Genomic DNA, 115,343 nt, shown 5'->3' on the forward strand with positions numbered 1-115,343 from the left:
CGACCGACGGCTGACCGTGCGGATGACGGTCACCATGTTCCTGCTCGGACTGCTGTACGTGGCGTTCATCGCGGCACTGATCGTGCTGCTGAAGTCATGGATCATGGTCGTGGTGATCATGGGTGCGCTGTTCGTGGCGCAGTTCTGGTTCTCGGACCGGATCGCCACGTTCGCCATGCACGGGCGGGTGGTGGAGCGGGAGGAGTATCCCGAGCTGCACGCGGTCGTGGACCGGCTGTGCGCGATCGCGGACATGCCGAAACCGGTGGTGGCCGTGTCCAACATGGACATGCCGAACGCGTTCGCCACCGGACGGAACCCCGATCACGCGGTGATCTGCGTGACCACGGGCCTGCTGCGCCGCTTGGAGCCCGCCGAGCTGGAGGGCGTCCTCGCGCACGAGCTCTCGCACGTGGCGCACAAGGACGTCGCGGTGATCACGATCGCGTCGTTCCTGGGCGTGATCGCGGGCCTGATCGTACGGTTCGCGTTCTACTCCAGCCTCTTCGGCGGGGGCCGCCGCGACCAGAACACCGCCGCGGTCTTCGCCGCCGTGATCGGTGTCTCGGTCGCCGTGTACGCGATCAGCTTCCTGCTGATCCGCGCCCTGTCCCGGTACCGCGAGCTGGCCGCCGACCGCGCCGCCGCGCACCTGACGGGCCGCCCCTCGGCCCTCGCGTCGGCGCTCACCAAGGTCTCCGGCGAGATCGCCCGCATCCCGACCAAGGATCTGCGCACCGCCCAGGCGTTCAACGCCTTCTACTTCACGCCCGCGGCGGGCAAGGAACCCGGCATCGAGCGCTACTTCTCCACCCACCCGACCCTGCAACAGCGCCTGGACCAACTCGGCCGCATCTCGACGGAACTGGGCGAGGCGGAGGAGCCGGACGGGGTGAGCTGAGCAGCGGAGCCGAGCGGAGGAGCCCGGGCAAACGGGTCACGGGTTCCACGGGTTTGTACGCGTTCCACAGATTCGCATGAGTCCCACAGGTTCTACGGGTTCTACGGGTTCTACGGTGTGACTCCCCGCGTCCTTCGGCCGGGGACTCGGGAAGGTGGAGTGAGCGTTGGGGCTGCTGGACATCCTGCTGGGCCGTACGAAGCCGGTGGCGCCGGACCTGGACCGGCTGTTCGCGTTGCCGTCGGCGGCGATCACGCTGGAGGCGGCGGCCGGGTTCAGGCCGACCGGGCAGGGCGCGGTGTGCTTCGCGTCCGTGGAGGGTGCCGCGTTCGAGCAGACCCACCGCGAGGTGCAGGCCCTCCTGGACGCGGACGCCGACCGCACCGGCCCGCCGGTGGAGCTGCGCACCGACTCCTACGGCTACTCCTGGCTGGTCTCCAGCCGCGAACCCGACCAGCTCCCCCAGCTCGTCAACGATCTCCACGCGGTGAACAGCTCGATGGAGGTCAACGGCTTCGGCCCCCAACTCCTCTGCTCCCTCGTCGGCTTCACCGACGACCGAGGCCGCCGCCTCGCCCTCGTCTACCTCTACAAGCGCGGCACCTTCTACCCCTTCGCCCCACTGGCGAGCGGCGGCGAGCACCGGGACAGCCCGCTGGAACTCCAGGTGAAGGCGGCGCTCACCGGAGATCTGCGGATCGAGCAGGACCTCGGGCGCTGGTTCCCGGTGTGGGGAGCGCCGGGGCTGTAGGGGCGGGGCGCAAACCGGGCGCGGGTACGGCGGGGACGGGGCGGGCATCGACGGTGCCCCGGCGACCTGCGGGCGCGAGCGGACCCAAGGCCGTACCCCGTGGGCGACGGCGGACCCGAGGCCACACCCCGTACCCCGCGACGTCCCGTACCGCGCTCCCCCCACGACGCCCCGCGCCGGAGCCACCCGATTGTCAGTGCCGTGCGCGACCACCGACGCGAGGGGTACGGCGGGCGGTGGGTGAGGAGGCGCGGATGGGTGGCGGGGTGCGGCACATCGGTGGGGAGGAGCGGCGGGCGCGGCTGGGGGTGCGGCACCTGCTGGCCCCCGCAACGCCGGGAGACTCCCCGGAGGCGGTCGCGGAGGCGCTGGTGGCGCTGCACGGGAGCGATCCGGCGACGGTGTTCCTGTCGGTGGCGGCGCGGCTGGCCGATCCGGCGAAGGCGGTACCGGAGACGGAGCGGGCGCTGTACGAGGACCGGACGCTGGTGCGGATGCACGGTATGCGGCACACGGTGTTCGTGTTCCCGGCCGGGCTGACCAGCGTCGTGCACACCTCGACCAACCTCGTGGTGGGCGCCCGCGCACGGGCCGCGCTGGTGAAGGACATGGCGGTCGCGGGCGCCCCGGACGCGGCCTGGCTGGCGGAGGTGGAAGGCTCGCTGCTGGCCGCGCTGGCCCGCCGGGGGCAGGCCACGGCGAGCGAACTCACCGCCGACGAACCCCGCCTCGGCGAGCGGTTCGCGTACGCGGCCGGGAAGAGTTACGAGGGGGTCCACACCGTCTCCTCCCGCCTGCTGCGGCTGCTCGGCGTGGAGGGCAAGGTCGTACGGGGGCGCCCGCTCGGCTCGTGGACGTCCGGCCAGTTCACCTGGGCACCCGCGCCACCGCACCCGGAGCTGGAACCCGCCCCGGCCCAGGCGGAGTTGCTGGGGCGCTGGCTGCGCGCGTGCGGGCCCGCCACGGAGGCGGACCTCAAGTGGTGGACGGGGTGGCGGGTCACGGAGGTGCGGCGCGCGCTCGCGGCGGTCGGAGCGCGGGAGGTCACGGTGGACGACGGCACGGGCGGCCGGGTCCCGGCGTATGTCACCGCCGACGACACCGCCCCGGTCCCGGCGCCCTCCGAACCCTGGGCGGCCCTGCTGCCGGGGCTCGACCCCACGGCGATGGGCTGGCAGGCCCGCGACTGGTACCTCTCCCCCGGCCTCCGCCCCCACCTCTTCGACCGCAGCGGCAACATCGGCCCCACGGTGTGGTGGAACGGCCAGGTGATCGGCGCCTGGGCCCAGCGCCCGGACGGTGAGATCGCCTGGCGCGTCCCCGACCCCGGCCTCCGCCGCGAGGCCGAGCGGGCGGTCACGGAACAGGCCGCGCGGCTACAGGGGTGGCTGGGGGACGTACGGGTCACGCCCCGCTTCCGGACGCCCTGGGAGCGGGAGTTGGCGGGATGAGGACGACTCCGCCGGGACCCGCCGCCTGAGCAGCGTGCGCTTGGAGGCCCCCGGGGGGCGAGGGCCGGGACGCCGCGCCCCGGGGGGGGCGAGGGTCGGGACGCCGCGTCCCGGACCGTACCCGCCGGACACCGCCAGGCCGACAACTCCCGTCCCGGCCGAGCCGATCCACTCCGCCGTGCCGCGCAGAAGCGCCGCACAGAAGCAGCGCGCCCCACATCACACCGGCGCCCCCGACACACCGGCGCCGGGTGCCCCGAAGGCACCCGGCGCCGTTCACCCCCCGAACTGCGGGACCAGGGCCCTCACCGGTTGTAGCGCATGAACGCCCGCACCATGTGGCACGTCGTCGGGGACGGCGGGTGGATGCCGACGGTGGCGGCGGTGGTGCGGATGGTCTCGTCACGGGCCTGGTCGGGGAGATAGACGCCGGAGTCGAGGAGGGCTATGGCCAGCCGCATGGCCTTGAGACGGCGGTTGTGGCGGACGTACCACTCACGGGGCCGACCGGCGGGCAGCGGGCGCTTGGGCTCCGGAGCGTACGGCGAGTCCAGCGGGACGGGCCGACGGGCAGTGGACTGGGTGGGCAGCGGCTTGGGCTTCAGGGCGGCAGCGGGCACGGGCATCCTCCTGTCGCGGCGGGAAACCTCCGGACACCCCGGCGCTTCCCTCGAACATTACGTCAATTCTACCGCTCCCCACTGACAATCGGGGAGCCGTTGAGCCCCGTCGAAATACCCTTTGAGCAGCCACTTTCCCACCAGCCACCCATGTTTCACCCCCACTCGAAGAGGGCTCGACCAAATCGAACACCAGCCGCCTTCGACGCCCCGCGTCCCCTACCGTGGCCGCATGGAAATCTGGATCAACCCCGCCTGCTCCAAGTGCCGCAGCGCCCTCACGATCCTCGACGCCGAGGGTGCCGAATACACCGTCCGCCGCTATCTGGAGGACGTGCCCGGTGAGGGTGAGATCAGGGACGTCCTCACGCGCCTCGGTCTGGAGCCGTGGGACATCGTCCGCACCCAGGAGGTGGCGGCGAAGGAACTCGGGCTGAAGTCGTGGGCGCGGGACGCGGAGACGCGGGACCGGTGGATCACCGCCCTCGCCGAGCACCCCAAGCTGATCCAGCGCCCCATCATCACCGCCGCCGACGGCACCGCCCTGGTCGCCCGCAGCGAGGAGGCCGTACGGGAGGCGCTGTCCCGGTAGCGGCGCCACGGCGCAGGGCAACACGGCGCGGGCCACGACCAAGGGGGCTGTGCGCCAAGGGGGTTCGTGGACCAAGAGAGTTCGTGGACCAAGAGAGTTCGTGGACCTGGGTGGGCATGTCAGCGGGTGCGCCAACTCCCCTGTGACGTACGTTACTTGAGAGGAATCTCGGCACGGGCTGAGCATCCGCGCCGGGAGGCCCGTACATAGCGGCGTACGCACCCCCCAACATCTCAGGAGGCGCGCATGTCGCGCAGGCGGACCCTCGGCCCCAAGAAGAAGCTCGCGCTGCTGGTCGGCGCGGCGGCGGTGGCGGGCGGCGGTGCCTTCGCGGTGGCGACCACCTCGAACGCCGCGAGCCCCGAGGGCGCCAAGACGCTTTCAGCGGGCGACTCGACCGTCTGCCAGGGCCTCGCCAGCGCCCTCGGCAACAACCAGAGGTTCATCGAGGGCCAGAAGACCGCCCCGGACGCGCAGTCCTCGGCGCGCATCGCCAACCGCGAGGCCGTCATCGAGCAGATCAAGGTCCAGCAGAAGGCGTCCGGCTGCACTGTCGGCCAGTCCGACCAGGCAGGTCAGGCACAGGGGCAAGGTCAGGCACAGGGGCAGAACTCCCAGGCGGGGCAGGCAGGGCAGGCGGGCCAGGCCGGGCAGGGTGGCGCGCAGGCCGGGCAGCAGGCAGGTGGTGCCCAGCAGGGCGGCAACGGCAACGCGGGCGGCGGCGCCGCCTCCGGTCAGCAGGTCTGCAACGGCTCCACCATCACCCTCTCCGGCGAGGCGGGCGCCCCGGCCGCGTCCAGCAACCAGTTCCCGGCGGGTACGACGCTGAAGGTCACCAACCTGGACAACAACAAGTCCACGACGGTCAAGGTGACCTCGGTGTCCGGGAGTTGTGCGCTCCTCAACAACGCGGCCTTCGAACAGGTCCGTGAGCCGGGCAAGTTCCTGATCCGGCGCGCGCTGATCGAGAAGATCGGCTGACGGCGGAGCGGGGCCGGTGAGAACCGCCGGGGGCGGACGGTCGGGCAAGGGCCGCCCGCCCCCGGTACCCCACGAGGCGGATGCGTGAAGGGCGCCCACCGCACGGCGGGGGCGCCCTTCCGCATGCCCGACCGCACGACGGCGAGCGCCTCTCGGGCATGCCCGGCCGCACAAGGGCGAGCGCCCCTTTCCGCAGCCCGGATGCTCCCCCGGCACCCCCATGTCCGCATACCGAGACACCTTTTCGGCCATCTCCATCCCCGCCGAGCCCCTGATCAGCGGCTCTTTCCCCTCTCACCCAGCGCCGCATCCCGCACCGCCCCCGCCGCTTCCCGCCACTTCCCGTCCACGCAGTGAGAGACCTCTCCTCCCCCGCGCCGCTGTCTGCTTCAATTGACCGCATGGCCGGCTATCAGCAGCGCACCACGACGGGGCGCCACGACCTTGAGCCGTTCTGGCCGTCCCGTCAGCACCACGACTTCGACCGTGTGTGTCGCCCCGCGAGGAACGCGCGGGCCCTCTAAAGCCGTATACCCCCGGCCTTCGGCCAGCGCGAATCGACGTACGTCCTCCGGCGCGCCCGACCACGAATCGTGGCCGCCGCTCTGCCCGACGAACTCCTCGCGCGAAAGAGCTGACCTCTCATGGCGACCACACGTACTTTCCCGACCGCCGCACGCACCACGGGCGCGACCCGCGCCGCAGCCGCACCGCCGCTCGCCGCTCCCGCCGCCTCCGCCACCGTCGGCGCACGGCACCGGCTGCGGGCCGTGGACCGGGACGAGGTGGTGGACCTCGCGGAGTTCCTCCCGCCGGGTGCCACCTGGCTGCCCGCGCCCCAGCACATCCTGCCCGCGCTGCCCGGCCGCCCCGCGATGGTCGGCTATCTGGTGCTCGTCCCGGCCGACCAGCAGCCGCCGTTCCTGCCGGTTGCCGTCCCGGACGCCCCGGCAGACGACGTGACCCCCGCCGACCGCGCCACCGCCACCGGCGGCGACACCCTCGTCCGCATCGACAGCGACCGCCGCATCGCCCATGTGGACGGCCGCGAACTCGACCTCACCTACCTGGAGTTCGAGCTGCTCGCCCATCTGGTCGCGCATCCGCACCGGGTGCACACCCGCGACCAGCTGGTCACCACGGTGTGGGGCTACGGCCACGTCGGTGACGGCCGCACCGTGGACGTCCACGTGGCCCGGCTGCGCCGCAAGCTGGGCGCCGAACACCGCCGTACGATCCAGACGGTACGGCGTGTGGGGTACAAGTACGCCCCGCAGAAAGGCCGTTGAACACGCCCCACTCCAACACCTCTGCTCGTAAGCCCCGTCCGCCCTCGGCTGACACCACCGCGCCACCCGACCCGCACCCGGCACGCTCGTCCGCATGAGACTTCTCGTACTGGGCGGAACGGAGTTCGTGGGCCGGGCCGTGGTGGAGGCCGCGCTCGGGCAGGGCTGGGAGGTGACCGTCCTGCACCGGGGCAGGCACCCGGCGCCGGAGGGCGTGACCGTGCTGCACGGCGACCGGACCGCCCCGGACGGCCTGGCCGACCTCGCCGCCCACCCCGCCAACTGGGATGCGGTGCTGGACACTTGGTCGGCCGGACCGCGCCCGGTACGGGACGCGGCCCGGCTGCTGCGGGAGCGCGCGGCACGGTACGTGTACGTCTCCAGCCGCTCGGTCTACGCCTGGCCCTGGCCCTCTCTCGGCCCCACCTCCGGGGACGGGGCGACGGTCACGGGCGCCTCACCCGACGCCGGTCCCACCGACTACGCCCGCGACAAACGCGGCGCCGAACTCGCCGTCGAGTCGGAGTTCGGCGCGGACCGCACGGTGCTGGCCCGCGCCGGGCTGATCCTCGGGCCCTACGAGAACGTGGGCCGCCTGCCCTGGTGGCTGGCCCGGATCGCCCGGGGCGGTCACGTCCTCGCACCCGGCCCGCGCGACCTGCCCTTGCAGTACGTCGATGTCCGCGACCTCGCCGGATGGCTCACCGGCGCGGTCGAACGCGCGCTGTCCGGACCGTACGACCTCGTGGGCCCGCCCGGCATCACCTCGACCGGGGAACTGCTGACGGAATGCGTCCGGGTCACCGGTTCCGACGCCGAACTGTGCTGGACCGAGCCGGAGTTGATCGAGCAGGCCGGGATCGAGCCGTGGACCGGCCTCCCGGTGTGGGCGCCGCCGGGCGGCGAGCTGTACGACAGCACGCACCGCGCCGACGCCTCGCGGGCCCTGGCGACCGGGCTGGAGTGCCGACCCGTGGCGGAGACGGTCGCGGACACGTGGGCCTGGCTGACGCGGATCGGCGGGACGGCACCACTGCGGCCGGACCGGTCGGTCAAGGGCATCGGCCCGGAGGTTGAGGCACGGGTACTGGCGGCCCGTGCCGGGGAACGGCCTGTGTGACGCGCCGCGCCTGCGGCGGGGCAGGCCGCCTGAGAGCACCTGGGTGCCGTGGAAGCGGGCTGCCTGGGCAAGCCCTGGTGCCGTGGGAGCGGGCCGCCTGCACCTCGCGCCGGAGGGCGGGGGCGCCGCCCCTCGGCGCCGGGCGCCGACCCCGCGCCCGCGCCCGCAACCCCGCACCACCTCGCAGCGCGCCGCACTGCACTGCACCGCACTGCGCCACCCCACCCCGCACCCCGCACCCCGCACCCCGCACCCCGCACCCCGCACCCGACCGGCGTACCCGGCGCCCCCACCCCAGGGGTGTAGCTGGCCCCACCCCCGTTCCGGGGTCTTGCCCCCGTGACCGGCGGGGCCCTGCTCGGCCAGACTTTTCACATGGACACCCAGACCCGTCAGGACCATGCCCCCGGTGGGGCGAGAGACCGCGCCCGAGAAGTGCTGCTCGCCGCTGTGCGCGGGCTGGTGCTGGCCGCCGTGCTGCTGCCGTTCTCGTTGCTGATGCTGATCCTGACGGTGGTCTCGGTCGCCCTGGTCCCGCTCGGTGTCGGTCTGTTCACCACGCCCGCGCTGCTGGGCGGGGTGCGGGCGCTGGCGGATCTGCGGCGCGGGCTGGCCGACGAGTGGTGCGGAATCCGGGTGCCGCCCGCGTACCGGCACATCCCGGCGAGCGCGAAGCCGTGGACGCGGACGTTCGCACAGCTCAGAGACCCGCAGGTGCGTCGGGATCTGGTGTGGCTGCCCGTGGACGCGACCGCCGGGTTCGTCACCGCGCTGCTCCCGGCGGTGCTGGTGTTCTACCCGGTGGAGGGGTTCGCGCTGGCGGCGGGGCTGTGGCGGCCGGTCGCCCGCACCGAGCCGTACTGGTACGGCTTCGTGCCGGTCACCGGGCAGGCGAGCGCGCTCGGCGCCGGTGCGCTGGCCCTCGTCCTGCTGCTGGCCGGGGCTCGGTACGCACCGCGCCTGCTCACCGCGCACTTCCGGCTGACCCGCGCTGTCCTGGCCCCCGGCGCCGCCGAACTGACCGAGAGGGTGCGGGTGTTGACGGAGACGAGACGGGACGCCGTGGACAGCTCGGCCGCCGAGCTGCGCCGGATCGAGCGGGATCTGCACGACGGGGCGCAGGCGCGGCTGGTGGCGATGGGCATGGATCTGGGCACGGTCGAGATGCTGCTGGACCGGGACCCTGAGCAGGCCAGGGAGTTGCTGCGCAGGGCCCGGCAGAGTTCGGCGGACGCGCTGGAGGAGTTGCGGGATCTGGTGCAGGGCATCCATCCGCCGGTGCTGGCCGAGCGGGGGCTCGGGGACGCGGTGCGGGCGCTGGCGCTGCGGCTGCCGCTGCCGGTGGAGGTGAGCGTGGAGCTGCCGGGCCGGGCGGAGGCGCCGGTGGAGTCGGCGGCGTACTTCGCGGTGAGCGAGGTGCTGACCAACGCGGTGAAGCACTCCGGTGCCGAGCGGCTGACGGTGGACCTGCACCATGCCGGGGGCGCGCTGCGGATCACGGTGACGGACGACGGGCGGGGCGGTGCGTCGGTGGCCGGGGGTTCGGGGCTGGCCGGGGTGGAGCGGCGGCTCGGTACATTCGACGGCGTGCTGGCCGTCAGCAGCCCGGCGGGCGGTCCCACCCTGGTCACGATGGAGATCCCGTGCGCGTTGTCCTAGCCGAAGACCTCTTCCTGCTCCGTGACGGCCTGGTGCGGATGCTGGAGGCGTACGGCTTCGAGATCGTGGCGGCGGTGGAGTCGGGGCCCGAACTGGACCGGGCGCTGGCCGAGTCGGCGCCGGACGTGGCGGTGGTGGATGTCCGGCTGCCGCCCACGCACACCGACGAGGGGTTGCAGTGCGCGCTGCGGGCGCGCCGGGCCCGGCCGGGGCTGCCGGTGCTGGTGCTGTCGCAGCACGTGGAGCGGCTGTACGCGCGGGAGCTGCTGGCGGACGGGAACGGCGGGGTGGGCTATCTGCTGAAGGACCGGGTGTTCGACGCCGACCAGTTCGTGGACGCCGTACGGCGGGTCGCGGCGGGCGGTACGGCGATGGACCCGCAGGTGATCCAACAGCTGCTGGCGCACCGTGCGACGCGGGAGCGGCCGGTGGACCGGTTGACGCCGCGCGAGCTGGAGGTGCTGGGGCTGATGGCGCAGGGCCGGTCCAACGCGGCGATCGCGGCGCAGCTGGTGGTGACGGAACGGGCGATCGCCAAGCACACCTCCAACATCTTCGCCAAACTGGGACTTGAGGTGTCGGACGACGACAATCGCCGCGTTCTCGCGGTGCTGGCCCACCTCGACCGGGATCGTTGATTTTTCTCAACTCTCGCTGCTCATAGGGCATTTGAAACTCCTGTGGCACAAGTTCCGCCGAACAATCACCGCGTCGGCTGAACACCCGCGCGGCGGTGTGCGTATGGATGGGCGCCGCTTCACTCCTGTCGGGCGCCTCGACGCAGCCCTGCAAGGAAGTCATGAGGAGTTCCCATGGGACGCAGTACACGCAAACGCCGTACGCCGCTGGCCACGAAGGCCATTGCCGCATCGGCGGCCCTAGCGCTCGGTGGGGGCGGGCTGATCTGGGCGAATTTCTACGCCTCTGCTCACGAGAAGAACCAGTCGTGGGGAGGGAACCAGACCAAGGCCGAGACGGCGCAGGTCGCCACGATCTCCTGCCCCGACGTCGGCCAGAAGCTGACCGAGGTGCCCGGTCAGGCCCGTGGGGAGGTGGACGGCGAGCTGGGCAACCTGGACCGGCAGATCACCGACGCCTACCAGCGCCTGGCGACCACGCGTGACGCGCAGGCCAGGGACGCGAGCTTTGTGCAGAACTCCATCCTCCAGCCGCTCCAGGAGCGCCGGAAGGTGATCCTGGACCGCATCAAGCTGGAGGTGACGCGGGCCGGTGGCACCGCGCCGTCCGACCTGGACGCGCTCGCCAACTGCACCGCCGCCGCGGCTCAGAACGCGGGCGGCCAGCAGCAGGGCGGCGGCCAGGCGGGCGAGGGCCAGCAGGGCGGCGGCCAGCAGCAGGGTGGCGGTCAGCAGCAGGGTGGCGGTCAGCAGCAGGGCAACGGCGGTCAGCAGGGCGGCGGGCAGGCGGGCGGCGCGATCGGCGGGCAGGCGGGCAACGGCCCCGTGGCGGCCGACTTCGTGGACATCACCAAGGTGGGGCGCAACGTCGCGGCCAAGCCGCGCAAGAGCTGGGGCGCCTCCAAGGGCACCTTCACCACGCGCTGCGGTGTGAACGCCAACAAGAACCACAACACCGACAACGTCATCGTGGCGCCCGGCGTCAACAACGGCGCGCACCACCTGCACGACTACGTCGGCAACCAGAAGATCAACGCGTTCGCCAGCAACGACACCTTCCTCCAGGGCGGCACCAGCTGCCAGAACGGCGACGACCTGTCGGCGTACTACTGGCCGGTGGTCCGGGTCCAGGACGGTTCGCAGGACTTCGACCAGAACGCGGACGGCGGTGGCAAGGAGGGCAACGTCGGCAAGATCCTGGTGCCGCGGCAGGCGGAGATCAAGTACGTCGGCAGCCCGCGCGGCAAGGTGACCGCGATGCCGCAGTTCCTCCGCATCATCACCGGTGACGCCAAGACCACCACCAACGGTCTGGCCAACGCCAACGCGCACTGGTCCTGCACCGGCTTCGAGAGCAAGGTGCAGCTGACCGAGCAGTACCCGATCTGCCCGCAGGGCAGCAAGGTGGTCCGCACCTTCGCCTTCCAGAGCTGCTGGGACGGGCAGAACACCGACAGCGCCAACCACCGCACCCACGTGGCGTTCGCCGACGCCAACGGCAACTGCGGCAACGGCTTCAAGGCCATCCCGCAGCTGACCATGCGGCTGGTCTACGACATCAAGCCGCCGACCCTGGAGAACGGCCAGGTGAAGAACGCGTACGCGGTGGACGGCTTCCCCGAGCAGCTGCACAAGGCGGCCACCGACCACGACGACTTCATCAACATCACCAAGGGCAACCTGGCGAACCGCATCGCCAACTGCCTGAACCGGGGGCAGAACTGCCGGTGAGGTGAGCGCCGGTGAACGTGCGGCGGGCGGTGGGATCTCCCACCGCCCGCCGCGCGCTTTTCCGTGTGCCGTCTCCGGCGGCCGTTGGTTTCCGGCCGCCGTTCAGCCCTGGTGGGCGTGGTGGTCCGTGCCGTCCTCCAGGTCGCCGCCGAGCGTGCCGCGCAGCGAGGTGACGACTCCGGTGTCCCCGACGGCGACCCACTTGCGGCCGACGAGGTAGTGGCCGCCGTAGTCCTTGGCGTCGTTGATCCACTCGCGCTGACCGCGGTCGGTGGCGAAGGTGGCCAGGACGAACCGTCCGGCCCGGTTCTTGCAGAGCGCCTGGCGGATCTCGTCGGCGTCGGTCTGCATGTCCGGCGCGCACTTCACCTCGGCGGCCAGGCTCTCCAGGCTGCCGGTGGCGGTGGGCGGCACGGTGGCCGTGCGGTCGGCGCCCGAGCCGCAGCCCGCGAGCGCCACCACGGCCGCGCAGGCGCCGGCCACCGCGAGCAGCGCCCGGCCGCCCTTTCGACGGGCCAGGGGTCCTGTCGGCAAACTCATCTGTCCTCCGGTCGCGTTCGGGCCAAGCATGCCCTGCGGGGCCCCGGCGCGGGACCCTCCCGTTCGATACGGGCGCGGGCGGCGCCGTGCTCAAGGCGCCGTACTCAAATCGGTTGCGGGCCGGACCCGCCCGCGTGCGAGAGTGGCCCGCGTGAACCGAGACTGGGAAGACCGGGTGGCCGCCGCCTGGGCGGAGTTCGACAGTTACCCGCAGGCACGGGCGGCCGAGTTCCGGGACGTGATCGGCAAGTTGGTGGCCGAACTCCCCGAGGGCAGCCCGCTCGGCCCCTTCGAGCAGGCGTGCGCGTGGGACTCCACCGGCCACTCGGACCGGGCGGTGCCGCTGTACCGGGAGGCGCTGGAGCGCGGCCTCGACGCCGAGAGTCGTTACAAGAGCCGCCGTACCCGTATCCAGCTCGCCAGTTCGCTGCGCAACACCGGCCGGGCCGAGGAGGGCGTCGCCCTGCTCACTCCCGAACTGGACGCCTCCTCCGACGAGTTGGACGACGCCGTCCGCGCCGCTCTCGCGCTGTGCCTGTCCTCCCTCGGCCGGGACCGCGAGGGCCTGTCCCTCGTCCTCGGCGCCCTCGCACCCCATCTCCCGCGCTACCAGCGGTCGATGGCGAACTACGCGCGCCTGCTGACAGCACCGGAGGACTGACGGACGGCGGACCGGGGCCCGCCCACCGGACGCCCCCACCGGACGCCCCCGCCGGATGCCCTCCGCACGCCAACCGGCCCCGCACGCCGACCCGCCCCGCCCGTCCAGCGACCGCACGACCGGCCGAAGCGGGCCGCACCCAGCTCCACCAAGCCGCGCCGCACCGGGTGACCTCAGCACGTCTCGCTCGTTCATCCGGGCGTGCAGTCACCGGATGTAGCTCAGCGCCCCGCAACTCCCGCCGCCGGAACGGACATCGACGTCGAGCAGGCCGAGGCCGCGCTCGTCGAGCACTATCCGCGGCTGGTCCGGCTCGCCTATCTCGTCCTGCCGCCCCGGCTCGGCCGTGGCCGACGGGTGCTGACGGCACACGCCCTGGCCCAGCGGGCGCTGCCGCGCGGCAAGCAGCCGGTGGGGGCGATCCCGGCGCAGGCCACCGGCCGGGAGGGCGACCCCGGTTACGCGCTGATGCGGCGGCGGGTGCTGCGTACCGCGCTGGAGGCGGCCCGCCCCCGCAGGCGGCTCCCCCGGCTCTCCCAGTTCCCGCCGCCGCTGCCGCAGGTGTGGGGGCTGCGGCTGTTCCCGCGCACCGGGGGCGCCGATGAACTCGACCTGGACCAGCGGCTGTCGGGACTCTCCGGACCGGCCCGCGCCGCGTACGTACTGCGCGGCCTGGAGCGGCTGGAGGACGCCGATGTGGTCCGCGTCCTGAGGTCCGCCGGGGTCACCGACCCGGAGGAGGCGCTGGCCGGGGCCGCCGAGGTGCCCGCGCGGGACGCGCTGCTGACCTCCGCCGAGTTCGACCCGTGCTGGCTCCAGGCCCGCCCCACCGATCTGCTGCGCCGCCGCCAGCACACCAAGGCCGCGCTCGCCGCGGCCGCCGCGCTCGCGGTCTGCGGGACGCTGGTGGCGCTGCCGGGCGGCGGCTGGGGGCCGGACGGTGCCGCCGCGCCCGCGTACGCGCAGAACCCGGCCGCCGAGGCCGCCCTCGACCCCGGCAGGCTGCTGCGCACCGCCCCGGCCGCGTGGGAGACGTCCGCGCGCGGCGACTTCTCGGTGTGGCCGGCCCGTGGTCCGCTCACCGGGGACCGGGCGCTGCTGCGCCGCGCGCTCGCCGTGTGGGCGCGGCCCGGCGCCACGGTCCGGGTCTCCGCGACCCCCGGCACCCAGACCGGCGGCCCCGCCGGACCGCCCCAACTCCTTTACGCGGGCCAGGTGGACGCGGCCCGCGTGGTGATCCTCTACGACGGTCTGCGCATCGCCCGCTACGCCGAGCCGACCGACGGCACGGCGGGTGCGGCCCTGGACTTCGCGCGGGTGGACGGCGCGACCGGCGCGGAGGCGGGCGCTCTGGTGCTGGGCCGCTCGGACAGCAACGTCCGCTATTTGACGGCCCCTTGGGTGAAGCAGGCGGCGCGGCGGGACCTGATGAAGCCGGACGCCCCCGCGACACCGCTCGCCCTGAAGGACGGGGTGACCGAGCCGCTGCCCAGCCCGGCGATGCAGACCGGCGGCTGCACCTCGTGGAACGTGCTCCAGCTCACCGACACGAGCGGCACCCGGCTCGCCACCGATCTCGGGGAGCTGGTCCCGGCGCATCTGACGGCGGGCGGTCCCGGCGCGCCGAAGGAGGTCAACGGCCCGGACGGGCTCAAGGCGTGGGCGCCGTTCGCCTGTTCGCTGTCCGCGCAGCGCGCGGCGGGCATCCGGTCGGTCAACGCCTGGCAGTTCGCGGAGCAGCCCCTGCCCGACGGCAGCGGTCCGGGCACCTGGGTCTGCACCCGCGCGGACACCTGGCGGGGCGAGGGGGCGCAGGCGCTGGCCCAGTTCCGTACGCCGGGCGGGCCGGTGGGGGCGGTGGTCGCCAAGGGGCAGGACACCCGGTCCTGCGGGCCGCGCGACCCGCACGCGCTGGCCGGGGTGCTGTGGAAGTCGGGCGGCGGCCACTGGTATCTGCTGGCGGCCGGTGATCCGGCGACCACGAGCATCGCCGCGACCGGCGGGGTGAACGCGAGCGAACCGGGCCGGCTTCTCGCCGTGCAGACCAGGCAGGGCACCCAGGCGCAGCTCAAGGCCGCGCTGGCGAACGGCAGGACGATGGAGGGGCTGCACTGAGCCCGGCATGACATGTATACCCGGCTTGTCCGAACTCCGCGCCCGGTAGCGCCCGTTCCGCTGCGGGCGCGGTCGGTATGGTGGTCGCATGAGTACCGGGGTGCGCCGCAGGATGGGTGTCGAGGAGCGGCGGCAGCAGCTGATCGGGGTCGCGCTCGACCTGTTCAGCCGACGGTCGCCCGACGAGGTGTCCATCGACGAGATAGCGGCGGCGGCCGGTATCTCCCGGCCGCTGGTGTACCACTACTTCCCCGGCAAACTCAGCCTGTACGAGGCCGCGTTGAAGCGGGCGGCGGATGATCTGGCGGGCCGGTTCCGGGAGCCGCACGAGGGCCCGCTGGGCGCCAGGCTGCTGCGGGTGATGGGCCGCTACTTCGACTTCGTGGACCAGCACGGCCCCGGTTTCTCGGCGCTGATGCGGGGCGGTCCGGCGGTCGGCTCGTCGGCGACGAACGCGCTGATCGACTCCGTACGGCAGGAGGCGTACGAGCAGATCGTGTCCCATCTCGGGGTGGCCGAGGCGCCCGCGCGGCTGGAGCTGGTGGTGCGGTCGTGGATCTCGCTGGCCGAGTCCACGGCGCTGATCTGGCTGGACGGCCGCCGGGTGCCGCGCGCGGAGCTGGAGGCGCAGTTGGTGCACGACTTCGCGGCGCTGGCGGCGGTGAGCGCGGCGTACGACGCGCAGATGGCGGAGCTGCTGCGGGCGATGGTCGCGGAGGAGCCGGACGACGGTCCGTTCGCGGATCTCGTCGGCCGGCTGCTGGCCCTGGCGGCGTCCTGAAGGACCGTGGGGCCGGTCCTTCAGGACGCCGGTAACCAGCCTCAGCGGTCGGACTTGCGGTACGACGGGTCGAGGTCGCGGACCTCGGCCGAGGCGTGCACCGCGACCCCGTCGCCGGGCGTGACGTACCGGTGGATCAGGCCGAGCGCGGTCTCGGCGAGCCGCTCCCTGGTCGCCGCGTCGCGTCCGGCGAGGAGCCCGATGGTGACGTGCACGACCGTGTGCCCGCCCGCCGCCGGGTCCTCGTAGCCGTAGACGGTGAACGCGCCCGGCCGGAACTGCGTCTTGCAGGCTTCCGGCCGGGCCGCCGCGATCTCCACGGTGGCCTCGTGCAGCGCACGGGCGAACCCGGCCCGGTCGAACGCGTTCTCCAGTTCGGCCGAGTGGTCGATGGTGATCTGCGGCATGGGTGGTGCTCCTGTTCTCCGGTTCCGGCCCGACCCTACTGGGCGGCCCTGGTGAACACCGCCACCGTCCGGGCCGGGACCGTGAAGGTGCCGGTGGCCGGGGTGTAGGCGGAGGTCTTCACGCGGGCGTCGGCGCCGGACGCCTGCACGGGGTGCAGGCGGTACGGGGTACCGGCGAGGCCGGTGACGCGCTGGTCCTGCCGCTCGGGGGTGGCGTTGAAGACGACGACGAGGTCACCGAGGCGCATGGTGATGACGCCCGGGGTCTCGTCGGTGCCGGAGAGCGGGAAGGACAGCGCGCCCTGCACCGCGGAGGCGGTGGCGAGGGAGAACGCCGGTTCGGTGGAGCGGATCTTCAGCAGATCGCGGTAGGCGGCCGAGGTGCCGGTGATCTCCGGGCAGCCGACCTTCACGGAGGTGAGCAGTGGGCGGGCGTACTCCCATTTGGACTGGTTGTCGGCGGCCGGGGGCAGTCCGCGCCCGAAGCCGTTGCCGTCGGCGCAGTTCCAGTGGACGGCGTTGAACCAGTCGCCGCTGTCGAAGGAGTTGCGGTCCAGCGACTTGGAGCGGAGCAGGTCGGTCCCGGCCTGGGAGAGCGCGGGGCCCTGGGAGAGCGCGGCCGTGGCCATCGCCAGCACCTGCATCCGGGCGCGGTCGGCGGCCGGGGTGCCCCGGGGGAGCTTGTAGGTGAGGGCGTCGAACAGGGACTCGTTGTCGTGGGCGTCCACGTAGGCGAGGGCGTCGCCGGGGGCCGCCGCGTATCCGGCGGGGGCGCCGTTGTAGTCGAGTCCGGCGCCGGTGGTCTCCTTCCCGGTGGTGTCGGTGAAGCGGTAGGCGGCGAGGTCGCCGCTGAGGCCGACCTTGATGAGGTCCTGGTAGTGCAGCAGGCGGGCCTTCTGTTCGGCCGGAGTGCCGTTGGCCGTCGAGGAGTTGGGGTCGGTGTAGAGGCCGGAGGCGAAGCCCTGGACGCCGGGGTCGTCGTCGAAGGGGCCGCCGCCGCGCACCGCGTCCCGCGCCCGGTCGGAGAAGGTGGCGATGCCGGTGCCCGCCATGTTCTTCTGCGTGGCCTGCACGAAGCGGGCGTCGTCGGCGACCTCGCCGAAGTTCCAGCCCTCGCCGTAGAGGATGATCTTCTTTCCGTCCACGCCGTCCTTCGCGGGGGTCAGCGCGTCGAGCGCCTTGCGGACCGCGAGGATGTTGGCCTTGGGGTGGTGGCCCATGAGGTCGAAGCGGAAGCCGTCCACCTTGTACTGCTTGGCCCAGGTGACGATGGAGTCCACGACGAGCTTGCCCATCATGGCGTTCTCGGTCGCGGTGTTGGCGCAGCAGGTGCTGGTGGCGACGGTGCCGTCCGGCATGAGCCGCTGGTAGTAGCCGGGCACGATCCGGTCCAGGACCGAGGTGTCGGCCTGGCCGCTGGCGGCGGTGTGGTTGTAGACGACGTCCATGACGACGCGCAGGCCGTCCTGGTTGAGCGACTGCACCATCTTCCGGAACTGCACGGTCCGCGCGGTGCCGTCCGGGTCGGTGGCGTAGGAGCCCTCGGGGACGGTGTAGTGGTACGGGTCGTAGCCCCAGTTGTAGGCGTCCTTCGCGGCGGTCTTCGCCAGGCAGGCCTGCTGCTGGTCGGAGTCGGCCGGGTAGGAGGCCAGGTCACAGCCGGGGACGGCCTGGTCGGCCTTCTTCTCGGGGATGGTGGCGATGTCGAACGCGGGCAGCAGGTGCACGTAGTCCGTGCCCGCCTCGGCGAGTGCGCGCAGGTGCTGGGAGCCGTCGCCGTTCTTGTCGGTGAAGGCGAGGTAGGTGCCCCGGTCGGCGGCCGGGACGGTGGGGTCCGCGACGGAGAAGTCCCGGATGTGGAGTTCCTGGATCTGCGCGTCCCGGAAGGGGACGGCCCTGGGTTTGGTGAGGCCGGACCAGCCGCTGGGCGCGAGGGACCTGTCGTTCAGATCGACGACGAGGCTGCGCTCGGAGTTCGCGGTCAGGGCGACCGAGTACGGGTCGGTGACCTCGTTGGTGACGAGCCTGCGGACGGTGGGCGCCCACACCTTCACGGCGTAGCGGTACGGCTTGCCCTTCCAGGAGGCGGGGCCGGTGACCGACCAGACGCCGGTGGTGTCGTCCCGCTTCATCGGCACGGAGGTGCCGTCCAGGTCGAGGCGTACGTCCTGCGCGGTGGGCGCCCACACGGACAGGGTGGGACGGCCGCCGGAGAAGACCGGGCCGAGCGCGGCCTTGGTGGCGGCCGGGTACAGGTCGTCCAGTACGCCCGCGATCTGCACGCCGGTCGCGGCCAGCACGGCGCCGTTCGCGGCGCGCTGGGAGGCCACGAGCTGCCCGGTGAGCGCGGTGCGCACCCGGTTCCGGTCGCGCGGGTCCACGGTCCAGGCGGTGTAGTCCTTCAGGTACGGGAACTTCGCCTTCTGCGCGTCGGTCAGCGTGCCCCTGGTCAGCCGCAGCCACTGCTCGTCGTCGCCGGTCAGCGCGCCGTCCTTGACGGTGAGGGAGCCGTCGCGGGAGGCGAGGAGCTGGGTGGAGGCGGCGCCCTCGGCGCCGTTCCAGGCGACGGTGTCCCGGTCGATCCAGACGGCCTTGGAGGTGGTCAGGTCGAGCGCGGCGGCACTGCCCGCGGGCTGCGGGAGGAGGTACTTCTCCTGCCCGTTCACCAGCCACACCTCGTGCCCGTCGGCGGTGAGGTCCAGGGACTGGTCGGTGGGGAGATCCTTGTCGTCACCCTTGTGCAGGATGTAACTGAGGCTGGTGGCACCTTCGGTGAGCGGCACCTCGAAGACGGCTCCGTAGGCGTCCGTCCTGACCGGCTGGAGCGGCTTGGACCAGTCGGTGGGGCTGGCGGCACCGGTCCAGGTGTGCAGGCCCCAGCCGTCGTAGTTCCCGTCGGCGCGGTGGTAGTGCAGGACGGCCTTGGTTTTGTCCGGGGCGGGGTAGGAGGGGCGCTCGGTGAGCACGTCCGCCGTGCCCTGCTCGATCCAGACCTCGCCGGTCCTGGTGACGTCGATGGAGCGGTCGGCGGCGACGTCCTTGTTGCCGTCCTTGTCGATGACGAGGAAGCCGACGTTGGAGGCACCGGGCTTGAGCTTGACGTAGGCGAAGGCGCCGTACGCGTCGCGGCCGATGAACGGGTGGCTCTTCGGCCAGTCGGTGGCCTCGCCGTCCGCGAGGTCGCCCCAGGCGTACAGCCCCCAGTTCGCGTAGTCGCCGTCGGCACGCCTGTAGTGCACGACCGCGTAGTCGCGGGAGGCGGCGGTGGGCGGTTCGGGGGCGGCCGGGGTGCCGGTGGTGCTCTGCGCGGTGGCGCTCGCGGTGCGCCCGGCCGAGTCGGTCACGACGGCCTTGTAGCGCAGGGGCGTGCCGGGCGCGGTGTCCTCGGCGAGGGTCTGGCTCACCTTGTACGGCGCGTGGTCGGCCGAACCGAGCGTGCGCCAGGGGCCGTTGCCGACCTGGGCGGCGAACACCACCCGGTTGAGCCGACCGCCGGACACGGCGGCGGTGACCTCGGTGGTGCCGGTGACGCCCGCGTCGGGGGCCTTCAGGGTGAGCGTGGGCTTCGTCGCGGGCGGGGCGAGGCGGCCGTCCGCCTTGTAGACGACGGCGGCACCGGCGGGCACGGAGACGGTCAGCCTGCGGTCCGTGCCGGTGACGGCGCTGCCCTTCGCGCCGTAGACGGCCCGGTAGGTGCGGCGGGCGGAACCGGCCGCGAAGGTGGCCGTCCTGGGCTCGGCCGCGTTGTTGAACGCGACGACGTAGTCCTGGCCGGTGCGGGCGTCGGTGCGGGTGAAGGCGTAGACGCCGGGGCCGTCGGCGGCGTAGCGCTCGGTCTGGACGCCGTCGGTGAGCGCCGGGTTGGCCTTGCGGAGCTTGGCGAGGGCCGCGATGTCCCGGTAGAGCGGGGCGCTGGTGTCGTAGGCGTCGCTCGCGTGGGTGCGGGCGGTGCCGATCTCGTCGTCGTCCAGGTAGTCGGCGACCTTGGAGGCGAACATGGTCTGGCGGGCGTCCTTGTCGCCGCCGGAGCCGGTGAAGCCCTGTTCGTCGCCGTAGTAGACGACCGGGTTGCCCCGGCTGAGGAACATCAGCTGGTTGGCGAGCCTGTCCTTGGCGAGGAGCTGCGCGTCGGTGGCGTTCGGGTTGTCCTGCTTGAGGAAGTACCCGATGCGGCCCATGTCGTGGTTGCCGAGGAAGGTGACCTGTTCGTAGGCGTTGGCCTTGTCGGTGGTGTACTTCCAGTCGTCACCGAAGACGGAGGCGAGCCGCTGGGCACTGGCGCCCTGGGAGGCGTAGGCGCGGGCCGCGTCCTGGAACGGGAAGTCCAGGGTGGCGTCCAGGCGGCCCTGGGTGACGTACGGCGAGGTGACGGAGGTGTCGGCGGAGTAGACCTCGCCGAACATGAAGAAGTTCTTCCTGCCGTGCGCGGCGGCGTAGGTGTCGAGCGCGGTGGCCCACTGGGTCCAGAACTCCATGTTGACGTGCTTGACCGTGTCGATGCGGAAGCCGTCCACACCGAAGTCGCGCACCCAGCGCTGGTAGATCTTCTCCATCCCGGAGACGACCTCGGGGCGTTCGGTCCACAGGTCGTCCAGCCCGGAGAAGTCGCCGTAGGTGGCGGACTCGCCCGCGTACGTGGAGTCGCCCCGGTTGTGGTACATCGTCGGGTCGTTCAGCCAGGCCGGGACCTTGCGGTCGGCGCCGGTGACGGGGGTGCGCGGGAAGGAGCCCGCGTCCACGGCGGGGAACGTCCGCCTCCCGTCGGCGTAGTCGGCGTCGTCGAAGGGGCGGCCGTCCTTCGTCAGGTAGGGGAAGGCGCCCTTGGCGAGGTAGTCGTGGGACTGCTCGCGGTAATCGACCACGTCGGCGGTGTGGTTGGTGATGACGTCGAAGAAGACCTTCATGCCCTTGGCGTGCGCGGCGGCGATGAGGTCGGTGAGGTCCTGGTTGGTGCCGAAGTGCGGATCGACCTGGGTGAAGTCGGTGATCCAGTAGCCGTGATAACCGGCGGAGGCGTCCTTGCCGGTGCCCTGGACCGGCTTGTTCCTGAAGATGGGCGCCATCCAGATGGCGGTGGTGCCCAGGCCCTTGATGTAGTCGAGCCGCCGGGTCAGGCCCTTGAGGTCGCCGCCCTGGTAGAAGCCCTTGTCGGTGGGGTCGTAGCCGGTGCTCAGCCGTGAACCGGTCAGCCCTCCGCGGTCGTTGGCGCGGTCGCCGTTGGCGAACCGGTCGGGCATGACGAAGTAGAACTGCTCACGGGTGTCGTCGTGCCGGGCGGGCTGCGCGGCGAGGGCCGCGTCCGACGGGGGCGCGGGCGGGGCCGCCGCGTGCGCGGCGACGGGCTGCACGAGCGCGGCGGTCAGCGCGGCGACGACGACGGCCGCCGCCCGCCTCCGGCTGGGGGTACGACGCAGGGGGACGCCCCGTGGGGGCGCCGGCCATCTGGGTATCACGAGGGTGAACTCCTAGGGATTACGGCTCTGTTGGGTCCGACCCCACTGCCGCTCGGCCTGGCTTCGCTGCCGGGCGCCCGCTCGGGGACCGTACCCGTGGCGCAAGGGTTGCAGCAAGAGGCGTGAAAGCATCGGCAAGGGATTACAGCCGAGTTGGCCCGGACCACCTCCGCACGGGCGGTGGTCCGGGCCTCCAAGCGCCTCGGAAGAGCCCCGAGAGGACCTCAAGGGACCACGGGACGCCTCAAGGGGGTTGTCAGCAGCTCGACTTGCCCGCGTAGATCGCCAGCGCGGTGTTGCTGCCCAGGGTGGCGGTGAACTGGCCGCTTCCGTTCACGCTCACCGTGGTGTTGTTCTGCACGTTGCAGTACGTCCCGGCGGGCAGTGAGGTCTGGTAGGTGCGGCTGACGCCGCCGCTCTCGTGGTTGATGGCGACGTAGCCCTTGCTGCCGCGCCCGAAGCCGATCGCGTTGTTGCCGTTGTCCCACCAGTTGGTGACGGCCTGGCCCCGGACGGCGTTGCGGAAGGCGACCATCGACTTGATCTCCGGCCAGGCGTGCTGGCACTTCCAGCCGTCCTGCCAGCAGGCGTTCACCTTGCCGCCGTTGGGCGGTCCGGCGTCCGCGTCCGACCACTCGTAGCCGGAGTTGATGTCCGGGGAGCCGTACGGCCAGGCCAGCATGAAGACGTTGGCGAGGGTGTAGTTGGCGCCGGACTTGTAGTTGAGGGTGGAGCCATTGCGCTCGGTGTCGTGGTTGTCCACGAAGACACCCGCGCCGGAACCGGGCAGATAGCCCCACGCCTCACCGAAGTTGCTCAGGTAGGCCAGCTTCTCCGAGGTGAGGACCCGCTTGAGGTCGTAGGCGTACCGGAACTCCTGCACGTCGCCATTGCCGGTGTACTCGCCGGGCTGGACGGCCTCGCCCGCGCCGTAGATGACCTCCTGCTTCCAGTAGGCGGACGGCTTGGTCAGGCGGCTCTTGATGTTGGCCAGGTCCTCGGCGGGGATGTGCTTGGCGGCGTCGATGCGGAAGCCGTCCACGCCGAGGGAGAGCAGGTCGTTCATGTACCCGGCGATGGTCTTGCGGACGTACTCCTCGCCGGTGTCCAGGTCCGCGAGCCCGACGAGTTCGCAGTGCTGCACGTTCCAGCGGTCGGAGTAGTTGCTGACCGGCGCGGTGCAGTCGTCGAAGTCGAACGACGAGTACAGACCGGGGTAGTTGTACTTCGTGTACGACGAGCCGCCGGTGCCGGTGCCGGACCCGGCGGACATGTGGTTGACCACGGTGTCCGCGACGACCTTCACACCGGCGTTGTGGCAGGTGTTCACCATGTTCTGGAAGGCGGTCCGGTCACCGAGCCGCCCGGCGATCTTGTACGACACCGGCTGGTACGACGTCCACCACTGCGAGCCCTGTATGTGCTCGGCGGGCGGGGAGACCTGGACGTATCCGTACCCGGCGGGGCCCAGGGTGCTGGTGCACTCCTTGGCCACGGAGGCGAAGTTCCACTCGAACATCACGGCCGTGACGTCCTTGGTGCCGGGGGGTGCCGCCTGCGCGGCTGTCGGGTACAGGCCCATCGTGGCGGCGGCCGTGAGGGCGGCCAGCGCGGCGGGCAGGGTTCTGCGTGCCATGTGGGGTTCCTTCGTCGTTGAAGGCGGGGAGTGCGGGTTCCGCGTCAAGCACCTTGCCGTTGAAGGTTCTTGCTGAAACCTTGCGGAAACCTTGCGATGGCGCAGATGTTAAAGGCCCGCCGCCCAAAAGGGCAGCGGGCCGGGTGAAGTCGCCGAGGAAATCAGGACGAGATCCCCCAACTCCGCTGCTGTGTCAGGCAGTCGTCCACCAGACGGTGGTGTCGGCGGGCAGCTTGGCCTCGCCGTCCGCCTCGGTCACCTCACCGCTGGCCAGCAGCAGCCGCCCGTACGCCGGGACGGCCACCGAGTCGCCGGTGGTGTTGGCGACGCAGACGAACTCCCCGCGCCGGAAGGCGAGTACGCCCTCGGGGGCGCGCAGCCACTCCACCGCGTCGCCCGCGCCGAGCGCGGGGTGACCGCGGCGCGCGGCGAGCGCGGCCCGGTACAGCTCCAGGGTGGAACCGGCCACCCCGGTCTGCGCCTCGACGCTCAGCGCGGCCCACTCGGCGGGCTGCGGCAGCCAGCTCCCGCCACCGCCGAACCCGTACGACGTGCCGGTGCGGGTCCACGGGATCGGTACCCGGCAGCCGTCGCGGAAGCCGTCCTGACCGGCGCCCCGGAAGAACGCGGGGTCCTGACGGACCTCGTCGGGCAGGTCCACCACGTCCGGCAGCCCGAGTTCCTCGCCCTGGTAGACGTACGCGGAGCCGGGCAGTGCCAGCATCAGCAGGGTGGCGGCGCGGGCGCGGCGCAGGCCGAGCGCGCGGTCACCCGGGGTGCGCAACTGGGTCCCCAGGCCGGGCGGGTTGCCGAAGCGGGTGGCGTGCCGGGTGACGTCGTGGTTGGAGAGCACCCAGGTGGCCGGGGCGCCGACCGGGCGCATCGCGTCCAGGGTGCGGTCGATGACCGCGCGCAGCTCCTCGGCGTCCCATTCGGTGCCCAGGTACTGGAAGTTGAACGCCTGGTGCAGCTCGTCGGGGCGGACGTAGTTCGCGGTCCGCTCGACGGTCGGCGTCCACGCCTCGGCGACGAAGATGCGTTCCCCGGCGTACTCGTCGAGCACGGTGCGCCACTGGCGGTAGATCTCGTGCACGCCGTCCTGGTCGAAGAACGGCATGACATCGTTGCCGAGCAGCTTCAGCTGGTCGTGGCCACCGAGGTCGGGCAGGCCGTCGGCCTTCACCAGGCCGTGCGCCACGTCGATACGGAAGCCGTCCACGCCCATGTCCAGCCAGAACCGCAGGATCGAGCGGAACTCGTCGCCCACGGCCGGGTGTTCCCAGTTGAAGTCCGGCTGCTCGGGCGCGAACAGGTGCAGGTACCAGTCGCCGGGCGTGCCGTCGGGCTCGGTGACCCGCGTCCAGGCGGGCCCGCCGAAGATGGACTCCCAGTCGTTGGGCGGGAGTTCGCCGTCCGTGCCCTTGCCGGGGCGGAAGTGGTAGCGCTCGCGCAGCGGCGAGCCGGGGCCCTCCGCGAGCGCCCGCTTGAACCACTCGTGCTGGTCGGAGGAGTGGTTGGGGACGAGGTCCACGATGACGCGCAGGGCGAGGCCGTGGGCGTCGCGGATCAGCGCGTCGGCGTCCAGCAGGTTGCCGAACATCGGGTCCACGGCACGGTAGTCGGCCACGTCGTAACCGGCGTCGGCCTGCGGGGAGGCGTAGAAGGGGCTGAGCCAGACGGCGTCCACGCCGAGGTCGCGCAGGTACGGCAGGCGGGAGCGCACGCCCTCCAGGTCGCCCATGCCGTCGCCGTCGCTGTCGGCGAAGCTGCGCGGGTAGACCTGGTAGATGACCGCGTCCCGCCACCAGTCGTGGTGCGGGGCGACGACGGCGACGGCGGGTCCGGTGGCCGGGGCTGCAGGGTTCTGCGGGCTCATGGCGTCCTTGCTGCGGTGGGGGTCGGGAGAGAGAACGGGGTGGCTGGGCCTGCGCCCGGACATGCGAGGCGGCCGTGGTGTCAGCGGGGTTGGACGGGACACCACGGCCGCCTACCCGCGCGGGTCAGGTCGCGCGGGAGCCTTGCGTCAGCCCTTGGTGCCGCCTGCGGTGAGGCCGGTGACGAGGTTCTTCTGCACGAGGTAGAAGAAGACCGACACGGGTATCGCGATCAGCACGGCGGTGGCGGCCATCAGGTTGCGCTGCGCGTCGTGTTCGCTGACGAAGCTCTGCAGGCCCACCGCGAAGGTGTACTTGCTGTCGTCCAGCATGAACGTGGACGCGAACGCCACCTCGCCGAAGGCGGTGATGAAGTTGTAGAAGGCGGCGACCGCGAGGCCCGGCTTGGCGAGCGGCAGGATCAGCCGGAAGAAGGTGCCGAACGGCGAGAGACCGTCCACCCGGCCCGCCTCGTCGATCTCGAACGGGATGGTGTCGAAGTACCCCTTGAGCAGCCAGGCGCTGTAGGGCACGGCGGTCGAGCAGTAGACCAGGACCAGTCCGAGGTAGCTGTCGATGAGCTGGAGGTCGGACAGGATCTGGTACATCGGCACGATGAGCACCGCGATGGGGAACATCTGGGTGACCAGCAGGACCCACATCAGCTTGCGGTAGCCGGGGAAGCGCATCCGGGAGACGGCGTACCCGGTGGTGGCCGCGACGAGGACACCGACGACGGTGGTGCCCAGCGACACGATCAGGGAACTCTTCATCCAGTCGAAGAAGCCCGTGTGCTGGAGCACGAACGCGTAGTTGGTGAACGACATCTTCTTCCAGATGCCGCCGGGGTGCAGATAGTCGTCCTTGTCCGGACCGAGGGAGAGGAAGATCAGCCAGACGATCGGGAACAGCGCGATCAGGCTGGCGAGGATCAGCAGGGCGTGCGAGCCGAGCAGGGCGAGCGGGCCGCGGCGGCCCCGGCCGCGTACGGCGCCGGACGGCCGGGGGGCGTCGGTCACCGGAGCGGAGGTCTCGACGGTGGTCGTGGTCATGGGAACTCCTGCCTCAGATCGCGAGCTGCTGGTCGTTGCGGTTCAGCCAGCGACGGTAGAACGAGGTGAAGACGACGAGGACGGCCAGCAGCAGGATGCCGTAGGCGGCCGATCCCGCGAAGTCACGCGGCTGCTGTCCGAAGCCCAGGTAGTACGCCCAGGTCACCAGGATCTGCGCGTCGGGCGCGGTGTTGCCGAACAGCAGGAAGATCACCGCGAACTGGTTGAACGTCCAGATGATGCCGAGCAGCACCACGGTGGAGCTGACCGAGCGCAGGCCGGGCAGGGTCACGTGCCGGAACTGCTGCCAGGCCGTGGCGCCGTCCATCTCGGCCGCCTCGTAGAGCGTGCTGTCGATGGACTGGAGGCCGCCGAGCAGGGAGACCATCATGAACGGGACACCGCACCAGGTGTTGACCATGATGGCGGCGAACCGCTGCCAGAACGTGTCCTCCAGCCACAGCGGCTGGGGCAGATGCAGCGTGTGCAGCGCGGAGTTGATGATGCCGCCGTCCGCGAGCATGAAGCGCCAGCCGAAGACGGTCACGAAGGTGGGCACGGCCCACGGAAGAATGAGGATCAGCCGGTACAGGGTCCGCCCGCGCATCTTCTGGTTGAGCAGCAGGGCGAGGCCGAGGCCGATGCAGTAGTGCAGGGTGACGCAGAGCGCGGTCCAGACGACGGTCCAGACGAAGTGCGACCAGAAGCGGTCGTACGAGGTCGGGCCGAACAGGATGTCCTTGTAGTTGTCCAGGCCGATGAACTTGTACGTGGCGTCGATGTGGTTGACGCCGATCGTGCGCGCGGTGTTGAGGCTGTTGGCGTCGGTGAGCGTCAGGTACAGGCCGTACACCAGGGGGTACAGCACCAGCACCCCGAGCACGATCACCACCGGCGCGATCATCGCGTACGCGTACCAGTACCGCTGGTACCCGTTCTTCACGCGCTGCCCCAGACCTGGCCGCTGCGGCGCGCGGTCACCGCGGGGTTTGCCGGTCGCGCGGTCGATGGCGACTGTCATGGTTCGACACCTTCGGAAGAGTTCAGGGAGCGGGGCGGGCGCGGACCCGGTGGCCGCCGGACCCTTCCCCCCCTTGCGGGAGGGTCCGGCGGCCACCGGCGGGCATCACTTGCTGAAGTCGGGCACCAGCTTGGCGATGGCCAGTTCGGCGTTGTTCAGGCCCTTGTCCAGCGGCTCCTTGCCACCGGCGATCTTCGGCAGCTCGGTGTCGAGCGGCCCCCACAGGGAGCTGTACTCGGGCAGCGCCGGGCGCGGCTGAGCGGCGGAGAGCACGCCCTGGTAACCGGCGATGCCGGGGTCGGCCTTGACGGCGGAGGTGTAGGCGTCGCCGCGGGTCGGCAGCGTGGAGTTCTTCAGGGCGATGGTCTCCTGGGACTTCGCCGAGGTCATGAAGTTGACGAACTTCAGCGCGGCGGCCTGGTGGGCCTTGTCCGAACCGGCGTAGACCGAGAGGTTGTGGCCGCCGGTCGGGGCGCCCGCCTTGCCGGTGGAACCGGCCGGGACGGGGGCGATGCCGAGGTTCTTCTTGTCGGCGAACGCGGTGCCCTTGTAGAAGTTGGTGATCTCCCACGGGCCCTGGACGATCGCGGCGACCTTGCCGTTGACGAACGCGTCCTGGATGTGGGCGTAGGCGTCCGCGGTGGTGTCGGCCTTGTGCAGGCCCTTGCCGGAGAACGTGCTCAGCCAGGTGCCGTACGCCTTCTTGGCGGCGGGCGAGTCCACGGTGATCTTCTTGGCGGCGGCATCGACGGTGTCGGTGCCCTCGCCGTAGAGGAAGGACTGCGCGTAGTACGCCTGGGTGGAGCCCCAGTAGCCGGCCACCCCGGTCTTGGCCTGGACCTTGGCGGCGTCGGCCTTCAGCTCGTCCCAGCTCTTCGGCGCGTCGGTGATCCCGGCCTTCTGGAACAGGGCCTTGTTGTAGACGAGCGCGAGGGTGTCGGTGACCAGCGGCACGCCGTAGGTCTTGCCCTCGTACTGGGCCTGCTTGATCAGGTTCGGCTCGAACTTGGCCTGGTCCCCGAGGGCCTCGGTGCCGTCCAGCGGCAGGAAGTAGCCCTTCTTGGCGAACGCGGGGGTCCAGCCGACCTCGGAACGCAGCACGTCCGGGGCGCCCTTGGAGCCTGCGGCGGTGTCGAACTTGTTCTGCGCCTGGTCGAAGGGCACGTTGACGTACTTGACCTTGATGTCCTTGTGGGCAGCCTCGAACTGCTGGACCAGGGCCTTGTAGGTCGGCGCCTCATTGGTGGCGTTGGACGTGTCCCACCAGGTGATGGTGGTCGGGCCGGCCGCCTTGCCGCCGTCGTCGTCGCTCCCGCCGCACGCCGTCGCCGCGAGGGCGAGGGACGCCACCAGGGCGGAGGCCGCTATGCCACGCCGCATGAGTTCTCCTTGAGGGTTGAGCCCGTGGGACGCGGGGGCGGTCCCGACCGCCGTCCCGCTGTCGTGCCGACTGCGCCGTTGCGGCGGCCGGGCGACACGGAACGTAACAGCGATGCAAGGCTTGCGAAAGACCTTGCAGAAAAAAAGTGCAAGAGAGCCCAGAGGTTACCGTGTCGTGACCCGTCCTAGACCGCGCCGAAACCGGATTCCTCCGCCGGTCGGCGGGGCGGCGGCCACTTGTGCAAGACTCTGCAAGGACTTGCCGCACGCGCCTCCGCGGGGACGATCTCCCTTGCGGGCGGGGCCGCGGGGTCCGGGGCGCCCGTATTCGGGGAGCCCGGTGGGCCCGTCACACCGAGGGCCCGGACCACCATCACCAGGGACTCAACCAGGGGCGAGGAGCGCGATGTCGCAGCAACCCACGGGCCGTCCGGCCGTCCGCGCACGGCGTCCCGCCGGTGGGCAGGGCGGTCCGCGGCCGGTACAGTCCGGTCCCGTGACCACACGGCTCGCGGACATCGCCGCGCAGGCGGGGGTGAGCGAAGCGACCGTCAGCCGGGTCCTCAACGGGAAGCCGGGCGTCGCCGCCACCACCCGCCAGTCCGTCCTGGCCGCGCTGGACGTGCTCGGCTACGAGCGTCCGGTCCGGCTGCGGCAGCGCAGCGAGGGCCTGGTCGGGCTGATCACGCCCGAGCTGGAGAACCCCATATTCCCCGCGCTCGCCCAGGTCATCGGCCAGGCGCTGACCCGGCAGGGCTACACCCCGGTGCTCGCCACCCAGACCCCCGGCGGCTCCACCGAGGACGAGCTGACGGAGATGCTGGTGGACCGGGGCGTCGCCGGGATCATCTACGTCTCCGGACTGCACGCCGACACCACCGCCGACATGCAGCGCTACGAGCGGCTGCGCGCGCAGGGCGTCCCCTTCGTGCTGGTGGACGGCTTCTCGCCGAAGGTGCAGGCGCCGTTCATCTCCCCCGACGACCGCGCCGCGATGTCCCTCGCGGTGACGCATCTGGTGTCGCTCGGGCACACCCGGATCGGGCTGGCGCTCGGCCCGAAGCGGTTCGTGCCGGTGCAGCGCAAGATCGAGGGCTTCGTACGGGCCGTGCAGGAGCAGCTCGGCATGCCCGCCACGCAGGTCGAGACCGACCTCGTACAGCACTCGCTGTACACCCTGGAGGGCGGTCAGGCCGCCGCCGCCGCGCTGATCGGGCGGGACTGCACGGCGGTGGTGTGCGCGAGCGACATGATGGCGCTCGGCGCGATACGCGCCGCCCGGCAGCTCGGTCTCGACGTGCCGCGCGACATCTCCGTGGTCGGCTTCGACGACTCGCCGCTGATCGCGTTCACCGACCCGCCGCTCACCACGGTCCGCAAGCCGGTCCCGGCGATGGGGCAGGCGGCCGTGCGCACCCTGCTGGAGGAGGTCGGCGGCACGCCCGCCCCGCACAGCGAGTTCGTCTTCATGCCGGAGCTGGTCGTGCGCGGCTCGACCGCCTCGGCGCCCGGCGGACGCCACTGACCCTCCCGCACCGGGCGCGCCCCGGCCTCCCGGCGGCGCGGACGTGCGGGCCCGGTCCGGCCTTGGGATGATCGGGCGGGGAACCCTTTTCTGGCAGACTCTGTGGCTATGAGTGACTCCGCCGTGACAGATCCGGAACGCCGCTCGGCAGTGGCCGTTCCGCGGACCGTCACGGGCGGGGGCCCGGGAGGCGCGCCGCACCGGCGCGGCCGCCCGCGCCGGCCCCGGCTGTGGTTCGAGATCCTGCTGATCGCGGTGAGTTACTGGACGTACTCCCTGATCCGCAACGCCGTCCCCGAGCAGAAGGCGGCGGCCCTGCGCAACGCCGACCGGCTGTGGGCGCTGGAGCACCGGCTCGGCATCGCCGTCGAGAGCTCCGTCAACCACGCGGTGGATTCCGTGACATGGCTGATCGTCGGCATGAACTACTACTACGCCACCCTGCACTTCGTCATCACCGTCGGCGTGCTGGTGTGGCTGTACCACTGGCACCCCGGCCGGTACGCGGCCACCCGGCTGGTGTTGTTCGCCACCACCGGCGTCGCCCTGCTCGGCTACTACCTCTTCCCGCTCGCCCCGCCCCGGCTGATGAACGGCGGCCACTTCGTGGACACCGTGATGGTCCACCACACCTGGGGCTCGATGGCCTCCGGCGACCTCAAGCACCTGTCCAACCAGTACGCGGCGATGCCGTCCATGCACATCGGCTGGTCCCTGTGGTGCGGGCTGACGGTCTTCGCGCTCGCCTCGGTGCCGTGGGTACGGGTGCTGGGGCTGCTCTACCCCGCGCTGACCCTGGTGGTGATCGTCGCCACCGCCAACCACTTCTGGCTGGACGCGGTCGGCGGGGCGCTCTGCCTCACCTTCGGCTTCGCCGTCGCCCGGCTCTGGTACGGGAGGCCGCCGTACGCGTTGCCGCGGGTGCCGGTACGGGAACGGGATCACGCATCCGCGTAGAACAGGTCCTCCACCACCGTGCGGGCCCTGCGGGCCGTACGACGGTACGCGTCCAGCATGTCGCCCGCGTGACCGGGACCGAAGCCCAGGTAGCGGCCGACGGCGGCCAGGTCGCGGGGCTCGGTGGGGAAGGTGTCCCCGGCCCGGCCGCGTACCAGCATGACCGCGCCGCGCACCCGGGTCGCCAGCACCCACGCCTCGTCCAGTACGGCCGCGTCCTCGGCGGCGATCAGCCCGGCCGCGTGCGCCGCCGCCAGTGCCTCGCGGGTGCGGGTGGTGCGCAGGCCGGGGAGTTCGCGGCCGTGCCGCATCTGCATCAGCTGGACCGTCCACTCCACGTCCGACAGGCCGCCGGGGCCGAGCTTGGTGTGCAGCTTGGGGTCCGCGCCGCGCGGCAGCCGCTCCGACTCCATGCGCGCCTTCAGCCTGCGGATCTCTCGCACCGCGTCGTCGCTGAGCCCCGCCTCGGGGTAGCGCAGCGGGTCGATCAGCTCGACGAAGCGGGCGGCGAGGTCCGCGTCACCGGCCACCGGCTCGGCCCGCAGCAGCGCCTGCGACTCCCAGACCAGGGACCAGCGGCGGTAGTACGCCTCGTACGAGGTCAGGGTGCGCACCAGCGGGCCCGTCCTGCCCTCGGGGCGCAGGTCGGCGTCGATCAGCAGCGGCGGGTCGGCGCTGGGGAGCTGGAGCAGCCGGCGCATCTCCGCGACCACCTTGTTGGCGGCGGCCGACGCCTCCTGCTCGGAGACGCCCTCGCGCGGCTCGTGCACGAACAGCACGTCGGCGTCGGAGCCGTAGCCGAGTTCGTTGCCGCCGAAGCGGCCCATGCCGATCACCGCGAACCGGGTCGGCAGCGTGTCGCCCCAGTTCGCCCGGACCACCGCGCGCAGCGTGCCCGCGATGGTCGCCGCCGTCAGGTCGGACACCGCCCCTCCGACCCGGTCCGCGAGCGCGCCCGCGTCCGCCTCGGCGGGCGTCGTCTCCGTGCCGTACGAGGAGACGATGTCGCCCGCCGCCGTACGGAACAGCTCCCGGCGCCGCACCCCGCGCGCCGCCGTCACACCCTGCTCCGCGTTCTCCGCCCGGCCGACCGCCGCCAGCACCTCCTGCTCCAACTGGGCGCGCGGGCGCGGCCGTAGCCCTCCCCCGACGCCGTCGCCGAGCAGCGCGACCGCCTCCGGGGCGCGCATCAGCAGGTCCGGCGCGAGGCGGCCCGCCGACAGCACGCGGGCCAGGTTCTCGGCCGCCGCGCCCTCGTCGCGCAGCAGCCGCAGGTACCAGGGGGTCTTGCCGAGCGCGTCGGAGACCTTCCGGAAGTTCAGCAGGCCCGCGTCGGGGTCGGCGGAGTCCGCGAACCAGCCGAGCATCACCGGGAGCAGCGTCCGCTGGATCGCCGCCTTGCGGCTCACCCCGGAGGCCAGCGCCTCCAGGTGGCGCAGGGCCGCGGCCGGGTCCGCGTACCCGAGCGCGACCATCCGTTCGCGGGCCGCGTCCGGACGCAGCCGGGCCTCACCGGTGGCGAGCTGCGCGAAGGCGTCCAGCAGCGGCCGGTAGAACAGCTTCTCGTGCAGCCGCCGTACGACACCGGTGTGCCGTTTCAGCTCGCGCTGGAGGCCGGTCTCCGGGTCGGTGCGCAGGCCGAGGGAGCGGCCGAGGCGGCGGAGGTCGGCGTCCGCCTCCGGGACGAGGTGGGTGCGGCGCAGGCGGTACAACTGGATGCGGTGCTCCAGCGTGCGCAGGAAGCGGTACGCCTCGTCCAGCCGGGCGGCGTCCTCGCGGCCCACGTAGCCGCCCGCCGCCAGTGCCTGGAGGGCGTCCAGGGTGGTGCCGCTGCGGAGGGTGGGGTCGGTGCGGCCGTGCACCAGCTGGAGCAGCTGTACGGCGAACTCGACGTCCCTGAGGCCGCCGGGGCCGAGTTTCAGTTCCCGGTCGATCTCCGCCGCCGGGATGTTCTCGACGACGCGTCGGCGCATCTTCTGTACGTCCGCGACGAAGTTCTCGCGTTCCGCCGCCGCCCAGACCAGGGGGTCGAGCGCCTCCGTGTACGCCCGGCCGAGTTCCGCGTCGCCCGCCACCGGGCGGGCCTTCAACAGCGCCTGGAACTCCCAGGTCTTCGCCCAGCGCTGGTAATACGCCAGGTGGCTGCTCAGGGTGCGGACGAGGGGGCCGTTGCGGCCCTCCGGGCGGAGGTTGGCGTCCACCGGCCAGATGGAACCCTCGACGGTGGTCTCCGAGCAGATCCGCATCATGCGGGACGCCAGGCGGGTCGCCGCCTTCAGCGCCTTCGTCTCGTCGGCGCCCTCCCGGGGCTCCCCCACGAAGATCACGTCCACGTCGGAGACGTAGTTCAGCTCGTGGCCGCCGCACTTGCCCATCGCGATCACGGCGAGGCGGCCGAGGGCCGCGTCCTGCGGGGCTTCTTCCTCGGCGAGGCCGAGTGCCGCTCGGAGGGTGGCCGTGGCGAGGTCCGCGAGTTCCGCCGCCGTCTGGGCCAGGTCCGTGGTGCCGCATACGTCTCTCGCGGCGATGGAGAGGAGGCAGCGGCGGTACGCGACGCGGAGGTTCACCGGGTCGGTGGCCTCCGCGAGTCCTCTCTCGAACTCCTCCAGGCCGGGGTGGAGGTCCCTCGGTTCGTAGGTGACCAGCGCCTGCCAGTCGGCGGGGTGGCGGGCGAGGTGGTCGGCGAGGGCCTCGGAGGCGCCGAGGACGCCGAGGAGGCGGTCGCGGAGCGGTTTCGACGCGATCAGGGTGTCGAGGAGCTCGCGGCGGGCGGGGTGTTCGGGCTGCGCCTCCAGGAGGCGGACCAGTCCGTGCAGGGCCAGGTCCGGGTCCGCCGTCGCGCCGAGCGCCTCCAGGAGTACCGGGTCGTCCCGGACCTCGCTGAGTTCGGGGCCGTCGAGCAGGCGCTCCGCCGCGGAGGGGTCCGTGAAGCCGTGGCGGAGCAGGCGCGTGAAGGTGCTGCTTCTGCGGCCCGGCGTCATGGGGTGCCTCCGCGGTGTGTCCGGTGAGTGTCCTGGCCAGAGCCTAGTGGGTGGGTATGCCCGCGGCGCATCCGTCGGGCCCGTCGCGGCTTGGGGTGCGTGTCCGGGGTGCGGTGCGCGTGCTGGGTGCCTGCGGCGCATCTCTCCCTGTCGTCTCGGTTGCGGTAGCGCCTACCGGCTGTCGTGGGTCGGGGCCGCCCCGGGTCATCTCCGTCCTCGGTCCGGCGACCACGTCGGGTCCACGCGGGCCCCTGTTGTACGCCGGACTCTGCGGGCGGAGACAACCCGGCCCGTCCCCTTTCCGCCGTACGCGGCCGGAGGCGCCCCTCACCGAGTCCGATGAGTTCCGCTCCGGGCCTCTCCTTTACGACCCCGGAGCTCGGCAACTTGGCTTCTCAGCCGCACAGTTCACCCTCTCTTCATCTGCCGGGTGGCGTGGAGAGCTGGAAGGGATTTTTGGCGTGGGCATGATCTGACGGCAACGTCGCTTTCTCTTCCGGAGGTTGATGTGTTCCGTCGTGCCCGTACTGTCGTGGCGTCGGCCGCCGCTCTTGCCGTTGGTGCGGTGGGGTTGTGGGTCGGGGTCGGGGGTGAGGCCGCGCAGGCGGCGGGGGCCGTGCCGACGCCGGACCATGTGGTGGTCGTGGTGATGGAGAACCACGCGTACAGCCAGGTGATCGGGTCGTCCAGCGCGCCGTATCTGAACTCGCTGAAGAGCGGGGGCGCCAACCTCAGTCAGTCGTTCGGGATCACGCACCCCAGTCAGCCCAACTACTTCGCGCTGTTCTCGGGTTCGACGCAGGGGATCACCGATGACGGGTGCTACACGGCCGGGTTCTCTTCGGCCCCGAATCTCGCCTCCGAGCTGATCGCCGCGGGGAAGACCTGGGGGAGTTACAACGAGACGCTGCCCAGTCAGGGGTCCACGACCTGTAGCAGCGGGAACTACGCGCGCAAGCACAACCCGTGGTTCGGGTTCGCCAATGTGCCGACTTCGAGCGCGAAGACGTTCGCTCAATTCCCCTCGGACTTCAGCACGTTGCCGCGGGTCTCGTTCGTGACGCCGAACCTGTGCAGCGACATGCACGACTGCTCGGTGGGCACCGGTGACACCTGGCTGAAGAACAACCTGAGCGCGTACGCCAGTTGGGCCAGGACGCACAACAGTCTGCTGGTCGTCACGTTCGACGAGGACAACCGGCTGAGCGGGAACCGGATTCCGACGGTGCTGTACGGACAGCCGGTGGCGGCGGGGTCGTCTTCGGGGACGACGTACAACCACTACGACCTGCTGCGCACCCTGGAGGACCTGGCCGGGCTGGGCACGCACGCCGGGAACGCGGGCTCCGCCAAGGACATCACTGGCGTCTGGGCGTCCTGACGTGTACGTAGCGGACAGCCGCGCGTCCGTGGACGGTGCCGTCCGGCCCGCTGTGGCCGGGCGGCGCCGTGCCGCGCTCGCGCCCACCGTGCTGGCCCTCGGCTCGGTCAGCCTGATCACCGACGTCTCCTCGGAGATGGTCACCGCCGTACTGCCGTTGTACCTGGTCGGCGGGCTCGGCCTGTCGCCGCTCGGGTTCGGGCTGCTCGACGGGATCTACAACGGGTTCTCCGCCGTCGTCCGGCTCGCCGGAGGGCATCTCGCCGACCGGGGCGGCGGGCGGCACAAGTGGGTCGCGGGGGCGGGGTACGGGCTGTCCGCGCTGTGCAAGCCGCTGCTGCTCGTCGTGCACACCCTCACCCCGATCGGCCTCGTCCTCGCCCTGGACCGGACCGGCAAGGGGCTGCGGACCGCGCCCCGCGACGCGCTGATCTCGCTGTCCTCGGCACCCGAGGCGCGCGGGCGGGCCTTCGGGGTGCACCGGGCGATGGACACCGCCGGTGCGCTGATGGGGCCGCTGGCCGCGTTCCTGATCCTGCGGGCCACCGTGGACGGGTACGACGCGGTGTTCACCGTCAGCTTCTGTGTGGCCGTACTCGGTGTACTGGTCCTCGTGCTGTTCGTGCCGGGCGGGAAGGGTGATCGTCAACTTCCGTCCGAGCGGCCCACGTTGGCCGCCGCCCTGGGGCTGCTGCGCGGGCGGGAGGTGCGGCGGGTCGCGGTGTGCGCGCTGCTGCTGGGGCTGGCCACCGTCAGCGACTCGTTCGTCTTCCTGCTGCTCCAGCGGCGACTCGGCGTCCCCGACCGCTGGTTCGCGCTGCTGCCGCTCGGTACGGCCGCCGCGTTCCTGCTGCTCGCCGTGGCGCTGGGGCGGCTCGCTGACCGGGTCGGCCGGTGGAACGTGTTCCTCGGCGGGCACGCGGCCCTGCTCGCCGCGTACCTGCTGCTGCTCGGCCCGTGGCGGGGCACCGCGCTGCCGTACGTGGTGCTCGCGCTGCACGGCTGTTTCTACGCCGCCACGGACGGGGTGCTGATGGCCGCCGCGTCGGCGGGGGTGCCGGAGGCGCTGCGGTCGTCGGGGCTGGCCGTCGTGCAGACCGGGCAGGCGCTCGCCCGGTTCGCCTGCTCGCTGCTGTTCGGCGCGGCCTGGACCGTGTGGGGCGACCGGGCGGCCCTCGCCGGGGCGGTGGGCGCGCTGGTGGTGGGCGCCGCGTTCGCCCTGGTCCTGCGCCCGCGCGACGGACGGGAGGTCGTTTCGTGACCGTACGCCGTCGTGTGCTGGTGCTCGCCGCCGCGTTCGTGGTGCTGGCCGCCGCCGGGGTCTTCTCCGTGCTGCACGCCTCCGCGCGTGCCGAGCGGCGGGACCACGTCCAGGGCGTCGGGCCCCGCGTGTCGGCGGGCGCGGTGTCGCTCGCGGGCGGCGGGCCCGCGCGGATGGTGTTCCGGAACATGGCGTGGGGGCCGCACCGCGACGAGCTGAGCAGCGTACCCGCGTCCGATCCCGGTGGCCCGCGTACCGCGTCGGGCGTCAAGTGCCTTCGTTTTTACGCCGCTTCGGGCACCGGTGTCTGTCTCCAGGCGGTGCGCGGGGCGGTCTCCGACACCTACCGCGCGCTGGTCCTCGACTCCCGGCTGCGTACCGTACGCCGCTACGACGTGCCCGGCATCCCCTCGCGGGCGCGGGTCTCCCCCAGCGGGCACCTCGTCGCCTGGACGGCGTTCGTGGGCGGCGACTCGTACGCGGGGACGGACTTCTCGACGCGCGCGGAGATCGCGGACGTGCGCACGGGTGAGCTGATCGCCTCGCTGGAGTCGTTCCGGGTGGTGCTGGGCGGCAAGCCGTACCACGCGGCCGACGTGAACTTCTGGGGCGTGACCTTCGCCGGGGACGACCGCACGTTCTACGCGACGCTCGCCACGAAGGGGCGTACGCATCTGGTGCGGGGCGATCTGCGGACGCGGACGGTCACGGCGGTGCACGACAACGTGGAGTGCCCGTCGCTGTCCCCCGACGGCTTGCGCGTCGCGTACAAGAAGCGGGTTGCCGGGCTGCCCGCCGACGCACCCTGGCGGCTGTACGTCCTCGACCTGCGGACGATGCGCGAGACTCCGCTGGCCGAGACCCGCAGCGTGGACGACCAGGCCGTCTGGGCGGCCGCGGACACCCTCGTCTACGCCCTCCCCGGCGACTTCGGCGCCGACCTGCACCGGGTCCCGGCGGACGGGTCCGGCAGACCGGAGCGGATCGCGGCCTCGGCGGTGTCGCCCGCGTTCCTGGGCTGAGGGATCGCCGCGCCGGTGCCACAGTGGACGTATGGACGGACTGCTGGCGCGAGGACGGGTCGCCACCCGGCTGCCCGCGCGGGATCTGGAGCGGGCCCGGCGCTTCTACGCCGAGGTGCTGGGGCTGGAGCCGGTGGACGAGCGGCCCGGTGGGCTGCTGTACCGCTGCGGGGGTGTGGACTTCGTGGTCTTCCGGTCCACCGGCGCCTCCCCCGGCACCTTCACGCAGATGGCGTTCGAGGTGGCCGACATCGAGGCGGTGGTCGCGGAGTTGCGGGCGCGGGGTGTCGCCTTCGAGGAGGTCGATTCCCCCGGCTTCCGCACCCAGGACGGCATCGCGGAGATCGAGGGCAACTACCCGAGCAAGGGAGCGCGGGGCGAGCGGGGCGCCTGGTTCCACGACAGCGAGGGGAATCTGCTGGGGGTGGGGGAACTCCTGTACTGAGCGAGGGCGTTGGGGCTGAGCGGGGGCGTTGGGGGCGTCGGGCGGGGAACCGGTCGGCCCGTTCCGCCGTCTCCGGGGGCGGGAGCCACGGGGGCTCCGCTCCGAGGGGGAACACCATGTCGTCGCTACGAGGTCCTTTCGCGCTCGCCGGGTGCGTGCTGGTGTCGGCCGTGCTGGTCGCGGGGTGCGGCACGGGCGGTTCGTCGTCCGCGCGGCACACGGCGGCGGGTCCTGCGGCACGCCCCGCGTCGCACACCTCGGCGGCCGTGACCACCCCGGCGGTCACCCCGGCCGATGTCCGTACGGCGCCCTCGCTCGACGGGGTCGCGGCGGCGAAGGGGGCCGGGCTCACCCAGGGCCACCGCTACTCGATCGCCCGGGGCTACCGTCCCGGCCGCACCCTCGTGGTCGAGGTCAACTGCCTCGGCCCCGGCACCCTCACCGTCCGCACCGGCCACGACACCAGCTTCCGCGCGCCTTGCCGACCCGGGGAATCCAGCCCCCTCCGCAACGAATACCCCGTCCACGGCTCCCCCGCCACCGCCGCCGTCCTCCACTTCACGGCCGACCCGGACGTGACGTACTCCTTCGCGGCGGGCTGGACGAACGGCCCTGCGGAGGGCTAGCGAGGGGCATCCGCAGGGTGGGGGGACTGTTCCGTCGGCCCGGCTCCACGCCGAGGCGCTCCTTCTCGTGCGGCAACCCGTTTGTCGTCGAGCAGGTCGAGATCGAAGGCACCCTCGGCCGCGGCGGCCCGGAGGCGGACGAGCGCCAGGGCCCGCCTGCGATACTCCAGCACTTCGCGCAGAGCGGTGTTCACGGTGTCCTTCTTGGTGCTGGTCCCGAGGGCCTGCGCGACGTCCGCGAGCAGTTCGTCATCGAGATCGATCACTGTGCGACTCATCCACCACACCTCCCGATATATCAAGCGCACCATCGAGTATGTACGCGGTTGCGCCGCGTGTGGACACAGAAGGGGCCACCGGAAATCCCGGTGACCCCCGGCCCTGCGGAACAGGCCCGCTACAGCACCGGCAGGTTCTTGCGGAGCTCGAACGCCGTGACCTCGCTGCGGTACTCCTCCCACTCCGACTTCTTGTTGCGGAGGAAGAAGTCGAAGACGTGCTCGCCGAGGGTCTCGGCGACGAGGTCGCTGCGCTGCATGAGGGCGAGGGCCTCGCCGAGGTTCTGCGGGAGGGGTTCGATGCCCATCGCGCGGCGCTCGGCGTCGGAGAGGGCCCAGACGTCGTCCTCGGCGCCCGGCGGAAGCTCGTAGCCCTCCTCGATGCCCTTGAGACCGGCGCCGAGGAGGAGGGCGTAGGCGAGGTAGGGGTTGGCGCCGGAGTCGAGGGAGCGGACCTCGACGCGGGCGGAGCCGGTCTTGCCGGGCTTGTACATGGGGACGCGGACCAGCGCGGAGCGGTTGTTGTGGCCCCAGCAGATGTACGAGGGTGCCTCGCCGCCCGCGCCCGCGGTGCGCTCGGAGCCGCCCCAGATCCGCTTGTAGGAGTTGACCCACTGGTTGGTGACGGCGGAGATCTCCGCCGCGTGCCGCAGCAGACCGGCGATGAAGGAACGCCCGACCTTGGAGAGCTGGAACTCGGCGCCGGATTCGTAGAAGGCGTTCCGGTCGCCCTCGAACAGCGAGAGGTGGGTGTGCATACCGCTGCCGGGGTGCTCGGAGAACGGCTTCGGCATGAACGTGGCCTGCACCCCCTGCTCCAGCGCGACCTGCTTCATGACCAGCCGGAACGTCATGATGTTGTCGGCGGTGGACAGCGCGTCGGCGTACCGCAGGTCGATCTCCTGCTGGCCGGGGGCGCCCTCGTGGTGCGAGAACTCCACCGAGATGCCCATCGACTCCAGCATGGTGATCGCCTGGCGGCGGAAGTCCATGCCGACGTTGGTCGGGGTGTGGTCGAAGTACCCGGAGTTGTCGGCCGGGGTCGGCCGGGAGCCGTCCAGCGGGCGGTCCTTGAGCAGGAAGAACTCGATCTCCGGGTGGGTGTAGAAGGTGAAACCCAGGTCGGAGGTGCGGGCCAGGGCGCGCTTGAGGACGTAGCGCGGGTCCGCGAAGGACGGGGAGCCGTCCGGCATCAGGATGTCGCAGAACATCCGGGCCGTGCCGGGGGTCTCCGCGCGCCAGGGCAGGACCTGGAACGTGGCGGGGTCCGGCTTGGCGATCATGTCGGACTCGTAGACGCGGGCGAAGCCCTCGATGGCGGAGCCGTCGAAGCCGATGCCCTCGTCGAACGCCTGCTCCAGCTCGGCCGGGGCCACGGCGACGGACTTGAGGAAGCCCAGCACGTCCGTGAACCACAGCCGTACGAACCGGATGTCGCGCTCCTCCAAGGTCCGGAGCACGAACTCCTGCTGCTTGTCCATCTTCCGCTTCCCCATCCTTGCTGGTCAGGCCGCCTCCGCCGCCAGGTGCCGGGTGGCGGTCGGGCACCCGAGCATCCCACCACAACACGGTTTCACCCGCGTTGCGTGCCTGGTTCGGGCCGGCGTCCACGGCCCGAAGGCCCGTCGTACGGCAGGTGTACCGCTGCTACTGCTCTGCGCCCCATCTTGCCCGCTCGGCGCCGTCTGTGTAATGGCCGAGGCCGTGGGCGGTGCCCGGCGCTCCGGGCTCACGGGGCCGACCCACGGCACCGGGGCGCACGGCCCCTACAGTCCCGCGCCCCCACCGTTTACGATCAGCGGGCCCCACCGCCCCGTCCACCCCACCGCGAAGGACATGCCTCATGGGTTCCGGCAAGAGCACCAGCACCACCGGGCGCCAGGCGCGCATAGAGGAGATGCGGCGCGCGGACCGGGCCCGCGAGCGGCGCAACCGGGTTCTGGTGATCGCCGCGTCCGTGGTGGTCGTGGCCGGTCTGGTCGTGGGCGGGACCGTGCTGGTGCGCCAGAACACGGACGGCGGCTCCGGTACGAAGGACTCGGCGGCCGGTGACGCCAAGGGCGGCGGCACCTCCGGGGACTCCGGGCACTTCACCACCGGCACGGACGGCGTGCGGGAGTGGTCCGGCAAGCTGTCCCGGAACCACGTGACGACCAAGGTGGCGTACCCGATGCACCCGCCCGTCGGCGGCAACCACAACCCGGTCTGGCTGAACTGCAACGGCGACGTCTACCGGGCCGCCGTGCCCGAGGTGAACGCGGTGCACTCGCTGGAGCACGGCGCGGTGTGGGTGACGTACACCGACAAGGCGGCGCGGGCGGACGTGGCCGCGCTCGCGGACAAGGTGAAGGCGACGCCGTACTCCCTGATGAGCCCGTACGCGGACCAGGACGCGCCGCTGACGCTGTCGGCGTGGGGGCACCAGGTGGCCGTGAAGAGCGCGAAGGACCCCGAGGTGGACAAGTTCTTCGCCGCGTACGTCCAGGGCGACCAGACCCCGGAGCCGGGGGCGTCCTGCACGGGCGGGGTCATGAAGTGAGCCTCGGGGACACGACGGACGCGGGCCGGTGCGCCGGACGGGTGAGGGCGGGGCGGCGATGAGGCGCGGGTTCGCCGGATGGGCGGCCGGGGTGGCCGCCGCCGTGCTGGTCGCGGGCGGCGCGGTGACGTACGCGGTCGCGGAGGACGGCGGCTCGGGTGCGCCGGTCCCGGCCGCGGAGTCGGCGGACGCCGGGTTCGCGCGGGACATGGCGGTGCACCACCAGCAGGCGGTGGAGATGTCGTACATCGTGCGGGACCGCACGCGGGACGCGGAGGTGCGGCGGCTCGCGTACGACATCGCGCAGACCCAGGCCAACCAGCGCGGGATGCTGCTGGGCTGGCTGGACCTGTGGGGGCGGCCGAAGGTGTCGGCGAAGCCGCCGATGACGTGGATGGGCATGGGCGACATGCCGCCGGGACAGGACGGCGCGCTGATGCCGGGCATGGCGACGAACACCGAGTTGAAGAAGCTGGGCACGCTCAACGGGCGTGCGGCGGAGGTCTTTTACCTCCAGTTGATGACCGAACACCACAGGGGCGGGGTGCACATGGCGTCCGCGTGCGCGGCGCGCTGCACGGTTCCGGCGGAGAAGCGGCTGGCGAGCGGGATGGTCCAATCCCAGTCGTCCGAGATCGAGTTGATGGCCGGAATGCTCAAGGCACGAGGTGCGCAAGCCCGTCCGTAACACCGCTCTGCGGAACAACGGGCCAAATCGCCCTACTCATCGGTTACTTGAACGTCTCTTGACCCTTCCGTTCCCCTGACATGAACGGATCATCGCAAGAGTTGCCCCCATCGTGTGATCCGTCCTCGGGCCGACGCCGCCGCGGGTCCGTGCCGACCGCACGACGTACGCACCACTACATGCATGCGCAACGCATCGCAGGGGGTTACATGAGAACCAATCGCGCCACTGTGCGCGCCGGTGTGAGCATGGCGGCGACGCTGCCCATGATCGCGGGCGCGCTGGCGCTCGGCATACCCGCGGCGCACGCCGCGGGTACGTCGGCCCGTCACGCCATCGCCGGTACCAAGCCGACGTGGGCGACCGCCAAGGCCGACAAGGGTGCCACCGCGAACAGCGCGCAGGTCTCCGCGCGGGTCTACCTCGCCGGTAAGGACGCGGCCGGGCTGGCCGCCTACGCCAAGGCCGTCTCCGACCCGTCGTCGGCGTCGTACGGCAAGTACCTGAGCGCCAAGGAGTCCAAGGCGCGCTTCGGGGCCACCACCGCGCAGGTCAAGGCGGTCACGTCCTGGCTGAAGTCGGCCGGTCTGAAGGTCACCGGGGTCACCGCGCACTACGTCGCCGTCTCCGGTGATGTCGCCGCCGCCGAGAAGGCGTTCGGCACCCAGATGCACAACTACGCCAAGGGGTCGAAGACCTACCGCGCCCCCCAGGCGACCGCCACGGTTCCGGCCGCCCTCCAGGGCACCGTGCTCACCGTGACCGGTCTGGACAGCGCGCCGCACAAGTCCGCCCACGACAGCACGACGCTGCCGGGTCCGGGCGCGGTGTTCAAGAACTCCGGCCCGTTCTCGTCGTACTACGGCTCCAAGGTCGCCTCGGACCTCCCGTCCGCCTACGGCCAGAAGATCCCGTACGCGATCAAGGGCTACACCGGCAAGCAGCTCCGCGCCGCCTACGGTGCGGGCAAGTACACCGGCAAGCACGTGCGCATCGCCATCACCGACGCGTTCGCCTCGCCGACCATCGCCTTCGACGCGGCCACGTACGCGAAGAAGAACGGTGACGCGGCCTGGAAGACCAGCCAGCTGCACCAGTCGCTGCCGGACTCGTACACCCACACGGGCACCGAGGAGGGCGGCTGCGACGCCTCGGGCTGGTACGGCGAGGAGACCCTCGACGTCGAGGCCGTGCACGCGGTCGCCCCGGCCGCGGACGTCACCTACGTGGGCGCCGCGTCCTGCTACGACGACGATCTGCTCGACTCGCTCAGCAAGGTCGTGGACAACCACCTGGCCGACATCGTCTCCAACTCGTGGGGCGACGTCGAGGCCAACGAGACGCCGGACCTGGCCGCCGCGTACGACCAGGTGTTCCAGTTCGGCGCGGTCCAGGGCATCGGTTTCTACTTCTCGTCCGGTGACGACGGCGACCAGGCCGCCGCCTCCGGTACGAAGCAGGTGGACACCCCGGCCAACTCGGCGTGGGTCACCGCGGTCGGCGGCACCTCGCTCGCCGTCGGCAAGGGCGACTCGTACCAGTGGGAAGCCGGTTGGGGCACCGAGAAGGCGTCGCTGGCGAAGAACGGCAAGAGCTGGGACGGGTTCCCCGGCCCGTTCACCTCGGGCGCGGGCGGCGGCACCAGCCGCAACGTGGCGCAGCCCGCGTACCAGAAGGGCATCGTCCCCAAGGGACTGGCCACTCTGTACAACAAGACCGGCAACCGTGTCGTCCCGGACATCTCGGCCGTCGCGGACCCGACCACCGGTTTCCTGGTCGGCCAGACCCAGGCGTTCCCCGACGGTTCGGAGAAGTACAGCCAGTACCGCATCGGCGGCACCTCGCTGGCCGCTCCGGTGATCGCCGCGGTGCAGGCGCTGGCCCAGGAGGCGCGCGGCGGCAAGGCGATCGGTTTCGCCAACCCGTCGATCTACAAGCGCTACGGGCAGAAGGGCGTCTTCCACGACGTCACGGACAACCCGGTCGGCCACGGCCTGGCCAACGTCCGCGTGGACTTCGCCAACGGCCTGGACGCGTCGCAGGGCCTGCTGACCTCCGTGCGCAGCATGGGCAAGGACAGCTCCCTGCACGCGGTCAAGGGCTACGACGACGTGACCGGCGTGGGTTCGCCCGCGGCGGGATACGTCAGCTCGTTCGCCAAGAAGTGACCCCGCGGGGGTTCGGCGGCAGCTGAGCCACGCGGAGGGGGCGTGGGGTCCAGGTGGACCCCACGCCCCCTTCTTCGCGTACGGGGGGGCGCGTTCGCCCGGCTCTGTAACAGCCGCGTGCCGATTGTCACGGATCCGTCCGCGGGTCCGGTTTTCTGAACTCCTTTCAGATGGGTTCCGTTTTTTGAGATGAGAGACCGGAAATTCCGGCTCCCACCGAAAGAATGCGGAGCTCATTCCATGAAGAAGAACCGTATTGTTCTCGCCGCCGCGTTGTCGGCGGGTGCGGCCCTGGTCATGACGGCCTGCGGCACGGGGGGCGCGGAGACCGACGGGGCGTCGGCCCGCACCTCCCCCTCGGTCGCGGCGACGGCCGGACACTCGGCCCACGAGGGCGGGAAGTCGGCCCACGAGGGCGGGAAGTCGTCGGACGGTGCGAAGGAGGAGATCACCACGAAGGACGGCGCCTCGGTGTTCGACGCCGCGCAGAGCGTCATCGACCGGGCCCGTGAGGACAGCGAGAGCGCCCCGCACCCGAGCATGGACGGCTGGTGGTTCTACCAGGACACCGGCTGGGGTGGCCACTTCGGCATGCAGGACGCGGGTGTGGCCGTCAACGCGCTGCCGCCGGAGGGCGTTTCGGGACCGGCCGCGAACGACTGGACCAGCTCCCTGGTGAACCAGAGCAGCGTCCCCCTGTGCGTGTACTCCGACAACGACTTCCAGGGCACGTCGCACTACTTCGCACCGGGCGCCGTGGTCCGCGACCTGAGCGTGTTCGGCCTCAACGACACGATCTCCTCGTTCCGCGCGTCCCCGGACCCGGCCAACGAGACCTGCTGACCCACGCGGAGCGTCATTCCCCGGAATACCGTTCGCCGGAATACCGGTGGCGGAATACCGGGCACGGAATACTGGTCCCGGAATAACGTTCGCCTCCCGCCGGAAAAGGGCTCGTCCGGCGGGAGGCGCACGCGCGACCGGTGACCGGCGGGGAATGCGGTGAATTCTCCGTGCGGGCTCGCCCACCGCGGAGCACTCGGGTGGACCGAGGCGCACGCCGGGGGCCGGGCGAGGCCCGACCCCCCATTGTGTCGGTGTGACGATTACACTGGGGGTGTGCCTCAACTTCGTATCGCACTGAATCAGATCGACGCGCGGGTGGGTGACCTCGGCGGGAACGCCGAGGCGGTCGTCCGGTGGGCGCGGCATTCCGCCGAGCGGGGGGCGCATCTCGCGGTGTTCCCCGAGATGGTGCTGACCGGGTATCCCGTGGAGGACCTAGCGCTCCGGTCGTCGTTCGTGGAGGCGTCGCGGGCGGCGCTGCACGGGCTGGCGGCGCGGCTGGCCGACGAGGGGATGGGTGAACTCCCCGTTTTGGTCGGCTACTTGGACCGCTCCGAGGTGGCGCGTCCGGTGTACGGGCGCCCGGCGGGGGCGCCGCGCAACGCGGGGGCGGTGCTGTACCGGGGCGAGGTCGTGCTGACCTTCGCCAAGCACCATCTGCCGAACTACGGCGTGTTCGACGAGTTCCGTTACTTCGTGCCCGGCGACACCATGCCGGTGGTGCGGGTGCACGGGGTGGACGTGGCCCTCGCCATCTGCGAGGACCTCTGGCAGGACGGCGGACGGGTCCCGGCGGCGCGGTCGGCGCGGGCCGGGCTGCTGGTCTCGATCAACGCCTCGCCGTACGAGCGGAACAAGGACGACACCCGGCTGGAGCTGGTCCGCAGGCGGGCCCGGGAGGCGGGGTGCACGACCGCGTATCTCGCCATGACCGGCGGCCAGGACGAGCTGGTCTTCGACGGGGACTCCCTGGTGGTCGGTGCGGACGGTCAAGTGCTGGCGCGTACACCGCAGTTCACCGAGTGGTGCGAGGTGCTGGACCTGGAGCTGCCCGCTGCCCTCGCGGACGCGCCGGAGGGCGTCGTGGACGACGGGCTGCGCATCGAGCGCGTCGTGCTGACCCCCGAGCCGCTGCCACCGTACGAGCCGGTGTACGCGGGTGCCCTCGCGGAGCCGCTGGACGACGACGCGGAGGTGTACGGCGCGCTGGTGGCCGGGCTGCGCGCGTACGTCGTGAAGAACGGGTTCCGCTCCGTGCTGATCGGGCTGTCCGGGGGCATCGACTCGGCGCTGGTCGCGGCGCTGGCGTGCGACGCGGTCGGCCCGGAGAACGTGTACGGCGTCGCCATGCCCTCCAAGTACTCCTCCGAGCACTCCCTCGGCGACGCGGCGGAACTCGCCCGGCGAACGGGGCTCAACCTCCGTACGGTGCCGATCGCGCCGATGTTCGACGCGTACATGGGGGCCACCGAGCTGTCCGGGCTCGCGGAGGAGAACCTCCAGTCCCGGCTGCGCGGCACCCTGTTGATGGCCCTCTCCAACCAGGAGGGCCACATCGTCCTGGCACCGGGCAACAAGTCCGAGCTGGCGGTGGGGTATTCGACGCTGTACGGGGATTCCGTGGGCGCCTACGGTCCCATCAAGGACGTGTACAAGACCTCGGTGTTCCAACTGGCCCGCTGGCGCAACCGCTTCGCGTCGGAACGGGGCGAGGTGCCGCCCATCCCGGAGAACTCCATCAGCAAGCCGCCCAGCGCCGAACTCCGCCCGGGCCAGGTGGACACGGATTCCCTGCCCGACTATCCGGTCCTGGACGCGATTCTGGAGTTGTACGTGGACCGGGACCGGGGGGCGGACGCGATCGTGTCCGCCGGGTTCGAGAAGGACCTGGTCACCAGGACCCTCCGCATGGTGGACACCGCGGAGTACAAGCGGCGCCAGTATCCGCCGGGCACGAAGATCTCCGCGAAGGGGTTCGGCAAGGACCGCAGGCTGCCGATCACGAACGGCTGGCGCGAGTCGCTCTGACCGTCCCGGTGCGGGGCGCGTGCGGAGCGGTGCGCGTACGCACCGGGCCGTGTGAGCACCGGGGCGCGTGCGGGCACCGTCACCGGTGTCCACCCGGCTCCGTCCCGTCCGGTGCGCGCCCTCATGTCGCCGTCGTGGTGCTCCGCCGTGCGCCGAGGTGTGCCGAGGCGTGGTGCCGGACGGCCTCCCTGACCTCCGGCGTGTTCCAGAGACCGGCGATCAGCGGGCCGGTGGCGGCGTCCGCCTCGATCCGCTCGACGGCGGGGCGGCGCAGTTGGCGCTTGGTCGTCGTGTAGACCGGTCCGGGGACGGCGCCGAGACGCGCGGCGACGGCGAGGGACTCGGTCAGGAGCGCGTCGGGGGTGACGACCTGGTCCACCAGCCCCAGCCGTTCGGCCTCGCGCGGGTCGAGGTACCGGCCGCCGAGGACGACGGACGTCGTCCGGCTGCCGAGGACGTGGCGCATCACCTCCAGCGCGGCCACCGGGAAGGGGACGCCCACGGCCAGTTCGACCAGTCCGGCGCTGCCGCCGGACATGAGCCGGACGTCGGCCGCCGCCGCCAGCACGAGTCCACCGGCGATGGCGTGGCCGTTCACCGCGGCGACCACGGGGTGGGGGAACTCGAAGACCGCCCGGACGGCGGCGCTCAGTCCGTCCAGCAGTTCCCCGGTGTAGGCCGGGCCGCCGGAGAGGACGCGGGCCAGGTCGATCCCGGCCGAGAAGGCGCGGTCGTTCCCGGTGAGGACGACCGGCTTCGGCTCGCGCGCGGCGAGGCGGGTGAACTCGGCGGCGACGGCGCGGCAGAGTTCGGCGTCGAGGGCGTTGACCTTCCCGTGGTCCAGGCGGACGACGGTGGCGGCCTCGGTCTCGGTGGTGGTGAGCATGGCTGGTGCCCCTCGTGGGTCGGATGGGGTGGCGCGGCCTTCCGCTCCGGTGCGCCGGAGCGTCGCGGGGTGGGCGGACCGGCTGCCGTCGAGTGCCCGGTACGCGGGGCCGACCTGGGCGGTTAGCCTGGTGCCGTGCCGAAGTCCGAGAACCGGAAGAGCCAGGGAGCCTCCACCCGCAGGCGTCTGCTGGAAGTCGCCGAGAAGCTGTTCGCCGAGCAGGGTGTGGGCTCTGTGTCGGTGCGGGCCATCAACTCCGCCGCGGGTTTCGGCCCGGCGGCGATCCACTACCACTTCGACTCCAAGCAGCGACTGCTGGAGGCGGTGCTGATGGATTTGGGGCAGGGAGTGAACGACCAGCTCGTCGCCGGTGCCGAACGGCTGGCGGCGCGGCCGGAGCCGCCGTCCGCCGAGGCGCTGGTCGCCCTGCTGACCGATCCGTACTTCGAGCTGACCGTCCGGGAGCCGGAGCGCGGGCCGCGGTGGATGAACATCGTGTGCCAACTGGCCAACGCCGACGACGAGTTGCTGTGGCGACTCGCCCAGGACAGCGTGGACGCGGTGCTGCCCCAGGTGATCCGTGCCTTTCCGGACGCGTCGCCCGAGCGGGTGGCGCTGCGCTGGAACTTCATGAGTGTCGCGGTCCTGTCCCTGCTCGGCAGCGCGACCGGCCAACGGCAGCGGGCGGCCGCGGCGGGGCTGGACTTCCGGAACGAGGTGGTGGTGTTCGCCGTCTCCTCCCTGCGGAGTCTGGGGAAGGAGTAGGAGTCCGCGGAACCGTCCGGCGGCCCTCAGGGGGCGTCACCGGTGCGTGGTTCCGTGCGGTGAGGCACCGCACGCAGGGCCTCGACGACGTCGTCCAGGGCCCGCGCTCCCTGGTCCAGCGCCGCGTACATCGACAGGAACCCGTGGAAGGTTCCGGGAAAGCGCCGGTGCGTGGTGCGCACTCCCGCGGCGGCGAGCCGGTGGGCGTAGCGTTCGAGCCCGTCCCGCATGGGGTCCACGGTCGCCGTGAGCACCAGTGCGGGCGGCAGGCCGGTGAGGTCGTCGGCGGACATCGGGCAGCAGTAGCCGGACTTCCGGTCGTCGGCCGTGGCGTACATGTCCCAGAACCAGTCCACGTCCTCGGCGGTGAGCAGCGGGAAGGAGCCCTCCGGGTTGGTCACCTCCGCCTGCGCACCGCCGTACGCGATGATCTGGAGAGCGAGGGCGGAGTCGCCGCGGTCGCGGTCCCTGAGGGCGACGGCGGCGGCGAGTGTGCCACCGGCGCTGTCGCCGCCGACCGCCAGCCGGGTGCCGTCGAAGCCCAGGGCGGTGCTGTTCGCCGCGGCCCAGTCCACGGCGGCGCAGGCGTCGTCGAACCCGGCCGGGTAGGGGTTCTCCGGTGCGAGCCGGTATCCGACGCTCATCACCACGGCGCCCGAGCGCACCGCGAGCGCCCGGCAGAGCGGGTCGCACTGCTCGATACCGCCCAGGGCGAATCCGCCGCCGTGGAACCAGACGAGGGCCGGTCGTTGCCCGCCCTCGCCGCCGGGGTGGTACACCCGCACCGGGACGACGCCCGCCGGGCCGGGGACGGAGACGTCGTGCACGGTGTACGGGTCGGGGCCCGGAGGCACCGGCCAGGCGTCCAGCGTCGCGCGGATCTCCCGGAGCGTAAGCGGGGAGCCCGACATGGGCAGGAAGCCGTCCGGAAGGACCTCGGTCAGGTGCCCGAGGAGTGCGGTGGCCTGGGTGTCGAGGCCGTGGTCGGTGGTCACCGCGCGCCTCCGGTCGTGGTCGCCGGACGGAGCGCCGTGCGGGCGCGGGCAGGGGGTGGCGTCAGGGTGTATGCGTCCGGGTCGAAGCGGCGTGCCCGCCACTGGTACTCGAAGGTGAAGCCGGGGAAGAGGACGACGTTGCGGCCGGCGTCGTCCTGGTAGTAGCTGTCGCAGCCGCCGCGCTCCCACACGGTCGAGGCGGAGCGTCGCCTGACCCAGCGTGTGTAGCGGGCCTCGTGCTCGGCGCGTACCTCCACCACGGCGATGTTCCGCCGGTCCATGACCCGGATCGCGTCGGCGATGTACCGGGCCTGGAGGTCGGCGAAGATCAGCACCGAACTCGCGCCGGTGGTGGCGTTGGGGCCCTGCATCAGGAAGAAGTTCGGGAACTCCGGGTGGGCCATGCCCAGGTAACCGCGGGGGCTGCCGTTCCAGGACTCGGCGAGGGTGCGCCCGCCCCGGCCGGTGATCCGGCGTGCGATGGGCGAGGTCCGCCCGATCTCGAAGCCGGTGTTGAGGACGATCGCATCGACGTCGGCCTCGGAGCCGTCCCCCGCGATCAGCGTGTGCCCCCGGACCTCGGTCAGGCCGCCGGTGTGCAGGGTGACGTTGGGCTGGGACATCGCCGGATAGAAGTCCGAGCTGAGCAGCGCGCGTTTGCAGCCGATCTCGAAGTCGGGGGTGAGCTTCTCGCGCAGTACCGGATCGGGTACCTGCCGGGCCAGGTGCCGCTTGGCCAGGCCGACGGCGGCGGAGCGTACGGGGCGGACGCGGCGGGCCGTGGCGAGGGCTTCGTAGGCCCAGTACAGAGCCGTCCGCTCGGCGCGCATCAGGCTCGGATGGCGGCGCAGGCGGCGCCGGGCGGCGTCCGTGATGGGCGCGTCGGGGCGGGGGGAGATCCAGGTGGGCGTGCGCTGGAAGACGTGCAGTCGGCCGGCGACGGGCTGGACGCGCGGGACGAACTGGATGGCGGACGCCCCCGTGCCGACGACCGCGACCCGCTCGCCCCGGAAGTCGTGCGTGTGGTCCCAGCGGGCCGAGTGGAAGACGGGGCCGGGGAAGGAGTCGAGACCGGGGATGCCGGGGATTCTGGGGTCGGCGACCAGTCCGGCGGCGGAGACGAGCAGGTCGCAGGTCAGGGTTCCGGCGCTGGTGCGGACCGTCCAGCGGTGCCGGGTGCCGTCCCAGTGGGCGCTCAGCACGTCGTGCCCGAACCTGATCCGGCCGCCCAGGTCGTGACGGTCGATCAGATCACGGGCGTAGCCGAGGAGTTCGGCGCCCGGAGCGAAGCGCCGCGACCAGTCCGGGTTGGGTGCCCGGCCGAGGTTGTAGAGCTTGGAGGGGACGTCCACGGCGACCCCCGGATAGTGGTTGTCGCGCCAGACCCCGCCGACGTCGTCGGCGCGCTCCAGCAGGACGAAGTCGTCGCGTCCGGCCAGGCGCAGTTCGATGGCGAGGGCGAGTCCGCTGAGTCCGGCGCCGATCAGCGCGATGCGGTGGTGGTGGGGCTCTCGGTTCGCGGTGTGGGTCGCGTCGGCGGTATCCCCGTCGGCGGACAGCTCGTGTCGATTCACAGAGACATCCAGGTGAGAGAGACGTGGAGGCGCTTTCACCGTAGATTTGGGTCCATCTCGTGTCAATCACTTGTTTCAAATACCTGATTGGTCAACCATGACGGTACTGCCCGTGGTGACGAGGAGGCCTCCATGACGCGACCGCTGCCCGACGTTCCCGCGCACCCGAGCACCATCGGCGGACTCCTCACCCGCTCGGCCCGCCGCCATCCGTCCCGCACGGCGCTGACCTTCGCCGGGCGCTCGTGGTCGTACGCGGAGCTGGACACCGCCGTGGGCCGCGTGGCGGCGGGGCTGCTCGGAGCCGGGCTGCGACCGGGCGACCGGGTGGCCGTCTTCGGCCGGAACTCGGACGCCTACCTGCTGCTCTTCCTGGGCTGCGCGCGGGCCGGACTGGTCCACGTGCCGGTCAACCACGGGGCGCGCGGCGCGGAACTCCGCCATCTGCTGACCCAGTCGTCCCCGGCGGCGATCTTCACGGACCCGGAGCTGTCACCGGAGGTGGACGCCCTGCCGGACCCGCCGGGCGCCGTGCTGCGCGGCTCGATCCTGGGCGGCGACGGCGCTCCCGACGTCCTGGCGTGGGCGGCCGACGGGAGCGCGGCGGTGCACGAGGAGACCGGAGTCGATGGCGGCCGTCTCGCGCAGATCCTCTACACGTCCGGCACCACGTCGCTGCCGAAGGGGGCGATGCTGACCCACCGCGCGCTGCTGCACGAGTACGTCTCCAGCACCCTCGCCCTGGATCTGACCGGCGACGACGTCGCCCTGCACGCGCTGCCGCTCTACCACTCGGCCCAGATGCACGTCTTCCTCGTGCCCTCCCTGGCGGCCGGTGCGACCAATCACCTGCTGTCCGCACCGGACCTGGACGAGATAGCGGCACGGGTCCGGCAGGAGCGCGTGACCTCGCTGTTCCTGCCGCCCACGCTGTGGGTGGCGGTCCTTCAGCGGCTCCGGTCCGGTGCGGGCGGCCTCGACACCCTGGGCAAGGCGTACTACGGCGCCTCGATCATGCCGACGCCGGTGCTGGAGGAACTCCGCGTGCTGCTTCCCTCGACCGGGTTCTACAACTGCTTCGGACAGTCCGAGATCGGCCCGCTCGCCACGGTGCTGCGCCCCGAGGAGCACGCGGAGCGGCCCGCCTCGGTCGGGCGGAGCGTGATGTTCGTGGAGGCTCGCGTGGTGGACCGGAACATGGTGGACGTCCCGCCCGGCACGGCCGGGGAGGTCGTCTACCGCTCGCCCCAACTGTGCTCGGGCTACTGGGACATGCCGGAGGAGACACAGGAGGCGTTCCGGGGCGGCTGGTTCCACTCGGGTGACCTGGCGGTCATGGACGAGCACGGATACCTGACGGTCGTGGACCGCATCAAGGACGTGGTCAACACCGGGGGTGTCCTGGTCGCGTCGCGGGAGGTCGAGGAGGTCCTCTACCAACATGCCGATGTCGGGGAGGTGGCGGTGGTGGGGGTGCCGCATCGGTACTGGATCGAGGCGGTCGTCGCCGCCGTGGTGCCCGCACGGGCGGCTGCCGGACGGTTCGACGCGCGGGCGCTGACCGATTTCGCGGCCGGGCACCTGCCGGGCCACAAGCGTCCCAAGCGGGTCGTGGTGCTCGACGCACTCCCGAAGAACGCCGCCGGGAAGATCCTCAAGCGCGAACTGCGCGACCTGCTCACCGACCGACTCGCCGACGGGACGGACGGATTCGGCGGGGAGACACGCCTCGGGTGAGGGCACGCGGGCCGGGGAGGCACCTGTCCCGGAGGGCCCGGTCCGGGAAGCGTCCCGGAGGGCCCGGTCCGGGCCCGGCCGCGTATCCGGGCGGGCCCGGACCGTCGGGCGCCCCGGGTGGGTACGGCCCCGTCCCGCGTCCCGCACACTCCGCCCGCCCGGTGGTCCCGGGCGGGCGGGGTGTGCGGCGCCGCCGGAGGGCGGGGACGGAGAGGGGGCGCGTACCCGGGGGCCGGGAGCGAGTTCAGGACACGGGGCCGACAGGGGCGAGCGCGTCCAGAAGCGCGGTCATGCGGGCCTCCACCATCGGCTTGATCATGTCGTCGGTGAAGATCCAGGGCGCGCGGTCGGTCTCGATCCCCGCCATGACGATCTCCCCCACCTCGTCCGGCGAGATGCCGCTGGAGACCAACGCGCGCATGGCGTCACGCCATTCGGCCATCTCCGGCGCCTCCTCGCCGCTCTCCCGGGCGACGAGCGAGGCGGAGTTGTTGACGATCCCCGTGGCGACGGCGGACGGGCACAGCACCGTGACCCCGATGCCGCGCGGAGCCAACTCCTCACGCAGCGACTCGGACATGCCGACCAGGGCGAACTTGGAGCCGTGGTAGAGGTAGCCGCCACCCTCCGGAACGAGTCCGGCGGCCGAGGAGGTGTTGACTATGTGCCCGGTGGCGCCCCGCTCCAGCATCCTCGGCAGGAACGTCTGGAGACCGTTGATGACGCCGCCCAGGTTGACGCCCATCACGAAGTCCCAGGACTCGTAGGACATCGCGTCCGCGGCGACACGCGTGCCGAGACCGGCGTTGTTGAACAGCAGCGAGACCGGGCCGAGTTCCTTCTCGGTCTCGTCCGCCACCCGTCGGAAGGCGTCGCGGTCGCGTACGTCGAGGACGTGGGCGCGCACGTCGCCGGGCTCGGCCGCCAGCGACGTGACCGCCTCGGCCAAGGCCCCCTCGTCCACGTCGGTGAGCGCGACGTTCACCCCGCGCCGGGCCAGAGCGCGGGCGATGCCGAGCCCGATCCCCTGTGCCGCACCGGTGACGAAAGCCGTTCTCCCTGCGAAGTCCTGCATGGTGGTACTCCGTTCGCGGGTTGGTTCGCGCACAGCCTGTACCGATCAACTGTTTCAATCGACTGTACTCCAGGGCAGGTGCGCGACCAAGGGGCACCGGGCCCCGGGGCACGTGGAGACACGGACCGGTCGCGGGAGGAGCTGCCGGACCGGAGTACGCCACGGCTCAGCGCGGGAGTGTGGCCACAGCGTCCTCGGGCACATGTGCCGACACCACACGTCCCACCGAGGCACGCTGTCCGTCCACCACACGGGCGACCGCCGCGACGCCGAGCCCCAGGACGGCGAGGCAGGCCCCCGTCACCGCCGGGGAGGTCACGCCGAAGCCCGCCGCCAGGGCCAGGCCGCCGATCCAGGCGCCGCCCGCGTTCGCCAGGTTGAAGGCGGCCTGGTTGGCGGAGGAGGCGAGGGAGGGGGCGGCGACCGCCTTCTCCATGACCATGAGCTGGAGGGGGCAGCCCGCCACGAACGCCGCCATGCCGAGCAGGGTGACCGCCACGGCCGCCGACCATTCTGCCCGCATCAGGAGCGGGAACAGCAGCAGGACCGCCACCAGGGCGGCGAGGCCGCCGAACAGGGTGCCGCGCATGGAGTGGTCGGCCAGGCGCCCGCCGAGGAGGTTGCCCGCGGTGGCGCCGACACCGAAGAGGGCCAGGATCAGGGTCACGCTGGACTCCGAGAACCCGGCGGCGTCCGTCAGCATCGGGGTGACGTAGCTGTACGCCGCGAAGAGGGCGCCGAAGCCCGCGACCGTCGTACCGAGGGCGAGCCAGACCGGCAGGGTGCGCAGGGCGGCGAGTTCGCCGCGCAGGCCGACGGCGGGGGCGTGGCCCCGGTCGCGCGGGACCAGCAGCACCAGGGAGGCGACGGCCGCGAGGCCGATCACACTGACGCCGAGGAAGGTGGCCCGCCAGCCGAGGTGCTGGCCGACGAGGGTGGCGACGGGGACACCCGCGATGTTGGCGACGGTGAGGCCCATGAACATCAGGGAGACCGAGCGGGCCTTGCGCTCGGGCGGGACCATGCCGGTGGCGACCACCGCTCCGACGCCGAAGAACGCCCCGTGCGGCAGCCCGCTGAGGAAGCGGGCGGCGAGCAGCGTCTCGTAGCCGGGGGCGAGCGCGGAGAGCGCGTTGCCGACGACGAACAGCACCATCAGGCCGACCAGGACCGTACGGCGCGGCAGCCGGGCGGTGAGGGCGGCCAGCAGCGGGGCGCCGATGACGACACCGAGCGCGTAGGCGGAGACGAGGTGTCCGGCGACGGGGATCGAGACGTGCAGGTCGCCCGCGACGTTGGGCAGGATTCCCATCATCGCGAACTCGGTCGTGCCGATGCCGAACGCGCCGACGGCCAGCGCGAGCAGGGCCAGGGGCATGGAGGAGCCTGTGCCTTTCCGGGGAGAGAGGTGTGCGGACGTCCGCCGGTGTGCGGGCGTCCGCCGGTGCACGGATGTGCGCCGGTGCGCGAATGTGCACCGATGTCCGGCCGACACGGTCCGTGGGTGTCCGGTGAACTGTATGTTCAGTCGCTGAACAAATTCTCTCAGGCCCGGTATTCCCGCGGGTTACGAGGGCGTGTCCAGTTGCACACGGGCCGCCACCGGAAGGTGGTCGCTGCCCGTGCGCGGTAGCGTCCAGGAGCTTTCCGGCTCCACGCCCCGCACCATGATCTGGTCGATCCGCGCCATCGGGAACGCCGCCGGCCAGCTGAAGCCGAACCCGCTGCCCGCCGCGCCCTGCGTGGAGCGGAGCTGGGAGGTGACCGCGTTCAGCGAACGGTCGTTCATCGTACCGTTGAGGTCACCGAGCAGGATGACCCGCTTCAGCGGCTCGTCCGCGATGGCCTCGCCCAGCGCGTCCGCGCTGATGTCCCGCTGCCGGGCGGTGAACCCGGCCTCCACCTTCACCCGTACCGAGGGCATGTGGGCGACGTACACCGCGACCGGCCCCTCGGGTGTGGTCACGGTCGCGCGCATGGCCCGCTTCCAGCCGAGCTTGATGTCCACCGAACGCACGTCCTGCATCGGGTACTTGCTCCACAGGCCGACCGTGCCCACCACCGCGTGGTACTTGTACTCCGGCGCCAACGCGTCGTCGTACACCGACACCTCACCGGCGGGCACCTCCTCCAGGGCGAGCAACTGGGCGCCGGAGGCGGCGACTTCGCGGGCGGTACCGGCCGGGTCGGCGTTCCCCGCGTTCACGTTGTGGGTGGCCACCATCAGGTCCCCGCCGGTGCCCGACTTGTCGGTGACCAGCCCGCCGAACAGGTTCACCCAGACGACGGCCGGGACCAGCACCGCGATCAGCGCGGTCGCGGACCGCCGGACCAGCGCGAGCACCAGCAGCACCGGGACGGCCAGACCCAGCCACGGCAGGAACGTCTCGGTGAGGCTGCCGAGGTTGCCGACCCGGTTCGGGATGCGCGAGTGCGCCACCATCACCAGCGCGCACAGCAGGGCGAGTACGGCGAGGACGATGCCCCGCCGCCACACCCGCCGGTCGCCGCGCCAGCCGTCGGACAGCCGGTGGAGCAGGCGTCGGAGCCGGGAGCCGCGCCGCTCGGGACCCGAGCCGTCGTTGTCCGTCTCCGTCATGTACGCCTGCTGCGCCATACCGCCGCCTCACTGCCCGCCGTGCACACCGTCGCCCCCCGTGTTCCTTCAGAAGGACCCTAGGGGATGACCGGCTCCGATCCCGCCGTCCCATGACGGCCGTACGGAACTCGATGACGATCAGGGCGGGGGCTCGGGTTCCGGTGAACGGCCCGGCGGCGACTTCTGTGACGAAACCCGCACATCAGCGGCGCCGCGAACCTGTGCGGGGGCTGTGGGTCTCCCGCCGGTGGACGACGACTTGGCGGTGCGCGGCTCGCCTGTGTGCGGCCCACCCATGTGCGAACGGCCTGTGTGCGGCCCACCTATGTGCGAAGCGCACATGTACGAAGCCCACATGTGCGGCTCACCCATGTGCGGAGGCCCCGTGTGCGGCCCACCCATGTGGTGCCCGCACATGTCGCACCTGTCCTACGACTCCCCCGCACGCCCCGTCGGCGCCAGCCCCGTCAGCACGTTGTCCACGATCCGCTCCGACAGCCCCTCGGGGAGATCCGCGTCGCGTTCCAGGACCGAGCGGACCAGCATGGGGCCGACGAACATGTCGAGCGCGAGGGAGGGGTCGATGTCGGCGCGGATCTCGCCGCTCGCCTGGCCCCGGCGCAGGACGGCGAGGCCGAGGGCGCGGCGCGGGGCGACAACGTTCTCGTGGTACGCCGACCAGACCTTGGGGCTGCACTTCATCTGGACGTACACGTTGTGCAGCAGCGCGGAGGAGCGGCTGGCGAGCCCGCGCCTGCGGAGGTTCTCCAGCAGGGCGACGAGGTCGTCCCGTACGGAGGTGCCGGGGAGGCGGAGGTCGTCGGGTTCGGCGGCCCGCATGACCTCGACGAACAGTTCCTCCTTGCCGCTCCAGCGGCGGTAGATCGTGGCCTTGCCGACACCGGCCGTGCGGGCGACGCGCTCGATGGAGACATCGGCGAGGGGTACGCCGTCCTCCAGGAGCTTCATCACGCCCTCCACGATGGCGTGCTCCACCGCCTCGCTGCGGGGGCGGCCCCGAGCGGGACCCTCGGGCCGCGCGGAACCCTCGGCCCGCCCGGCCCCGTCGGCCCGAGCGGGCCCCGGCCGGGTACGGGGGGTGGCGTCGGCGTCTGCGTCGGCAAGACTCACGTGTTCCGTCCTTTCGCTGCGCTGCGGGAATTGTCCCGCAGCACCCCTCCTCCCCCCTCCCGGACTCCCCTGGCCGGACCCTCCTTCGGGTGAACCCGCCGTCACTCGGCGGCGGACACCAGCTCGGCCTCCCGCTTCTCCGGTCCGCCGCCCGCCGTCTGCCTGCCCGGTAGGAACAGCGCGGTGACGACGGCGCCGACCAGCGCCACGCCCGTACCGCACAGGGCGGTGACGTGCATGGCGTGCAGGAACGCGTCGTTGGCCGGGGTGATCAGGGCCTGGCCGCGCGGACCGAGCTTCTCCGCGACGCCGAGGGTGGCCTCGATGGACTCACCGGCGACACCGCGCAGCCCGGCCGGGAGGGCGCCGAGCTTGTCCTCGATGCCGTTGCGGTAGGCGGTGGAGAGCACCGAGCCGAGTACGGCGATGCCGAGGGCGCCGCCGACCTGGCGGAAGGTGTTGCTCAGCGCGGAGGCGGAACCGGCCTTCTCGCGGGGCAGCGCCTGCATGATGACGACCGAGGTGGGCGTCATGATGTGCGCCATGCCGGTGCCCATCAGGAAGAAAATGATCTCCAGCAGCCAGATCGGGGTGTCCGTCTCGAAGGTGGCGAACAGCCCGAGCATGGCCGCCATCAGCACCAAGCCGAACGTGGTGACGGCCCGGTTGCCGAACCGCTCGACGACCAGCCGGGCACGCGGCGCGAAGATCATCTGCGCGGCGGCCAGCGGGAGCATCAGCAGGCCGGACTCCAGCGGGGAGTAGCCGCGCACGCTCTGCGTGTAGAAGACGGAGAAGAAGGTGACGCCCATCAGCGCGAAGAAGACCAGCGCGATGGCGGCCATCGCGGCCGAGAACACCCTGTTCCTGAAGTACCTGACGTCCAGCGACGGGTGGTCGCTGCGCTTCTCGAACAGAACGAACGCGATGAGGACGACGACCCCGGCGCCGACGGTGGCCAGCACCTTCGGGTCGGTGAAGTCGGCCAGCTCGCCGCCCTTGATGATGCCGTAGACCAGCAGGACCAGTCCGACGACGGAGAGCACCACGCCGACCGGGTCGAGACGGCCGGGCCTGGAGTCGCGGGAGTCCGGGACGAGCCAGACCATCAGCACCAGCGCGAGGACCACGATCGGCACGTTGATGAGGAAGACCGAGCCCCACCAGAAGTGGTCCAGCAGCAGGCCGCCGGTGATCGGGCCGATGGCGATGCCGAGGCCGACGCCGCCCGCCCAGATGCCGATCGCCTTGGGCTGCTCCTCGCGCTCGAAGACGTTCATCAGCACGGCGAGCGTGGCGGGCATGACGAACGCGGCACCGAGGGCCATCAGCGCGCGGTAGGCGATGAGCTGGTTCGGGGAACCGGACTCGGCGGCGAGCGCGGAGCCGATGCCGAACACCGCGAGACCGCCGAGCAGGACCTTCTTGCGGCCCAGCCGGTCACCGATGAGCCCGGAGGTGAACAGCAGGCCCGCGAAGACCAGGGTGTACGAGTTGATCGCCCACTCGATCTCGCTCTGCGTGGCGCCCAGGCCGGTGGGCGCCGGGGTCGAGATCGTCTTGATGGCGACGTTCAGGATCGAGTTGTCGAGCACCACGATGAGCAGGCTCAGCATCAGGACGCCGAGGATCGCCCAGCGGCGCCTGTGGACTGCCTCGGGTATTCGGGAGGCAGGGACGGGACTAGTCATGGGGCAGAGCGTAGATCCTTTCCGATACGGAACCGTCTCGTATCGGATTTTCTTTACCAAGCCCTTACGCCGACCCCCCTCCCCGGCCCCTCCCTCGCTCCCCTCCGGCCCCCTCCGCGTCTCCCCTGGCCTCTCCCTGGCCCCTCCCTGGCCCCTCCCCCGGCCCCCTCCGCGCCCCCTCTGGCCCTCCGTGGCACGAAGTGCCACCATGTACTCGGTCCGGGGACGCCGTGAGGGCGCCTCGAGATGACGTGAGGAGCCGTGTCATGACGCAGCTTTCCGCTGCCCAGAACGCGCAGAGCACCACCACCGCCTCCGACGCCAACAGGGCGCTGTACGGGGGCAAGACCAACCGCCGCGTCACCGTCCGCGACATCGGCCTCGCCAAGGAGCGCGGCGAGAAGTGGCCGATGCTCACCGCCTACGACGCGATGACCGCGTCCGTCTTCGACGAGGCCGGCATCCCGGTGATCCTGGTCGGCGACTCGGCGGGCAACTGCCACCTCGGGTACGACACGACGGTGCCCGTCACCCTGGACGAGATGACGATGCTGGCGTCCGCCGTGGTGCGTGGCACCAAGCGCTCGCTGATCGTCGCCGACCTGCCCTTCGGGTCGTACCAGGAGGGTCCCGTGCAGGCGCTGCGCTCCGCGACCCGGCTGGTCAAGGAGGCCGGGGCGGGCGCGGTGAAGCTGGAGGGCGGCGAGCGCTCGCACGAGCAGATCCGGCTGCTGGTGGAGTCCGGCATCCCGGTGATGGCGCACATCGGCCTGACCCCGCAGTCCGTCAACGCGATGGGCTACCGCGTACAGGGCCGGGGCGAGGAGGCCGCGCAGCAGATGCTGCGGGACGCCAAGGCCGTCCAGGACGCGGGCGCGTTCGCGGTCGTCCTGGAGCTGGTCCCGGCCGAGCTGGCCGCCGAGGTGACGCGGACGCTGCACATCCCGACCGTCGGCATCGGCGCGGGCGCGGAGACCGACGCGCAGGTCCTGGTGTGGACGGACGCGCTGGGTCTGACGCCGGGCCGGGTGCCGAAGTTCGTCAAGAAGTACGCGGATCTGCGCACGGTCATGACCGACGCGGTGCGGGACTTCGCCCAGGACGTCGTCGGCGGGACGTTCCCGTCGGAGGAGCACTCCGTCCACTAGGACCCGTACGTGAGGGGGACGGCCGCAGGCCCGGTCCGTCCCCCGCCCGAGCCACTGTGGCACCACCCACCGGCCCGCCGATCTTCCCCCTGTCGGCGGGCCGGTCCACGTCCCGGCGTCCCTCGCGCCACGGGCGGACCGACAGCCGCCCGACAGCCGGACAGCGGTCGTACGAGCCGCTGTCGGCGGCCTGTCGGTGGTCTGTCGGTGGGGCCTGGCACTGTGTGCTGCATGACGCGAATCGACGACGACCCCGTGGGCGGCGCCTCCGCCGCCGTGACCGTGCGGGGGCTGGTCAAGCACTACGGCGAGACCAAGGCACTGGACGGCGTGGACCTGGACGTGCGCGAGGGCACCGTGATGGGGGTGCTCGGCCCGAACGGCGCGGGCAAGACCACCCTGGTGCGCATCCTGTCCACGCTGATCACCCCGGACTCCGGGCGGGCCCACGTGGCCGGGTACGACGTGCTCAGCCAGCCCCGTCAGCTCCGCCGGGTGATCGGCCTGACCGGGCAGTACGCCTCGGTGGACGAGAAGCTGCCGGGCTGGGAGAACCTGTACATGATCGGGCGGCTGCTGGACCTGTCCCGCAAGGACGCCCGCACCCGTGCGGACGAGCTGCTGGAGCGGTTCTCGCTGACCGAGGCGGCCCGGCGCCCGGCGAGCACCTACTCGGGCGGTATGCGGCGGCGGCTGGACCTGGCCGCTTCCATGATCGGCCGCCCGCAGGTGCTGTTCCTGGACGAGCCGACCACCGGCCTGGACCCGCGCACCCGCAACGAGGTGTGGGACGAGGTCAAGGCGATGGTCGGTGAGGGGGTCACCGTGCTGCTGACCACCCAGTACATGGAGGAGGCCGAGCAGTTGGCGTCCGAGCTGACCGTGGTGGACCGGGGGAAGGTCGTCGCGGGCGGCCGGATCGAGGAGCTGAAGGCGAAGGTCGGCGGGCGCACGCTCCGGGTCCGCCCCGTCGATCCGCTCCAACTGCGCCCGCTGGCGGACATGTTGGACGAGCTGGGCATCACCGGGCTGGCCACCACCACGGTGGACGACCGGACCGGGACCCTGCTGGTGCCGGTGCTCAGCGACGAGCAACTGACCGCCGTGGTGGGCGCGGTGACCGCGCGCGGCATCACGATCTCCGCCATCACCACCGAACTGCCCAGCCTGGACGAGGTGTTCCTGTCGCTCACCGGCCACCGTGCCAGTGCGCCGCAGGAGGCCGTGCCCGCCGACGTTCCCGAGGAGGTCGCCGTATGAGCGCCGCCCCCACCGCCACCGCCCCCGCCCCGGCCGCCGCGACCGCCGTGGCCCGTCCGGGCTCGGCGCCGGACGCCCGTATCCCGCTGCGCTCGCACGTGCGGCACACCGGCGCGCTGGTCCGCCGCAATCTGCTGTGGATCCGCCAGGACCCGGAGTCGATGTTCGACGCCCTTCTGATGCCGATCGTGTTCACCCTGCTGTTCGTGTACGTCTTCGGCGGCTCGATCGGCCAGGCGCTGGGCGGCGGCCAGGAGCGGTACGTGCAGTACGTCATCCCCGGCATGCTGGCGATGATGAGCATGACGCTGTCGCAGGCGGTCGGCACCGGGTTCAGCCAGGACTTCAACAGCGGGGTGATGGACCGGTTCCGCTCGCTGCCGATCGGGCGCGGCTCGGTGCTGTTCGCCAAGATCACCGTCGAGCTGGCGCGCATGCTGTTCGCCACCGTGGTGCTGATGATCGTCGCGGTGCTGGTCGGTTTCCACATCGACAACTGGACCGGGCTCATCGCCACCGTGGGGCTGTCGGCGCTGTTCGCGTCGTCGATCATGTGGGTGTTCCTGGTGCTGGGCGTGATCATGAAGAACGCGCAGTCGGTGCAGGCGATGGGCTTCCTGGTGCTGTTCCCGCTCCAGTTCGGCTCGTCCATCTTCGCGCCGACCCAGTCGATGCCGGGCTGGCTCCAGGCGTTCACCGACTACAACCCGCTCTCCACGCTGGCCGACGCGGCACGCGGTCTGATGATCGGCGGCCCGGTGGCGCACGACCTGTGGGTGACGGTGATCTGGTCGGTGGCGATCACGGCGGTGATGGGCCCGGTCGCCATCCACAAGTTCCGTACGAAGACGTGACGTTGCTCCGCCGCTCCGGTCACTGATCCGGCCCCGTCGCGCACGGCCTCTTTCCCCGGCGGCCCGCACACCCTCGTGTGCGGGCCGCCGGGGTGTGTCACACCAGGGCGGAGGCCGCCTCGAAGGTGAGGGCGGCGCCCTCGGTGTACGCCGCGTCGTAGCCGGTGCCGTCGAGCAGTTCGCGGACGCGGGTCTCGGTGCGGTCGCGCAACCGGCGTTCGGTGCTGGAGGCGAAGTGGCCCTGGGGCAGCAGCGCGTCGGCGGCGCCGATGCAGCGGGCCGCGTCGGCGGCCCGGTCGGGGCCGATGCCGGTCAGGGCCATCGCGCCGATGGTGAGTGCCAGCGAGGGGAGTTGGGGGATGACCGTCCCGGTGAGCGGTGTGGACGCCATGCCGAACGCCCGCCGCAGTTTCTCCAGCGACTCCCCGGTGCGGCCCTCCACCGCGTCCAGCCAGGCTTCCTGGGTGAGGATCACCGCGTCGAACACGATGAAGTGGGAGATCTTGAAGTCCCGCCGCAGCAGCCGGAGTTGCTCGCGGGCCTCGGCGGTGCGGTCGAACAGGCCGTACCAGGCGGCGAGGAAGAGCCGGGCGGCGGGCATCGCCTCGTTGTGGGCGCCGTCCTGGTCCGCGAGGACGTCCAGCAGCATCCGTTCGCCCCGGTCGAGTTCGCCCGCGTCCATCAGGACGCTGCCGAGCCGGGCGGTGAGCACGGCCACCTGGGCGCGGGCGCCGAGGTGTTCGGCGCGGGCGATGGCGGCCCGGTAGTCGTCGGCGGCGCCCCGGTAGGCGCCGGTGCGTTCGAGGGCCTCGCCGCGCGCGGCCAGTGCCTCGGCGGTGCCCCACTCGTCGCCGAGCCGGGTGAAGATCTCCAGGGCCTCCTCCGCGTCCCGGCCCGCGTCGCCGCTCCACGCGGTCTGGTTGGCGAGCAGATTGGCCCGCATCTGGAGGACACCGGCCAACTCCCATTCGAAACCGGGGGTTTCGCGGCTGGTGCGGACGGTGGCGTCGAGGATGGCGCGAACGCGGTCGGGGCCGTCGGTGAGGATGACCGCGAAGAACCAGAGCAGGCCGGGTGCCCGGCAGGTCTGCGGCTGCCCGGGCTCGTAGACCTGGGCGATGACCCGGAGCTTGGCCTGCGCCTCGACGGTGTCCCAGGCGTCGATCGCGGTGTCCATGCAGGCCAGATGGGCGAGGTGGAGGCCGCGCCGGGCCTCGTTGAGGAGTTCGCCGTCCAGCGGGGGCGGGGTGTCGGTGCAGCGCTGCCAGACCGGCAGGGCGGGGCGGACCGGTTCGCCGAAGGGGTCCGGGCCGAGTGCCATGACCTCCTCGCACCAGACGCGGGCCTCGATGCGCAGGTCGCGCATCTGCCAGTACCAGACCAGCGAGAGCACCAGGCTGAGCGCCTCCTGCTCGTCGCGGACGGCGACCGCGTGGCGGAGCGCGGTGCGCAGGTTCTCGTACTCCGACTGAAACCGTCCGATGGCCTCGCGCTGCCGGGATCCACGCAGCAACGGGTCGGTGGTGCGGGCGAGTTCGCGGTAGTACGTCAAGTGGTCGCGGGCGGCGCCGGTACGGTCGCCGCGTTCGTCGAGGCGTTCGGCGGCGTACTCGGTGACGGTCTCCAGCAGCCGGTAGCGCATGGTGCCGTCGGCCGAAGGGGCGGCCACCACGAGGGACTTGTCCACCAGGGAGCCGAGCGCGTCCAGGGCGAGCGGGCCGCAGACGGCCTCGGCGGCGGCGAGGTCGCAGCCGCCCGCGAACACCGACAGCCGGGACAGCACGTCCCGTTCGCCCGCGTCGAGCAGGTCCCAGGACCAGTCCACGACGGCGCGCAGGGTCTGCTGGCGGGGCAGCACGGTGCGGCTGCCGGAGGTGAGGAGGCGGAAACGGTCGTCGAGGCGGTCCGCGATCTGGCGCGGGGTGAGCATCCGCAGCCGGGCGGCGGCGAGTTCGATGGCGAGCGGGAGTCCGTCGAGGCGGCGGCAGATCTCCGCGCAGGATTCCGGGTCGTCCCCGGTGCGGAAGCCGGGCCGGGCGGCGGCGCCGCGCTCGGCGAGCAGCCGGAGCGCGACCGGCTCGGGCAGCGGCTCCACCGGTCGGACCAACTCCCCCGGCACGCCCAGGGGTTCGCGGCTGGTGGCGAGGACGGTGACCTCGGGGCAGCGGGCCAGCAGGTGTTCGGCGAGGCGGGCGGCGGCGCCGACGACGTGCTCGCAGTTGTCGAGGACGATCAGCATGCGGCGGCGGGCGCAGTGGTCCACCAGCCGGTCCAGCGGGTCGTGCGGCTCCGCGACCGAGCGCATCGCCTCGGCACCCGCGCCGTGCAGCACGGTCTCGCGGGCGCCGATCGCGGTGAGCACGGCCTGCGGTACCGCGTCCGGGTCGTCCACGGGCGCGAGTTCGGCCAGCCAGACACCGTCGCGGACGGTGTCCCGCACGGCTTCGGCGGCTTCCTGGGAGAGGCGGGTCTTGCCCGCGCCGCCGGGGCCGAGCAGGGTGACCAGGCGGGCGGTGGCCAGGTCGGCGCCGATCGCGGCGATGTCGCTCTCCCGGCCGACGAACGAGGTGAGCCGGGCGGGCAGGTTGCCGCGCGGCGCCCCGCGCCCGGCGGGCGTCCGCTCCTGCTGCTGCCCGTCCAGCAACTCCGCGTGCAGGGAGCGCAGTTCGGGCCCCGGGTCGGAACCGAGCCGGTCCGCGAGCAGCCGTCGTACCTCGTCGTAGGCGGCGAGCGCGCGGGCCGGACGTCCGGCGTCCCGCAGCGCGCGCAGCCGGAGCGCCTGGAGGGTCTCGTCCAGCGGGTGCAGATCGCACAGCGCGGCCAGTTCGGGCAGCGTCTCCTCGGCCCGGCCGAGCGCCAGCGCGGCGGTGTGTCTGCCGCGCAGCGCGTCCAGCCGCCGGGTCTCCCAGCGGACCTCCTCGGCGGCCCGGTCCGGCAGGTCCGCGAGCGCGGGTCCGCGCCACAGCCCGAGCGCGTCGTCCAGCACGGCGGCGGCCTTCGCGGGGTCGCCGTCGGCGAGCGCGGCCAGGCCCTCGCCGGTGAGCCGGTCGAACCGGGTGAGATCGACGTCGTCGGGTCCGGCGGCGAGCCGGTACCCCCCGCCGTCGGAGGCGACGGCGTCCGCGCCGAGCGCCCGCCGCAGCCGCCCGATCAGCGCCTGGAGCGCGCCCGCCGCGTCGGCGGGCGGCTCGTCCCCCCACACCTCGTCCACCAGCACCCCGGCGGGCACCGTCCGTCCCGCCCGGAGCGCGAGCACGCACAGCAGGGCGCGCAGCCGCGCCCCGCCGAGCGGGACGGCACTGCCGTCGGGGCGGAGAACCTGCGTGGACCCGAGTATCCGATAACGCACCCGCCCATTCTCCCCGCCCGCCGGGCCGGGACGCTTCCGGGTTTACGAGGTCGTCGCTTCCGGGTTTACGAGGTCGTCGCCTCCGGGTTCCACGAAGTCGTCGCCTCCGGGTTCACGGGGCCGGTGCCTCCGGCTTCACGAAGTCGTGGCGACCGGGTCGCGGGACACGCCGGGTGGCGGGAACCCCGTGCCGCCCGCCGGACGTTCCCAGCGGTGACGCCCGGTAGCGTTCGGGTGTGCGGCGGGTCCCCCGTCCGCAGGGGTCCACAGCGCAGGGAGTACGCATGGCCACCGCCACCGCCCGGAGCGGCGAACGCCGGATCAGTCCCGTGTTCCTCGGGATCGTGGCCGTCACGGCGGTGACGGGCTGGGCGGCGTGGACGGGCTGGGCGGCGCGGCCGGGGATCGCGGTGTTCCTGTTCGTGACGGCGGCGTGGGTGGTGTCGCTCTGCCTGCACGAGTACGCGCACGCCCGGACCGCGCTGCACGGCGGGGATCTGTCGGTGGGCGACAAGGGCTATCTGACGCTGAACCCGCTGAAGTACACCCACGCCCTGCTCAGCATCGTGCTGCCGCTGCTGTTCGTGATCGCGGGCGGGATCGGGCTGCCCGGCGGGGCGGTGTTCATCGAGCGGGACCGCATCAGGGGCCGCTGGCGGCACAGCCTGATCTCGGCGGCCGGACCGCTGACGAACGTGCTCTTCGCGGCGGTGTGCACGGCGCCGTTCTGGCTGGGCGCGCTGGACGGGGTGCCCCGCGACTTCCGGTTCGCGCTGGCGTTCCTGGCACTGCTCCAGGTGACGGCGGCGATCCTGAACTTCCTGCCGGTGCCGGGCCTGGACGGCTACGGCGTGGTCGAGCCCTGGCTGTCGTACGGCGTGAAGCGGCAGGTCGCGCCGTTCGCGCCGTACGGCCTGATGCTGGTGTTCGCGCTGCTGTGGGTGCCGTCGGTCAACGCGGTGTTCTTCGACGTGGTGGACGCGGTGCTGCGGCACCTCGGGGTGGGCGACGCCGACTCCTACTGCGGGCAGCAGCTGTACCGGTTCTGGACGCAGGGCGATCCGGGCTGCGCGTTCGTCCGCTGACGTACGGCGCCGAGTCGCCTTCAGCCGGTGACGGAGGTGCCGCCGCCCCGGGTGGCCCGGTCGCGCTTCACGTAGTACCAGGTCATGTTGGACGACAGCCCCGCGAGCAGGACCCAGACGATGCCCAGCAGGCTGCCCTGCACGAACGAGACGACCGCCGCCGCGGTGGCGAGGACGCACACGGCCAGGGTGTAGAGGGCGATGCGGGGCATGGGACGGGGCTCCTAGCTGGGGTGGTGCGACGGCGTACGGCGACCGTACCGGGGGACACCGCGGCGACGGACGTGCGCCGACCAGTGTCCCCCATCGGCCGGGGGCAGGGGGCAGGGGATCAGACGTCGGTGACCCGGAGCCCGGCGTGCGCCTTGTACCGGCGGTTGACGGAGATCAGGTTGGCGACCAGGGACTCCACCTGGTGGGCGTTGCGCAGCCGTCCGGCGAACACACCGCGCATACCGGGGACGCGTCCGGCGAGCGCCTGCACGATCTCGACGTCGGCGCGGTCCTCGCCGAGCACCATCACATCGGTGTCGATCCGCTCGATCTCCGGGTCCTGGAGGAGTACGGCGGACAGGTGGTGGAAGGCGGCGGTGACCCGCGACTCCGGCAGCAGCGCGGCGGCCTGCTGGGCGGCGGAGCCCTCCTCGGGCTTCAGCGCGTAGGCACCCTGCTTGTCGAAACCGAGCGGGTTGACGCAGTCCACGACCAGTTTCCCGGCCAGTTCCTCCCGCAGCGACTCCAGGGTCCTGCCGTGTCCGTCCCAGGGGACGGCGACGATCACGAGGTCGCTGCGGCGCGCGGTCTCGGCGTTGTCGGCGCCCTCGATGCCGTGGCCCAGTTCCCCGGCCGCCGCCCGCGCCCGCTCGGCGGCCCGCGATCCGATGATCACCTTCTGCCCGGCGAGGGCGAGCCGGTAGGCGAGTCCCTTGCCCTGCGGTCCGGTCCCGCCGAGCACGCCGACGACCAGCCCGGACACGTCGGGCAGGTCCCAGGGGTCCTTGGCGGGCGCCTTCGCGGGCGGCGTCGCGGGGGTCTGTGCACTGTCGGAAGAGGTCATGGGCCCGACTCTACGTCCGTGCGGGCGGGGTCACCGGGGCGGTACCCGCGGTGGCGGCCGACCGCGGCGACGCTGTCCCCGGACCGGGCGAACCCTGCCCGAACACCCCACACGGGCGGCCGTGTTGGGGCAGCATGCGGCACATGGACGCCGTACGGGTCGCGCTGCTGCGGGATGTGCTCGCCGGAACCGAGTGGCTCGGTGCCACCCGGCGGTTCGGGGGGACGCTGCGCGGTGCGGTGACCGCGCGCGGCGGCGGGCTGCTGCTGGTCGGCACGCCCGCCTACGAGCCCTGGCATCTGGCCGCCCACCTGGTGGACGAGGCAGCCTGGTCCGGCACCCCCGAGCTGGCCCCCACCCTGATCCGGCACGCCGCCCGCCCCCAGGACCCGGCCCACCTCTCCGTCGGCCCCGCCCGCATCACCACCGCCCGGCGCGGCGAGACTCTCCTCGTCGTCGCCCCCGACGAACCCCCCGCCCTCCTGGAACGCCTCCACACCGCCCGCCGCTCCGGCGTCACCGTCCTCTCCCTCGGCGCGCCCGACGGCGAACTGGCCGCCCTCTCCCACGAGTCCCTGGCCGTCCCCGAGTGCGCGGAACTCGACCTGGACACCGTCCAGCACCTGGTCAGCGCGGCAGCGGGCGAGAACGGCCCCCCTCCCGGAGCCCGCCGAACATTCCGCGACCGCCTGAGCCACCTGACCGAAACCCTCCTGGCCCCTCCGGCGTCGCCTTGGTGAGGGTGGAGCGCGGCCGCACCCACGACGTCCCGCGCGACCCCACCTCCGCCCTAGCCCCCGGATAACAGGTTGCCCCGCCCCCGCACCTCCCCGCACGATTCCCCGCGTGTCCCGTGCTCTCCTCCCCGACCTGGCCCCCTGGCGGTCGTCCCGTGATTTCCGCCGACTCTGGTTCTCCGGCCTGATCAGCGGTTTCGGCAGTTTCCTGACACTCGTGGCGGTCCCGGTCCAGCTCAAGGAGCTGACGGGTTCGGCCGCCGCCGTGGGCGCGGTCGGGGCGGTGGAGCTGGTCCCGCTGATCGTGTTCGGGCTGTACGGCGGTGCCTTGGCCGACGCGCTCGACAAGCGGGACCTGATCGTGTGGACGGAGGCGGGGCAGGGCCTGCTCAGCGTGGTGCTGCTGGTGAACGCGCTGCTTCCGCACTCCGCGGTGTGGCCGTTGTACGTGGTCGCCGCGCTGTCCTCCGCGCTGGTGTCGGTGCAGCGGCCCGCGCTGGACTCGCTGTGGCCCCGGATCGTCGCCCATGAACACCTTCCGGCGGCGGCCTCGCTGAACTCCCTGCGCTGGACGGTCGGCGGGGTCGCGGGCCCGGCCGTGGCGGGTGTGGTGGTGGCGTACGCGGGTCTGGGCTGGGCGTACGCGGCCGACCTGCTCACCTTCGTGGTCTCGCTGGCGTACGTCGTCCGCGTCGCACCCGCCCCCGCGTCCCACGAGGCGTCCCGCCCCTCGCTGCGGGCGATCGCGGAGGGCGCCCGGTACGCCTGGAACCGCAAGGAACTCCTGGGCACCTACGCGGTCGATCTGGCCGCGATGTTCCTGGCCATGCCGATGGCCGTGCTCCCGTTCCTCGCGGACGAACTGCACGCGCGGTGGGCCCTGGGGCTGATGTACGCGGCCGTACCGGCGGGCGCCCTGCTGGTGAGCCTGACCAGCGGCTGGACCTCTCGCGTCCGGCGGCACGGGCTGCTGGTGCTGCTGTCCGCCGCGGGCTGGGGCCTGTCGGTCGCGGCGGCCGGGGTGTGCGGCGACGTGTGGCTGGTGCTGGTGTTCCTGACCGTGGGCGGCGGCTTCGACATGGTGAGCGGCGTCTTCCGGTCGGCCATGTGGAACCAGACCATCCCCGACGAGTTGCGCGGCCGGCTCGCCGGGATCGAGCTGCTGTCCTATTCGGTCGGCCCCCAGCTCGGCCAGGTCCGCGCGGGCGGTGTCGCCGCCTGGGCGGGTGTCCGCGCGTCCGTCTGGTCCGGCGGCCTGGTCTGCGCGGGCGCGATGGCCGTGCTCGCCGTGTGCCTGCCCGCGCTCATGACGTACGACGAGCGGACGAACCCGCACGCCGTTCGGATGCGGGAACGGCGGGCGGGGGCGGCCGGGGCACCGGACCGTACGGCCGGGCCGGTCGGGGGACGCGACGCCGGGACGGAAGCGGTCACCACCTGACGCTCACCACCTGCCCCTCACCGCCGGGACCCGGCCGGGCCGCCCGGCGGGCTGGGTCACCCGGTGGGCGTGCTCACTGGTCGCTCTCCCCGCCCCGTGCCGACGCGTCGTGCCAGCGGGGGTCCGTCTCCCAGTCGAGGTTCCGCTCCCGCGCGGTCTCCATCGCGTGCTGGGCGTCCTCCCTGCTGCCGTACGGCCCGAACCGGTCCTTGGCGGGGCACTCGGGGCCCTCCTCGACCTTCTTGTGCTCCAGGCAGTAGAACCATTCGCCCGGCTTACCGGTGGTGCGCTTCTTGAACAGGGTCATCGAACGTCTCCTCTCGCCAAGGTCATGTTCCCCCGGCACCGCTGGTTAGACTCGCGGACATGTCTGGCCAGTCGCTGCTCGTGCCGGGGGAACTGTCCCCCACCCGCCCGGTTCCCGGAAACATCCGCCGCCCGGAGTACGTCGGCAAACCGGCGCCGACGCCGTACACCGGGCCGGAGGTGCAGACCCCGGAGACGGTGGAGGCGATGCGGCGGGCGGGCCGGATCGCCGCGCGGGCGATGGAGGAGGCGGCGAAGCTCATCGCGCCGGGCGTGACCACCGACGAGCTGGACCGGGTGGCGCACGCGTACATGTGCGACCACGGCGCGTACCCGTCCACCCTCGGCTACCGCGGCTTCCCCAAGTCGCTGTGCACGTCCGTCAACGAGGTCATCTGCCACGGCATCCCGGACTCGACGGTGCTGCGGGACGGCGACATCGTCAACCTGGACGTGACGGCGTACATCGGCGGGGTGCACGGCGACAACAACGCCACCTATCTCGTGGGCGACGTGGACGAGGAGTCGCGGCTGCTGGTGGAGCGGACGCGGGAGTCGCTGAACCGGGCGATCAAGGCGGTCCGGCCGGGCCGCCAGATCAACGTCATCGGCCGGGTCATCGAGTCGTACGCCAAGCGCTTCGGCTACGGCGTGGTCCGGGACTTCACCGGCCACGGCATCAGCACCGCGTTCCACTCCGGCCTGATCGTCCCGCACTACGACAGCCCGCACGCGACGACCGTGATGCAGCCGGGGATGACGTTCACCATCGAGCCGATGCTGACGCTGGGCACGCACGAGTACGACATGTGGGACGACGGCTGGACGGTCGTCACCAAGGACCGCAGGCGGACCGCCCAGTTCGAGCACACGCTGGTGGTCACCGAGACGGGCGCGGACGTTCTCACCCTGCCCTGACCAGGCCCTTCGGACCGCTTCACGAGAGTTGTCCACAGGTTGACCCGCTCCCCCGCCGGGGGCGGGTTTTTCCTTGTACGCTTTTACCGACAACCTGTCGGCAACTCACCGTGTTCCCAGCCGCCCGACCATTGACTTAGGTAAGCCTTACTCACGAGGATGCGCACATGGACTCCTCCCGCTCGTCCGTCTCCCCCTCCGCCCCCTCAGCCCCTTTCTCGACGGTCATCCGCACCGCCTCCCACGAGCAGCACACCGAGGCGGAGACCTCGACGTTCATGAGCGACCTCCTCGGCGGCCGACTCGGCATGTCCGCCTACGCGCGCTACACCGAGCAGCTCTGGTTCGTGTACGAGGCACTGGAGAGCACGGCGGAGGCGCTGGCGGCGGACCCGGTGGCCGGACCCTTCCTCCGGGCCGAGCTGCTGCGCCTGCCCGCGCTGGAGCGGGACCTCGCCCATCTCCGCGGCCCGGACTGGCGGTCGGGACTCACCGCGCTGCCCGCGACCGAGGCGTACGCGGACCGGGTGCGCGCGTGCGCCGCCGACTGGCCCGGCGGATACGTCGCCCACCACTACACCCGCTACCTGGGCGACCTCTCCGGCGGCCAGATCATCCGGGACCGCGCCGAACGCACCTGGGGCTTCGCCCGCAAGGGCGACGGCGTCCGCTTCTACGTCTTCGAGGACATCGCCAACCCGGCCGCGTTCAAGCGGACCTACCGCGAACTGCTGGACGGGATAGCCGCCGACGAGCTGGAGCGGCAGCGGATCGTGGCGGAGTGCAAGCGGGCGTTCGCGCTGAACACCGGCGTGTTCCGGGAGCTGGGCGAGGAGTTCCCGCTCAGCGCGTGACCGGCGCCCGGCCGTGACCGGGCCCGGTACGGGACCGGGCTTCAGCGCGCGACCGGGCTTCAGCGCGTGATCGGCGTCGGAGTGCCCAACTCCCGTACCGGCAGCCCCTGTCGCTCCAGGGACACCCGTCCCCCGATCTCCACCCAGCCGTACGGCTGTGGTGCGGTGAGGAGTTGGGAACCGGCGCCCTGGCGGATGTTCAGGGCGCGGCCGAGCCGTTCGGTGAGCAGCAGGGCAGCCGCGCCGGTCGCCTCGTCCTCGTCGATGCCGTCACCCCGGCCGGGGAAGGCACGGGCGCGGACCCGACCGGCCGCCTCGTCCTCCCAGGCCCAGGCGTAGATCCACTCGCCGGGCGGGGGCACCTCCAGGGCGTCCACCTCGGCGGCGGTGCCGTACTGGACGAGGGCGCGCGGCGGGGCCCACTCCGCACGGGCCTCGATCCAGCAGAACTCGCCGTCCTGCCGGGCCCCCATCTCCCCGGCGGGCGTGACCAGTTCGGGCACGTCCAGCAGCCAGGCGGCGCCGACGCAGGGGTGTCCGGCGAAGGGCAGCCGGGCGCCGGGGGTGTAGATGTCGAGGACGCCGCGCTCGGGGTCGTCCACGAACACCGTCTCGCTGAAGCCGAGTTCGCGGGCGAGGGCCTGCCGGTCCCGCCGGGCGGGGATCGTGGCACCGTCCCGTACGACACCGAGCCGGTTGCCGTGGCCGCCGCCCGGCGCGCAGAACACGCGGAGCACGTCGTAGTCAGTCACCCGGAAATTGAAGCACCGAACCCGGCTTGACCTTGCCTTTGCCTGTGCTTGGCATGGGGTTTGAGGTGCCGAGATCAAGCCGTGTCCGTGATGTTTCCGTGAGAGCCGAATCACTTCCCCGCCCGGTGGAGGTGAGGTATGCCTCAGGTAAGTTAGGCCAGCCTCACCACACTAGAACTCCGCCCCGGGAGAGCCCATGCGAGCCGTCCGCCTCATTGTCACCGCTGCCGCAGCGGTGGCCGCCCTGACCGCCGTCACGGCCTGCACGGCGAAAAGCGACGCCAAGGGCGGCGACGACGCGATCCGGGTGACGGCCGCCGACACCTCCTGCGACACCTCCGCGAAGACGGTCCCGGCCGGTCAGGTCACGCTGAAGATCGAGAACAAGGGCTCGCGGGCCACCGAGGTGGAGATCGTCTTCCCCGACGGCCGGATCGTCTCCGAGAAGGAGAACATCGGCTCCGGCACCAAGTACACGCTGACCGCCGAGGTCAAGGCCGGTGCGTACGAGATCGCCTGCCGCCCCGGCATGAAGGGCCACGGCGTCCGGCAGAAGCTGACCGTGACCGGCGGCAAGGCCGCCAAGCGCGATCCTCAGCTCGACCGGGCCGTCGCGGAGTACCGCCAGTACGCGCAGGACCAGGCGGACGACACGATCCCGCTGGTGGAGAAGTTCGCCGACGCGATCAAGGCGGGCGACCTGGACGCGGCGAAGAAGGCGTACGCGCCCTCGCGGCTCGGCTGGGAGCGCACCGAGCCGATCGCGGAGTCCTTCGGCGACATCGACCCGAAGACGGACACCCGCGCCGACGGCCTGGAGCAGGGCCAGAAGTGGACGGGCTGGCACCGTCTGGAGAAGTCGCTGTGGGCGGACAAGAAGATCACCGCCACCGACAAGCAGCTCGCGGACGAGCTGGTCACGGACCTCAAGGACTGGCAGCTGCGCGTCGGCAAGGCCGAGATCACCCCGACCTCGATGGCCAACGGCGCCAAGGAACTCCTGGACGAGGTCGCCACCGGCAAGGTCACCGGCGAGGAGGACCGCTACTCGCACACCGACCTCTCCGACTTCAAGGGCAACGTCGAGGGCGCGCAGAAGGCGTACGAGCTGCTGAAGCCCGTCGCCGCGAAGAACGACCCGGCGCTCACCGGTGAGCTGGACAAGCAGTTCGCCGCGCTGGACACGCTGCTCGACAAGTACCGCACGGACAAGAACTCGTACGACTTCGTGTCGTACGACAAGGTCACCAAGGACCAGCGCAAGGAGCTGTCGGACGCGGTGAACGCGCTGGCGGAGCCGCTGTCCAAGCTGGCCGCCGCGGTCGTCAAGTAGCCGCGGTCGTCAAGTAACAGCGGACGCACGGCCGTCACGGCAGCCGGAAGGGCGAGGGAAGGGATCGGTATGACGGAGAACCAGAGCACCGCGCCGCAGGGCGATTCCGCCCCCTCGCGCCGCGCGCTGATCGGATGGGGCGGTGCCGGGCTCGCGTTCGGCGCCGTCGCCGCCGGGGGCGCGATGGCCGCCGCGCGCTCCGGCGGCGACGACCCCGTCCCGGCCGCCGAGTCGGGCGGCGCCGTGCCGTTCCACGGCACCCACCAGGCGGGGGTCGCCACGCCCGTCCAGGACCGGCTGCACTTCGCCGCGTTCGACGTGAAGACCGACGACCGCGCCGAGTTCGTCCGGATGCTGAAGGACTGGACGGACGCGGCCCGCCGGATGACCGCCGGGGACACCGTTGGGGACGGGGCGTACGGCGGGGTCGCGGAGGCGCCGCCGGACGACACCGGCGAGGCGCTGGGGCTCAAGCCGTCCCGGCTGACCCTGACCATCGGGTTCGGGCCGTCGTTCTTCGAGCACTTCGGGCTGGCGGACCGCCGCCCGGAGGCCCTGGTGGACCTGCCCCGGTTCCCCGGCGACAACCTCGACCGGGGGCGTACCGGCGGCGACCTGTGCGTACAGGCGTGCGCGGACGATCCGCAGGTGGCGGTGCACGCGATCCGCAACCTGGCCCGTATCGGGTTCGGCAAGGTCGCCATCCGCTGGTCCCAGCTCGGCTTCGGCAAGACCTCCTCCACCACCCCGGACGCCCAGACACCCCGCAATCTGATGGGCTTCAAGGACGGCACCCGCAACATCGCGGGCACCGAGACCGGCAGGCTGGACAGATTCGTGTGGGCCGCCGACAGCGACCACGGGCCCAAGTCGGCCTGGATGACGGCGGGTTCGTATCTCGTCGCCCGGCGTATCCGCATGAACATCGAGACCTGGGACCGCACTTCCCTGCAGGAGCAGGAGGACGTGTTCGGCCGCTCCAAGGGCGAGGGCGCCCCGGCGGGCAGGGCCAAGGAGCACGACGCCCCGTTCCTGAAGGCGATGAAGCCGGACGCTCATGTGCGTCTGGCGCACCCCGACTCCAACGACGGCGTCACCATCCTGCGCCGGGGCTACTCCTTCACGGACGGCACCGACGGCCTGGGCCGTCTGGAGGCGGGCCTGTTCTTCCTGGCCTACCAGCGCGACCCCCGCAAGGGGTTCATCCCGCTCCAGCGCCGGTTGTCCGCGACCGACGCGCTCAACGAGTACATCCAGCACGTGGGTTCGGCGGTCTTCGCGGTTCCCCCCGGCGTCCGCGACAAGGGCGACTGGTGGGGCCGGACGCTGTTCTCCGAGGAGGCGTGACCCTGTGTTCTCCAACTATCTGATCGGTCTGCGCGAGGGGCTGGAGGCCAGCCTCGTCGTGTGCATCCTGATCGCCTATCTGGTCAAGACCGGCCGCCGGGACGCCCTGAGGCCGATCTGGACCGGCATCGCGCTGGCCATCGCGCTGGCGCTCGGCTTCGGCTGCGCGCTGGAGTTCGGCTCGCAGGAGATGACGTTCGAGGCGCAGGAGGCGCTCGGCGGCTCGCTGTCGATCATCGCCGTCGGGCTGGTCACCTGGATGGTGTTCTGGATGCGGCGCACCGCCCGGCACCTGAAGTCGGAGCTGCACGGCAAGCTGGACGCGGCGCTCGCGATGGGCACCGGCGCGCTGGTCGCCACCGCGTTCCTCGCGGTCGGCCGGGAGGGCCTGGAGACCTCGCTGTTCGTGTGGGCGTCGGTGCACGCGGCCGGGGACGGCACCCCGCGCCCGCTGATCGGCGTGGCCCTGGGCCTCGCCACGGCGGTGCTGCTGGGCTGGCTGTTCTACCGGGGCGCGCTCCGCATCAACCTGGCCAAGTTCTTCACCTGGACCGGCGCCATGCTGGTCGTGGTCGCGGCGGGCGTCCTCGCCTACGGCTTCCACGACCTCCAGGAGGCCAACTGGATACCGGGCATCTCGCACCTGGCGTTCGACATCAGCGACACCATCGAGCCGGACAGCTGGTACGGCACGCTGCTGAAGGGCGTGTTCAACTTCCAGCCGGACCCGACCGTCGTCCAGGTCACGGTGTGGCTGCTGTACCTGATCCCGACGCTCGTCGTCTTCTTCGCCCCGGTAGGGTCTGCCTCCGGGAAGGGGAAGGTGACGACACCGCATGACCAGGGAACGCGGCCCTCTGAGGCTCCGCAGGCGTGACCGCCGCGCACTGCTGACGACGGCGCTGGTCGCGCTGTCGCTGACGGCGAGCGGCTGTGTGGTGGTGCACGGGGAGCGCGAGGTGCTGCCCACCGCCACCCGGAGCGAGGCCGCGCGGGCGCTGGCCGATTTCACCGCCGCCTACAACGCCGCCGACAAGGGCTTCGACCGGTCGAAGGACGCGGGCCGGGTCACCGGCGCGCTCGCCGCGATCGACGGTGCCCGGCTCACCGCCGGACACGCCAACCACCCCTCGGGCAACCCGAACCACACCCCGCTGATCCTCACGGACGCGAAGTTCACCATCCCGAAGAAGGCGGGCCGGCCCCGTTTCTTCCTCGCGGACGCACGGGGCAACAAGGGCGGGGACGTGCGCTGGCTGCTCGTCTTCACCCGCGACGGGTCCGGCGCGAACTGGCGGGTCGCCTATCTGACGCTGCTCGCGCCCAGTGCCGTACCCGAGTTCGCCCAGGACGCGCAGGGCTGGGCGGAACCGGTGGAGGGCCGCGCGGGCGGGGTCGCGGTCTCCCCCGCCGACCTCGGCGCCGACTACGCCGACTATCTCCAGGACGGCGGCGACAGGTTCGCGGACGGCCCGCACACCAGCGGCTGGCGCACCGACCGCGAACGGCTGTCGAAGCGTCCCGGCCTGGTCAGGCAGTACCAGGACGAACCGCTGACCAGGGGCGACTACGCGCCGCTGGCGCTGCGCACGGCCGACGGCGGCGCGCTGGTCTTCTTCGCCACCCACCACTTCGAGAAGCAGACCGCCGCCGCCGGCACGTCCGTCCCGGTCACCAACCAGGACGTGCGGGCGCTCACCAAGGGCGAGGTCAAGCAGTCCCTGACGATGGAGTTCGTCTCCAACGAGGCCGCTCTCGACCCGCCGGGCAGCGGCCCGGTGAAGGTCATCGGCCGGGTGCAGGGCCTGACGGGAGCCGTCGGCGAGTAACCCGCGCCGCCGGACGCCACAGGGCGGGACCGGCCACCGGGGCGCGCCGTCAGCGGACCGGGGGCCAACTGTCGCGGGCCGGGTCCCCGGCCGCCACGTACCGCGCGCACTCGTCGGTGAGGATCTCCAGCAGGCTCAGCGGGTCCGGAAGCGGGTGTTCCGGACCGCGCACCCAGCGCACCCCGTTGGCGTCGCCGTTGCCGTCACCGGGCAGCGCGGCGGGCGGTACGAGGACGTAGGAGCCCCGGCAGTGCCAGCGCAGCCCCGGATGCTCGTCCATCGTCTCGGGGTGGCAGTCCAGCTCGCAGGGCCACCACTCGTCCTCGTCCTCGGGGGTGCCACGGGTGAGGGTGAAGAACAGCAGCCGCCCGTCGTCGCTCTCGGCGACCGGGCCGACGTCGATACCGGCGGCGGTGAGCCGCTCCAGCGCCTCCCGCCCGGCCGCGAGCGGCACGTCCAGGACGTCGTGGACCATGCCGGTGGCGGTGATGAAGTTCGCCTCGGGCTGGCTGCGGGCCCACCGCTCGATCTGGGCCGCGTCGGTGGTGGACTGCGTCTGCCAGGCGAACGACACGGGGTGCCGGGCCGGGGTGGGGCAGCCGACCCGGTCGCAGGAACACCCGTAGCCGTCGGCCGGGTGCGCGGCGGGCGCGAGCGGCAGACCCGCCTGGGCGGCGGCGAGCAGCAGCGCCTCACGGCCGCCCGCGTCGCCGGTCTCCCGAGGGCGCTTCCGCAGCCACTGGGAGAGTCTGCCCTGCCGGGCGGCCCGGCCGCCGAACGTCGCGCTCATCTATCCCCTCGCCTCGCTGGTGTGCGGACAGCATGCCTCATGGTCCCACCTTCACACGCTCGGGGGGTGCGGACCGGGGATCGGAGCGGGCGGGGAGGGGGCGTGGGCGGCACGGTGCGTGAGCGGGGGTGCGGCCGCGGGGCCGCCGTACGCCCTCCCCGCGCCGGGTCACCGACTCCCCGCGCGCCCGCTCTACGACCTCCTCGCGCGTCCCGTCCTACGACTCCTCGCGCGTCCCGTCCTCGTGCTCCGGGGGCCAGGCGTCGCCCCACTCGGCGTCCCGGGCGGCCCGGTAGAGCGGGCCGTGGCGTCTGGTGACCGTGGTGCGGGCGATGCGCCCGCCCCCGGCCGCCTCCGTGCCGGGCTCGCAGAGGTCGAGCAGCACCTGGCCCTTGCGGATCTGCGGGCGGCGGACGACCCGCGCGGGCGCCGGGGCGGCCGGGAGCCGGGTGGCGGCGACATAGCTGAACTTCTCGTCCTCGTAGGCGAGGGAGCCGCCCTTGACCTGGCGGTGCAGGGAGGAACGGCTGACGCGGGCCGAGAAGTGGCACCAGTCGGTGCCGGGCACGATGGGGCAGGCGGCGCTGTGCGGGCAGGGCGCGGCGATCCGGAACCCGGCCGCGACCAGCCGGTCCCGCGCCTCGATGATCCGCGCGTACCCGGCCGGGGTGCCCGCCTCGACCACGACCACGGTCCGCGCTGCCCCGGCCGCCGCGTCCACCAGGGCGGCACGTCCGGCGGGGTCGAGTTCGTTGAGGACGTACGACACGGTGAGCAGATCGGTGTCGTCCAGTGCGAGCCCGGCGCCGATGCGGGCGCGCTGCCAGCGGGCGCCGCGCAGGTCGGGGTGGGCGGCGGCGAGCTCCCGGCCGAGGGCGAGCGCGGGCTCGGCCCAGTCGAGCACGGTGACCGGCCGGACACCGGGCCACACGGCGCTCACCGCCCAGGTCGCGGCACCGGTGCCGCCGCCGAGGTCCAGCTGGCTCGCCGGGCTCCAGCCGGGCAGCGCGTCCGCGAGGGCGCCGAGCGCGGCCCGTACCGCCTCGAAGGTGGCGGGCATGCGGTACGCGGCGTAGGCGGCGACATCGGCCCGGTCCCGCAGAATCGGGGCGTCGGTCGGGGTCTCCCCCCGGTAGTTGGCGATCAGCCGCTCGACGGCCCCGGTGGCCTGCCGCGCCGGAAGTCCGTCCAGCAGCCCGGCGAGGGCGGAGCGGAGGGTGTCGGCGGGGGCGGCGGGAGCGTCGTTCACGGGGGGATTCTCTCAGGTGCGGCGCGGGGGGTGGCACGGGTGTGCCACGGGGACGGCCCGGTGTGCAGCGAGGGGCGTTCACCCGTACGGGGCGCGCCCGGGCCCGTGCGGTAGCGCAGCCCGGGCGGCGGAACACGGCCTTCAGCCGGTCGGCCCCGGCTCCCGGCCCGTGAGGCCCCGCACCGCCCGCGCCAACGTTGTCGCCGCCGCAGCGCGCGGGGTGTTGTCCGGTGAACGGCGGCGCGGGTGGACGGTGTTGGCGAGGAGGACGAGGAAGGTGTCCGTGGCCGGGTCGAGCACGAGGGACGTGCCGGTGAACCCGGTGTGTCCGGCGGCGCCGCCGCCCGCGAGTTCGCCCATGAACCACGCCTGGTCCACGGTGAAGCCCAACCCCGGTGCGGTGAGCAGGAGTTCGACGAAGTCGGGGCCGAGGACGCGGGCGGGTCCGTAGGCACCGCCCGCGAGCAGGGCGCGGCAGAACACGGCGAGGTCGCGGGCGGTGGAGAAGAGTCCGGCGTGGCCCGCGACCCCGCCGAGCGCCCACGCGTTCTCGTCGTGCACGGCCCCGCGCACCATGCCCCGGTCCAGCTTGGCCCACGGCCGCCGCTGGTCCTCGGTGGCGGCGGCGTCGGGGCTCGGCCCGAAGCCGGTGGCGGTCATGCCGAGCGGCCGGGTGATGCCCTCCGCGACCAGTACGTCCAGGGTGCGGCCGGTGATCCGCTCCAGCACGCACTGGAGCAGCAGCATGTTGAGGTCGGAGTAGCGGTACGCACCCGGCGCCGCGTTTGGCACCTCGGCGCGCAGCAGGTCGAACCGCGCCCGCGTGTCCGGGCAGTCGTACAGCGGGAGTTCGGGCCGCAGCCCGGAGGTGTGGGTGAGCAACTGCCGTACGGTGACGCGGCGGGCGGCGGCACCGGTCAGCTCGGGGACGTAGGCGGCGATCTCCGCGTCCATGCCGAGGGTGCCGCGCTCGATCTGCTGGACGGCGGCGACCGAGGTGAACAGTTTGGTGAGGGAGGCCAGGTCGAACGGCGTGCCCAGGGTCATCGGCACCCGGCGCGCGGGCGGGAGTTCGACCCCGCTGTCGGTCTCGGGGTCGTAGGAGGCGTACCGCACGGCCCAGCCCGCCGCCCGCTCGACGGCGATGACGGGTCCGCGTCCGGCCACCACGACCGCACCGGCGGCCCAGGGGCGGTCTCCTGCGGTGAGTTCGCGCACGAGACCACCGAGGCGGGCCAGTACGACGGGGTCGAGGCCGGCCCGCTCGGGGGTGCCGGGGCGCAGTCTCGGCGTGCTCAGCGGTCGTCTCCCTCGGGTTTCGCACGAGTGTTCCAGGGACGGCACATTCCCACGAAACAGCCCGCCGCGACCAGCGCACCCACCAGTTGGACGACCGCCATCGGCACCGCCGTGCGCTCCCCGGCGATTCCGACGAGCGACGCGGCGACCGCGCCGATGAGGAAGGACGACGTACCGAGCAGCGCGGACGCGGACCCGGCGGCGTGCCGGACGCGGAGCAGCGCGAGGGTCTGGGCGTTGGGCAGGCTGAACCCCATCGAGGCCATCAGCACGAACAGCGCGGCGGCCACCGGGACCAGGCCGACGGCGCCGAACACCCCGGTGGACATGAGCAGCAGCGCGGTCGCGGCGAGCACGGTCACCGTGATCCCGGCCGCGAACACCGTCTCCAGCCGGACCCGGCCGACCAGGACCTTGCCGTTGACCTGCCCGGCGATCACCAGTCCGACCGAGTTCAGCCCGAACAGCAGGCTGAACGTCTGCGGGGAGGCGCCGTAGATCTCCTGGATCACGAACGGGGAGGCGGCGACGTACGCGAACAGCGAGGCGAAGGCGAAGCCGCCCGCGAGCGTGTAGCCGGTGAAGGGGGCGTCCGCGAGCAGGGTGCGCATGGCGCGCAGCGCGGCGCCGGTGCCTCCGCCGTGCCGTTCGGCGGGCGGCAGCGTCTCGGGCAGCCGCAGCCAGACGACGGCGGCGAGCAGCGTGCCGACCACGGTCAGGACGACGAACACGCCCCGCCAGTCGGTGACCCGCAGGATCTGACCGCCGATCAGCGGTGCCACGATCGGTGCGACGCCCGAGATGAGCATGAGCGTGGAGAAGAACCGGGCCATCGACTCCCCGTCGTACAGGTCGCGTACGACGGCTCGGGCGATGACGATCCCGGCCGCGCCCGCGAGGCCCTGGACCAGCCGGAACGCCACCAGCGTCTCGACGTTGGGCGCGAGCACGCAGAGCGCGGTGGCGAGGATGTAGACGGCGAGGCCGGTGAGCAGCGGGCGGCGGCGGCCCCAGCGGTCGCTCATCGGGCCGACGACGAGTTGCCCGAACGCCATGCCGCCCAGGCAGGCGGTGAGCGTGAGCTGCGCGGTCGAGGTGGAGGCGTGCAGGGTGCGGGTGACCTCCGGCAGCGAGGGGAGGTACATGTCCATCGCCAGCGGGGGTGTGGCGGTGAGGCCGCCGAGGAGGAGGGTGACGAGGGGGCCGGTACGGCGGGCGGAGGCGAGCCTGGCGGCCGGGGCGCCCGGGGTGGCCGGTCGGGTTCGCCGGGCGGGGACGGTGGGGGCGGGTGTGGCGGTGTCCGTGGGGGTGACGGCCGCGCCGGGCGCACCGGCGGCTGCCAGGGCGTCGGGGGCCGGGGTCGCGGGTTCCGGTCTCTCGGCGGCAGGTCTTCCGGGTGCGGGTATCGGCGCGTCCGTGTGCTCGGTCATGTGCTGCCCCTCCCTCATGTGCCCCTCTCCCATACGGCGCTCCCCCATGTGGTCCGCCCCTGTGTGCTCAGCCCCCACGGGCTCCGCATGTGCTCAGCCCCCATGTGCTCAGCCCACAGGTGATCCTCCACGGGGACGGGCCCGGCACCTATGCTCTCAGCTCGTACACACTGCCGGGTGACACACGGATGAGGGGCGGGCGGCCGGGATGGCTGAGCGGAGCGTGCGGTGGGGAATCCTGGCGACCGGCGGTATCGCGTCCGCGTTCGCCGCCGATCTGGTGGATCTGCCGGACGCGGAGATCGTGGCGGTGGCCTCCCGCCGCCAGGACTCGGCCGAGGCGTTCGCCGAACGGTTCGGTGTGCGCCGGGCCTATGGCGACTGGGAGTCGCTGGCGGCCGACGCGGACGTGGACGTCGTCTACGTCGCCACCCCGCACGCGGCGCACCGCGCGGCGGCCGGGCTGTGCCTGACGGCGGGCCGGAACGTGCTGTGCGAGAAGGCGTTCACCCTCAACTCCGCCGAGGCGCTGGAGCTGGTGGCGCTGGCGAAGGAGCACGACCGCTTCCTGATGGAGGCGATGTGGATGTACTGCAGCCCGCTGATCCGGCGCCTGACGGCCCTGGTGTCGGACGGTGCGATCGGTGAAGTCCGCACGATCCAGGCCGACTTCGGGCTGGAGGGCCCCTTCCCACCCGCGCACCGGCTGCGCGACCCGGCCCAGGGCGGCGGCGCCCTGCTGGACCTCGGGGTGTACCCGGTGTCGTTCGCGCATCTGCTGCTGGGCGAGCCGGACGGCGTCACCGCGCGCTCGGTGCTGTCCGAGGAGGGCGTCGATCTCCAGACGGCCGCCCTGCTGAGCTGGGACTCCGGGGCACTGGCCACGCTGCACTGCTCGATCGTCGGCGGTACGGGCGTGACGGCCTCGGTGACCGGGTCGCGCGGCCGGATCGACCTGCCGTCGGGCTTCTTCAACCCGGACCGGTTCGTCCTGCACCGGGACGGCCGCGACCCCGAGGAGTTCACCGCCGACCCCGCCGACGGACCCCGCACCAGCCTGCGGCACGAGGCCCGCGAGGTGATGCGGGCGCTGCGCGCGGGCGAGAAGGAGTCGCCGCTGGTGCCGCTCGCGGGGACGCTGGCGGTGATGCGGACGATGGATTCCGTCCGCGAGTCGGTGGGAGTGCGGTACCCGGGCGAGGGTGCCTGACCCCGCCAACGCGTACTCCGGTCTGCGGCGCGTTCACTTCCCGACGGGTGACCGGAATGCCCCGCATCAGGCCGAGTTGGGGGAGCTGCCGGGGCCCGGGGTGCCCCAACGCGCGCATTCACACAAGTGGAATTGAGACATCCGCAGTATTGCGGCCGGTGGGCCGCTTATGCTCAACTTATCTCCACAAGAGCTTCACACTTGGAGCACGCGAAGCGCGTGCGACGCGTGGAGCACAGGGTTCCCGAAGCCACACCGAGGGGGGCACGGCGGTCGTTCCACCGCACCGGAGGCAAGGGGGTGGACCTCGCGCGGGACGCGCGGGGTGCACACCGGCCGGTGGAGCGGCTGCCGCCAGAGGAGCTTCGGGGGACGCGCGCCCGGTACGGGGGGTACGGGGCGCGTGAAGCAGGGGGGGGCAGGACGGCCTCGGGTATCCGGGGGGGGTACGAGGCCGTAGCGGTGCGGGGGGACGGAGAGGGGTCCCGGCGTCAGCGCCGGTGACGCCCGCCGTCCCCGCGGCCGTTTTCCGCACGTCCGTTTTCCGCGCGGCCGTTTTCCGCGTGCCCGCTCCCGCCGTATCCGTTTTCCGCGCGGGTGCCGTCCCGCTCGGCCCGGCGGCCGGAGCGGCCGTCTTCGCCGCCGCCGTCCGTGACTCCCACGCCTCCGTGACCGTCGCCGTCGCCGTTGGCCGCACCCGTCGCACGCGTCGCTTCGGTCACGCCCGCCGGAACCGACGCATCCCCCGCCGCCCGCCGCTCTGGCCGGGGCTCACCGCCCTGCGGAACGACACGGGCCGCCCCGGCGGCACCGGTGGTGCCACCGGCGGAACCGGCCCCGCTCCCGGCCGCCGTGATCCGCCCCCGCTTCACCCGGCGGCGCAGCAGCCACGCCCCCGCGCCGAGGAGTACGGCCGTACCGGCGGCGCCCTCCGCGAGCCGCGCGGCCGAGGGATGACCGGCGGGCTGCGCCGAGGCACCGGTGCCGCCGTGGCCGGGCCGGTGGGCCGGGGTGGTGGTACCGCCGCCGCTGGCCCTGGTCTCACTGAGCGGCTGGACAAGCGCGCCGACCGGCCGCGCGGTACGGCCCCGACCGAAGCCCCAGTCGAGGAGCGCGGCGGTCTGCTCGTACACCGCGTTGGCGCCGGTGGCCGGATGCATCACGGTGACCAGGAGTGTGCGCCCACCACGTGAGGCCGCACCGGTGAAGGTGTTGCCGGCGTGGCTCGTGTAGCCGTTCTTCACACCGATCAGGCCGTCGTATGTGTGCAGCCCCCATGCCCCGGTGAGGAGGCGGTCGGTGTTCTGGATCTGGAACGTCTTCTTGCCACCCGCCGGGAAGTCGGCGGTGCGGGTGGAGCAGTAGCGCCGGAAGTCCGCGTCCCGCAGCCCGTGCCGGGCGAAGAGGGTGAGGTCGTACGCCGAGGAGAGCTGGCCGGGGTGGTCGAAGCCGTCGGGGCTGACCACATGGGTGTCCAGGGCCTGGAGGTCGGCGGCCCTGGCCTGCATCTCCGCGACGGTCTTGGCGACCCCGCCGTTCATGTGCGCGAGGACGTGCACGGCGTCGTTGCCGGAGCGCAGGAAGACGCCCTGCCAGAGCTGCTCGACGGTGTACGTGATGCCGGGCTTGATGCCGACGAGGCTGGAGCCGAAGGGGATGTCCGCGAGGTCGGCGTCGGTGACCCGGTAGCGCTGTCCGGCCTGGAAACGGCCGAGCACGGTGTCCGCGAACAGCATCTTCAGCGTGGACGCGGGCGGCAGCCGCCGGTGCGCGTCGTACGAGGCCAGCACCTCGCCGGTGGCGGCATCGGCCAGCAGCCAGGAGCGGGCGGTGAGCCTGGGCAGTCCGGTGGCGCCGCTCACCTGCACTCCGGAGCGGGCGAGCCGCTCACCGCCGACGGCGGTCCCCGGAGAGCGCGGGGCCGCGAAGGCGGGGGCGGTGGACAGGGGCAGGGCCGCGGCGGTCAGCCCGAGGACGGCACGCCTGCTGAGCCGGGAGGATTCACGCACTGGGGGACCGTACACCGACCTCGCCGGACCCCCCTGACCGGGAGAGGTGCCGCGGTACGGGAATTTGCGTTCTCGTGGAATTCCACCCGCCTGACCGACACAGGCGGTAGCGGGAGGAGCACGCTCGGGCCGTATCCGTCTCAACTAATGAGACGACTAAGGGGGTGGCGGGCAGGCCGCCGCAAGCCGCCGGGAGGGACGCAGAACAGGCCCGATGGAGTGAGAGATGTAATGGTGGATATCACCCTTTTCGTCTGGCCCGGGGAGTCGCCGTGACCTGTCTCGACCGACGTGACGTTGGCCTGTTGCTGCTGCGGCTGGGCACGGGCGGGGTACTCGCCGCGCACGGCGCGCAGAAGATGTTCGGCACCTTCGGCGGGGCGGGGTTGGCGAGTACCAGCCAGTTCATGGAATCCGTGGGTTTTGTGCCGGGCCGGACGAACGCGCTGCTGGCGGGGGCGTCGGAGCTGGGCGGCGGGCTGCTGCTGGCGATGGGGCTGGGGACGCCGGGCGCGGGCGCGGCGGCGGCCGGGGCGATGACGGGCGCGGCGGCCGTGCACACGCCCAACGGCTTCTTCGCGCGGAACGGCGGCTACGAGCACGCGGCGAGCCTGGGCCTGACGGCGGCGGGGCTCGCCATCACCGGGCCGGGCCGGCTCTCCCTGGACCACGCGCTGGGGCACGTCCTCAACCGGGGCTGGATGGTGCCGGTGGCGCTCGGCGTCACGGCGGCGGCCACCTCGGTGGTCGTGGGGATGCGGAACCGGCACCTCCGGCGGCAGGCGTCGGTCGAGCAGGAGGCGCTGTTCGACGAGTAGCCCCCACCGGTGGGCGGCGCGTGGCAGGCTCCGGCACCATGACGGACCCGCACCCCGCCCCCACCCCCGCAGACGCGCCCTCCCCCACCCCCGCCACCCCGCTCTGGCCGACGATCGAAGCGCTCTGGTCACGGCTGGAGGAGGCAGGCGGCCCCGGTGGCCGGGAGGGCGTCCTGCTGCGCGTCCTCAAACTCTCCGAGGAGGTGGGCGAGGTGGCGGAGGCGCTGATCGGCGCGACCGGCCAGAACCCCCGCAAGGGCGTGACCCACACCTGGTCCGACGTGGAATCCGAACTCTGCGACGTGGCCATCACCGCCCTGGTCGCCCTCCGCACCCTCACCCCGACCCCGGAAGCCACCTTCACCACCCACCTCACCCGAGTCCGCGACCGCCCCCAGACCCCCCGTTGAGCACACCAGACCGACCCGCCCCAGCCCAACCACCCCAATGGAGCCCCCCGACTGGACTCCCCCACCCCCAACCCCCCACACTCCCCCCAGGGCCCCCGCCACTCGCTGTAGTAGACACCGCGAGCTCGCAGGGGGCCTGTTTTCGTGCGGGTGGGGTCCGGTGGGGGTGCGTACACGCGTACGCGACGACTCCGGGCAGGCGCGGGCATCGTTTCTGCAGGTCAGCAGAGGTGCGGGGTGATCACTCGTGAGCGTTGCGTCGAGCCGTTCCGAGCAACCGCGGGGCTGTCTTCCCGTTGTCCGGGATATTCACCGCGACAACGAGCAGGCCACCTTGCTCACACAACGCATCACCCGCCTGGGGACCGTCCTGACAGTGGCTTCAGCGCTCGTGTTCACCTCGCCCGCGAGCGCCCAGGCCAACGCCGTCGGCTCCTCCCCCGTGCACACCTTCGAGTACAGCGTCGGCGGCATGGTCATGAAGGTGCCGACGGGTTGCATGTTCACGCACATCATCCGGGGTGGCGGGCGGCGGATCAGCTACCAGAACGCGGGCGTGGACTGCGGGTTCGTGGCGGCGCTGAGCAGCGGGTTCTGCAACTGGCGTATCGATTTCGTCTACGCGGACACGGACAACCGGACGTACCGCACCGCCCGGGGGCGGACGCACAACGAGTGCAGGATCGACCCGATGCGTGGCAACTCGCCCCAGACTCTGCCCCGTTACGGCAAGGCGTGTGCGCATCTGTACGTCAACGGGGTCCGCCGGGTCAGCCAGTGCCACCACATCACGAAGTGAGCCCTCATGGTCGAGCGACAGCAGCAGAGCGGTACGGACCGTGATCGCCCCGAGGGAGCGGGTCGGCGGCGGGGAGGCGAGATCGCCGCGTTCGGCATCGGCGTTCTGGTGACCCTCGCGTACTTCGGGTTCTTTCCCGGACTTCCGCATGTGATCGATGGCGGGGCGATCGTCGTGGCGGTGGTGGCGGGGCTGGTGGCCCGGTGGGGGTGGCGGGCCTGGGCAGGGGGGCGGAAGCCGGGGGGTTGACGGTGCTGCGGTTGGCTCTGTGTGTCGTGGACCCAGGTGGTGCGGGGTGGGCAGAGATCGTCAACCGGGTTAGTTTGGGCGGGACTTCGTCAGGTGGGTGAGGAGAGTTCCGTGATCGGGAGCCGGACCGTGTGCGGTGTCGATGTTCCGCCGCTGGGGATGGGGTGCTGGGCCGTAGGGGGGCCGTTCTGGGCGGGGGAACAGCCGCTGGGGTGGGGTGAGGTGGACGACGCGGAATCGACGGCGGCGCTCCGGCGGGCGTTCGAGCTGGGGATCACGGTGTACGACACGGCGGACGTGTACGGCGCGGGCCGCAGCGAGCGCGTGCTCGCCGGGGCACTGGGCAGGCACCGGGACGAGATCTTCATCGCCACCAAGTGGGGCAACGTCTTCGACGAGGGGACGAAGCAGATCACGGGCCACGACGCCACCCCCGCGCACCTGCGCCGCGCGGTCGAGGCCTCACTGAGCCGCCTGGGCACGGACCGCATCGACCTCCACCAGCTCCACCTGGGCGACGCGAGCCCCGAGGAGGCGGCCGAACTGTCCGGCGCCCTGGAGGAGTTGGTGTCGGAGGGCAAGATCCGCGCGTACGGCTGGAGTACGGACGACGCGGAACGCCCGGCCGCGATGGCGGGCCCCCATTTCGCCGCCGTACAGCACGAGTTGAACGTTCTCAACGACGCCCCCGGCATGCTCGCCCTGGTCGAGGAGCGCGGCTGGACCAGTATCAACCGGGGCCCGCTGGCGATGGGGCTGCTGAGCCCCAAGTACACGGCGGACACCCGCATCGGCGACACCGACGTGCGCGGCGACGCCCCGGAGTGGATGCGCTACTTCCACGACGGCCGCCCCGCCGCCGAATGGCTCCGCCGCCGCGACGCCGTCCGCGAGATCCTCACCTCCGACGGCCGCACCCTCGTCCAGGGCGCCCTCGCCTGGATCTGGTCCCGCAGCCCCCACACCCTCCCCATCCCCGGCTTCCGCACCATCCCCCAGGTCGAGGAGAACGCGGCAGCCCTCCAGCACGGCCCGCTGAGCGCGGGGCAGATGGCGGAGATCGACAAACTGCTGGACCGGGGCTGACCCCGGAGGGAGCCGGAACGAGGCAGGCCCGGAGAAGGGGCGGACGCGTCGGGCGGCACGCAGATCACGCCTACGGCAACGCCAGCGGTGCGGGCGGGGTCGGCAATGATTGGCCTGCTTCATTCGCAGGATCAGAGGACACAGCATGTCGCCGAGTACACCGGTGCCTCCGATAGCTGAAGGCGCCGGATTTCACGCCCTGACCGCGTCCGCCTTCGAGCTGTACGCGGCCTGTTTGCGCGAGGGACGTCCCCCGGAGGACGCTTCCCCGGATTCCCTGGACCGCCTGGTGGCCCTCGGAATGCTCGTGGAGAGCGAGGACGAACCGGGTCGGCTGGTCCCGGTGAACCCCAGACTGGCCGAGGCCCGGCTCGGGGTCACCTGGCGGACGGCGGCGCTGCAACTCCTCGAACAGGCCGGTGATCTGTCCGAGGCACTGGCCCCCCTCATCTCGGAGTTCCAGGAGAGCACCGCCCCCATCAAGGACAGTGACCCCCTGGTGCACCTCCGAGGCAAGGCGTTGATCAGCGCCTGTGTGGACGACGCGGTCAGCCGTTGCACCCGGGAGCTGATCACCGCCCAGCCCGGCGGAGGCCGTCCGGCCACCACCCTGAGCGCGGTGAGCGCGAGCGTGCGAGCGGCACTTTTCCGTGGCGTCTCGGTGCGGACGCTGTACCAGCACACGGCCTGGCACGCCGGCCCCACCCGGGACTTCGTCGAGGAGATGACGCGGCTCGGCGCCCGGGTGCGGACGCTGGACGAGTTCTTCGAGCGCCTGATCATCGTCGATCGCAGGACCGCGTTCCTTCCTGCCTCCCCCGACCGCAGCACGGCGGTGATGGTCCAGGACCCGGCAGTCGTCGGGTTCCTGGCTGACGTCTTCGACCGCAACTGGCAGCGAGCCACGGAGTTCACCGGCCGACGGACGCCGGAGCGGTCGGTGGAGATCACCGGGCAGTTGCAGCAACAGATCGTGCGCGGTCTGATCGGCGGCGAGAGCGACGCGGCCATCGCCAAACGGATCGGCCTGAGCCAGCGCTCCTACGCCTCCCATCTGGCCCGCATGAAGGAGGAGTTGGGCGTGGACACCCGGTTCCAGCTCGGCTACACGCTGGCCAAGAGCGGTGCCGCCTAGGAACACGACTCACCGGTGCCGGGCGGTTGGGTCAGGGCCTCGGCGACGGCCCGTACGAACGCCTCGGGCTGGTCGAGCATGACGTTGTGTCCGGCGCCCGGGATCTCCCGCACCCGTACCCCGGCCTCGGTCAGCTCCTCTTCACGCCCCGGGGCCTCGCCCCGTTCCCCGTAGAGCAGGGTGCGCGGTGCGGCGAGCCCGTTCAGCGTCTCCCGTACGGTCGCCGCGGCGAGCCGGACCGCGCTGCGGTGCAGGGCCAGTGGATCCGCGAGCCGCATGGTGACCGCCCAGTCGGGGTCCACCCGGTCGAGGGTCTCCGCGAAGCCGCCGTCGAGGAAGTCGGCCTCGGAGTAGGTGGCGATGCCGCTGCTGCCGGGCTTGCGGACCGCGACGGTCGGGTCCAGGTTCGGTTCCGCCACCACGAGTCGGCCCACCAGCTCCGGATGCCGTTCGGCCAGCACGATGGCTACCGCACCGCCCATGCTGTGCGCGACGACGTCGGCCCGAGCCACCCCGGCCACGCGCAGTGCCTCGGCCAGGGCGTCGGCGTGGGACTTTAGGCTGTAGTCGAAGTCCGCCGGCCGGTCGCTGAGACCGAAGCCGAGCATGTCGATGAGCAGGGACCGGTGGCCCGCCAGCGACGGGTCGGCCGCCACCCGGGCGTAGTACGCCGAGGCCATCGCGCCGAGACCGTGCACGTAGACGCGGACCGGGTCGGTGCCGGGCAGCTCGACCCAGCGCAGCCGGGCACCTGACGGGGTCACTACTGCCTGACGGATGCTCATGCGGGTTGCTTCCTCCGATTGTCGGCAACGTCGGTCCCGCGACCATCGGGGACGGACGGCGCGGGCACTCTCGAACCGCGCCCGAGCGGTCCGTGGTGTTCAGGACGACTCCGCCGCGTGGCGCGCACTACATACTTCGCCGCCGGGCAGATCAGTGGAAGGTTCAGTTCCTTGCACTGCATGGAATTGCACGCAGCCTGACAGCCGCCTTCACCACCGTCGGCCGACTGCCGCAGCGCTTCACCGCCGCCGAGCCGATTGCCGGAGCCCGGGCCACCCGACCCAGCAAGCCCCCGAAAGACCGAAAAGGGCCTCCGACGCGGGTCGGAGGCCCTTCCCAAGGAAAAGCCGCAGGTAGCGGCAGACGAGTCGGGCTGTACGCCGGGTTCTGTGCCGGGGGTCCTCGCGGACGTCCCGGTGACGGCCATCCATCTAGGGCCGGTGTTGCCACCGGCCTCGTGCGGTCTACCCGCGGACTCGGGCGGGCAGCCCTCGAACGTCCGCGCAGAGCGCGTTCTACGGCGCTCCTTTTGACCTTGCTCCGGGTGGGGTTTACCTAGCTGCCCAGGTCACCCTGGGCACTGGTGGTCTCTTACACCACCGTTTCACCCTTACCGGGGACCGAGATCCCCGGCGGTCTGTTTTCTGTGGCACTGTCCCGTGGGTCACCCCAGGTGGCCGTTAGCCATCACCCTGCCCTGTGGAGCCCGGACGTTCCTCGGGGAACCCCTGGGGGCTCCACGCGGCCGTCCGCCCGGCTCGTCTGCCGTGCCGACCATGTTACCGGTACGCGCATGTCCCCCCGGACCGGTTCGGAGACGGGCCCCACCTGCCCTTACCCTGGCGCGGAGCCCCGTGGAGGGCGTCCCACAGAAGGAGTCACCGCCCGTGCTTGTGCTGCTGCCGCCCTCGGAGGGCAAGGCTTCGTCCGGCCGTGGCGCCCCGCTCAGGCCGGAGTCCCTGTCGCTGCCGGGGCTGACCCCCGCCCGTGAGGCCGTACTCGGGGAACTCGTCGAGCTGTGCGCGGGCGACGAGGAGAAGGCGCGCGAAGTGCTCGGGCTGAGCGAGGGGCTGCGCGGCGAGGTCGCCAAGAACGCCGGGCTCCGCACCGCCGGAGCCCGCCCCGCCGGGGAGATCTACACCGGCGTGCTCTACGACGCCCTCGGCCTCGCCACCCTCGACACCGCCGCCAAGCGCCGCGCCACCCGCTCCCTGCTGGTGTTCTCCGGGCTCTGGGGCGCCGTCCGCGTCACCGACCGCATCCCCTCGTACCGCTGCTCGATGGGTGTGAAGCTGCCCGGGCTCGGCGCGCTCGCCGGGCACTGGCGGGCGCCGATGGCGGACGTGCTGCCCGAGGCCGCCGGTGACGGGCTGGTCCTCGACCTGCGCTCCGCCGCGTACGCCGCCGCCTGGAAGCCGAAGGGCGAGGTCGCCGCTCGGACCGCGACCGTACGCGTGCTGCACGCGCCCACCCGCAAGGTGGTCAGCCACTTCAACAAGGCGACCAAGGGCCGGATCATACGGTCCCTGCTCACCGAGGGTGCCGCGCCCCGCGACCCCGCCGCACTGGTCGAGGCACTGCGGGACCTGGGGTACGTGGTGGAGGTCGCGGCGCCCGGCGCGGGCGGAAAGCCCTGGGCGCTGGACGTGCTCGTGGACGAGGTGCACTGAACCCGCACGGGCAGCGGCAGCAGCTATTGCGTCCTGCGCAACGGGCTTTGCGGAGGGTGCGTTACGTCGGCACGATGTGGACATGACGCCCTCCTCCCCGCCCCACCCTCCGACCGCCTCCTCCCCGCCCCACCCTCCGACCGCCTCCTCCGCGCCCGCCTCTCCGGCCGTTCCACCGGCCGCCGCATCGACCGCCTCACCGCTGGATCTCGCGCCCGTCCTCCCCGTCGTCGTCCTCTCCGACGCCGCCGACGCCGTACCGCTCGCGCGGGCGCTGGTCGCCGGGGGGCTGCCCGGCGTCGAGATCACCCTGCGTACGCCCGCCGCGCTCGACGCGATACGGGCCGTGGCCGCCGAGGTCCCGGACGCGGTGGTCGGGGCGGGTACTGTCGTCGGCGCCGGGCAGGTCGCGGAGTGTACGGCGGCGGGGGCGCGGTTCCTGGTCAGTCCGGGGTGGACGGACACGCTGCTGGACGCGCTGCGCGGGTCCGGGGTGCCGTTCCTGCCGGGGGTGTCCACCGCCTCGGAGGTGGTCGCGCTGCTGGAGCGCGGGGTGCGGGAGATGAAGTTCTTCCCGGCCGAGGCCGCCGGGGGTACGGCGTATCTCCGGTCGCTGGCAGGGCCGTTGCCCGAGGCGCGGTTCTGCCCCACGGGCGGGATCGGTGCCGACACCGCCGCCGACTATCTGGCACTGCCCAACGTCGGCTGTGTGGGCGGGAGTTGGATGGTGCCGATCGACGCCGTCGCCGCGAAGGACTGGGCGCGGATCGAGCGGCTGGCCCGTGCGGCTGCGGGACTTCGGGCCCCCGCCGGGTCAACTCCGCAAGTGTGACGTGTCGTTGAAGAGACGGACACTGGCGTTGCCGTCGGCGTAGTACGCGACCGTCGAGATGGACGCGGCCGAGAGTTCCATCCGGAACAGGCTCGACAGCGGTGCGCCCAGGGCGAGTTGGACCAGCGTCTTGATCGGGGTGACGTGCGTGACGAGGAGGACCGTACGGCCCGCGTGTTCCTTCGCCAAGCGGCGGCTCGCGGCCTCGATCCGTACCGCCGTCTCCGCGAAGCTCTCGCCGCCGCCGGTGGGGTGGGCCTCCGGGTCGGCCAGCCAGGCGGTGAGGTCCTCGGGGTGGCGGCCCTGGACCTCGCCGAAGGTGAGGCCCTCCCAGGCGCCGAAGTCCGTCTCGCGCAGGTCCTCGTCGAGGGTGACGGGGAGGCCGAGGCGGGTGGCGACGGCCTCGGCGGTCTGGCGGGTGCGGGTGAGGGGCGAGGCGAGGACGGTGTCGATCGTGCCCTGTGCCCCCGCTGCCAGGGCATGCGCGGCCCGGGCCGCCTGGTCCTCGCCGGTGGCGGAGAGGGCGGGGTCGGTGCCGCCGCTGCCCGAGAAGCGCTTCTGGGGGGTCAGGGGGGTTTCGCCGTGGCGGAGGAGGACGAGGGTGGTGGGGGCGCCGAGGTCGGGGGCGGTGCTCCAGCCTCGGGAGGGGGCGGGGGCGGAGGCCGCGTTCGCGGGCTGCCCGCCGGGAGCTGCCTCCCCCGGCGGGGGTATCCCCGGCCCACCCGTGTCGTCGGCACGACTGCCTGCGGCACTGTGGTCACGGACCATGTGGTGACGCGCCATGTGGTCGGGCGCCATGTGGTCGCGCACCATGTGGTCCTCCGACATGTCCGCCTCCCTCACGCCCGCCCCCGCCTACCCGCCTCCCGCGCCCTGGTGAGTCCTACAGTCCCGACTCGGTCGTACGCACGAGGATGCGGCGGCAGTTCTCGCAGCGGACGACCGTGTCGGGGGCGGCGGAGCGGACCTCGTTGAGTTCGGTGATGGCGAGTTCCTGGCGGCAGCCCTGGCAGGTACGGGCGTACAGGCGGGCCGCGCCGATGCCGCCCTGCTGCTCGCGGAGCTTGTCGTACAGCTTGAGGAGGTCGGCGGGGACGGACGCGGCGACGACCGCGCGCTCCTTGGTGACCGAGGCGGCCTCGCCGTCGATCTCCCCGCACGCGGCGTCGCGGCGGGCGGCGGCCTCGTCGATCCGGCCCTGCACGGACGCGGTCCGCTCGGTCAGCTCGGCGGTGCGCTCCTGCGCGGCCTCGCGGCGCTCCATCACTTCGAGGACGACGTCCTCCAGGTCGCCCTGGCGCTTGGCGAGCGAGGTGATCTCGTGCTGGAGACCGGCGAGGTCCTTCGGCGAGGTGACCGCGCCGGAGTCCAGGCGCTGCTGGTCGCGGGCGGCGCGCTGACGCACCTGGTCCACGTCCTGCTCGGCCTTGGTCTGCTCGCGGGCGGTGTCGCTCTCCTGGGTCTGCGCGGCCACGAGCAGATCGCGGATCTGGGTGAGGTCCTTGGTGAGCGAGTCGATCTCGGCGTGCTCGGGCAGCGACTTCCGCCGGTGCGCGAGCTGCTGGAGGCGGACGTCCAGGGCCTGGACGTCGAGAAGTCGGATCTGGTCGGCGGGCGCGGCGTTCAGTTGGGGGCTCCCTGATGGCTAGCGGATTCGGTGGACGCCGCGTGGGCGGTCCAGGGGTCGGTGACCGTCGTGGAGACGTGGACCCGCAGGTCCCAGCCGTGCCGGTCGGAGATCTCGTCGAGCTGGGCGGCGGCCAGCTCGCACCAGGGCCACTCGGTGGCCCAGTGCGCCGCGTCGAGCAGCGCGAGGGGGCTGTGTGCCACCGCCTCGGAGGCGGGGTGGTGGCGCAGGTCAGCGGTGAGGAAGGCGTCCACGCCCGCCGCCCGTACCTGGTCGAAGAGGCTGTCGCCGGAACCGCCGCTCACCGCGACCGTCCGTACGAGGGCGTCCGGGTCACCGGCCACCCGGATGCCCTGCGCGGTCGCGGGCAGCCGCGCGGCGGCACGGGCGGCGAGGTCGCGCAGCGGGACGGGGTGGTCGAGTTCGCAGACCCGGCCCAGGCCCCGGCGGCCCGCCGGGTCGGTGGGGTCGGGGACGAGCGGGCGTACGACCCGCAGGTCGAGCGCGCCCGCGAGCGCGTCGGAGACGCCCGGATCGGCGGTGTCGGCGTTGGTGTGGGCCACGTGCAGCGCGATGTCGTGCTTGATCAGCGTGTGCACGACCCGGCCCTTGAAGGTGTCGGCCGCGACGGTCGTCGTCCCGCGCAGATACAGCGGATGGTGGGTGACCAGCAGGTCGGCGCCGAGCGCCACCGCCTCGTCCACGATCTCCTGGACCGGGTCCACGGCGAACAGCACACGGCCGACTTCCTGCCCGGGCTCGCCCGCGACCGTGCCGACCGCGTCCCAGGACTCGGCCCGCTCGGGGGGCCACAGGGTCTCCAGCGCGGCGATGACTTCAGACAGACGGGGCACGGGGAAAGGCTACCTGCCTGTTCCGGCACGCCGTACCTCGTACGGGGCTCCGGACCCCGCCCACCACACCGACCGCCCCGCCCTCAGCGGAATCGGTTCTGCGCCACCCGTATGTGTGAAGCGGGTGCGGGCCGTCCCACGCCCGCACGTACGAAAACTAGCTTCATGGCCGGAGGTGACCGGACGATGACGGCTTGTGCGATCGAACCCCCTTCGGCCGAGGAGGAGCAGGTACCGGACCGGGGCAGGGGGTACGGCGGGGGCGACGAGCGGGCGGAGCAGCCGGGAGTGGCTGACGGAGACGCCGCCGGGGCGGGGTACGCCGGTACGCCCACGGGGAGTGCGCTGGAGGCATGGGCCGCGCGGACGGCGGGGGCTCGGACGGTGACGGTGGGGGGTCTGGGCTCCGAAGGCGGTGAGCCCGAGCAGGTGGGGTCCCAGCAGGTGGGGTCCGAGCAGGTGGCGCCTGAACACATGGGGCCCACGCATATGGGGTCTGAGCACACAGCGTCCGACCACATGGGTCCCGAGTACATAGGTTCCGACCACATGGGTTCCCCCCACATGGAGCCCGACCACACCCCGGCCGACACCACACCACCCGCAGCCACGCCCCCGGCGCCGGATCACACAGCACCCGCCCTCACGGCACCGGACCACACAGCATCCACCCCCACGGCGTCCACCCCCGTAGCTCCCGCCCTCGCCGCTCCCGCACCCGTAGCCGCCGCCCCCACCACACCCCCCTTCTCCATCACCATCGACGGCGCCTACGCGGCCCGCCTCGCCCGGAGTGGTGACGCCTGGTTCCCGGAGCGGTGGACGTTGGACGGGCCGGAGCCGTACGCGGTGCCGTTGCCGGGGAACCAGCCGGAGGAACCGGGTACGCAGGTGCAACCGATGGCGGACGGGAGGGTGCTGATCCACCGGCTGGTGGAGCACCGGCACACGTTCTCGCTGCTGTACCCGACCGGACCCGGCACCGGTGAGCTGCTGCTCGGCGCGGTGGAGTGCGTCGAGCCGGACAGCCGGCTCACCCTGCTGCCTCCTGCGCCGGGCGGCGCGCGGGCGTACGCGCTCGCGGTCGGCACCCGGTCCACGGTGGTGTGGCTGGTGGCGGGCGGCGCGTTCGCGCCCGAGCGGATCGCGGAGGTGCCGGGGCGGTGTTCCGGCGGGGTCTGGCTGGACCGGACCGGGCGGATGCTCGCGCTGGACCGGGAGATGGACGGGCGTACCAAGGCGGTCGTGGTCGATCTGGAGCGGGCCGGTGAGGTCTCCCCGCTGCTCCAGATCGCGGAGGGCAGTGACGACCGGCTGCTGCTGGCCGACCCCGACAGCGGCCTGCTGCTGATCTCCTCGGACGCGCCCTCGCCGGGGCGGGAACGGCTGGGCTGGGGTGTGCTGGGCAGCACGCTGCCGGTCCGCTTCCCGGAGTGCCTGCGGGTGCCGGACTGCGTGGTGACACCGTTCGCCATTCAGCCGGGGCAGGTGCTGATGCCGGAGAACTGCGGGGTGGCGCTGCGCATCGACGGCCCCTACGGCACGTGGGTCGGCGTCTGGCGTCCGGCCGACCGGCAGATCCAGCACCTCCGCGCGCCCGACGGCTGGCCGGTCGGCACCGGCCTGTGGACGGCGGACGGCGCACTGAGGGTGCCGTACGCGACGGACCAGGTCCCGTGCGGCGTGGCGCAGATGACAGCGGGCCGGGAGCAGGACCCGGCCACGGCGGACGCGGGGGCAGGGGCGGGTACGGACCCGGCGGATACGGGTACGAATGCGAGTTCGGATTCGGGTACGGATTCGGGTACGGGTACGGGTACGGGTATGGGTATGGGTACCGGTACGGACGCCGGTGCCCGTGCGGAGGAAGCCCAGGCCGCTGCCGAGGTCGCCCCGGAGCCTTCCCCGACGCCCACCACCCCCGGCGCACCCGAGCCCCCGGAAGCCTCCGAACCCTTCGTCCCACGCCCCGTCCCGCTGCAACAGGCGCCCCTCGCCGCCCCCTCGGCCGCCCCTTTCGGCGCGCCTCTTGGAGGACTTGTAACGAAGTGGCACCGGTCGGTGTGACCGCCTGGATTCGGCCCGTACCGGCCTGGTTACACTCGCCCGGCTGTAAAAGATGATGTTGACGGGGTGAATTCTTCCGATGAGCGAGACCAGCACGACTCAGCCGCTGTCCACAGACGCGCAGGACGTGGACCAGCACGGACGGCACCGGGGCGCCCTCGCATCCCAGGAGGGGGAGTCCGCTCCGCGCGGACGCCACCGCAAGCCGACCGAGCAGGGCGGCGAGGCCGAGGCCGCCTGACGGCGGAGAAGCGGAAGTGGAAGAAGGGTGCCCGTCGCACGGCGGGCACCCTTTCTCGTACCCGGCGCCCCCGTACCCCCCCCCTCCCGTAACCCGGCGCCCCCTTACCCCCACTCCCGTGACCCGGCGCTCCCGTACCCCACGCTCCCGTACCGCCGCCCGGACCCGCCACCCCCTCACCCGTGTACGACCACCCCGTCCGCCAGTACCGGCGCGTCCCCTCGCTCCGGCACCCCCACCTCGACCCGCACCACCGAGCCCGCCCCGGCGTCTCCCGCCGTCTCCGCCGCTCGCCACATCCGGACCCGTAGGGTCTCCCCCGGATACACCACCCCCGCGAACCGCGCGTCAAAGGCGCGCACCCTCTCCGGCTCCCCCGCGAGCAGCGTGTCCACGACGGCCTTCAGGGTGATCCCGTAGGTGCACAGGCCGTGCAGGACGGGGCGGTCGAACCCGGCGCGGCGGGCGGCCTCGGGGTCGGCGTGCAGGGGGTTGAGGTCGCCGGTGAGGCGGTAGAGGAGGGCCTGGTCGGGGCGTACCGGACGGTCCACGGTGTGAGCGGGGGGACCCGTAGGGGGTGCGGGGCGGGTGGTGGGGCCCCGGTCGCCGCCCCAGCCGCCCTCGCCCCGGACGAAGATGCGGGCCTCGGCCGTCCACAGCGGGCCGTCGGTGTCGGCGGCCTCGGTCCGCAGGACCAGGACGGCCGCGCTCCCCTTGTCGTGCACGGCGATGATCCGGTCCGTGCGGGTCGCCGTGCCACCGGTCGGCAGCGGGCGGTGGATCTCCAGCGACTGGCCGCCGTGCAGGACGCGGGCGAGATCGACGTCGATGCCCGGCATGGACAGCCCGCTGATCACGCCCGGTTCGCCGCCGCCCGCGACGGTGGCGAAGCTGGGCAGGACGCGCAGGCGGGACTCCAGGGTGTAGCGGAGTTCGGCGGGGTCGGTGGCGGGGGCGGCGAGGCCGGGGCGGGCGCCCGCCCCGATGCCGAGGTGGTAGAGCTGGACGTCCTTGGCGGTCCAGGTGATCTCCCCGGTGCGGGGTGCGGCGGCCAGGGCCTGGGCGGGGTCGATGGGCACGGGACTCCTGTCGTACGGGGGTCGGATCTGCGGGCGGGACCCGTAAGGGCCACGGGACGGAACCGTAGGGGCTGCGGGCGCTGCCGACCGCCCCCGTGGAGAACAACTCCGGGCCCGCCCCCGTGAAGGACTCCGGGTCCAACCCGTAAGGGACAGCATGGCGACCCCCACCCCCGTACGGGCAGCACGGCGCCCCCATCCCGTAAGGGACAGACAGCACGACGCCCCCACCCCGTAAGGGCAGCAGGATGCCCCCGACCCCCTACGGGCAGATGACGCCCGCCCCCTACGGGCACCGGCCCCGCACCGGCCACGCAGTGACATTTGTCCCGCCCCACTCCGTACATCCGCCCCTCCCGCTCCTTACCCCCGCGCCCTACCGTCGTAGGCGTGGCACGGATGGAGCGGCAGGGCGGTATGGCGGAGACGGATCGCGTACGGGGGGACGGGGCGATGACGTGGTGGGCGCGGGTGAAGTGCCAGGTCGTGGCGGCGCGGGAGGCGCGGGCGCGGTGGCAGGTGGAGCGGGACCGGTACCGGGCGGCGCGGCGGGAGGCGCGGCGGGCCGGTCTCAGGCCGACCCGCGCGGACCAGCCGGGTCCGCCGCCCACCGGGTTCACGCTGCTGCCGTGGCTGCTGATGGGGCTGGGGTCGTTCTCGAACGTGCTCCAGGGTCGTACGCCGAACCCGTGGGTGGGCGGCATCGGGCTGCTCGTCTTCAACTCGCTGTACGTGTACGTGGCGTTCCGCGCGTTCGACCGCGAGCGGCGGGAGGCGCGGTCCACGCGGGTGGCGCTGCTGGCGATGGGACTGCTGACGACCGGCCTCGCCGTGGGGTACGGCGGAAACTGGCTGATGTTCTTCCCGCTGCTGGGGCTGGCGACCGGGGCGACGCTGCGCGGGCCGTGGCTGGGCCGCATCGGGCTGGCGCTCTCCGCGTACGCGGTGCTGGTGACCGGGTGGCGGGAGGGCTGGGGCGACTCGATCAACATCGGGTACGCGACGTTCCTGTCCAGCATGGTGACGGCGGCGATCCTGGGGCTGTCCGAGGCGGTGCGTGAACTGCGGGCGGCGCGTGAGGAGTTGGCGCGGCGGGCGGTGGAGAAGGAGCGGCTGCGGTTCTCGCGGGACCTGCACGATCTGCTGGGGCACACGCTGTCGGTGATCGTGGTGAAGTCGGAGGCGGCGCGGCGTCTCGCGGACCGGGACCTGGACGCGGCGCTGGCACAGATCGCGGACATCGAGTCGGTGGGACGGCAGGCGCTGACGGAGATCCGGGAGGCGGTGACCGGCTACCGCGAGGGCAGTCTCGCCACCGAGCTGACGCGGGCGCGTTCGGCGCTGTCGGCGGCGAGCATCGAGCCGGTAGTACGGCAGTCGGGGGTGCCGCTGACCCCGCGTACGGAGGCGCTGCTGGGCTGGGTGGTGCGGGAGGCGGTGACCAATGCCGTACGGCACAGTTCCGCGACCCGCTGCGAGATCTCCGTGGACTGCTCGGCGGAACGGGCGCGGCTGACGGTCACGGACAACGGCTCCGGTGTCACCGTCTCCCGGCCGCCCGGCGACGGGATCGGCGGTACGGGTCTGAAGGGGCTCACCGAGCGCCTCGCCGCCGCCTCCGGTTCCCTGACCGCCGTACCCGGTCCGCGGGGTGGCTTCACGGTGACGGCGGAACTGCCGACGGAACCGCCGGAGGAGGTCGCGGAGCCGGACCGGGTGGCGGCGGAGGCGGGGGCGTGACCCCGTTCCGCCGCGACGAGCGGCGCCGTGCCGCGACAAGCGCCCGTTCCGCCGCGACAGCGGCCCCCCGCGCCCTCCCCCTGACTACCCTTGCCCCGTGACGAAGATCCGCGTGCTGCTGGCCGAGGACCAGGGGATGATGCGGGGCGCGCTGGCGCTGCTGCTGGGGATGGAGCCGGACATCGAGGTGATCGCTCAGGTGCCGACGGGCGACCGGATCGTGCCGACGGCGCTGACCCACCAGCCGGACGTGGCCCTGCTGGACATCGAGCTGCCCGGGATCAGCGGTCTGGACGCGGCGGCGGAGCTGCGCGACCAGGTGCCGGGCTGCCGGGTGCTGATCCTGACCACGTTCGGCCGGCCCGGCTATCTGCGGCGGGCGATGGAGGCGGGCGCCGCCGGTTTCCTGGTGAAGGACGGTCCGGTGGAGGAACTCGCCCAGGCGGTACGGCGGGTGCTGGCCGGGGAGACGGTGGTGGACCCGGTGCTGGCCGCCGCCGCGCTCAGCGCGGGCCCCAACCCGCTGACCCCGCGCGAGCGCGACGTGCTGAACGGGGCCGTGGACGGCGCCACGGTCGCCGACATAGCCACCCGTCTCCACCTCTCGGAGTCCACGGTCCGCAACTACCTCTCCTCGGCCATCGGCAAGACCGGCACCCGCAACCGCACGGAAGCGGTACGCGAGGCCCGCAGCCGGGGCTGGCTCTGAACCAACCGGCGGCACCGGCCCCACCCCACCGGCACCCCCGCCCCACCGGCACCGCCGCTCCACCACACCCGCACCCGCCCGCGCCAGCTCACCGCACCCGCTCACCGCACCGACCCGCCTCAGCTCACCGGCCGCTGAACCACCGCCTCGCGCTGCCGTGCGGGCAGCCGGGCGAGGGCGATGAGCAGGGCGCCGCGATCGTCGGCGCGGGCGATGCCGTCGGCGGTGTCGGGGAGTTCGCGCAGGAGACCCGAGTCGTCCTTCGGTGCCAGGAACTCCTTCAGGCGGCGCCGGTGCCTGCGGGCGTGCGCGTTGATCATCACGCGCCGTACATACGCTTCCGGGTCGTCGGCCGAACCGACTCTGCGCCAGGCCACGTAGACCTGTTCGAGTGTGCTCTGCACCAGGTCCTCGGCCGCGTGCTGCTCTCCCGTGAGCAGGAACGCGGTGCGCATCATGCGCGACCAGCGGCCCACCATGAAGCTCTGGAACTCCTCGTCCCGAGCTTTGCGATCCCCCATAGGGCACCTCCTCTACGCCAGAAGGAGTCCACGAGCCGCCGGGACCGTTGCCTTCCGGTGCCGACAACTTCCGGGGCCGACGACTTTCGGGGCCGACGACTTTCGGCGCTCAGCGCCCCGCCCGCACCGCCCGCTCCCCCCGCCCCGGCAGCCACAGGAACATCAGCAGTGCCCCACACAGCAGCACCCCCGTGCCCGTGCGGAACACCGCCACATAACCGCTGGTCAGAGCGGCGGGCGTGGTCAGCGGGCCGGACGCGGACGCGGCGATGGTGGACATGACGGCGAGGCCGAGGGAGCCGCCCATCGTGCGGGAGGTGTTGATGAGGCCGGAGAGGAGCCCCGCCTCGCCGGGAGCCGCACCGGAGGTCGCCAGGGAGGCGAGCGGGGTGCCGGAGAACCCGGCGCCCAGCAGCATCAGCACGCCGGGGATCATGATCGCGGTGACGTAGGCGCCGTGCACGCTCATCGTGGACTGCCAGGCGAAGCCCGCCGCCGACATGAGCGCGCCGCAACCGGCGACCGTACGGGCGCCCAGCCGTCGCATCAGCCGGGGGGCCGCCTTGGAACCCGCGATGACCGCGAAGGAGCCGGGGACGAGGGCGAAACCGGCCTCCAGCGGGGAGTAGCCGAGCACGTTCTGCGCGTACAGCGTCATGAAGTACCACATGCAGAACAGGGCCGAGCCGGACAGGAACATCGCCGCGTTCGCGGCGGCCACCGCGCGCCGCCGGAGCAGTCCGAGCGGCATCAGCGGGTCCGCCGTACGACTCTCCACCAGCAGGAACACGCCGATCAGCAGGGCGCCCGCGCACAGCGGGACCAGGGTGGCCGGTGCCGTCCAGCCGCGTGCCTCGGTCTGCACGATGCCGTACGCGAGGAGCGCGAGTCCGGCCGTGACGAGGAGGGCACCGGGCAGGTCGGGGCGGCGGCGGTCGCCCGCGCGGCTCTCGGTGAGCCAGAGCGTCGCGCCGATGAGCACGACGGCGCCGACGGGGACGTTGATGAGCAGTACCCAGCGCCAGTTCAGGACGTCCACGAGGAGGCCGCCGACCAGGCCGCCCGCCGCGCCGCCACCCGCGCCGACCGCCGTCCAGGTGGCGACGGCACGGGCACGGGCCGGTCCCTCGGGCACGGCGGCGGTGAGCAGGGTGAGCGTGGAGGGGGCGAGGACGGCCGCGCCGAGGCCCTGCACGGCGCGGGCGGCGAGGAGTTGCCAGTCGGCCTGCGCGAGACCGCCGCCGAGCGAGGCGAGCGTGAACAGCGCGAGCCCGGCCAGGAACATCCGCTTGCGGCCCCACAGGTCGCCCGCCCGGCCGCCCAGCAGCAGGAACCCGGCGAAGGCGATGGCGTACGCGTTGACGACCCACTGGAGACCGGCGGGGGTCAGGCCGAGGTCGGCGCGTACGGAGGGCAGCGCGACGTTGACCACGGAGACGTCGAGGACGACCAGGAACTGACCGGCGCAGGCCAGCGCCACGACGAGCCAGGTGGGCGGGGTGAAACGCCGCGCGCCGGACACCCGGTCGGACGCCTCGGTCCGGGCGGCCACCTCGGTACGGTCAGGCACCTCGGTCCGGTCGGCCACCTCGGTCCGGTCGGGCACCTGTTCCTCGGTTCTGTGGGCGTGCGGGGACGCGCTGTCGGCGGATTCGAGCATGTGTGCCATGTTCGCAGCCCCGCGCCGTTGGGCAGACCGTTCGGGGCGTCCGGAGCGCCCGATGTGAGCCGATCGACGCCACCCGCGGCCGGAACGTACGGCCGGGGTCAACTCCTCCACACCTGACGGCAGTTCAGAAACCCATGATTGGGTCAAGGATTCGTTGGCTGCCTGAAGCAACGGAATAGTTGCCTGCGCATACGAGGTTGCCCAGGCACTTGTCACGCGCGGGAGCCGGGAGGCCTCACTCAATGACCCACACGACGACCGACCGGCCCGACCGAGGGGCAGGCCCGGCCGTGGTACCCGTGCTCGCCTTCGCGGGCATCGTGGTCGCGGTGATGCAGACGCTGCTGGTGCCGGTCATCAAGGACCTGCCGGAGCTGCTCGGCACCTCACCCTCCAACGCCACCTGGGTCCTCACCTCGACCCTGCTGTCCGGCGCGGTCTCGACGCCGATCATGGGGCGGCTGGGCGACCTGTACGGCAAGCGGCGCATGCTGATCGTCAGCCTGGCCGTGATGGTGGTGGGCGCCCTGGTCAGCGCGCTGACCAGCCAGCTGCTGCCGATGATCGTCGGCCGTACGCTCCAGGGCTTCGCGATGGGCGCGATCCCGCTGGGCATCGGCCTGATGCGGGACATGCTGCCGCGCGAGCGGCTCGGCTCCGCGATGGCCCTGATGAGTTCCTCCATAGGCGTCGGCGGCGGTCTCGCGCTGCCCGCCGCCGCGCTGGTCGCGCAGCACACCAACTGGCACGTCCTGTTCTACGGCGCGGCGGGCCTCGGTGTGCTCGCCATCGTGCTCGCGCTGCTGGTCGTGCCCGAGTCCCCGATGCGCGCCAGGGGCACCTTCGACGTGACGGGCGCGATCGGCCTGTCCGTCGGCCTGGTGCTGCTCCTGCTGCCGGTGACCAAGGGCAGCGACTGGGGCTGGGCGTCCGGCCGCACCCTCGGCCTGTTCGGCGCGGCCGTCGCCGTGCTGCTGCTGTGGGGCCTGTTCGAGCTGCGCTCCAAGGCGCCGCTGGTGGACCTGCGCACCACCGCCCGCCGCGAGGTGCTGCTCACCAACCTCGCCTCGATCATGGTCGGCGTCAGCTTCTACGTCGTGTCGCTGGTCCTTCCCCAGCTCCTCCAGCTCCCGAAGGCGACCGGCTACGGCCTGGGCCAGTCGATGGTGGTCGCCGGTCTGTGCGTCGCCCCGCTGGGCCTGACCATGATGTTCACCGCCCCGGTGTACGCCCGCCTCTCCGCGCGCTACGGCCCCAAGGTCACCCTGATCCTCGGCATGATGATCATCGCCGTGGGGTATGGCGGCGGGCTCGGCCTGATGCACGCGGCCTGGCAGACCGTGCTGACCTCGGTGATCCTCGGCGCGGGCATCGGCCTGGCGTACTCCTCGCTGCCCGCTCTCATCATCGGTGCCGTCCCGGCCTCCGAGACCGGTGCGGCCAACGGCCTGAACACGCTGATGCGGTCCATCGGCACCTCCGCGTCCAGCGCCGTCATCGGCATGGTGCTGGCCAACACCGCGCACGACGTGGGCGGCATGGCGCTGCCGACCATGCACGGGTTCCGGGTCTCCTTCCTCATCGCCACCGCCGCCGTCGCGGTCGGTCTGCTGCTCGCGGTGTTCCTGCCCCGCACGCCCCGGCCGGAGCGGCAGACGCACCTGCTGGCGAGCAGCGAGAGCGACCTCTCCGTGGTGGCGGCGGCCGAGTCGCTGGTCGGATCGGCCGCCGGGGCGGTCGTCGAGGAGGCCGAGGAGATGCTCCGCGGCTTCCGGGGGCGGGTGCTGGACGCCGCCGGCGGTCCGGTGGCCCGTGCCAAGGTCACCCTGATCGACCGGCGTGGCCGCCAGGCGGGCGCGACCCTCTCCGGCGCCGACGGCTCGTACGCCCTCGCCGTGCCGGGCGAGGGCCCGTACGTCCTCGCCGCCCGCGCCGCCGGTCACGGCCCGCTCGCCTCGGCCGCCAGCCACGGGGGCGACGAGCGCGCGGTCGAGCTGGACCTCGCCCTGCCCGGCGAGACGGTCACCGCCTGACCGCCGTACGACACGGAGCCCGTACGGCGTGCGGCCGTACGGCGCCCGCCCCGCACCCCCGATCGCACCCCCGGACACGGGTGCGGCCGGGGGTGCGACAGCATGGGGGCCGGTAACCGAGTGCGTACGAGAGGACCCCGCATGACGGCGGCGCCGAAGCCCGAGATCCTGGCCGCGTTCGAGGCGGCGAAGGGGTTCATGCCCGTGGACGAGGGGCTGGCGCTGTACGCGGCGGCGGCGGAGGCGGCCCGGCTGGGGCTGCCGCTGCTGGAGGTGGGCACCTACTGCGGGCGCTCCACGCTGCTGCTCGCGGACGCGGCCCGGGAGGCGGGCGTCACCGCGCTCACCGTGGACCACCACCGGGGCAGCGAGGAGCAGCAGCCGGGCTGGGACTACCACGACCCGGGGACCGTGGACCCCGAACTCGGCCTGATGGACACCCTGCCCACGTTCCGCCGCACCCTGCACCGCGCGGGTCTGGAGGACCACGTGGTCGCGCTGGTCGGCCGCTCCCCCGTGGTCGCCGCGCTGTGGAGCACCTCGCTCGCCCTGGTCTTCATCGACGGCGGTCACACCGACGAGCACGCGACCGCCGACTACGAGGGCTGGGCCCCGCGGGTCGCCCCCGGCGGCCTCCTCCTCGTGCACGACGTCTTCCCCGACCCGCAGGACGAGTTCACCGGCCAGGCCCCCTACCGGGTGTACCTGCGGGCCCTCGCCTCCGGCGCCTTCACGGAGGTGTCGGTGACGGGCTCGCTGCGGGTGCTGCGGCGCACGGGGACGGGGATCTGAGCGGGCCCGGTGTCCCCCGCGCACCACGGGTGACCGGCCGGGCGGTCTCCCCGCCGCCGCCCGCCCGCACCCCTTAAGGTGGCCGATGTGACGTACCAAGGGCCCGAGTTCGAAGAAGCGCCGGCCGGCCGGTCGCGGTGGGTGCGGCGGCCGGTGGTCGTCGTGGTGGGGGCGCTGGCGGCCGGAGGCCTCCTCGGCTGGGGGGCGTACGCCGCCACCGGGAACGGCGGAGGGGCGGGGACGGCCGCGTCCGCACCGGGCGCCTCGTCGGCGCCGTCCGCGCACGGGGCGTCGGCCCGGCCGACGGCGGACGGGAAGGCGGCGGGCGGGAAGGCGGGCGGTCCGCTGGCCGGGAAGGTGATCGTCATCGACCCCGGTCACAACCCCGGCAACTACCGGCACACCGCCGAGATCAACCGTACGGTGGACATCGGCACGCACCGCAAGGAGTGCGACACCACCGGCACCGCCACCAACGCCGGTTACTCCGAGGCCCGTTACACCCTCGACGTGGCACACCGGCTGCGGACGCTGCTGCAAGCCCAGGGCGCCACGGTGAAGTTGACGCACGACGGCGACAAACCGGCCTGGGGGCCCTGCGTCGATCAGCGGGCCAGGATCGGCAACACGGCGCACGCGGACGCGGCGATCTCCCTCCACGCCGACGGCGCCCCGGCCGGGGACCGCGGTTTCCATGTGATCATGCCGGGCTCGGTGCACGCGGGCATCGCGGACACCCGGCGCATCGTCGCCCCGTCGCACGATCTCGGCGTACGGCTGGCGGGCGCGTACCGCCGGGTCACCGGCGAACCGGTCTCCAACTACCTGGGCCACGGCACCGGTCTGGTCACGCGGACGGATCTGGGCGGTCTCAATCTGTCAACGGTCCCCAAGGTCTTCATCGAGTGCGGGAACATGCGTGACAAGAAGGACGCGGCTCTGCTGACCAGCGGGGCCTGGCGGCAGAAGGCGGCGCAGGGGATGTCCGAGGGAATCGCGGACTTCCTGCGCGGGTCCTGACCGGCGGGCCGCACCGGGCGGACGGCGCGATCACCCGGACGATAGTGTCGTGCTCCGACGACGAGACGACCCGAGACGACCTGCGAAGGACCTGAAGTGAATATCCGCTCCCTCACTAGAGGCGACGGCGTGGTGATCGGAGCAGCGGTGTTGCTGTTCATCGCCTCGTTCCTCGACAACTTCTCGTACGACGGCCTGCCCTCCAGCGTCGATCTGCCGAACCTGTGGGCGAGCGGCCCGGTCCTGCTCGGCGTCGTACTGGCCGGGCTGATCGCCGCCGCGCTGATCGTGGTCTCCCGCGCGCTGCCGCAGACGCCGCGCAAGGTCGCCGGGCTCGAACCGGCCGCGTTCGGCGTCGCGTTCGCGGTGTTCGCCGCGTGGAGCGCGCTGGGCAACGTCATCGACCCGGTGGGCGGTCTGAACAACATCAGCGACGGTGCCGCCTCACAGGCCCCGAGCGCGGGCCTCGGCCTGATCCTCGCGCTGATCGCCACCGTGGTGATGGCCGCCGCCGCCATCGCCACCCCGCTGGTCCCCGCCCTCCAGGGCGCTCTCGTCCCGGCCCCGAAGCCCGCCGCTCCGCAGCCCTACGGCGCGCAGCCGCCCGGTGGTTACGGCTATCCGGGCGCCCAGCCCCAGCAGCCGTACGGCGCGCAGCCGCAGCAGCAGGGCATGTCCGGCTACGGGCAGCCGCAGCCCGCGCAGGCCGGTGCGCCCGCGCCGCAGCAGACCGGGGACTTCTCGCCGTTCTGGTTCGCGGTGCCGGTGACGCGTCCGCTGTTCGCGGAGGACGGCTCCAACGGCCAGATCGCCGAACTCGCGCCGGGCACCTGGTACTTGGCGGTGGAGCAGCGCGGTGGCGCGCTGGTCGCGCAGACCCAGGACGGCCGTCGTGGTGTCCTCCAGGACACCTCCGGCATCCAGCGCGGCTGAACTCCCGCCCGATCGCGGCACGTTCGACGGCCCGCATCCCGTACAGCCGTACCGGGTGCGGGCCGTCGCCGTACTCCCTCGCCGGAGACGTCGTACTCCCGCGCGGGACAGGGGAGTCGCTCAGCCGCTGCCGAGCTGGGAGAGGGACGGCACCTGGTTCTTCACCGGTGCTCCAGCGCTGCCGCCCGCGTTCTTGACCTGGTTGATGAGGCCCTCGAAGGCACCGGCCGCGCTCTCGTCGCCGCCGCGCAGCTTCGAGGTGAGGCCCTTGAGACCGTCGATACCGGCGCCGAGCGGGGCGATGGCCCTGGCCAGCAGCGGGTCGCCCTTGGCGTTGACCTGGGCGGCCTTCAGCCGGTTGTAGGCGAAGGCACCGGCGAGACCCGCCTTGACGAGCGCGAGCTTGCGCCCCTTGGCGCCCTGCTTGAACTTGCCCGCCTTCCACGGTTTGACGATCCACTGGTACGTCGCCCCGGCCGCGAGGCCCGCGTTGGCGACGAATCTGGTCTTGGCGAACTTCTGCTGCTCCGCCGAGGCGCTGGGACTCGCGGCGGCCGGTTGCCGGGCCGCGACGGCGGCGGCGTTGTCGTTGGTCCCGCTGCTGGAGGTGTTCGACGCGCCGCCGCAGGCCGTCACTCCGGCCAGCAGGGCACAGCACAGGGTGAGCGCCACACAGAGACGCCGTATCGGTACGGGCACGGGGTCCTCCGGACATGTGTCGTTCCGAGTGGGAGCTTCCTACGGCAGCGTCACTCGGACGGCCGTACCCCGCCACTCGGGACCGGCGGGCGCACCGGGACCCGGCCCGCCCGGACCCCCGGAGGCCGGACGCCCCTTGGCCTGCGGGCCCGCACCCCGAGCCTTGGCCCTGGTTTCACTCCCCGAGTTGCGGCAATCCGGAAAGCATGTCTCGATATCACGCGGGTTCGAACCAGGCGGGCAGGGTCATCGCGGTCGTGGCCGACATCATGGCCCTCATCCTCGGCCTGTGGATCGTGATGTATCTGTTGGACGCGAACCGGGCCAACAGCCTGGTGCAGTTCGTCCATGACGCGGCCAGTTGGCTGGCCGGGTGGTCGCACGACCTGTTCACCTTCGACGAGCAGTGGGCGCGCGTCGTCGCCGGTTACGGTCTGGCGGCCGTGGTCTATCTGTTCGTGGGCCACGCCATCGCGGGCCGTATGCACCGCCACTGACCCCCGGGGGCCGTCCCCCCGAGGTCACGGCGGAGGAGTTCTCGGCCCCGACTGCTGTCGCAGCCGCTCAGCGACAGCAGTCGGGGTCGAGGCCGTCCGGGAGGTGTTCGCCGCCGAAGACCGCGCAGGTGGCCTCGTGTCCGCCGAGCGCCGCGACGGCGAGCAGCAGCGATCCGGCGGTCCAGGTGGTGAGTTCGCGCGGCCAGACGGTGCCGTCGTCGAAGACGTACCCCGTCCAGTACAGGCCGCTCTCCGGATCGCGCAGGTGCCGGATGGACTGGAGGATCTCCAGCGCCCGGTCCGACTCCCCCGACGCCCAGAGAGCCAGGGCGAGTTCGCTGGACTCGCCGCCGGTGACCCACGGGTTGGGGATCACGCAGCGCACTCCGAGGCCGGGGACCACGAAGCGGTCCCAGCCGTCCTCGATACGGGACTTGGCGTCCACGCCGGTCAACGCGCCGCCGAGGACCGGGTAGTACCAGTCCATCGAGTAGCGGGCCTTGTCGAGGAACCGCTCGGGGTGCCGCTGGATGGCGTGCCGGAGCGCGCCGAGCGCCAACTCCCAGTCGGGCTGCGGCTCTTCGCGCTGCTCGGCGATGGCAAGGGCGCAGCGCAGCGCGTGGTGGACGGACGAACTCCCGGTCAGCAGGGCCTCGTTGACGGGCGTGCCGTCGGCGTCGCGGCGCCAGCCGATCTCGCCGCCGGGCCGCTGGAGGGCAAGGACCCATTCGACGGCCGCGTACACGGTGGGCCACATCCGGTCCAGGAACGTGTCGTCGCCGGTGGAGAGGTAGTGGTGCCAGACGCCGACGGCGACGTAGGCGACGAAGTTGGACTCGCGGGCGGCGTCGGTGACGTCGTCGTGGGCGCCGTCGGCGTAGGCCGCGTACCAGGAGCCGTCCGCGTTCTGGTGCCGGGCGAGCCAGGTGTAGGCGCGTTCGGCGGCCTCGTGCTCACCGGCCGCGTCGAGCGCCATCGCGGCCTCGGTGTGGTCCCACGGGTCGAGGTGGTGGCCCCGGAACCAGGGGATGGCGCCGTCCGCGCGCTGTTCGGCGAGGAGGGCGCGCACGGTGGCGGCGGCCTGGTCGGCGGTGAGGACCCCGGCCAGCACGAGGTGTTCGGTGCGGGGCGTGGTCACCGGGCGTCCACGGCCGGCAGGTGCGGCTTGGTGGCGTAGACGACGAAGCTCTTGCCGAGCACCGGGTTGAGCGCCTGTTCGGCGAGCCGGGTGGCGAGCGGCTTCTTCATGATGTCCCAGACCAGGAGCTTGTGGTACGCCCGCACCGGCAGCGCCTTGTCATTGTCCACGCCGAAGGCGCACTTCAGCCACCAGTACGGCGAGTGCAGCGCGTGCGCGTGATGGCTGCCGTACGGCTTGAGACCTGCCTCGCGGACCTTGCGGACGAGTTCGTCGGCCTTGTAGATGCGGATGTGGCCGCCCTCGACCTCGTGGTAGGCGTCGGAGAGCGCCCAGCAGACCTTCTCGGGGCCGTAGCGGGGCACGGTGACGGCGAGGCGTCCGCCGGGCCGCAGCACACGGACCATCTCCGCGAGTACGCCCTTGTCGTCGGGGATGTGCTCCATCACCTCGGAGATGATGACCACGTCGAACGAGTCGTCAGGGAAGGGCAGTTGGAGTGCGTCGCCCTCCATCGCGGTGGCCGTGGCACCCTCGGGCGCCTCGCCGGCCTCCTTCATCGCCGCAAACCAGGTGGCGACCTCGCGGATCTCCTCGGCGTTCCGGTCGAGCGCCACGACCCGCGCGCCGCGCCGGTAGCACTCGAAGGCGTGTCGCCCGGCGCCGCAGCCGAGGTCCAGGACGCGGTCGCCGGGGGCGAGCGGGAACCGGGAGAAATCGACGGTCAGCACGTGGCCCTGCTTTCGGGTGAGTTCTCGGCGAGGTCGGCGGAGGGTGCGGGGGCGGTCGCGGCCGTCACCGGGCGGGCGGTGGCGACGGACCGGGCGGGGGCGGCGGGTCCGGTGCCGTACCGGTCGATGGCCTCGCGGTAGCGGGCGACGGTGCCCTCGGCGGCGCGGGCCCAGGTGAAGCGGGCGAGGACGCGTTCGCGTCCGGCGTGGCCGAGGCGGGCGCGCAGCACCGGGTCACCGAGCAGCCGGTTCAGACCGGCCGCGAGCGCGTCCGCGTCGCCGGGCGGTACGGCGAGGCAGGTCTCGCCGTCGGCTCCGGCGACCTCGGGGATGGCGCCGCCGGTGGTGGCGAGCAGCGGGGTCGCGGTGGCCATCGCCTCGGCGGCGGGCAGCGAGAACCCCTCGTACAGCGAGGGAACGCAGGCCACTTGGGCGGAGCGGATGAGATCCACGAGTTCGGCGTCGGAGATGCCCTTGACGAACTGGACGGCGTCCTCGAGGCCGTGGCGTGCGACGGCCCGCGCGACCGGTCCCTCGGCGGGCCGCTTCCCCACGACGACGAGGTGCGCGGCGGGGTGTTCGGCGCGGACCTCGGCGAGCGCCTCGACCAGGAAGACGAGGCCCTTGAGGGGGACGTCGGCGCTGGAGGTGGTGACGATGCGGCCGGGGACCTCGGGGACGGCCGGGTCGGGGCGGAACAGGCCGGTGTCGGCGCCGATGTGCACGACGTGGATGCGGTCGGCCCGCACTCCGAGGTCGTCCACGATCTCGCGGCGGGAACTGCCGGAGACGGTGAGGACGGAGGGCAGGCGGCGGGCAACGCGCTTCTGCATGCGGGTGAAGGCGTACCAGCGGCGCACCGACCAGCGGCGCTGCCAGGTGTCGGCGGCGTCGAGTTCGAGGCGGCGGTCCACGGTGATGGGGTGGTGGACGGTGGTGACCAGCGGGGCACCGAGGTCGCCCAACAGGCCGTAGCCGAGCGTCTGGTTGTCGTGCACGACGTCGAACTCACCGCTGCGGGCCCGCAGATGGCGCCCGGCGCGGAGCGAGAAGGTCAGCGGTTCGGGGAAGCCGCCGGTCCACATGGTGCCGACTTCGAGGGCGTCGATCCAGTCGCGGTACTCGTCGCGGGCCGGGGTGCGGAACGGGTCGGGCTGGCGGTACAGGTCCAGGCTGGGCAACTCGGTGAGGGTCAGACCGGGCAGACCCTCGTCCAGGACGGGGTAGGGCTGGGAGCCGATGACCTCGACGCGGTGCCCGAGGCGGGCGAGTTCGCGGGAGAGGTGGCGTACGTAGACGCCCTGGCCGCCGCAGAAGGGGTTGCCCTTGTAGGTGAGGAGCGCGATGCGGAGCGGTGCTCCGCCGTCCGCCGCGCGGTCGCCGGGCCCGGGGCCCGCCTGACTGGCCTCAGCGGTCACTCCGGGCCCCTCTCTCCTGCACTGTCCCGCGAGACTACGACGGTCGTTGATCTAGAACAAGTTTCAGACTTGATCGTTCAAGAGGCTCCGAATCTACCGGCAGGTAAGGTCCGCGGGAGCAGTGGATCAGGTGATTAACGCCACGGCGCGGAGCCCCGCCGTAGAGGATGATCACTGGCCCTGTGGCCGCCCTCACCGACTGTCACGGAACGGGACCCATGCCTGCGGAATCGACGGAATCGAAGCCGGGAGCGATATCGGGAGCGATGTCGGGAGCGGGTGCGGGAGTTGGTACGGGAGTTGGTACGGGAGTTGGTACCGGGCGGGGGGTGCCGCCCTCGTCGCCCTCGTCGCCCTCGCCGTCGGCGCCCTCGCCGTCGCCATCCGCGCCCTCGCCGTCGCCGTCCTCGTCCTCGCCGCTGTCTCCGTTGACGGAGCGGCAGGAGGCGCGGCGGCGGCGCATTCTGCGGACGACCGCGCTGCTGGCCGGGCGGGGCGGGTTCGACGGGGTGCAGATGCGGGAGGTGGCGGAGTCCTCGCAGGTGGCGCTGGGCACGCTGTACCGGTACTTCCCGTCGAAGGTGCATCTGCTGGTCGCGGTGATGGCCGACCAGTTGGAGCGGATGCACGGCTCGCTCCGCAAGCGGCCCCCGGCGGGCGCGACGCCCGGTGAGCGGGTCGCGGAGACCCTGATGCGCGCCTTCCGCGCCCTGCGGCGCGATCCGCTGCTGGCCGAGGCGATGGTCCGCGCCCTCACCTTCGCGGACGCCTCCGTCTCCCCCGAGGTGGACCGGGTCTCCGCCCGTACCCGCGCCATCATCCTGGACGCGGCCCGGCTGACCTCCCCCACCCCGGCCGAGTCCTCCGCCGTCCGCGTCGTCGCGCACACCTGGCACTCGGTGCTGGTGACGTGGCTGGCGGGGCGTTCGAGCGTCGAACAGGTACGGGGGGACATCGGGACGGTGTGCGCGCTGATGGACGGGACGCGGACGTGAGGGGCGGGAGCGGCGGAACGGGACGGTTGGCGCGGGCGGGACGGACCGCGCGGTCGGCGTGAGCGGGGCGGGCGGGACGGACCCCCACGGGCGGCACGAACCCCACGGGCGGCCCGGACCTCACGGGCGGGGCAGGCGCTGTCCGGCACGACCTGAAGCCATCAACTCACCTTGTCCACACGGGCACTTGACACACTCTGACGCTCACCGCATCGAACTGGAATCGTCCTCCGCCCGTGTATTCGGTGGAACCGCCTGAGTGGTCGCCCCCGGCCGCCCAGGACAGCTCACCCCCACTGGAGGACCTCCATGCACCTTCGACGAACCGCGAGCGCCCTCGGTGCCGCGACGGCGCTGGCTCTGGCACTCGGCGCCCCCACCGCCCAGGCCGCCGGGAGCGTCCCGCCGGAGCAGGTGGCGGCCGGCCGGATCTGCGCCGACCAGCTGGCCTCGCTCCAGGACGCCGTCTCGGAGGCCCAGTACCTGGCGCTGGAGGGCCAGCCCGTGGACTGGGACCGCGTCCACGCCGAGCTGGACGGCGCGAACGGTGCCGCCTGCGAGAGTTTCACCTCACTGACCGCCGCGCCGCTCGCCCTCGTCGGAGACCTCGTCAACTCGGCGCAGGCCTACGACGCGGCGGGTGACCACCCCGCCACCTTCTGCCCCCTCGACGATGCCGTCTGGACC

General features: G+C 72.5%; 96 protein-coding genes, 1 other RNA gene and 4 pseudogenes (2 of these 101 running past the window's edge). 59 read left to right on the forward strand and 42 right to left on the reverse strand.

The features are described from left to right. The 3 genes from htpX to KUM39_RS04575 all read left to right on the forward strand — a co-directional run. A protein-coding gene (gene htpX / locus KUM39_RS04565) for a zinc metalloprotease HtpX (RefSeq protein WP_217784065.1) crosses the window boundary here: on the forward strand, positions 1–901 show its 3' portion. The gene continues 20 nt to the left of window position 1, outside the view; the window shows 901 of its 921 coding nt (coding positions 21–921); its start codon lies beyond the left edge, outside the window; it ends in the stop codon at positions 899–901. A 166-nt stretch (positions 902–1,067) separates the two neighbouring features. Further along, positions 1,068–1,652 (forward strand): PspA-associated protein PspAB, encoded by a 585-nt coding sequence (pspAB, locus tag KUM39_RS04570; RefSeq protein ID WP_217784066.1) that lies wholly within the window; start codon positions 1,068–1,070, stop codon positions 1,650–1,652. Positions 1,653–1,906: 254 nt separating this feature from the next. After that, positions 1,907–3,103 (forward strand): winged helix DNA-binding domain-containing protein, encoded by a 1,197-nt coding sequence (locus tag KUM39_RS04575; protein ID WP_217784067.1) that lies wholly within the window; start codon positions 1,907–1,909, stop codon positions 3,101–3,103. A gap of 305 nt (positions 3,104–3,408) precedes the next feature. Here KUM39_RS04575 and KUM39_RS04580 read toward each other — a convergent pair whose 3' ends face one another. After that, positions 3,409–3,723, reverse strand: coding sequence for a hypothetical protein (locus tag KUM39_RS04580; protein ID WP_217784068.1), 315 nt, complete (start codon positions 3,721–3,723; stop codon positions 3,409–3,411). A gap of 232 nt (positions 3,724–3,955) precedes the next feature. Between KUM39_RS04580 and KUM39_RS04585 the strand changes: the two genes are divergently transcribed. The 7 genes from KUM39_RS04585 (at position 3,956) to KUM39_RS04615 (ending at position 11,733) form a co-directional block, all read left to right on the forward strand. Continuing rightward, the gene (locus KUM39_RS04585; protein WP_217784069.1) at positions 3,956–4,315 is read left to right on the forward strand and encodes an arsenate reductase family protein; all 360 of its coding nucleotides are present in this window, start codon (positions 3,956–3,958) and stop codon (positions 4,313–4,315) included. Positions 4,316–4,561: 246 nt separating this feature from the next. Then, the gene (locus KUM39_RS04590; protein ID WP_217784070.1) at positions 4,562–5,296 is read left to right on the forward strand and encodes an SCO2207 family protein; all 735 of its coding nucleotides are present in this window, start codon (positions 4,562–4,564) and stop codon (positions 5,294–5,296) included. Positions 5,297–5,940: 644 nt separating this feature from the next. Next, positions 5,941–6,585, forward strand: a complete 645-nt coding sequence (locus tag KUM39_RS04595; protein WP_217784071.1) for a winged helix-turn-helix domain-containing protein — start codon at positions 5,941–5,943, stop codon at positions 6,583–6,585. 94 nt (positions 6,586–6,679) lie between these two features. Continuing rightward, positions 6,680–7,705, forward strand: coding sequence for an NAD-dependent epimerase/dehydratase family protein (locus KUM39_RS04600; RefSeq protein WP_217784072.1), 1,026 nt, complete (start codon positions 6,680–6,682; stop codon positions 7,703–7,705). A 375-nt stretch (positions 7,706–8,080) separates the two neighbouring features. Beyond that, complete coding sequence (locus tag KUM39_RS04605) at positions 8,081–9,364, forward strand: sensor histidine kinase (protein ID WP_217784073.1); 1,284 nt, start codon at positions 8,081–8,083, stop codon at positions 9,362–9,364. Beyond that, on the forward strand, positions 9,349–10,002 hold the full coding sequence (locus KUM39_RS04610) for a response regulator transcription factor (RefSeq protein WP_217784074.1): 654 nt from the start codon (positions 9,349–9,351) through the stop codon (positions 10,000–10,002). The genes KUM39_RS04605 and KUM39_RS04610 overlap by 16 nt, the downstream gene beginning before the upstream one ends. Positions 10,003–10,176: 174 nt before the next feature. Further along, positions 10,177–11,733, forward strand: coding sequence for a DUF1996 domain-containing protein (locus KUM39_RS04615; RefSeq protein ID WP_217784075.1), 1,557 nt, complete (start codon positions 10,177–10,179; stop codon positions 11,731–11,733). A 102-nt stretch (positions 11,734–11,835) separates the two neighbouring features. On the opposite strand, the gene KUM39_RS04620 is transcribed toward KUM39_RS04615, so the two are convergent. Then, a complete protein-coding gene (locus KUM39_RS04620; RefSeq protein ID WP_217784076.1) occupies positions 11,836–12,273 on the reverse strand; it encodes a hypothetical protein in 438 nt (145 codons plus the stop codon). A 151-nt stretch (positions 12,274–12,424) separates the two neighbouring features. Here KUM39_RS04620 and KUM39_RS04625 point away from each other — a divergent pair, with 151 nt between their 5' ends. From KUM39_RS04625 to KUM39_RS04635, 3 genes are all read left to right on the forward strand, one after another. After that, positions 12,425–12,934, forward strand: a complete 510-nt coding sequence (locus tag KUM39_RS04625; protein WP_308288036.1) for a tetratricopeptide repeat protein — start codon at positions 12,425–12,427, stop codon at positions 12,932–12,934. 201 nt (positions 12,935–13,135) lie between these two features. Continuing rightward, on the forward strand, positions 13,136–15,049 hold the full coding sequence (locus tag KUM39_RS04630; protein WP_217784078.1) for an amino acid adenylation domain-containing protein: 1,914 nt from the start codon (positions 13,136–13,138) through the stop codon (positions 15,047–15,049). A gap of 88 nt (positions 15,050–15,137) precedes the next feature. Next, positions 15,138–15,830 carry a TetR/AcrR family transcriptional regulator gene (locus tag KUM39_RS04635; protein ID WP_217784079.1) on the forward strand — a complete coding sequence of 231 codons (693 nt, stop codon included), beginning with the start codon at positions 15,138–15,140 and terminating at the stop codon, positions 15,828–15,830. 41 nt (positions 15,831–15,871) lie between these two features. Here the strand turns inward: KUM39_RS04635 and KUM39_RS04640 are convergent, their stop codons facing one another. The 7 genes from KUM39_RS04640 to KUM39_RS04670 form a co-directional block, all read right to left on the reverse strand. Then, on the reverse strand, positions 15,872–16,237 hold the full coding sequence (locus KUM39_RS04640) for a 5-carboxymethyl-2-hydroxymuconate Delta-isomerase (protein WP_217784080.1): 366 nt from the start codon (positions 16,235–16,237) through the stop codon (positions 15,872–15,874). A gap of 35 nt (positions 16,238–16,272) precedes the next feature. Then, positions 16,273–21,690 (reverse strand): pullulanase-type alpha-1,6-glucosidase, encoded by a 5,418-nt coding sequence (gene pulA, locus KUM39_RS04645; RefSeq protein ID WP_217784081.1) that lies wholly within the window; start codon positions 21,688–21,690, stop codon positions 16,273–16,275. Between the two features lie 256 nt (positions 21,691–21,946). Then, the gene (locus tag KUM39_RS04650; RefSeq protein WP_217784082.1) at positions 21,947–23,326 is read right to left on the reverse strand and encodes an alpha-amylase; all 1,380 of its coding nucleotides are present in this window, start codon (positions 23,324–23,326) and stop codon (positions 21,947–21,949) included. A 193-nt stretch (positions 23,327–23,519) separates the two neighbouring features. Then, on the reverse strand, positions 23,520–25,202 hold the full coding sequence (locus KUM39_RS04655; protein ID WP_217784083.1) for a glycoside hydrolase family 13 protein: 1,683 nt from the start codon (positions 25,200–25,202) through the stop codon (positions 23,520–23,522). 147 nt (positions 25,203–25,349) lie between these two features. Further along, positions 25,350–26,252, reverse strand: a complete 903-nt coding sequence (locus KUM39_RS04660) for a sugar ABC transporter permease (RefSeq protein WP_217784084.1) — start codon at positions 26,250–26,252, stop codon at positions 25,350–25,352. 13 nt (positions 26,253–26,265) lie between these two features. Further along, positions 26,266–27,273: a carbohydrate ABC transporter permease gene (locus tag KUM39_RS04665; protein WP_217784085.1), complete on the reverse strand. Its 1,008-nt coding sequence runs from the start codon at positions 27,271–27,273 to the stop codon at positions 26,266–26,268. Positions 27,274–27,378: 105 nt separating this feature from the next. Continuing rightward, a complete protein-coding gene (locus KUM39_RS04670) occupies positions 27,379–28,653 on the reverse strand; it encodes an extracellular solute-binding protein (RefSeq protein WP_217784086.1) in 1,275 nt (424 codons plus the stop codon). 496 nt (positions 28,654–29,149) lie between these two features. Here KUM39_RS04670 and KUM39_RS04675 point away from each other — a divergent pair, with 496 nt between their 5' ends. Further along, complete coding sequence (locus tag KUM39_RS04675) at positions 29,150–30,178, forward strand: LacI family DNA-binding transcriptional regulator (RefSeq protein ID WP_217784087.1); 1,029 nt, start codon at positions 29,150–29,152, stop codon at positions 30,176–30,178. Between the two features lie 108 nt (positions 30,179–30,286). Further along, complete coding sequence (locus tag KUM39_RS04680) at positions 30,287–31,135, forward strand: phosphatase PAP2 family protein (protein WP_217784088.1); 849 nt, start codon at positions 30,287–30,289, stop codon at positions 31,133–31,135. Here KUM39_RS04680 and KUM39_RS04685 read toward each other — a convergent pair. Beyond that, the gene (locus KUM39_RS04685; RefSeq protein WP_217784089.1) at positions 31,120–34,116 is read right to left on the reverse strand and encodes a bifunctional [glutamine synthetase] adenylyltransferase/[glutamine synthetase]-adenylyl-L-tyrosine phosphorylase; all 2,997 of its coding nucleotides are present in this window, start codon (positions 34,114–34,116) and stop codon (positions 31,120–31,122) included. The genes KUM39_RS04680 and KUM39_RS04685 overlap by 16 nt on opposite strands. Positions 34,117–34,624: 508 nt before the next feature. Between KUM39_RS04685 and KUM39_RS04690 the strand changes: the two genes are divergently transcribed. The 5 genes from KUM39_RS04690 (at position 34,625) to KUM39_RS04710 (ending at position 38,851) form a co-directional block, all read left to right on the forward strand. Further along, on the forward strand, positions 34,625–35,497 hold the full coding sequence (locus KUM39_RS04690; RefSeq protein WP_217784090.1) for an alkaline phosphatase family protein: 873 nt from the start codon (positions 34,625–34,627) through the stop codon (positions 35,495–35,497). 1 nt (position 35,498) lies between these two features. After that, entirely contained in the window at positions 35,499–36,758 is a 1,260-nt protein-coding gene (locus tag KUM39_RS04695) for an MFS transporter (protein ID WP_217784091.1), read from the forward strand. Further along, complete coding sequence (locus tag KUM39_RS04700; RefSeq protein ID WP_217784092.1) at positions 36,755–37,780, forward strand: TolB family protein; 1,026 nt, start codon at positions 36,755–36,757, stop codon at positions 37,778–37,780. The genes KUM39_RS04695 and KUM39_RS04700 overlap by 4 nt, the downstream gene beginning before the upstream one ends. Before the next feature lie 31 nt (positions 37,781–37,811). Beyond that, positions 37,812–38,225 carry a VOC family protein gene (locus KUM39_RS04705; protein WP_217784093.1) on the forward strand — a complete coding sequence of 138 codons (414 nt, stop codon included), beginning with the start codon at positions 37,812–37,814 and terminating at the stop codon, positions 38,223–38,225. A gap of 116 nt (positions 38,226–38,341) precedes the next feature. Further along, positions 38,342–38,851 (forward strand): hypothetical protein, encoded by a 510-nt coding sequence (locus KUM39_RS04710; RefSeq protein WP_217784094.1) that lies wholly within the window; start codon positions 38,342–38,344, stop codon positions 38,849–38,851. Here the strand turns inward: KUM39_RS04710 and KUM39_RS04715 are convergent. Together KUM39_RS04715 and glnA2 are read right to left on the reverse strand one after the other, a co-directional pair. Then, entirely contained in the window at positions 38,848–39,129 is a 282-nt protein-coding gene (locus KUM39_RS04715; protein ID WP_217784095.1) for a type II toxin-antitoxin system VapB family antitoxin, read from the reverse strand. The genes KUM39_RS04710 and KUM39_RS04715 overlap by 4 nt on opposite strands. A 119-nt stretch (positions 39,130–39,248) precedes the next feature. Then, complete coding sequence (glnA2, locus tag KUM39_RS04720) at positions 39,249–40,610, reverse strand: gamma-glutamylpolyamine synthetase GlnA2 (protein ID WP_217784096.1); 1,362 nt, start codon at positions 40,608–40,610, stop codon at positions 39,249–39,251. 362 nt (positions 40,611–40,972) lie between these two features. Here glnA2 and KUM39_RS04725 point away from each other — a divergent pair, with 362 nt between their 5' ends. The 5 genes from KUM39_RS04725 to KUM39_RS04745 all read left to right on the forward strand — a co-directional run bounded on the left by KUM39_RS04725 (position 40,973) and on the right by KUM39_RS04745 (position 47,398). Continuing rightward, positions 40,973–41,668: a thioredoxin-like domain-containing protein gene (locus tag KUM39_RS04725; protein ID WP_217784097.1), complete on the forward strand. Its 696-nt coding sequence runs from the start codon at positions 40,973–40,975 to the stop codon at positions 41,666–41,668. Positions 41,669–41,726: 58 nt separating this feature from the next. After that, positions 41,727–42,356 (forward strand): DUF305 domain-containing protein, encoded by a 630-nt coding sequence (locus KUM39_RS04730; protein WP_217784098.1) that lies wholly within the window; start codon positions 41,727–41,729, stop codon positions 42,354–42,356. A 209-nt stretch (positions 42,357–42,565) separates the two neighbouring features. Beyond that, positions 42,566–44,524 carry a S53 family peptidase gene (locus KUM39_RS04735; protein WP_246619587.1) on the forward strand — a complete coding sequence of 653 codons (1,959 nt, stop codon included), beginning with the start codon at positions 42,566–42,568 and terminating at the stop codon, positions 44,522–44,524. 240 nt (positions 44,525–44,764) lie between these two features. Continuing rightward, a complete protein-coding gene (locus KUM39_RS04740) occupies positions 44,765–45,367 on the forward strand; it encodes a peptidase inhibitor family I36 protein (protein WP_217784099.1) in 603 nt (200 codons plus the stop codon). 276 nt (positions 45,368–45,643) lie between these two features. Continuing rightward, positions 45,644–47,398, forward strand: a complete 1,755-nt coding sequence (locus KUM39_RS04745) for an NAD+ synthase (protein WP_217784100.1) — start codon at positions 45,644–45,646, stop codon at positions 47,396–47,398. Between the two features lie 121 nt (positions 47,399–47,519). Here the strand turns inward: KUM39_RS04745 and KUM39_RS04750 are convergent, their stop codons facing one another. Beyond that, positions 47,520–48,284, reverse strand: a complete 765-nt coding sequence (locus KUM39_RS04750) for an enoyl-CoA hydratase/isomerase family protein (RefSeq protein ID WP_217784101.1) — start codon at positions 48,282–48,284, stop codon at positions 47,520–47,522. Positions 48,285–48,419: 135 nt separating this feature from the next. Here KUM39_RS04750 and KUM39_RS04755 point away from each other — a divergent pair, with 135 nt between their 5' ends. Continuing rightward, positions 48,420–49,049 (forward strand): TetR/AcrR family transcriptional regulator, encoded by a 630-nt coding sequence (locus tag KUM39_RS04755; protein ID WP_217784102.1) that lies wholly within the window; start codon positions 48,420–48,422, stop codon positions 49,047–49,049. Between the two features lie 26 nt (positions 49,050–49,075). Here the strand turns inward: KUM39_RS04755 and KUM39_RS04760 are convergent, their stop codons facing one another. Then, on the reverse strand, positions 49,076–50,044 hold the full coding sequence (locus KUM39_RS04760; protein ID WP_217784103.1) for an alpha/beta hydrolase: 969 nt from the start codon (positions 50,042–50,044) through the stop codon (positions 49,076–49,078). Next, positions 50,041–51,618 (reverse strand): flavin-containing monooxygenase, encoded by a 1,578-nt coding sequence (locus tag KUM39_RS04765; RefSeq protein WP_217784104.1) that lies wholly within the window; start codon positions 51,616–51,618, stop codon positions 50,041–50,043. The genes KUM39_RS04760 and KUM39_RS04765 overlap by 4 nt, the downstream gene beginning before the upstream one ends. Before the next feature lie 132 nt (positions 51,619–51,750). Here KUM39_RS04765 and KUM39_RS04770 point away from each other — a divergent pair, with 132 nt between their 5' ends. Continuing rightward, a complete protein-coding gene (locus KUM39_RS04770) occupies positions 51,751–53,355 on the forward strand; it encodes a fatty acyl-CoA synthetase (RefSeq protein ID WP_217784105.1) in 1,605 nt (534 codons plus the stop codon). Between the two features lie 244 nt (positions 53,356–53,599). Here the strand turns inward: KUM39_RS04770 and KUM39_RS04775 are convergent, their stop codons facing one another. The 5 genes and pseudogenes from KUM39_RS04775 to KUM39_RS04795 form a co-directional block, all read right to left on the reverse strand. Further along, positions 53,600–54,430: an SDR family NAD(P)-dependent oxidoreductase gene (locus KUM39_RS04775; protein ID WP_217784106.1), complete on the reverse strand. Its 831-nt coding sequence runs from the start codon at positions 54,428–54,430 to the stop codon at positions 53,600–53,602. Between the two features lie 166 nt (positions 54,431–54,596). Further along, positions 54,597–55,808, reverse strand: a complete 1,212-nt coding sequence (locus tag KUM39_RS04780) for an MFS transporter (RefSeq protein ID WP_217784107.1) — start codon at positions 55,806–55,808, stop codon at positions 54,597–54,599. 189 nt (positions 55,809–55,997) lie between these two features. Then, positions 55,998–56,946 (reverse strand): annotated as a pseudogene (locus KUM39_RS04785) (endonuclease/exonuclease/phosphatase family protein). A gap of 512 nt (positions 56,947–57,458) precedes the next feature. Continuing rightward, the gene (locus KUM39_RS04790; RefSeq protein WP_308288037.1) at positions 57,459–58,160 is read right to left on the reverse strand and encodes a TetR/AcrR family transcriptional regulator; all 702 of its coding nucleotides are present in this window, start codon (positions 58,158–58,160) and stop codon (positions 57,459–57,461) included. Positions 58,161–58,261: 101 nt separating this feature from the next. Next, entirely contained in the window at positions 58,262–59,851 is a 1,590-nt protein-coding gene (locus KUM39_RS04795) for an MFS transporter (RefSeq protein ID WP_217784109.1), read from the reverse strand. A 266-nt stretch (positions 59,852–60,117) separates the two neighbouring features. On the opposite strand from KUM39_RS04795, the gene panB reads away from it, so the two are divergent. The 3 genes from panB (at position 60,118) to KUM39_RS04810 (ending at position 63,113) form a co-directional block, all read left to right on the forward strand. Then, on the forward strand, positions 60,118–60,999 hold the full coding sequence (gene panB, locus KUM39_RS04800) for a 3-methyl-2-oxobutanoate hydroxymethyltransferase (protein WP_217784110.1): 882 nt from the start codon (positions 60,118–60,120) through the stop codon (positions 60,997–60,999). 231 nt (positions 61,000–61,230) lie between these two features. Next, complete coding sequence (locus KUM39_RS04805; protein WP_217784111.1) at positions 61,231–62,259, forward strand: ATP-binding cassette domain-containing protein; 1,029 nt, start codon at positions 61,231–61,233, stop codon at positions 62,257–62,259. Further along, on the forward strand, positions 62,256–63,113 hold the full coding sequence (locus KUM39_RS04810) for an ABC transporter permease (RefSeq protein ID WP_217784112.1): 858 nt from the start codon (positions 62,256–62,258) through the stop codon (positions 63,111–63,113). The genes KUM39_RS04805 and KUM39_RS04810 overlap by 4 nt, the downstream gene beginning before the upstream one ends. A gap of 97 nt (positions 63,114–63,210) precedes the next feature. Here KUM39_RS04810 and KUM39_RS04815 read toward each other — a convergent pair whose 3' ends face one another. Then, positions 63,211–66,462: an AfsR/SARP family transcriptional regulator gene (locus KUM39_RS04815; RefSeq protein ID WP_217784113.1), complete on the reverse strand. Its 3,252-nt coding sequence runs from the start codon at positions 66,460–66,462 to the stop codon at positions 63,211–63,213. A gap of 284 nt (positions 66,463–66,746) precedes the next feature. Between KUM39_RS04815 and KUM39_RS04820 the strand changes: the two genes are divergently transcribed. After that, positions 66,747–67,547 (forward strand): site-2 protease family protein, encoded by an 801-nt coding sequence (locus KUM39_RS04820; protein ID WP_217784114.1) that lies wholly within the window; start codon positions 66,747–66,749, stop codon positions 67,545–67,547. Between the two features lie 20 nt (positions 67,548–67,567). On the opposite strand, the gene KUM39_RS04825 is transcribed toward KUM39_RS04820, so the two are convergent. Together KUM39_RS04825 and npdG are read right to left on the reverse strand one after the other, a co-directional pair. Continuing rightward, complete coding sequence (locus KUM39_RS04825; RefSeq protein ID WP_217784115.1) at positions 67,568–67,759, reverse strand: hypothetical protein; 192 nt, start codon at positions 67,757–67,759, stop codon at positions 67,568–67,570. A 119-nt stretch (positions 67,760–67,878) separates the two neighbouring features. Next, the gene (gene npdG / locus KUM39_RS04830; protein ID WP_217784116.1) at positions 67,879–68,604 is read right to left on the reverse strand and encodes an NADPH-dependent F420 reductase; all 726 of its coding nucleotides are present in this window, start codon (positions 68,602–68,604) and stop codon (positions 67,879–67,881) included. 143 nt (positions 68,605–68,747) lie between these two features. Here npdG and KUM39_RS04835 point away from each other — a divergent pair, with 143 nt between their 5' ends. Further along, positions 68,748–69,344: a hypothetical protein gene (locus KUM39_RS04835; protein WP_217784117.1), complete on the forward strand. Its 597-nt coding sequence runs from the start codon at positions 68,748–68,750 to the stop codon at positions 69,342–69,344. Positions 69,345–69,450: 106 nt separating this feature from the next. Next, positions 69,451–70,782 carry an MFS transporter gene (locus KUM39_RS04840; protein ID WP_308288038.1) on the forward strand — a complete coding sequence of 444 codons (1,332 nt, stop codon included), beginning with the start codon at positions 69,451–69,453 and terminating at the stop codon, positions 70,780–70,782. A gap of 73 nt (positions 70,783–70,855) precedes the next feature. Here KUM39_RS04840 and KUM39_RS04845 read toward each other — a convergent pair whose 3' ends face one another. Continuing rightward, positions 70,856–71,089 carry a hypothetical protein gene (locus KUM39_RS04845; RefSeq protein WP_217784118.1) on the reverse strand — a complete coding sequence of 78 codons (234 nt, stop codon included), beginning with the start codon at positions 71,087–71,089 and terminating at the stop codon, positions 70,856–70,858. Positions 71,090–71,148: 59 nt separating this feature from the next. Between KUM39_RS04845 and map the strand changes: the two genes are divergently transcribed. After that, a complete protein-coding gene (map, locus tag KUM39_RS04850; RefSeq protein ID WP_217784119.1) occupies positions 71,149–72,006 on the forward strand; it encodes a type I methionyl aminopeptidase in 858 nt (285 codons plus the stop codon). A gap of 167 nt (positions 72,007–72,173) precedes the next feature. Beyond that, positions 72,174–72,860 carry a biliverdin-producing heme oxygenase gene (locus KUM39_RS04855; RefSeq protein WP_217784120.1) on the forward strand — a complete coding sequence of 229 codons (687 nt, stop codon included), beginning with the start codon at positions 72,174–72,176 and terminating at the stop codon, positions 72,858–72,860. A gap of 59 nt (positions 72,861–72,919) precedes the next feature. On the opposite strand, the gene KUM39_RS04860 is transcribed toward KUM39_RS04855, so the two are convergent. Further along, positions 72,920–73,612: a PhzF family phenazine biosynthesis protein gene (locus KUM39_RS04860; protein WP_217784121.1), complete on the reverse strand. Its 693-nt coding sequence runs from the start codon at positions 73,610–73,612 to the stop codon at positions 72,920–72,922. A gap of 196 nt (positions 73,613–73,808) precedes the next feature. On the opposite strand from KUM39_RS04860, the gene efeO reads away from it, so the two are divergent. The 4 genes from efeO to KUM39_RS04880 all read left to right on the forward strand — a co-directional run bounded on the left by efeO (position 73,809) and on the right by KUM39_RS04880 (position 78,121). Further along, positions 73,809–74,945 (forward strand): iron uptake system protein EfeO, encoded by a 1,137-nt coding sequence (gene efeO, locus KUM39_RS04865; protein WP_217784122.1) that lies wholly within the window; start codon positions 73,809–73,811, stop codon positions 74,943–74,945. A gap of 69 nt (positions 74,946–75,014) precedes the next feature. After that, on the forward strand, positions 75,015–76,292 hold the full coding sequence (gene efeB / locus KUM39_RS04870; RefSeq protein WP_217784123.1) for an iron uptake transporter deferrochelatase/peroxidase subunit: 1,278 nt from the start codon (positions 75,015–75,017) through the stop codon (positions 76,290–76,292). Between the two features lie 4 nt (positions 76,293–76,296). Continuing rightward, on the forward strand, positions 76,297–77,169 hold the full coding sequence (efeU, locus tag KUM39_RS04875; RefSeq protein ID WP_217784124.1) for an iron uptake transporter permease EfeU: 873 nt from the start codon (positions 76,297–76,299) through the stop codon (positions 77,167–77,169). Beyond that, positions 77,129–78,121, forward strand: a complete 993-nt coding sequence (locus KUM39_RS04880) for an SCO2278 family lipoprotein (RefSeq protein ID WP_217784125.1) — start codon at positions 77,129–77,131, stop codon at positions 78,119–78,121. Before efeU ends, KUM39_RS04880 begins: the two co-directional genes overlap by 41 nt. A 49-nt stretch (positions 78,122–78,170) precedes the next feature. Here the strand turns inward: KUM39_RS04880 and KUM39_RS04885 are convergent, their stop codons facing one another. The 4 genes from KUM39_RS04885 to KUM39_RS04900 form a co-directional block, all read right to left on the reverse strand. Beyond that, a complete protein-coding gene (locus KUM39_RS04885) occupies positions 78,171–78,911 on the reverse strand; it encodes a bifunctional DNA primase/polymerase (protein WP_217784126.1) in 741 nt (246 codons plus the stop codon). A gap of 217 nt (positions 78,912–79,128) precedes the next feature. Beyond that, positions 79,129–80,160 (reverse strand): small ribosomal subunit Rsm22 family protein, encoded by a 1,032-nt coding sequence (locus KUM39_RS04890; RefSeq protein ID WP_217784127.1) that lies wholly within the window; start codon positions 80,158–80,160, stop codon positions 79,129–79,131. A 141-nt stretch (positions 80,161–80,301) separates the two neighbouring features. Continuing rightward, positions 80,302–81,504 (reverse strand): serine hydrolase domain-containing protein, encoded by a 1,203-nt coding sequence (locus KUM39_RS04895; protein ID WP_217784128.1) that lies wholly within the window; start codon positions 81,502–81,504, stop codon positions 80,302–80,304. After that, positions 81,456–82,889, reverse strand: a complete 1,434-nt coding sequence (locus KUM39_RS04900) for a multidrug effflux MFS transporter (protein WP_246619591.1) — start codon at positions 82,887–82,889, stop codon at positions 81,456–81,458. The genes KUM39_RS04895 and KUM39_RS04900 overlap by 49 nt, the downstream gene beginning before the upstream one ends. 208 nt (positions 82,890–83,097) lie before the next feature. Between KUM39_RS04900 and KUM39_RS04905 the strand changes: the two genes are divergently transcribed. Next, entirely contained in the window at positions 83,098–84,099 is a 1,002-nt protein-coding gene (locus KUM39_RS04905) for a Gfo/Idh/MocA family protein (protein WP_217784129.1), read from the forward strand. Positions 84,100–84,929: 830 nt separating this feature from the next. Here KUM39_RS04905 and KUM39_RS04910 read toward each other — a convergent pair. After that, positions 84,930–86,108, reverse strand: a pseudogene (locus KUM39_RS04910) (D-alanyl-D-alanine carboxypeptidase family protein); the annotation flags it as partial. 272 nt (positions 86,109–86,380) lie between these two features. Between KUM39_RS04910 and KUM39_RS04915 the strand changes: the two are divergent. The 6 genes from KUM39_RS04915 (at position 86,381) to KUM39_RS04940 (ending at position 90,605) form a co-directional block, all read left to right on the forward strand. Then, positions 86,381–86,926 carry a DoxX family protein gene (locus tag KUM39_RS04915; protein WP_217784130.1) on the forward strand — a complete coding sequence of 182 codons (546 nt, stop codon included), beginning with the start codon at positions 86,381–86,383 and terminating at the stop codon, positions 86,924–86,926. Between the two features lie 38 nt (positions 86,927–86,964). After that, on the forward strand, positions 86,965–87,336 hold the full coding sequence (locus KUM39_RS04920) for a MazG-like family protein (protein ID WP_217784131.1): 372 nt from the start codon (positions 86,965–86,967) through the stop codon (positions 87,334–87,336). Between the two features lie 376 nt (positions 87,337–87,712). Beyond that, the gene (locus KUM39_RS04925; RefSeq protein ID WP_308288039.1) at positions 87,713–88,135 is read left to right on the forward strand and encodes a hypothetical protein; all 423 of its coding nucleotides are present in this window, start codon (positions 87,713–87,715) and stop codon (positions 88,133–88,135) included. A gap of 6 nt (positions 88,136–88,141) precedes the next feature. Then, positions 88,142–88,384, forward strand: coding sequence for a hypothetical protein (locus KUM39_RS04930; RefSeq protein ID WP_217784132.1), 243 nt, complete (start codon positions 88,142–88,144; stop codon positions 88,382–88,384). A 159-nt stretch (positions 88,385–88,543) separates the two neighbouring features. After that, positions 88,544–89,470, forward strand: a complete 927-nt coding sequence (locus tag KUM39_RS04935) for an aldo/keto reductase (protein ID WP_217784232.1) — start codon at positions 88,544–88,546, stop codon at positions 89,468–89,470. A gap of 289 nt (positions 89,471–89,759) precedes the next feature. Beyond that, positions 89,760–90,605: a LuxR family transcriptional regulator gene (locus tag KUM39_RS04940; RefSeq protein ID WP_217784133.1), complete on the forward strand. Its 846-nt coding sequence runs from the start codon at positions 89,760–89,762 to the stop codon at positions 90,603–90,605. Here KUM39_RS04940 and KUM39_RS04945 read toward each other — a convergent pair. Further along, entirely contained in the window at positions 90,602–91,384 is a 783-nt protein-coding gene (locus tag KUM39_RS04945; RefSeq protein WP_217784233.1) for an alpha/beta fold hydrolase, read from the reverse strand. The two genes, KUM39_RS04940 and KUM39_RS04945, sit on opposite strands and share 4 nt — an antisense overlap. A 367-nt stretch (positions 91,385–91,751) precedes the next feature. After that, positions 91,752–92,152, reverse strand: an RNA gene (gene rnpB / locus KUM39_RS04950) — RNase P RNA component class A. Between the two features lie 126 nt (positions 92,153–92,278). Here rnpB and yaaA point away from each other — a divergent pair. Then, on the forward strand, positions 92,279–93,061 hold the full coding sequence (gene yaaA, locus KUM39_RS04955) for a peroxide stress protein YaaA (RefSeq protein WP_217784134.1): 783 nt from the start codon (positions 92,279–92,281) through the stop codon (positions 93,059–93,061). Between the two features lie 82 nt (positions 93,062–93,143). Continuing rightward, entirely contained in the window at positions 93,144–93,893 is a 750-nt protein-coding gene (gene eda / locus KUM39_RS04960; protein WP_217784135.1) for a bifunctional 4-hydroxy-2-oxoglutarate aldolase/2-dehydro-3-deoxy-phosphogluconate aldolase, read from the forward strand. On the opposite strand, the pseudogene KUM39_RS04965 reads toward eda, so the two are convergent. From KUM39_RS04965 to KUM39_RS04975, 3 genes and pseudogenes are all read right to left on the reverse strand, one after another. Further along, positions 93,876–94,541, reverse strand: a pseudogene (locus KUM39_RS04965) (histidine phosphatase family protein); the annotation flags it as partial. The gene eda and the pseudogene KUM39_RS04965 sit on opposite strands and share 18 nt — an antisense overlap. Before the next feature lie 235 nt (positions 94,542–94,776). Next, a complete protein-coding gene (locus KUM39_RS28665) occupies positions 94,777–95,472 on the reverse strand; it encodes a zinc ribbon domain-containing protein (RefSeq protein ID WP_308288040.1) in 696 nt (231 codons plus the stop codon). A gap of 44 nt (positions 95,473–95,516) precedes the next feature. Then, complete coding sequence (locus tag KUM39_RS04975) at positions 95,517–96,374, reverse strand: Nif3-like dinuclear metal center hexameric protein (protein ID WP_217784136.1); 858 nt, start codon at positions 96,372–96,374, stop codon at positions 95,517–95,519. Between the two features lie 549 nt (positions 96,375–96,923). On the opposite strand from KUM39_RS04975, the gene KUM39_RS28055 reads away from it, so the two are divergent. After that, complete coding sequence (locus KUM39_RS28055) at positions 96,924–98,441, forward strand: hypothetical protein (RefSeq protein ID WP_246619593.1); 1,518 nt, start codon at positions 96,924–96,926, stop codon at positions 98,439–98,441. Between the two features lie 79 nt (positions 98,442–98,520). After that, complete coding sequence (locus tag KUM39_RS04985; protein WP_217784137.1) at positions 98,521–98,682, forward strand: hypothetical protein; 162 nt, start codon at positions 98,521–98,523, stop codon at positions 98,680–98,682. Positions 98,683–98,858: 176 nt separating this feature from the next. On the opposite strand, the gene KUM39_RS04990 is transcribed toward KUM39_RS04985, so the two are convergent. Beyond that, complete coding sequence (locus KUM39_RS04990) at positions 98,859–99,761, reverse strand: MaoC/PaaZ C-terminal domain-containing protein (protein WP_217784138.1); 903 nt, start codon at positions 99,759–99,761, stop codon at positions 98,859–98,861. Positions 99,762–100,214: 453 nt separating this feature from the next. On the opposite strand from KUM39_RS04990, the gene KUM39_RS04995 reads away from it, so the two are divergent. Both KUM39_RS04995 and KUM39_RS05000 read left to right on the forward strand, forming a co-directional pair. After that, positions 100,215–101,501 carry a sensor histidine kinase gene (locus KUM39_RS04995; protein WP_217784235.1) on the forward strand — a complete coding sequence of 429 codons (1,287 nt, stop codon included), beginning with the start codon at positions 100,215–100,217 and terminating at the stop codon, positions 101,499–101,501. 97 nt (positions 101,502–101,598) lie between these two features. Beyond that, positions 101,599–102,210, forward strand: a complete 612-nt coding sequence (locus KUM39_RS05000; RefSeq protein ID WP_217784139.1) for a response regulator transcription factor — start codon at positions 101,599–101,601, stop codon at positions 102,208–102,210. Between the two features lie 131 nt (positions 102,211–102,341). Here the strand turns inward: KUM39_RS05000 and KUM39_RS05005 are convergent. Together KUM39_RS05005 and KUM39_RS05010 are read right to left on the reverse strand one after the other, a co-directional pair. Continuing rightward, a pseudogene (locus tag KUM39_RS05005) lies at positions 102,342–102,731 on the reverse strand (sigma factor); the annotation flags it as partial. 109 nt (positions 102,732–102,840) lie between these two features. Next, the gene (locus KUM39_RS05010) at positions 102,841–104,391 is read right to left on the reverse strand and encodes an MFS transporter (RefSeq protein ID WP_217784141.1); all 1,551 of its coding nucleotides are present in this window, start codon (positions 104,389–104,391) and stop codon (positions 102,841–102,843) included. A gap of 251 nt (positions 104,392–104,642) precedes the next feature. Between KUM39_RS05010 and KUM39_RS05015 the strand changes: the two genes are divergently transcribed. The 4 genes from KUM39_RS05015 (at position 104,643) to KUM39_RS05030 (ending at position 109,178) form a co-directional block, all read left to right on the forward strand. Beyond that, a complete protein-coding gene (locus tag KUM39_RS05015; protein WP_217784142.1) occupies positions 104,643–106,433 on the forward strand; it encodes an MFS transporter in 1,791 nt (596 codons plus the stop codon). A gap of 141 nt (positions 106,434–106,574) precedes the next feature. Continuing rightward, positions 106,575–107,225, forward strand: coding sequence for a class I SAM-dependent methyltransferase (locus KUM39_RS05020; RefSeq protein WP_217784143.1), 651 nt, complete (start codon positions 106,575–106,577; stop codon positions 107,223–107,225). Positions 107,226–107,312: 87 nt separating this feature from the next. Next, positions 107,313–108,245 (forward strand): N-acetylmuramoyl-L-alanine amidase, encoded by a 933-nt coding sequence (locus KUM39_RS05025; RefSeq protein WP_217784144.1) that lies wholly within the window; start codon positions 107,313–107,315, stop codon positions 108,243–108,245. A 96-nt stretch (positions 108,246–108,341) separates the two neighbouring features. Next, positions 108,342–109,178, forward strand: coding sequence for a DUF5336 domain-containing protein (locus KUM39_RS05030; protein ID WP_217784145.1), 837 nt, complete (start codon positions 108,342–108,344; stop codon positions 109,176–109,178). Between the two features lie 120 nt (positions 109,179–109,298). On the opposite strand, the gene KUM39_RS05035 is transcribed toward KUM39_RS05030, so the two are convergent. Then, the gene (locus KUM39_RS05035) at positions 109,299–109,877 is read right to left on the reverse strand and encodes a hypothetical protein (protein WP_217784146.1); all 579 of its coding nucleotides are present in this window, start codon (positions 109,875–109,877) and stop codon (positions 109,299–109,301) included. A 206-nt stretch (positions 109,878–110,083) separates the two neighbouring features. Between KUM39_RS05035 and KUM39_RS05040 the strand changes: the two genes are divergently transcribed. Beyond that, complete coding sequence (locus KUM39_RS05040; RefSeq protein WP_217784147.1) at positions 110,084–110,374, forward strand: hypothetical protein; 291 nt, start codon at positions 110,084–110,086, stop codon at positions 110,372–110,374. 67 nt (positions 110,375–110,441) lie between these two features. Here the strand turns inward: KUM39_RS05040 and KUM39_RS05045 are convergent, their stop codons facing one another. The 3 genes from KUM39_RS05045 to KUM39_RS05055 are packed head-to-tail and all read right to left on the reverse strand — an operon-like array spanning position 110,442 to position 113,661. Then, positions 110,442–111,512 (reverse strand): prenyltransferase/squalene oxidase repeat-containing protein, encoded by a 1,071-nt coding sequence (locus KUM39_RS05045; RefSeq protein WP_217784148.1) that lies wholly within the window; start codon positions 111,510–111,512, stop codon positions 110,442–110,444. Then, positions 111,509–112,243, reverse strand: coding sequence for a class I SAM-dependent methyltransferase (locus KUM39_RS05050; protein WP_217784149.1), 735 nt, complete (start codon positions 112,241–112,243; stop codon positions 111,509–111,511). Before KUM39_RS05050 ends, KUM39_RS05045 begins: the two co-directional genes overlap by 4 nt. Continuing rightward, a complete protein-coding gene (locus tag KUM39_RS05055) occupies positions 112,237–113,661 on the reverse strand; it encodes a glycosyltransferase family 4 protein (RefSeq protein ID WP_217784150.1) in 1,425 nt (474 codons plus the stop codon). The genes KUM39_RS05050 and KUM39_RS05055 overlap by 7 nt, the downstream gene beginning before the upstream one ends. 419 nt (positions 113,662–114,080) lie before the next feature. Between KUM39_RS05055 and KUM39_RS05060 the strand changes: the two genes are divergently transcribed. Then, positions 114,081–114,656 carry a TetR family transcriptional regulator gene (locus tag KUM39_RS05060; RefSeq protein ID WP_246619640.1) on the forward strand — a complete coding sequence of 192 codons (576 nt, stop codon included), beginning with the start codon at positions 114,081–114,083 and terminating at the stop codon, positions 114,654–114,656. Positions 114,657–114,965: 309 nt separating this feature from the next. Next, a protein-coding gene (locus KUM39_RS05065) for a hypothetical protein (protein WP_217784152.1) crosses the window boundary here: on the forward strand, positions 114,966–115,343 show its 5' portion. The gene runs 84 nt beyond the window's last position; 378 of the gene's 462 nt are visible here — the first part of the coding sequence; it begins with the start codon at positions 114,966–114,968; the stop codon falls past the right edge of the window.

Origin of the sequence: Streptomyces corallincola (assembly GCF_019104725.1) — a bacterium.
GTDB classification, from domain to species: Bacteria; Actinomycetota; Actinomycetes; order Streptomycetales; family Streptomycetaceae; genus Streptomyces; species Streptomyces corallincola.

Bases quoted from the DNA above. Each gene is read 5' to 3' on its own strand.
- KUM39_RS04575 (WP_217784067.1), top strand. From the start codon at position 1,907: ATGGGTGGCGGGGTGCGGCACATCGGTGGGGAGGAGCGGCGGGCGCGG.
- KUM39_RS04585 (WP_217784069.1), top strand. From the start codon at position 3,956: ATGGAAATCTGGATCAACCCCGCCTGCTCCAAGTGCCGCAGCGCCCTC.
- KUM39_RS04590 (WP_217784070.1), top strand. From the start codon at position 4,562: ATGTCGCGCAGGCGGACCCTCGGCCCCAAGAAGAAGCTCGCGCTGCTG.
- KUM39_RS04595 (WP_217784071.1), top strand. From the start codon at position 5,941: ATGGCGACCACACGTACTTTCCCGACCGCCGCACGCACCACGGGCGCG.
- KUM39_RS04600 (WP_217784072.1), top strand. From the start codon at position 6,680: ATGAGACTTCTCGTACTGGGCGGAACGGAGTTCGTGGGCCGGGCCGTG.
- KUM39_RS04605 (WP_217784073.1), top strand. From the start codon at position 8,081: ATGGACACCCAGACCCGTCAGGACCATGCCCCCGGTGGGGCGAGAGAC.
- KUM39_RS04615 (WP_217784075.1), top strand. From the start codon at position 10,177: ATGGGACGCAGTACACGCAAACGCCGTACGCCGCTGGCCACGAAGGCC.
- KUM39_RS04620 (WP_217784076.1), bottom strand. From the start codon at position 12,273: ATGAGTTTGCCGACAGGACCCCTGGCCCGTCGAAAGGGCGGCCGGGCG.
- KUM39_RS04635 (WP_217784079.1), top strand. From the start codon at position 15,138: ATGAGTACCGGGGTGCGCCGCAGGATGGGTGTCGAGGAGCGGCGGCAG.
- KUM39_RS04640 (WP_217784080.1), bottom strand. From the start codon at position 16,237: ATGCCGCAGATCACCATCGACCACTCGGCCGAACTGGAGAACGCGTTC.
- KUM39_RS04650 (WP_217784082.1), bottom strand. From the start codon at position 23,326: ATGGCACGCAGAACCCTGCCCGCCGCGCTGGCCGCCCTCACGGCCGCC.
- KUM39_RS04655 (WP_217784083.1), bottom strand. From the start codon at position 25,202: ATGAGCCCGCAGAACCCTGCAGCCCCGGCCACCGGACCCGCCGTCGCC.
- KUM39_RS04660 (WP_217784084.1), bottom strand. From the start codon at position 26,252: ATGACCACGACCACCGTCGAGACCTCCGCTCCGGTGACCGACGCCCCC.
- KUM39_RS04665 (WP_217784085.1), bottom strand. From the start codon at position 27,273: ATGACAGTCGCCATCGACCGCGCGACCGGCAAACCCCGCGGTGACCGC.
- KUM39_RS04670 (WP_217784086.1), bottom strand. From the start codon at position 28,653: ATGCGGCGTGGCATAGCGGCCTCCGCCCTGGTGGCGTCCCTCGCCCTC.
- KUM39_RS04680 (WP_217784088.1), top strand. From the start codon at position 30,287: ATGAGTGACTCCGCCGTGACAGATCCGGAACGCCGCTCGGCAGTGGCC.
- KUM39_RS04685 (WP_217784089.1), bottom strand. From the start codon at position 34,116: ATGACGCCGGGCCGCAGAAGCAGCACCTTCACGCGCCTGCTCCGCCAC.
- KUM39_RS04705 (WP_217784093.1), top strand. From the start codon at position 37,812: ATGGACGGACTGCTGGCGCGAGGACGGGTCGCCACCCGGCTGCCCGCG.
- KUM39_RS04710 (WP_217784094.1), top strand. From the start codon at position 38,342: ATGTCGTCGCTACGAGGTCCTTTCGCGCTCGCCGGGTGCGTGCTGGTG.
- KUM39_RS04715 (WP_217784095.1), bottom strand. From the start codon at position 39,129: ATGAGTCGCACAGTGATCGATCTCGATGACGAACTGCTCGCGGACGTC.
- glnA2 (WP_217784096.1), bottom strand. From the start codon at position 40,610: ATGGACAAGCAGCAGGAGTTCGTGCTCCGGACCTTGGAGGAGCGCGAC.
- KUM39_RS04725 (WP_217784097.1), top strand. From the start codon at position 40,973: ATGGGTTCCGGCAAGAGCACCAGCACCACCGGGCGCCAGGCGCGCATA.
- KUM39_RS04730 (WP_217784098.1), top strand. From the start codon at position 41,727: ATGAGGCGCGGGTTCGCCGGATGGGCGGCCGGGGTGGCCGCCGCCGTG.
- KUM39_RS04735 (WP_246619587.1), top strand. From the start codon at position 42,566: ATGAGAACCAATCGCGCCACTGTGCGCGCCGGTGTGAGCATGGCGGCG.
- KUM39_RS04740 (WP_217784099.1), top strand. From the start codon at position 44,765: ATGAAGAAGAACCGTATTGTTCTCGCCGCCGCGTTGTCGGCGGGTGCG.
- KUM39_RS04750 (WP_217784101.1), bottom strand. From the start codon at position 48,284: ATGCTCACCACCACCGAGACCGAGGCCGCCACCGTCGTCCGCCTGGAC.
- KUM39_RS04770 (WP_217784105.1), top strand. From the start codon at position 51,751: ATGACGCGACCGCTGCCCGACGTTCCCGCGCACCCGAGCACCATCGGC.
- KUM39_RS04775 (WP_217784106.1), bottom strand. From the start codon at position 54,430: ATGCAGGACTTCGCAGGGAGAACGGCTTTCGTCACCGGTGCGGCACAG.
- KUM39_RS04780 (WP_217784107.1), bottom strand. From the start codon at position 55,808: ATGCCCCTGGCCCTGCTCGCGCTGGCCGTCGGCGCGTTCGGCATCGGC.
- KUM39_RS04795 (WP_217784109.1), bottom strand. From the start codon at position 59,851: ATGACTAGTCCCGTCCCTGCCTCCCGAATACCCGAGGCAGTCCACAGG.
- panB (WP_217784110.1), top strand. From the start codon at position 60,118: ATGACGCAGCTTTCCGCTGCCCAGAACGCGCAGAGCACCACCACCGCC.
- KUM39_RS04805 (WP_217784111.1), top strand. From the start codon at position 61,231: ATGACGCGAATCGACGACGACCCCGTGGGCGGCGCCTCCGCCGCCGTG.
- KUM39_RS04810 (WP_217784112.1), top strand. From the start codon at position 62,256: ATGAGCGCCGCCCCCACCGCCACCGCCCCCGCCCCGGCCGCCGCGACC.
- KUM39_RS04820 (WP_217784114.1), top strand. From the start codon at position 66,747: ATGGCCACCGCCACCGCCCGGAGCGGCGAACGCCGGATCAGTCCCGTG.
- KUM39_RS04825 (WP_217784115.1), bottom strand. From the start codon at position 67,759: ATGCCCCGCATCGCCCTCTACACCCTGGCCGTGTGCGTCCTCGCCACC.
- npdG (WP_217784116.1), bottom strand. From the start codon at position 68,604: ATGACCTCTTCCGACAGTGCACAGACCCCCGCGACGCCGCCCGCGAAG.
- KUM39_RS04835 (WP_217784117.1), top strand. From the start codon at position 68,748: ATGGACGCCGTACGGGTCGCGCTGCTGCGGGATGTGCTCGCCGGAACC.
- KUM39_RS04845 (WP_217784118.1), bottom strand. From the start codon at position 71,089: ATGACCCTGTTCAAGAAGCGCACCACCGGTAAGCCGGGCGAATGGTTC.
- map (WP_217784119.1), top strand. From the start codon at position 71,149: ATGTCTGGCCAGTCGCTGCTCGTGCCGGGGGAACTGTCCCCCACCCGC.
- KUM39_RS04855 (WP_217784120.1), top strand. From the start codon at position 72,174: ATGGACTCCTCCCGCTCGTCCGTCTCCCCCTCCGCCCCCTCAGCCCCT.
- efeO (WP_217784122.1), top strand. From the start codon at position 73,809: ATGCGAGCCGTCCGCCTCATTGTCACCGCTGCCGCAGCGGTGGCCGCC.
- efeB (WP_217784123.1), top strand. From the start codon at position 75,015: ATGACGGAGAACCAGAGCACCGCGCCGCAGGGCGATTCCGCCCCCTCG.
- KUM39_RS04880 (WP_217784125.1), top strand. From the start codon at position 77,129: ATGACCAGGGAACGCGGCCCTCTGAGGCTCCGCAGGCGTGACCGCCGC.
- KUM39_RS04885 (WP_217784126.1), bottom strand. From the start codon at position 78,911: ATGAGCGCGACGTTCGGCGGCCGGGCCGCCCGGCAGGGCAGACTCTCC.
- KUM39_RS04900 (WP_246619591.1), bottom strand. From the start codon at position 82,889: ATGACCGAGCACACGGACGCGCCGATACCCGCACCCGGAAGACCTGCC.
- KUM39_RS04905 (WP_217784129.1), top strand. From the start codon at position 83,098: ATGGCTGAGCGGAGCGTGCGGTGGGGAATCCTGGCGACCGGCGGTATC.
- KUM39_RS04920 (WP_217784131.1), top strand. From the start codon at position 86,965: ATGACGGACCCGCACCCCGCCCCCACCCCCGCAGACGCGCCCTCCCCC.
- KUM39_RS04930 (WP_217784132.1), top strand. From the start codon at position 88,142: ATGGTCGAGCGACAGCAGCAGAGCGGTACGGACCGTGATCGCCCCGAG.
- KUM39_RS04935 (WP_217784232.1), top strand. From the start codon at position 88,544: ATGGGGTGCTGGGCCGTAGGGGGGCCGTTCTGGGCGGGGGAACAGCCG.
- eda (WP_217784135.1), top strand. From the start codon at position 93,144: ATGACGCCCTCCTCCCCGCCCCACCCTCCGACCGCCTCCTCCCCGCCC.
- KUM39_RS28055 (WP_246619593.1), top strand. From the start codon at position 96,924: ATGGGTTCCCCCCACATGGAGCCCGACCACACCCCGGCCGACACCACA.
- KUM39_RS04985 (WP_217784137.1), top strand. From the start codon at position 98,521: ATGAGCGAGACCAGCACGACTCAGCCGCTGTCCACAGACGCGCAGGAC.
- KUM39_RS04995 (WP_217784235.1), top strand. From the start codon at position 100,215: ATGACGTGGTGGGCGCGGGTGAAGTGCCAGGTCGTGGCGGCGCGGGAG.
- KUM39_RS05010 (WP_217784141.1), bottom strand. From the start codon at position 104,391: ATGCTCGAATCCGCCGACAGCGCGTCCCCGCACGCCCACAGAACCGAG.
- KUM39_RS05015 (WP_217784142.1), top strand. From the start codon at position 104,643: ATGACCCACACGACGACCGACCGGCCCGACCGAGGGGCAGGCCCGGCC.
- KUM39_RS05020 (WP_217784143.1), top strand. From the start codon at position 106,575: ATGACGGCGGCGCCGAAGCCCGAGATCCTGGCCGCGTTCGAGGCGGCG.
- KUM39_RS05040 (WP_217784147.1), top strand. From the start codon at position 110,084: ATGTCTCGATATCACGCGGGTTCGAACCAGGCGGGCAGGGTCATCGCG.